99 protein-coding genes and 1 pseudogene (2 of these 100 running past the window's edge) are annotated in these 115,343 nt (G+C 40.3%); 62 read left to right on the top strand and 38 right to left on the bottom strand.

Features of this window, described 5'->3' with window-relative positions:
- The 23 genes from I6E78_RS01345 to I6E78_RS01235 form a co-directional block, all read left to right on the top strand.
- Positions 1-1,889, top strand: the 3' portion of a protein-coding gene (locus tag I6E78_RS01345; RefSeq protein ID WP_231617915.1) for a DUF6701 domain-containing protein. Its footprint begins 1,555 nt before the window's first position; only the last 1,889 of its 3,444 coding nucleotides appear in the window; its start codon lies off the left edge, out of view; the stop codon is at positions 1,887-1,889.
- Between the two features lie 120 nt (positions 1,890-2,009).
- Positions 2,010-4,049 (top strand): SUMF1/EgtB/PvdO family nonheme iron enzyme, encoded by a 2,040-nt coding sequence (locus I6E78_RS01340; RefSeq protein ID WP_089368786.1) that lies wholly within the window; start codon positions 2,010-2,012, stop codon positions 4,047-4,049.
- Positions 4,050-4,176: 127 nt separating this feature from the next.
- On the top strand, positions 4,177-5,220 hold the full coding sequence (locus I6E78_RS01335) for a rod shape-determining protein (protein ID WP_197181822.1): 1,044 nt from the start codon (positions 4,177-4,179) through the stop codon (positions 5,218-5,220).
- Positions 5,220-6,062, top strand: coding sequence for a rod shape-determining protein MreC (mreC, locus tag I6E78_RS01330; protein ID WP_193038917.1), 843 nt, complete (start codon positions 5,220-5,222; stop codon positions 6,060-6,062). The genes I6E78_RS01335 and mreC overlap by 1 nt, the downstream gene beginning before the upstream one ends.
- Positions 6,055-6,534, top strand: a complete 480-nt coding sequence (gene mreD, locus I6E78_RS01325; RefSeq protein WP_089368784.1) for a rod shape-determining protein MreD — start codon at positions 6,055-6,057, stop codon at positions 6,532-6,534. The genes mreC and mreD overlap by 8 nt, the downstream gene beginning before the upstream one ends.
- Positions 6,534-7,103: a Maf family protein gene (locus tag I6E78_RS01320; protein ID WP_011329324.1), complete on the top strand. Its 570-nt coding sequence runs from the start codon at positions 6,534-6,536 to the stop codon at positions 7,101-7,103. The genes mreD and I6E78_RS01320 overlap by 1 nt, the downstream gene beginning before the upstream one ends.
- A gap of 1 nt (position 7,104) precedes the next feature.
- Entirely contained in the window at positions 7,105-8,577 is a 1,473-nt protein-coding gene (gene rng, locus I6E78_RS01315) for a ribonuclease G (RefSeq protein ID WP_011329323.1), read from the top strand.
- Entirely contained in the window at positions 8,577-12,428 is a 3,852-nt protein-coding gene (locus tag I6E78_RS01310) for a YhdP family protein (protein ID WP_197181821.1), read from the top strand. The genes rng and I6E78_RS01310 overlap by 1 nt, the downstream gene beginning before the upstream one ends.
- Before the next feature lie 24 nt (positions 12,429-12,452).
- Positions 12,453-13,280: a carbon-nitrogen hydrolase family protein gene (locus tag I6E78_RS01305; RefSeq protein ID WP_192531540.1), complete on the top strand. Its 828-nt coding sequence runs from the start codon at positions 12,453-12,455 to the stop codon at positions 13,278-13,280.
- Positions 13,277-14,716: a metalloprotease TldD gene (gene tldD, locus I6E78_RS01300; RefSeq protein ID WP_011329320.1), complete on the top strand. Its 1,440-nt coding sequence runs from the start codon at positions 13,277-13,279 to the stop codon at positions 14,714-14,716. Before I6E78_RS01305 ends, tldD begins: the two co-directional genes overlap by 4 nt.
- A 230-nt stretch (positions 14,717-14,946) precedes the next feature.
- Positions 14,947-15,672, top strand: coding sequence for a tRNA (cytosine(32)/uridine(32)-2'-O)-methyltransferase TrmJ (gene trmJ, locus I6E78_RS01295; RefSeq protein ID WP_011329318.1), 726 nt, complete (start codon positions 14,947-14,949; stop codon positions 15,670-15,672).
- Between the two features lie 207 nt (positions 15,673-15,879).
- Complete coding sequence (gene iscR, locus I6E78_RS01290; RefSeq protein ID WP_011329317.1) at positions 15,880-16,371, top strand: Fe-S cluster assembly transcriptional regulator IscR; 492 nt, start codon at positions 15,880-15,882, stop codon at positions 16,369-16,371.
- 24 nt (positions 16,372-16,395) lie between these two features.
- Positions 16,396-17,613, top strand: a complete 1,218-nt coding sequence (locus I6E78_RS01285) for an IscS subfamily cysteine desulfurase (protein ID WP_011329316.1) — start codon at positions 16,396-16,398, stop codon at positions 17,611-17,613.
- A 43-nt stretch (positions 17,614-17,656) separates the two neighbouring features.
- Positions 17,657-18,040, top strand: a complete 384-nt coding sequence (gene iscU, locus I6E78_RS01280) for a Fe-S cluster assembly scaffold IscU (RefSeq protein ID WP_011329315.1) — start codon at positions 17,657-17,659, stop codon at positions 18,038-18,040.
- Between the two features lie 9 nt (positions 18,041-18,049).
- Positions 18,050-18,373, top strand: a complete 324-nt coding sequence (iscA, locus tag I6E78_RS01275) for an iron-sulfur cluster assembly protein IscA (RefSeq protein ID WP_197181820.1) — start codon at positions 18,050-18,052, stop codon at positions 18,371-18,373.
- A 112-nt stretch (positions 18,374-18,485) separates the two neighbouring features.
- A complete protein-coding gene (gene hscB, locus I6E78_RS01270; protein WP_041454584.1) occupies positions 18,486-19,013 on the top strand; it encodes a co-chaperone HscB in 528 nt (175 codons plus the stop codon).
- A 52-nt stretch (positions 19,014-19,065) separates the two neighbouring features.
- Positions 19,066-20,928, top strand: a complete 1,863-nt coding sequence (hscA, locus tag I6E78_RS01265; protein ID WP_011329312.1) for a Fe-S protein assembly chaperone HscA — start codon at positions 19,066-19,068, stop codon at positions 20,926-20,928.
- 11 nt (positions 20,929-20,939) lie between these two features.
- Positions 20,940-21,278 carry an ISC system 2Fe-2S type ferredoxin gene (fdx, locus tag I6E78_RS01260; RefSeq protein ID WP_011329311.1) on the top strand — a complete coding sequence of 113 codons (339 nt, stop codon included), beginning with the start codon at positions 20,940-20,942 and terminating at the stop codon, positions 21,276-21,278.
- Positions 21,279-21,514: 236 nt separating this feature from the next.
- On the top strand, positions 21,515-22,942 hold the full coding sequence (locus tag I6E78_RS01255; RefSeq protein ID WP_182683885.1) for an NAD-dependent succinate-semialdehyde dehydrogenase: 1,428 nt from the start codon (positions 21,515-21,517) through the stop codon (positions 22,940-22,942).
- Positions 22,943-23,669: 727 nt separating this feature from the next.
- Positions 23,670-24,674 (top strand): Fe(3+) ABC transporter substrate-binding protein, encoded by a 1,005-nt coding sequence (locus I6E78_RS01250; protein WP_011329308.1) that lies wholly within the window; start codon positions 23,670-23,672, stop codon positions 24,672-24,674.
- Entirely contained in the window at positions 24,675-26,306 is a 1,632-nt protein-coding gene (locus tag I6E78_RS01245; RefSeq protein WP_011329307.1) for an ABC transporter permease, read from the top strand.
- Entirely contained in the window at positions 26,307-27,356 is a 1,050-nt protein-coding gene (locus tag I6E78_RS01240) for an ABC transporter ATP-binding protein (RefSeq protein ID WP_197181819.1), read from the top strand. It abuts the gene before it with no gap.
- Positions 27,357-27,406: 50 nt separating this feature from the next.
- The gene (locus I6E78_RS01235; RefSeq protein WP_011329305.1) at positions 27,407-28,306 is read left to right on the top strand and encodes a Dyp-type peroxidase; all 900 of its coding nucleotides are present in this window, start codon (positions 27,407-27,409) and stop codon (positions 28,304-28,306) included.
- A 15-nt stretch (positions 28,307-28,321) separates the two neighbouring features.
- Here the strand turns inward: I6E78_RS01235 and argR are convergent, their stop codons facing one another.
- Positions 28,322-28,789: a transcriptional regulator ArgR gene (gene argR, locus I6E78_RS01230; protein ID WP_041454781.1), complete on the bottom strand. Its 468-nt coding sequence runs from the start codon at positions 28,787-28,789 to the stop codon at positions 28,322-28,324.
- A 226-nt stretch (positions 28,790-29,015) separates the two neighbouring features.
- Between argR and mdh the strand changes: the two genes are divergently transcribed.
- A complete protein-coding gene (mdh, locus tag I6E78_RS01225; protein WP_011329303.1) occupies positions 29,016-29,948 on the top strand; it encodes a malate dehydrogenase in 933 nt (310 codons plus the stop codon).
- A gap of 103 nt (positions 29,949-30,051) precedes the next feature.
- On the opposite strand, the gene ispB is transcribed toward mdh, so the two are convergent.
- Positions 30,052-31,023, bottom strand: a complete 972-nt coding sequence (ispB, locus tag I6E78_RS01220; RefSeq protein WP_197181818.1) for an octaprenyl diphosphate synthase — start codon at positions 31,021-31,023, stop codon at positions 30,052-30,054.
- Between the two features lie 422 nt (positions 31,024-31,445).
- Between ispB and rplU the strand changes: the two genes are divergently transcribed.
- From rplU to I6E78_RS01185, 7 genes are all read left to right on the top strand, one after another.
- Positions 31,446-31,757 carry a 50S ribosomal protein L21 gene (rplU, locus tag I6E78_RS01215; RefSeq protein WP_197181817.1) on the top strand — a complete coding sequence of 104 codons (312 nt, stop codon included), beginning with the start codon at positions 31,446-31,448 and terminating at the stop codon, positions 31,755-31,757.
- A gap of 16 nt (positions 31,758-31,773) precedes the next feature.
- On the top strand, positions 31,774-32,031 hold the full coding sequence (gene rpmA, locus I6E78_RS01210) for a 50S ribosomal protein L27 (protein ID WP_002957747.1): 258 nt from the start codon (positions 31,774-31,776) through the stop codon (positions 32,029-32,031).
- A 230-nt stretch (positions 32,032-32,261) separates the two neighbouring features.
- The gene (gene cgtA / locus I6E78_RS01205; RefSeq protein WP_197181816.1) at positions 32,262-33,419 is read left to right on the top strand and encodes an Obg family GTPase CgtA; all 1,158 of its coding nucleotides are present in this window, start codon (positions 32,262-32,264) and stop codon (positions 33,417-33,419) included.
- Between the two features lie 73 nt (positions 33,420-33,492).
- Positions 33,493-33,984: a type 3 dihydrofolate reductase gene (folA, locus tag I6E78_RS01200; protein ID WP_172459222.1), complete on the top strand. Its 492-nt coding sequence runs from the start codon at positions 33,493-33,495 to the stop codon at positions 33,982-33,984.
- A 79-nt stretch (positions 33,985-34,063) separates the two neighbouring features.
- Positions 34,064-34,441: a DUF3718 domain-containing protein gene (locus I6E78_RS01195; protein WP_179806927.1), complete on the top strand. Its 378-nt coding sequence runs from the start codon at positions 34,064-34,066 to the stop codon at positions 34,439-34,441.
- 381 nt (positions 34,442-34,822) lie between these two features.
- Entirely contained in the window at positions 34,823-36,748 is a 1,926-nt protein-coding gene (locus tag I6E78_RS01190; RefSeq protein WP_197181815.1) for a methyl-accepting chemotaxis protein, read from the top strand.
- A gap of 92 nt (positions 36,749-36,840) precedes the next feature.
- Positions 36,841-37,314, top strand: a complete 474-nt coding sequence (locus I6E78_RS01185; RefSeq protein WP_086997685.1) for a peroxiredoxin — start codon at positions 36,841-36,843, stop codon at positions 37,312-37,314.
- A gap of 70 nt (positions 37,315-37,384) precedes the next feature.
- Here I6E78_RS01185 and I6E78_RS01180 read toward each other — a convergent pair whose 3' ends face one another.
- Positions 37,385-39,520: a S8 family peptidase gene (locus I6E78_RS01180; protein ID WP_197181814.1), complete on the bottom strand. Its 2,136-nt coding sequence runs from the start codon at positions 39,518-39,520 to the stop codon at positions 37,385-37,387.
- Between the two features lie 312 nt (positions 39,521-39,832).
- Here I6E78_RS01180 and I6E78_RS01175 point away from each other — a divergent pair, with 312 nt between their 5' ends.
- Positions 39,833-41,017 (top strand): NAD(P)/FAD-dependent oxidoreductase, encoded by a 1,185-nt coding sequence (locus tag I6E78_RS01175; protein WP_197181813.1) that lies wholly within the window; start codon positions 39,833-39,835, stop codon positions 41,015-41,017.
- An 80-nt stretch (positions 41,018-41,097) separates the two neighbouring features.
- On the opposite strand, the gene I6E78_RS01170 is transcribed toward I6E78_RS01175, so the two are convergent.
- The 4 genes from I6E78_RS01170 to coaBC all read right to left on the bottom strand — a co-directional run bounded on the left by I6E78_RS01170 (position 41,098) and on the right by coaBC (position 47,205).
- Positions 41,098-42,204, bottom strand: a complete 1,107-nt coding sequence (locus tag I6E78_RS01170) for a GGDEF domain-containing protein (protein ID WP_197181812.1) — start codon at positions 42,202-42,204, stop codon at positions 41,098-41,100.
- A 119-nt stretch (positions 42,205-42,323) separates the two neighbouring features.
- A complete protein-coding gene (locus I6E78_RS01165; RefSeq protein ID WP_197181811.1) occupies positions 42,324-45,104 on the bottom strand; it encodes an alpha/beta hydrolase family protein in 2,781 nt (926 codons plus the stop codon).
- A 161-nt stretch (positions 45,105-45,265) separates the two neighbouring features.
- Positions 45,266-45,853, bottom strand: coding sequence for a nucleoid occlusion factor SlmA (gene slmA / locus I6E78_RS01160; RefSeq protein WP_011329292.1), 588 nt, complete (start codon positions 45,851-45,853; stop codon positions 45,266-45,268).
- 158 nt (positions 45,854-46,011) lie between these two features.
- Positions 46,012-47,205, bottom strand: a complete 1,194-nt coding sequence (gene coaBC, locus I6E78_RS01155) for a bifunctional phosphopantothenoylcysteine decarboxylase/phosphopantothenate--cysteine ligase CoaBC (protein WP_086997701.1) — start codon at positions 47,203-47,205, stop codon at positions 46,012-46,014.
- A gap of 143 nt (positions 47,206-47,348) precedes the next feature.
- Between coaBC and radC the strand changes: the two genes are divergently transcribed.
- From radC to rfaH, 4 genes are all read left to right on the top strand, one after another.
- The gene (gene radC / locus I6E78_RS01150; RefSeq protein ID WP_011329290.1) at positions 47,349-48,023 is read left to right on the top strand and encodes a RadC family protein; all 675 of its coding nucleotides are present in this window, start codon (positions 47,349-47,351) and stop codon (positions 48,021-48,023) included.
- A 273-nt stretch (positions 48,024-48,296) separates the two neighbouring features.
- Positions 48,297-48,533 (top strand): 50S ribosomal protein L28, encoded by a 237-nt coding sequence (rpmB, locus tag I6E78_RS01145; protein ID WP_041454777.1) that lies wholly within the window; start codon positions 48,297-48,299, stop codon positions 48,531-48,533.
- Between the two features lie 11 nt (positions 48,534-48,544).
- Positions 48,545-48,700, top strand: coding sequence for a 50S ribosomal protein L33 (gene rpmG / locus I6E78_RS01140; RefSeq protein ID WP_004335545.1), 156 nt, complete (start codon positions 48,545-48,547; stop codon positions 48,698-48,700).
- Positions 48,701-49,016: 316 nt separating this feature from the next.
- Positions 49,017-49,502, top strand: coding sequence for a transcription/translation regulatory transformer protein RfaH (gene rfaH / locus I6E78_RS01135; RefSeq protein ID WP_197107650.1), 486 nt, complete (start codon positions 49,017-49,019; stop codon positions 49,500-49,502).
- A 56-nt stretch (positions 49,503-49,558) separates the two neighbouring features.
- On the opposite strand, the gene I6E78_RS01130 is transcribed toward rfaH, so the two are convergent.
- The 7 genes from I6E78_RS01130 to lptD all read right to left on the bottom strand — a co-directional run bounded on the left by I6E78_RS01130 (position 49,559) and on the right by lptD (position 58,469).
- The gene (locus I6E78_RS01130; RefSeq protein WP_182676543.1) at positions 49,559-51,574 is read right to left on the bottom strand and encodes a methyl-accepting chemotaxis protein; all 2,016 of its coding nucleotides are present in this window, start codon (positions 51,572-51,574) and stop codon (positions 49,559-49,561) included.
- A 252-nt stretch (positions 51,575-51,826) separates the two neighbouring features.
- Entirely contained in the window at positions 51,827-52,645 is an 819-nt protein-coding gene (locus tag I6E78_RS01125) for a symmetrical bis(5'-nucleosyl)-tetraphosphatase (protein ID WP_089368769.1), read from the bottom strand.
- A gap of 12 nt (positions 52,646-52,657) precedes the next feature.
- Positions 52,658-53,047, bottom strand: a complete 390-nt coding sequence (gene apaG / locus I6E78_RS01120) for a Co2+/Mg2+ efflux protein ApaG (RefSeq protein ID WP_011329284.1) — start codon at positions 53,045-53,047, stop codon at positions 52,658-52,660.
- Positions 53,031-53,837 (bottom strand): 16S rRNA (adenine(1518)-N(6)/adenine(1519)-N(6))-dimethyltransferase RsmA, encoded by an 807-nt coding sequence (gene rsmA, locus I6E78_RS01115; protein WP_011329283.1) that lies wholly within the window; start codon positions 53,835-53,837, stop codon positions 53,031-53,033. The genes apaG and rsmA overlap by 17 nt, the downstream gene beginning before the upstream one ends.
- Positions 53,834-54,826: a 4-hydroxythreonine-4-phosphate dehydrogenase PdxA gene (pdxA, locus tag I6E78_RS01110; protein ID WP_011329282.1), complete on the bottom strand. Its 993-nt coding sequence runs from the start codon at positions 54,824-54,826 to the stop codon at positions 53,834-53,836. Before pdxA ends, rsmA begins: the two co-directional genes overlap by 4 nt.
- A gap of 2 nt (positions 54,827-54,828) precedes the next feature.
- Positions 54,829-56,124 carry a peptidylprolyl isomerase SurA gene (gene surA, locus I6E78_RS01105; RefSeq protein WP_011329281.1) on the bottom strand — a complete coding sequence of 432 codons (1,296 nt, stop codon included), beginning with the start codon at positions 56,122-56,124 and terminating at the stop codon, positions 54,829-54,831.
- A gap of 98 nt (positions 56,125-56,222) precedes the next feature.
- On the bottom strand, positions 56,223-58,469 hold the full coding sequence (lptD, locus tag I6E78_RS01100; protein ID WP_192531884.1) for an LPS assembly protein LptD: 2,247 nt from the start codon (positions 58,467-58,469) through the stop codon (positions 56,223-56,225).
- Between the two features lie 93 nt (positions 58,470-58,562).
- Here lptD and I6E78_RS01095 point away from each other — a divergent pair, with 93 nt between their 5' ends.
- Genes I6E78_RS01095 through djlA form a run of 3 tightly spaced genes read left to right on the top strand, consistent with a single transcriptional unit; the run spans position 58,563 to position 61,092 of the window.
- A complete protein-coding gene (locus tag I6E78_RS01095) occupies positions 58,563-59,564 on the top strand; it encodes an aminoglycoside phosphotransferase family protein (protein WP_089368768.1) in 1,002 nt (333 codons plus the stop codon).
- Complete coding sequence (gene murU / locus I6E78_RS01090) at positions 59,561-60,214, top strand: N-acetylmuramate alpha-1-phosphate uridylyltransferase MurU (RefSeq protein ID WP_058374205.1); 654 nt, start codon at positions 59,561-59,563, stop codon at positions 60,212-60,214. Before I6E78_RS01095 ends, murU begins: the two co-directional genes overlap by 4 nt.
- A 17-nt stretch (positions 60,215-60,231) precedes the next feature.
- Complete coding sequence (djlA, locus tag I6E78_RS01085) at positions 60,232-61,092, top strand: co-chaperone DjlA (protein ID WP_089368767.1); 861 nt, start codon at positions 60,232-60,234, stop codon at positions 61,090-61,092.
- Here djlA and I6E78_RS01080 read toward each other — a convergent pair.
- Together I6E78_RS01080 and rluA are read right to left on the bottom strand one after the other, a co-directional pair.
- Entirely contained in the window at positions 61,075-62,085 is a 1,011-nt protein-coding gene (locus I6E78_RS01080) for a DUF3530 family protein (protein WP_197181810.1), read from the bottom strand. The genes djlA and I6E78_RS01080 overlap by 18 nt on opposite strands.
- 92 nt (positions 62,086-62,177) lie before the next feature.
- Positions 62,178-62,831 (bottom strand): bifunctional tRNA pseudouridine(32) synthase/23S rRNA pseudouridine(746) synthase RluA, encoded by a 654-nt coding sequence (gene rluA, locus I6E78_RS01075; RefSeq protein WP_089368765.1) that lies wholly within the window; start codon positions 62,829-62,831, stop codon positions 62,178-62,180.
- A gap of 137 nt (positions 62,832-62,968) precedes the next feature.
- Here rluA and I6E78_RS01070 point away from each other — a divergent pair, with 137 nt between their 5' ends.
- The 3 genes from I6E78_RS01070 (at position 62,969) to I6E78_RS18890 (ending at position 63,662) form a co-directional block, all read left to right on the top strand.
- Positions 62,969-63,196, top strand: a complete 228-nt coding sequence (locus tag I6E78_RS01070; protein ID WP_011329274.1) for a ribbon-helix-helix domain-containing protein — start codon at positions 62,969-62,971, stop codon at positions 63,194-63,196.
- Positions 63,196-63,483, top strand: coding sequence for a type II toxin-antitoxin system RelE/ParE family toxin (locus tag I6E78_RS01065; protein WP_011329273.1), 288 nt, complete (start codon positions 63,196-63,198; stop codon positions 63,481-63,483). Before I6E78_RS01070 ends, I6E78_RS01065 begins: the two co-directional genes overlap by 1 nt.
- 89 nt (positions 63,484-63,572) lie before the next feature.
- A complete protein-coding gene (locus I6E78_RS18890) occupies positions 63,573-63,662 on the top strand; it encodes an IS3 family transposase (protein WP_350543950.1) in 90 nt (29 codons plus the stop codon).
- Positions 63,663-63,762: 100 nt separating this feature from the next.
- Here the strand turns inward: I6E78_RS18890 and rapA are convergent, their stop codons facing one another.
- Positions 63,763-66,657, bottom strand: coding sequence for an RNA polymerase-associated protein RapA (gene rapA, locus I6E78_RS01060; protein WP_197181809.1), 2,895 nt, complete (start codon positions 66,655-66,657; stop codon positions 63,763-63,765).
- Positions 66,658-67,101: 444 nt separating this feature from the next.
- Between rapA and I6E78_RS01055 the strand changes: the two genes are divergently transcribed.
- The 3 genes from I6E78_RS01055 to I6E78_RS01045 all read left to right on the top strand — a co-directional run bounded on the left by I6E78_RS01055 (position 67,102) and on the right by I6E78_RS01045 (position 73,219).
- On the top strand, positions 67,102-68,499 hold the full coding sequence (locus I6E78_RS01055; protein ID WP_086997728.1) for a PhoH family protein: 1,398 nt from the start codon (positions 67,102-67,104) through the stop codon (positions 68,497-68,499).
- 66 nt (positions 68,500-68,565) lie between these two features.
- A complete protein-coding gene (locus tag I6E78_RS01050) occupies positions 68,566-72,336 on the top strand; it encodes a PAS domain-containing hybrid sensor histidine kinase/response regulator (protein WP_197181808.1) in 3,771 nt (1,256 codons plus the stop codon).
- Positions 72,320-73,219, top strand: coding sequence for a GGDEF domain-containing response regulator (locus tag I6E78_RS01045; protein WP_011329268.1), 900 nt, complete (start codon positions 72,320-72,322; stop codon positions 73,217-73,219). Before I6E78_RS01050 ends, I6E78_RS01045 begins: the two co-directional genes overlap by 17 nt.
- Positions 73,220-73,356: 137 nt before the next feature.
- Here the strand turns inward: I6E78_RS01045 and I6E78_RS01040 are convergent, their stop codons facing one another.
- Positions 73,357-74,301, bottom strand: coding sequence for a D-2-hydroxyacid dehydrogenase (locus I6E78_RS01040; protein ID WP_197181807.1), 945 nt, complete (start codon positions 74,299-74,301; stop codon positions 73,357-73,359).
- Positions 74,302-74,803: 502 nt separating this feature from the next.
- Between I6E78_RS01040 and I6E78_RS01035 the strand changes: the two genes are divergently transcribed.
- From I6E78_RS01035 to I6E78_RS01020, 4 genes and pseudogenes are all read left to right on the top strand, one after another.
- Positions 74,804-75,937, top strand: a complete 1,134-nt coding sequence (locus I6E78_RS01035) for a 1-acyl-sn-glycerol-3-phosphate acyltransferase (RefSeq protein ID WP_011329266.1) — start codon at positions 74,804-74,806, stop codon at positions 75,935-75,937.
- A gap of 220 nt (positions 75,938-76,157) precedes the next feature.
- A pseudogene (locus I6E78_RS01030) lies at positions 76,158-76,402 on the top strand (DUF1289 domain-containing protein).
- Positions 76,403-76,583: 181 nt separating this feature from the next.
- The gene (locus I6E78_RS01025; protein ID WP_011329264.1) at positions 76,584-76,787 is read left to right on the top strand and encodes a DUF3283 family protein; all 204 of its coding nucleotides are present in this window, start codon (positions 76,584-76,586) and stop codon (positions 76,785-76,787) included.
- Positions 76,788-77,007: 220 nt separating this feature from the next.
- Entirely contained in the window at positions 77,008-81,513 is a 4,506-nt protein-coding gene (locus I6E78_RS01020) for an EAL domain-containing protein (RefSeq protein ID WP_197181805.1), read from the top strand.
- 57 nt (positions 81,514-81,570) lie between these two features.
- Here the strand turns inward: I6E78_RS01020 and I6E78_RS01015 are convergent, their stop codons facing one another.
- The gene (locus I6E78_RS01015) at positions 81,571-82,524 is read right to left on the bottom strand and encodes an ion transporter (RefSeq protein WP_011329262.1); all 954 of its coding nucleotides are present in this window, start codon (positions 82,522-82,524) and stop codon (positions 81,571-81,573) included.
- On the bottom strand, positions 82,525-85,191 hold the full coding sequence (locus I6E78_RS01010) for a bifunctional acetate--CoA ligase family protein/GNAT family N-acetyltransferase (protein WP_011329261.1): 2,667 nt from the start codon (positions 85,189-85,191) through the stop codon (positions 82,525-82,527).
- Between the two features lie 112 nt (positions 85,192-85,303).
- Here I6E78_RS01010 and I6E78_RS01005 point away from each other — a divergent pair, with 112 nt between their 5' ends.
- Positions 85,304-86,020 carry an SIMPL domain-containing protein gene (locus I6E78_RS01005; RefSeq protein ID WP_011329260.1) on the top strand — a complete coding sequence of 239 codons (717 nt, stop codon included), beginning with the start codon at positions 85,304-85,306 and terminating at the stop codon, positions 86,018-86,020.
- Here the strand turns inward: I6E78_RS01005 and I6E78_RS01000 are convergent.
- The 8 genes from I6E78_RS01000 to I6E78_RS00965 form a co-directional block, all read right to left on the bottom strand.
- The gene (locus tag I6E78_RS01000; RefSeq protein ID WP_192531892.1) at positions 85,989-86,675 is read right to left on the bottom strand and encodes a hypothetical protein; all 687 of its coding nucleotides are present in this window, start codon (positions 86,673-86,675) and stop codon (positions 85,989-85,991) included. The two genes, I6E78_RS01005 and I6E78_RS01000, sit on opposite strands and share 32 nt — an antisense overlap.
- A gap of 191 nt (positions 86,676-86,866) precedes the next feature.
- Positions 86,867-88,699 (bottom strand): DUF885 domain-containing protein, encoded by a 1,833-nt coding sequence (locus I6E78_RS00995; RefSeq protein WP_197181804.1) that lies wholly within the window; start codon positions 88,697-88,699, stop codon positions 86,867-86,869.
- A 124-nt stretch (positions 88,700-88,823) separates the two neighbouring features.
- On the bottom strand, positions 88,824-89,960 hold the full coding sequence (hemW, locus tag I6E78_RS00990; protein ID WP_197181803.1) for a radical SAM family heme chaperone HemW: 1,137 nt from the start codon (positions 89,958-89,960) through the stop codon (positions 88,824-88,826).
- Positions 89,957-90,556 (bottom strand): RdgB/HAM1 family non-canonical purine NTP pyrophosphatase, encoded by a 600-nt coding sequence (rdgB, locus tag I6E78_RS00985; RefSeq protein WP_041454577.1) that lies wholly within the window; start codon positions 90,554-90,556, stop codon positions 89,957-89,959. Before rdgB ends, hemW begins: the two co-directional genes overlap by 4 nt.
- 7 nt (positions 90,557-90,563) lie before the next feature.
- Positions 90,564-91,007: a DUF4426 domain-containing protein gene (locus tag I6E78_RS00980; RefSeq protein ID WP_197181802.1), complete on the bottom strand. Its 444-nt coding sequence runs from the start codon at positions 91,005-91,007 to the stop codon at positions 90,564-90,566.
- Positions 91,008-91,065: 58 nt separating this feature from the next.
- Positions 91,066-91,599: a YggT family protein gene (locus I6E78_RS00975; protein WP_089368759.1), complete on the bottom strand. Its 534-nt coding sequence runs from the start codon at positions 91,597-91,599 to the stop codon at positions 91,066-91,068.
- 12 nt (positions 91,600-91,611) lie between these two features.
- Complete coding sequence (gene proC / locus I6E78_RS00970; RefSeq protein WP_197181801.1) at positions 91,612-92,433, bottom strand: pyrroline-5-carboxylate reductase; 822 nt, start codon at positions 92,431-92,433, stop codon at positions 91,612-91,614.
- 17 nt (positions 92,434-92,450) lie between these two features.
- Entirely contained in the window at positions 92,451-93,164 is a 714-nt protein-coding gene (locus tag I6E78_RS00965) for a YggS family pyridoxal phosphate-dependent enzyme (protein ID WP_011329252.1), read from the bottom strand.
- Positions 93,165-93,166: 2 nt separating this feature from the next.
- Between I6E78_RS00965 and I6E78_RS00960 the strand changes: the two genes are divergently transcribed.
- Positions 93,167-94,207, top strand: a complete 1,041-nt coding sequence (locus I6E78_RS00960) for a type IV pilus twitching motility protein PilT (RefSeq protein WP_041454575.1) — start codon at positions 93,167-93,169, stop codon at positions 94,205-94,207.
- 9 nt (positions 94,208-94,216) lie between these two features.
- Positions 94,217-95,353: a PilT/PilU family type 4a pilus ATPase gene (locus I6E78_RS00955; RefSeq protein ID WP_011329250.1), complete on the top strand. Its 1,137-nt coding sequence runs from the start codon at positions 94,217-94,219 to the stop codon at positions 95,351-95,353.
- Between the two features lie 66 nt (positions 95,354-95,419).
- On the opposite strand, the gene ruvX is transcribed toward I6E78_RS00955, so the two are convergent.
- The 6 genes from ruvX to I6E78_RS00925 all read right to left on the bottom strand — a co-directional run bounded on the left by ruvX (position 95,420) and on the right by I6E78_RS00925 (position 99,832).
- Positions 95,420-95,869, bottom strand: a complete 450-nt coding sequence (gene ruvX / locus I6E78_RS00950; protein WP_011329249.1) for a Holliday junction resolvase RuvX — start codon at positions 95,867-95,869, stop codon at positions 95,420-95,422.
- Positions 95,870-95,881: 12 nt separating this feature from the next.
- The gene (locus tag I6E78_RS00945) at positions 95,882-96,439 is read right to left on the bottom strand and encodes a YqgE/AlgH family protein (RefSeq protein WP_058374183.1); all 558 of its coding nucleotides are present in this window, start codon (positions 96,437-96,439) and stop codon (positions 95,882-95,884) included.
- A 140-nt stretch (positions 96,440-96,579) separates the two neighbouring features.
- A complete protein-coding gene (gshB, locus tag I6E78_RS00940; protein ID WP_089368758.1) occupies positions 96,580-97,530 on the bottom strand; it encodes a glutathione synthase in 951 nt (316 codons plus the stop codon).
- Positions 97,531-97,584: 54 nt separating this feature from the next.
- The gene (rsmE, locus tag I6E78_RS00935) at positions 97,585-98,319 is read right to left on the bottom strand and encodes a 16S rRNA (uracil(1498)-N(3))-methyltransferase (protein ID WP_011329246.1); all 735 of its coding nucleotides are present in this window, start codon (positions 98,317-98,319) and stop codon (positions 97,585-97,587) included.
- 72 nt (positions 98,320-98,391) lie between these two features.
- Positions 98,392-98,871: a hypothetical protein gene (locus I6E78_RS00930; RefSeq protein ID WP_089368757.1), complete on the bottom strand. Its 480-nt coding sequence runs from the start codon at positions 98,869-98,871 to the stop codon at positions 98,392-98,394.
- Positions 98,872-98,938: 67 nt separating this feature from the next.
- Positions 98,939-99,832 carry a DUF350 domain-containing protein gene (locus I6E78_RS00925; RefSeq protein ID WP_011329244.1) on the bottom strand — a complete coding sequence of 298 codons (894 nt, stop codon included), beginning with the start codon at positions 99,830-99,832 and terminating at the stop codon, positions 98,939-98,941.
- A 79-nt stretch (positions 99,833-99,911) separates the two neighbouring features.
- Between I6E78_RS00925 and glnE the strand changes: the two genes are divergently transcribed.
- Positions 99,912-102,707, top strand: a complete 2,796-nt coding sequence (gene glnE, locus I6E78_RS00920) for a bifunctional [glutamate--ammonia ligase]-adenylyl-L-tyrosine phosphorylase/[glutamate--ammonia-ligase] adenylyltransferase (protein WP_011329243.1) — start codon at positions 99,912-99,914, stop codon at positions 102,705-102,707.
- 67 nt (positions 102,708-102,774) lie between these two features.
- Here glnE and I6E78_RS00915 read toward each other — a convergent pair whose 3' ends face one another.
- The 3 genes from I6E78_RS00915 to tolC form a co-directional block, all read right to left on the bottom strand.
- Positions 102,775-103,341 carry a toxin co-regulated pilus biosynthesis Q family protein gene (locus I6E78_RS00915; protein ID WP_179806956.1) on the bottom strand — a complete coding sequence of 189 codons (567 nt, stop codon included), beginning with the start codon at positions 103,339-103,341 and terminating at the stop codon, positions 102,775-102,777.
- 48 nt (positions 103,342-103,389) lie between these two features.
- Positions 103,390-104,313 (bottom strand): LpxL/LpxP family Kdo(2)-lipid IV(A) lauroyl/palmitoleoyl acyltransferase, encoded by a 924-nt coding sequence (lpxL, locus tag I6E78_RS00910; protein WP_193038449.1) that lies wholly within the window; start codon positions 104,311-104,313, stop codon positions 103,390-103,392.
- 101 nt (positions 104,314-104,414) lie between these two features.
- Positions 104,415-105,770, bottom strand: coding sequence for an outer membrane channel protein TolC (gene tolC, locus I6E78_RS00905; protein WP_011329240.1), 1,356 nt, complete (start codon positions 105,768-105,770; stop codon positions 104,415-104,417).
- 153 nt (positions 105,771-105,923) lie between these two features.
- On the opposite strand from tolC, the gene I6E78_RS00900 reads away from it, so the two are divergent.
- From I6E78_RS00900 to rraB, 9 genes are all read left to right on the top strand, one after another.
- A complete protein-coding gene (locus I6E78_RS00900; RefSeq protein ID WP_011329239.1) occupies positions 105,924-106,550 on the top strand; it encodes an NUDIX domain-containing protein in 627 nt (208 codons plus the stop codon).
- Between the two features lie 44 nt (positions 106,551-106,594).
- The gene (locus I6E78_RS00895) at positions 106,595-107,053 is read left to right on the top strand and encodes a DUF1249 domain-containing protein (RefSeq protein WP_058374175.1); all 459 of its coding nucleotides are present in this window, start codon (positions 106,595-106,597) and stop codon (positions 107,051-107,053) included.
- Positions 107,040-107,861: a metallophosphoesterase gene (locus tag I6E78_RS00890; protein ID WP_086995201.1), complete on the top strand. Its 822-nt coding sequence runs from the start codon at positions 107,040-107,042 to the stop codon at positions 107,859-107,861. The genes I6E78_RS00895 and I6E78_RS00890 overlap by 14 nt, the downstream gene beginning before the upstream one ends.
- Entirely contained in the window at positions 107,846-108,415 is a 570-nt protein-coding gene (locus I6E78_RS00885; protein ID WP_011329236.1) for a YqiA/YcfP family alpha/beta fold hydrolase, read from the top strand. The genes I6E78_RS00890 and I6E78_RS00885 overlap by 16 nt, the downstream gene beginning before the upstream one ends.
- A 20-nt stretch (positions 108,416-108,435) precedes the next feature.
- The gene (gene parE, locus I6E78_RS00880; protein WP_011329235.1) at positions 108,436-110,325 is read left to right on the top strand and encodes a DNA topoisomerase IV subunit B; all 1,890 of its coding nucleotides are present in this window, start codon (positions 108,436-108,438) and stop codon (positions 110,323-110,325) included.
- A gap of 33 nt (positions 110,326-110,358) precedes the next feature.
- On the top strand, positions 110,359-111,453 hold the full coding sequence (locus tag I6E78_RS00875; protein WP_011329234.1) for a PQQ-dependent sugar dehydrogenase: 1,095 nt from the start codon (positions 110,359-110,361) through the stop codon (positions 111,451-111,453).
- Positions 111,454-111,463: 10 nt separating this feature from the next.
- On the top strand, positions 111,464-113,758 hold the full coding sequence (parC, locus tag I6E78_RS00870; RefSeq protein ID WP_011329233.1) for a DNA topoisomerase IV subunit A: 2,295 nt from the start codon (positions 111,464-111,466) through the stop codon (positions 113,756-113,758).
- Between the two features lie 175 nt (positions 113,759-113,933).
- On the top strand, positions 113,934-114,647 hold the full coding sequence (locus I6E78_RS00865) for a 1-acylglycerol-3-phosphate O-acyltransferase (RefSeq protein WP_011329232.1): 714 nt from the start codon (positions 113,934-113,936) through the stop codon (positions 114,645-114,647).
- Positions 114,647-114,982, top strand: a complete 336-nt coding sequence (gene rraB, locus I6E78_RS00860; RefSeq protein WP_011329231.1) for a ribonuclease E inhibitor RraB — start codon at positions 114,647-114,649, stop codon at positions 114,980-114,982. The genes I6E78_RS00865 and rraB overlap by 1 nt, the downstream gene beginning before the upstream one ends.
- 94 nt (positions 114,983-115,076) lie before the next feature.
- Here rraB and I6E78_RS00855 read toward each other — a convergent pair whose 3' ends face one another.
- A protein-coding gene (locus tag I6E78_RS00855; RefSeq protein ID WP_089368752.1) for a hypothetical protein crosses the window boundary here: on the bottom strand, positions 115,077-115,343 show its 3' portion. It continues 204 nt past the right edge of the window; only the last 267 of its 471 coding nucleotides appear in the window; its start codon lies off the right edge, out of view — the gene reads right to left on this strand; the stop codon is at positions 115,077-115,079.

The raw sequence follows: 115,343 nt of genomic DNA, 5'->3' as shown, positions 1-115,343 counted from the left end.
TTGCAAAACGTACCACTGGCAGTGCCACAATTGGTTATAACACAGCAGATCCATCTGCGCCGTTACGTTGTTATATTGGCGGTAAAAATGTTGGTTTAAGTGGCTGTAAAGTGGTGTTTTCGGACGCGGGTTTTATTTTTAAAAATGAAAGCGATAACAATACAACAATTCCTACCCAACTATCAGGTAAACCTTCAAATACAGGATTTAATGCAAAAGCATTAGCAATTCAAGCTGTAAAAACGAATACCGCCACGGGGGCGTGTGAAGCAGCGTTTCCTGTGGGGGCAGAAGTTGCTTTAGATTTAGCCTATACCTGTAGCGCAGGAGTAAGTTGCTCTGATCCAGTGCAGCTTAGCAATAATAAAGTATACGCGATTGAACAAAGTTATAAAGCAGTGCCATTACAGTTTGATGATGAGTCTAAAGCGCAAATAGTAATAAATTACCCCGATGCAGCACAGCTTAGCCTTAATGCTAAAACTAATTTAATACTGGATCCGATTACTAACTTGTCGGTTAATTTAACCGGTAGCTCTAACGAGTATGTAGTAAAACCTTTTGGCTTGGCTATGAGCTTACCCAATGATGGGTTTGCAACAGATGCCGCGGGTAGCTTGTTTAAATTAACCGGAGAGACATTTGATTTAAAAATGAATGCGGTGCAATGGCGTGCAGGTCAAGACAACAACAACGATGGCTACCCCGATAACTACAGTGAGATTACTAACAACCCTATTGCTAAACATTTTATTAATGAGCAACCTTTAGTAACAGCGCAATTAAAGCTGCCCATGGCAGGTACTTCTGGAACACTTGCAGTCGTCAACACTGTTGCATTTAAAGATACAGGTAGTTTAAGTGAGTCAATTTCACAATATAGTTATGACCAAGTAGGGATTATTGATTTAATTGCTGGGCTAAACGATGGCGATTACTTTGGTGCGGGTGATGTTAAAGGCGAGCTTTATAATGTAGGCCGTTTTGCGCCATCGCAATTTAAAATAATAGGAGTGCAAGCTGCGGCCCAGTGTACTGATTATGGGAGTAATTTAACCTACCTCGAACAGCCATTTGAACTTGGCTTTACAGTGCAAGCACAAAACCAAAATAATCAGCTAATGAGTAATTACAGGGCTGGGTTTGATAAGTCGGTAGTGCAAGTTAGTGCTGAAAATAATGAAGCGGGTAATTACGTGCCAGCAAGTAGCTTTGCCAGTCGCCTAGTTAATTTAGGTGAAAACAATTGGGGCGATATCAATGACGGGCAATGGCAGGTGAATCAAAGCAATGTTACCTTAAAAAGGCTAGGAGTTGATCAACCCGATGGCCCATTTGCTATGGTTAATTTAATGGCCACACTTACAAATATTGAGCGCGCTACATTAATTGATGCAAACGACAGCCCTAATACACAGGTAACCTGTAGCTCTAATTGCAACAGCGTACGACTAAACAGTGTGCCTATTGAGTTTAGGTTTGGCCGCTTAGTGTTAGGTAATAATGCAGGCTCAGATTTAGATCGATTACTCATCCCCATGGAGTCTCAATATTGGGATGGCAATGGGTTTGTAGTAAACAGCAATGACAACTGTAGTGTATTTCAACACCCTAAATTAAGCCAAGTATTGCCAGCTAGCCCAGTATTAACATATGAGTATGGTAATGGTGCAGCAGGGAAGTTAGAGGCGGGAGGATATCCAGTAAATAACGGTATTTATGCAAAGCCTAATGGCTCAGGAACATTCACTTTAGAATATAATACCTATGACTGGCTAAAATGGGATTGGCAAGGTGACCAATCTCAGCTGAATCCTTATGCTATTTTACAATTTGGCCACTTTCGAGGGAATGATCGGGTTATTTACTGGCGTGAAACACGTGAATAGTTGTAAACTTAGATAATAATTGAACAAAGCTTGTGTTTTGTGCTTCAAGTACATAGCATAAGGCTTTATTTTAGAAAAATAATAACGACCAAATAATTGCCGCTTTTTGGGACTGAATATATGCGAATTACTCCTTTATCTCTGTTAATTTCAGCTAGTTTGTTGGCTAGTAGTGCATTTGCACAAGACACAGCAACAGTAACTGGAATTGAATCTGAGATTAGTACAAAACAGATCGACTATGACAAATCTACAACAATACTTGATAAACATTTAAAAGAAGAAAGCCAACTGCAAACCCAGTTGCAACTTTTGCGTTCACGTTCAACCGAGTTAGATAAAGAAAAAAACCAAGCACTCGACGCGATGAATGAAATGTACCGTCGTTTAATTGATGATCCTAGCATTGATATAACCGCTGCTCAGGCGCGTTATCAAAAAGCTGTGGCCGATCACAAGCAAAATAAAGATGATATTTCTATGCAGTTGGCGGCAATTGCATCCCACCGTAAAGACATTGAGCAAATTCGTGTGGCTAAACACACGCTTTTAAACACTTTAGAGAGCTTAAAAGAGCAGTTAACTACCGCCAGAGTAGAGCGTTTACGTAACGAATTTACCCGCGAAGGCACGTTAGAGGTTAATCACACAATTAATTGTAAGCGTACCGAAACACTTGCAGCGTGTGAGCAACGCGGACAGCAAATGGGGTTACAAAAAGCGACTAAGCGTTTTGTTGACCAAATATTTGCTAACTTAACTGAAGAGCGTTTAGTTGAACCCAAACGTAATTTGGCCGGTGCTCAGGTACAAATTTTAAGTAGTCATGTGGTAAAAAGTGCATTTAGTGGCCAAGGCAATTATAACGTTAATTTAAGCGTTACTATGCGTGGTGAAGTTAACAGTAGCCGTTTATGTAACTTATTAAGCATTGATAACCGCTACTGCTCTGAGTACGGCACGCCCATGGCGGCAACATATCAGCCTACTTACAGCACAACTTTTTCAGATAGTCAGTTAACATTCAGTAAGCACGCGGATAATGGCAACGTTTCGGCGGCTCGTTTAAACGAGCAACCAGTGCGTGATTATGCAGTAAAGCCTATGGTAACAAACAGCTCGGTTATTGCTAATAACGATAAAAACCAAGCAGTAGAATTAACGCTACGCTCAAACGTATACGACGACGAAGTGTTTATTGATGGGGTTAGCTTTGGCTCAACCCGCTTAGTAACCCGCTTACCGCGAGGTGTGCACAATATTGAAGTGCGCAAGCTTGGTTATAAACCTTATCAGGTACGTGTTGATTTAAATAAAGCACAAACCGTGCATGCCAACTTAGTAAAAAAGCCAGAGTCGATTGCTGCACCGACATACACGCGTGAGCAACCTGAGCAAACAACTCGTAAAGTGAGTGACAACATCAGCGTATTAAACGCTAATGTAAAAACTTCAGTAGTTGTTATTCCGGCAGGTAAATTTAAAATGGGCGATATTAATGGCAATGGTTTAGCCAATGAGCGCCCAGTTGTTGAAAAAGTAATTGCCAACTCTTTTGCTATGCAAAGCAAAGAAGTGACAGTAGGTGAGTATGAGCAGTTTGCTGCTAATACAGGCTACAAAACCCAAGCCGAGCAAGGTAAAGGCTGCGCCTATTATTTAAATGGCGAACCCGTATGGGAAGCTAATTTAAATTGGCGTAATCCTGGGTTTGAGCAAACAAGTGATTTTCCGGCTGTTTGTTTAACTTATAGCGACGCTAAAGCGTATGCTGATTGGTTGTCAGGGCAAACAGGTCAACAGTTTCGTTTACCTAATGAGGTTGAGTGGGAATACGCTGCACGCGCAGGTAGTCAAACAGAATACCCTTGGGGTAACGATATTGGTAAAAATTTAGCGAATTGTGGCTGGTGTGGTAGTCAATGGTCAAACAAGAGTGCTGCACCGGTAGGATCATTTTCTCCTAATGCATTTGGTTTATACGATACCGTAGGCAATGTATGGGAATGGACTAACAAAAACTCGGGTGAGTCGGATGTTGCGGTTAGAGGTGGAGCGTGGAATTTTGCGCCTAGCCTTGCACGTGCCTCAACGCGATTAATATTAGCGCCCGACTTTAGAGCTAACTACATAGGTTTTCGCTTAGTGCGCGAACGATAAATAGGAAGCTTTGCTTCCTTTTTTAACTAAATTACAAAGGCAGCTGTGCTTAATATCGCTCATTATATTAGCGTATTAAAGTGAAAGCAGCTTAAATAAGAACGTATTTCAAAGGTCATCCAGCCTCATGTTTAAAAAACTCCGTGGTATTTTTTCAAACGATCTATCGATCGACTTGGGTACAGCCAATACCCTCATTTATGTAAAAGAAGAAGGCATAGTACTTAACGAACCATCAGTGGTTGCTATTCGTCAAGAGCGTGCTGGTGGGCCTAAAAGCGTTGCTTCAGTAGGTACTGAAGCAAAGCAGATGTTAGGCCGTACGCCTGGTAACATTAAAGCTATTCGACCAATGAAAGACGGCGTAATTGCCGATTTTTATGTTACCGAAAAAATGTTACAGCATTTTATTAAGCAAGTGCATAACAATAACTTTATGCGTCCAAGTCCACGTGTACTTATATGTGTGCCTTGTGGTGCAACCCAAGTAGAAAAACGTGCAATACGTGAATCTGCAATGGGAGCGGGTGCTCGCGAAGTGTATTTAATTGAAGAGCCAATGGCTGCGGCAATTGGTGCAGGTTTACCGGTATCAGAAGCCACAGGTTCTATGGTTGTTGATATTGGTGGCGGTACTACCGAAGTGGCTATTATTTCGTTAAACGGCGTAGTTTACTCCTCGTCGGTACGTATTGGTGGCGATAAGTTTGACGAGGCAATTATTAATTATGTGCGTCGTAACTTTGGTAGCCTAATAGGCGAAGCTACTGCTGAAAATATTAAGCATCAAATTGGTTCTGCTTTTAAAACCGATGAACCAGTCGAAATTGAAGTGCGTGGCCGTAATTTAGCCGAAGGCGTACCGCGCTCATTTATATTAAACTCGCACGAAATTCTTGAAGCGCTACAAGAGCCATTAATGGGAATTGTTAGTGCTGTAATGGTTGCCCTTGAGCAATCACCGCCAGAGCTAGCGTCAGATATTTCAGCGCACGGTATGGTGTTAACCGGTGGTGGTGCATTACTAAAAGATTTAGATCGTTTATTAATGGAAGAGACTGGTATTCCAGTTGTGGTTGCTGATGATCCGCTTACATGTGTTGCCCGTGGTGGTGGTAAAGCGCTTGAAATGATAGACGTGCACGGCGGTGATGTATTTAGTTACGACTAATGAAATCAATGTTTGCACAAACCGTTTCCTTGCAACTGCGACTCTTTGTCGCAGTGCTTTTGAGTGTCATACTGATTATTGGCGATAAGTACACCGAAGGTGGAACAAGCGTTCGTACTAGTTTAAATACACTGGTTAGCCCATTAATTTATGTGGCTAATTTACCCTACGAAGTATTTAGCTTTGGTGCAAAAAGCTTACATACCCGCGATCAATTACTTACCGAAAATGAAGCGCTGAAAAAAAAGCAAATGCTGCAAAGCGAGCAGCTACAGCAGTACCAGTTTTTGAGCAGAGAGAATCAAAAATTGCGCGCCTTATTAGGCTCATCGGCTAAACCGTCAAATCGTAAAATTATTGCGCAAGTACTGTCAGTTCATTCAAACCCGTATAGCCATCAAGTTGTTATAAACCGAGGAACCACCAATGGACTTAGCGAAAGCCAAGCCGTAATTGATGATATGGGTGTAGTAGGGCAGCTTACCAAAGTAGGCTCAACCACCTCACGCGTGTTATTAATGACCGACACTACCCACGCTACGCCAGTACGTATTTTACGTAACGATGTGCGTACAGTGGTTGAAGGCATAGGTAAAATTAATGTTGTTAAACTCTCTCATGTACCGCATAGCCTAGATGTACGTATTGGCGATGTATTAGTGACCTCAGGTCTTGGAGGCATCTTTCCGGAGGGCTACCCAGTTGCCGTAGTTACTGAAATAAATCGCGATGAAGGCCAGCCGTTTGCACAAGTTTATGCAGAACCCATAGCGCAGCTAGATCGTATTAGATTATTAGTAGTGCTGTGGCGAAATCAACAGGAGCAGGTTAGCGATGATTAATCGTTATTCGTTGTTAATTGCACTGAGCATTTTTTTTGCGTTAGTAATGGCTTTGATGCCGTTACCGTTTTCGTTTGAGCCCTTTCGTCCTGACTGGGTGCTATTGGTATTAATGTATTGGTCACTTGCTGTGCCACATCGTTTAAATATAGGCACCGCATGGATTGTAGGCTTATTAATAGATTTAGCTTCTGGTTCGCCGCTAGGGGTTAATTCACTTACTTATTCAATCTGTATTTTTGTTACCGCCAGTAATTTTCAAAAAATCCGTAACTTTTCGCTATGGCAACAAAGCTTATTAATTGGCTTATTTTTAACTCTCTATCACTTAATGCAGTTTTGGCTAAATCACTTTTTATTGGGTGTGTACTTTAGCCCGCAATACTTATGGCCTGTGCTTACAGGTATGTTGAGTTGGGTATGGGTGTTTTTATTACTGCGTAAATACCGTAGACATTTTAGGATCAGATAATGACCAACGCCGTATACTTGGCATCTGCCTCGCCTCGCCGTAAAGAGCTTTTAACGCAACTAGGAATCGAATTTACACAGTTTAGTGTTGATGCCGACGAGAGCCAACTCCCCAATGAACTACCTTATGATTATGTAGAGCGCTTAGCGCGTTTAAAGGCGCAGTCGGGTGTAGCACTTGGTTATACCGATCGCCCAGTGCTAGGCAGCGATACCGTAGTGGTTATTGACAATCAATCGCTAGGTAAGCCTTGTGATGAAAATGACTTTACCCATACATTAAAGCGCTTGTCGGGCAATACTCACCAGGTATTAACCGCGGTTGCTTTTGCAACAACAGATAAGGTGCTTAGCTGCGTAGTAAGTACTAATGTTACTTTTAAAACCCTCAGCGATGATGAAATACATACCTACTGGCAAAGTGGCGAGCCACAAGATAAAGCAGGAGGATATGGTATTCAAGGCTTAGGCGGTCGATTTGTTACTCATATTTCGGGTAGCTATTTTGCTGTAGTAGGCTTACCTTTATACGAGACCGAACAATTATTACAAACATTCTTAAGAGGCTAGCATGAGTATAGAATTACTAATTAATGTCACGCCAAGTGAAAGCCGTGTTGCCCTAATAGAAAACGGTGTTCTACAAGAAATACAATTAGAGCGAATTGGCAATTTAGGGATTGTTGGTAATATTTACTTAGGAAAAATTAGCCGTGTTTTACCCGGCATGCAAGCCGCCTTTGTTGATATAGGCCTTGAAAAAGCTGCATTCTTACACGCCTCAGATATTGTAAATAGCGCCTCTATTGTTGAAGGTGTTGACGATACCCCGATAAAAAAAGTACAAGATATTCGTGAGTTAGTTCGCCAAGGGCAATATATTATGGTGCAAGTGGTAAAGGATCCACTGGGTACTAAAGGCGCGCGTTTAACTACCGACATTACCATACCTTCTCGCTATTTAGTGTTTATGCCCGACGCCACCCACGTTGGCGTAAGCCAGCGTATAGAAACAGAAGAAGAGCGTGGCAGATTAAAGAAAATCGTTGCTGAATACAGCGATGAAAACGGCAGCTTTATTGTGCGAACCGCCGCAGAAGGCGCAAGCGAAGCCGAATTAAGGCACGATGCTGCATTTTTACAAAAATTGTGGCAAAAAGTGGTGTCACGCCGTAAAAAAACCAGTAAAGCCAGTATCTTACATGAAGACTTAACCCTTGCTTTTAGAACGCTACGTGACTATGTGGGCGAAGACATGGAACGCATTAGGGTTGACTCTAAACTAACCTACCAAGAGCTTAAATTATTTACCGAAGAGTTTGTGCCAATTTTGTCGCAAGTGCTTGAATATTATCCGGGTGAGCGCCCCATTTTTGATTTGTTTGATGTTGAAAACGAAATACAAAAAGCGCTGCATCGTAAAGTAACCCTTAAATCGGGTGGCTATTTAATTATCGATCAAACCGAAGCGATGACCACGGTTGATGTTAATACTGGTGCATTTGTTGGTCATCGTAATTTAGAAGAAACTATTTTTAATACCAATGTTGAAGCAACTTCTGCTATTGCGCGTCAGCTTAGGCTGCGTAATTTAGGTGGTATTATTATTATCGATTTTATCGATATGGTAAGTGAAGATCATAAACGCCGCGTAATGCATTCGCTCGAATCGGCATTAGCAAAAGATCGTGCTAAAGCTAATATTAATGGCTTGTCGGCATTAGGTTTAGTAGAAATGACCCGTAAGCGCACCCGCGAAAGCTTAGAACATATATTATGTGATGTTTGTCCTGCGTGTTCTGGTCGTGGTTCACAAAAAACAGTAGAAACAGTGTGCTACGAATTACTGCGCGAAATAGTGAGGGTTAATCGTGCTTACGATGCAGATAAGTTTGTGGTTTATGCCGCGCCAGCGGTATGTGAAGCATTACTAAACGATGAATATCATAACTTAGCCGAGTTAGAACTATTTATTGGCAAACAGGTCAATATTCAAGTTGAGAGTTTATACAGCCAAGAGCAGTTTGATGTGGTAATGATGTAATGAAAGCAAAAGCGGTCTGTTTTTTTTGTTTTAGAAAGTTATGGCAAACGTGTGCCATAATTTTAGTGTTACTGGCCGTGACTGTTTCTATTTTAAAATATACCCTACCTTATGCAAACGACTATAAAGATAATATAGAGAACTACCTACATACCAAGTTTGATATTAGTTTATCAATCGGCTCTATTTCAGCAAGTTGGCAAGGTAGCGGGCCTGCTTTAGTGCTCGAAAACCTATCATTTAAAGACAACCAAACTGCACCTATTGCACTCACTATAGCTAAAACCAGCTTAGAGCTTAACTTGTGGGAAAGCTTAAAAACGCTGCAATTAAAGTCAAACTACTTTGTAATAAATGGCTTTCATACCAGTATTAAAGTAGCTAATTTATTTGCCAAAAATGAAGGCGAAGTGTCGTTTGAGCAAAAAGAGCTAATAGAAGAGCTATTTTTGGGTGACACAGGCCACTTCGCAATAGAAAACTCCAGCATTAACTTTATTTTAGAAGACGGTACTGAGCGTAAGTTACTGTTAGAGAATATTGTTTGGCAAAATCAAAATAAGCAACATTTAGGTAGCGGTAGCTTAGCATTACCGGGTATTTCGGTGGGAAGTTTTGATGCGCGAATTGCACTCAAAGGCGATACTATTGAAAAAATGGCAGGCGACATGTATGTGCAAGCTAATGAGGTAGATGTATCTAACTGGTTAGCGCAATATATTAATACCGAAAAACAGCAACTGCACAGCAACATAAACTTACAAGCTTGGTTAGAGCTTAATCAAGGTTTAGTGAGTGATGTTAAAGTACAGTGGTTACCTAGTTTTGCACGTTGGGAGTTGGCTGGAGAGAAACAACAGCTGAGCCTAAGCGAAGGGGGATTTCATTTATTTCCTGAACAAAAAAGCTGGCGGTTGAAAAGCACGGGTTTAGCGTTTAATAGTAATGATAAAAGCTGGCCGAGTTTAGAGTTTGAGGCACTGCTGGGTAAGCAAAATAAAATTTGGTTACAGCAAGTTGATATAGCGCTACTTAGCGATTTAGCCGAGCTGACTAACTTTAATAACCTAACGCCATTTTTACAGCGCCAACCTAGTGGGCAAATAAAGCAAGCTTACTTAGACTATACCAATAGTGAGCAATGGCAGCTGTGGTTTGAAGCCGATAATATTGGCTGGCAAGAGCAGCACGCAATACCTGCCGCACAAGAACTGCGAGTTAGTGCTCTGGTTAATCAGCAATACGGGCGAATTACCCTGTTTGGTGAAAATAACAGCCTAATTACCGGTGATAGTTTTAGCCAAAATATAGATTATGAGCAATTAAATATAGAGCTCAATTTAGCCAAGCGCAGTAATGCTTGGCACATTAGTAGTGACAATATTTGGTTTAATAATGATGAAGTAACCTTTGCTGCAGAAATGCAGCTTAGCTTAGGCGACGAACCGCGTTTAGATTTATACGCCGAAGCATTTGCACCCGACGCGAGTATTGCTGGGCATTATTTTCCTTTAAAAGCGATGAGCCCTGAATTAGTTAGCTATTTAAATGGCGCTATAAAAGGCGGTGAAGTGTCAAAAGCACAAGTGCTTTTTGCAGGCCCGCTAACAGGCTTTCCATTTAGTGACGGCTCTGGGCAGTTTGATGTGTTAGCACAAATAGATAACGCCACTTATCAGTTTGATCCCGACTGGCCTGCAGTTACTAACGCCAGCGCCCAGTTACATTTTGCCAACGAGCGCATGGATATTTATAGCCAGCAAGGCAAGTTAGTAAATTTAGCTGTGGGCAGTAGTGTACGCGTTAGCATTAGCGATTTAATGCATGCCGATGAGCTAGTAGTTAAAATAGATAAGCAAGCCGAGATTGAAAAAATGCACGACTTTTTTGCGGCCACGCCACTTGCCAGCCCGCTTGCTGAAATTTTTAAAATTGTGCAAGGTAAAGGCGAAGCTAGTGCAGATATAGAGCTGTTAATTGGTTCTAAATTTGCTAATGGTGCAAGTGTGAGCGGCAAAGTAAATTTAATGGACTTACCTGTTTATATTGCGACTCCAGGCATTGAACTGGATAACTTAAACGGCGAGCTGCATTTTAAAAACAATGAAATAACCCTCACTAATGCCACTGCAACATGGTTGGGCATGCCACTCAATATTAACTATGACAGCAAAAGTATTGAGCAAGATTATCGCGCCAATATAAACATAAAAGCGCAGCTAGATGCCGAGACTCTTATTGCGAGCGGCCAAGGGTTATTAAAAAACTACCTTAGCGGGAAAAGTGCAGCCGATATTGGTTTAGTGCTTAACTTTACCGAACAAGGGTTTGATTATCGTGCGCAAGTAACCTCGTCATTAATTGGTTTAAGCAGTACTTTACCGGGTGACTATGCTAAAAGCAGCGAGCAAGCATGGCCACTCAATGCAGTTATTCAAGGCGATAATATATCTAACTTAATTACCGCTAATATAAAGCAGCTATTTTATTTTAACGCCATTTTAGATAACGCCAACACCCACTTTAATAATGCTCATTTTGTTATCGGTAAAAATGATTTAGGGCTTAATAAAAAAGATTTAGCGGTTAGTATTAATTTACCACAAACCGATTTGCTTCCGTGGCTAGAGTTAATTGAGCAAATTATAAATGTATCTAAGCAAGGCTCAGAGCAAGCATCAGCTAGTGTTATGCCACCACTGCATGAAGTACTTGCTAATATAGAAAAACTTAATATTAGTGACGTGCAATTTAATGACTTTGAAATGCGCTTAGCACCTACCCAAAACGATTTATACCTAAAGTTAAATGCTAAAGAGTTGCGTGCAGGGGTGCTAATTCCTATCTCACAAGCCAGCCAGCCGATTCGAATTAATAGCGATTATTTAAGGATTAACTTTATTGAACCTGCAAACGTTAAACCAGTTGCAAGCACAGAAACAGCCGATGACGTAAGCTGGCTTACTCAGCTACCCGCAATAGAATTTGAATGTGGCGACTGTAAGGTGAGTCAGTATCAGTTAGGTAAAGTAAGCGCGTCTTTATTGGGGGATGGTAAGCGGCTTGTTATTTCTGAGTTAGTGGTTGATAAGAACGATCATATTTTACGCACCCATGGGCAGTGGCAAAATGGCCAAACGCAACTCAGCGGTGAGCTTAAAAGTGAGGATATAGGCGCATTATTTAATGAGTTTGACTTAACCACCGCAATTAAAGATTCAAACGCAACCATTAACTATAATCTTGCATGGCAAGCAGCCCCGTATAACCTTGATGTAGCAAGTCTGTCGGGCAATATTGATTGGCGTTTAGGCGAAGGACATTTAACCGAGGTTAGTGATGGTGGCGCGCGGGTGTTCTCGTTACTGAGCCTAGATTCACTAGTGCGTAAATTAAAACTCGATTTTAGAGATGTGTTTTCCAAAGGCTTTTTTTATAACAGCATGCAAGGCACAATGCAGCTTGATAAAGGCATTGCCTACACTCAAGATACTAAAATGGATGGCGTACCAGCCGACTTAACCATTAAAGGTTATGCTAATTTAAATACCCTAGAAATAGACTACGACCTAGCGGTTGCGCCGCAAGTAACCTCCAGCATACCTATAATAGTAGCTTGGATGGTTAACCCCGTTACCGGCCTTGCTGCGCTTGCTATAGATAAAGTGATTCACTCGGCGCGCGTTATTTCCGAAATAAACTTTAAAGTAACCGGTAAAATGAACGACCCGCAAGTACAAGAACTTGACCGTAAAAGTCGTGAAGTAACGCTACCACAAGCGGCGCAAAATCAGCCTCAAGCAGCAACAAAGCTTAAACTAAAAGACGCTGAGGTGAGCGTTACCCAATGAGAAATAGCCAATGAGTGCTACCTTATGAGTGAAGCAATTCCGACAATTATTGCTCTGCAAATGTGCTCAGGGGTTGATCCTGAGCAAAACATACAAACGCTAGTTAATCAGTTACAACAATTACCCACTACAAGGCCACTATTAGTGTGCTTGCCTGAAGCCTTTTTAGTGTTTAGTAAATCGGGTAACGATACCTTAAAAGTGGCTAAGCATGCAGAGCGTTATAAGCAGCAGTTAAGCGAGCTGTGCCAATTGCATAATATTTGGTTAAGCGCTGGTACTATGCCAGAACCTTATAACGACAATAAATATTACGCCGCGTCGCACTTATTTAATGCCCAAGGTGAGCTCGTTGCCAGCTACAATAAAATGCATTTATTTGATGTAACAGTTGATGATTCAACAGCCAGCTATCGAGAATCAGACTTTACTCAAGCAGGAAATGAAGTTGTTGTTGTCGACTCTCCCTTTGGTAAAATAGGCTTAACAGTATGTTATGATCTGCGTTTTAGTACTTTATATACTCAACTTGTACGCCAAGGTGCAGAAGTTATATTAGTCCCTAGCGCCTTTACGGTAGTGACCGGACAAGCCCATTGGCAACCTTTATTGGCGGCTCGTGCAATAGAAACACAATGTTATGTGATTGCTGCAGCGCAATATGGAGCACATGAAAATGGCCGCCAAACCTATGGCCACAGTATAGTTCTGTCTCCTTGGGGAGATACATTAAGTGAGTTGCCCACGGGTACAGGTTTTATAAGCGCCACGTTAGATTTAAAGCAATTACACAAAATTCGACGAGATATGCCAGTGCAATCTCATCAACGATTTAGAGAGCATTTATTATGAATACGGTTGAACAGCATTTATTACACGACAGCCAGCTAAATCGAGAAGAACTCGAAAAAACGCTCGCCTACATTCATCAACATAAGGTGGATTACGCTGATTTATACTTTCAATCAAGTCACCATGAATCATGGGTACTTGAAGACGGCTTAGTAAAAGAAGGTTCATACAATGTTGAACGAGGCGTAGGTGTACGCGCAGTAAGCGGCGAAAAAACCGGTTTTTCGTACTCAGATGCAATCACCCTTGAAGCACTTAATAAAGCCGCAACTGCAGCGCGTAGTATTGCCGAGGCCGGTGAAAATAAATCAATTCAAGTATTTAGCGATGTAACTGCAAAGCAGCAGTTTGCCCCGCATCAGCCAATTTCAAGTATGAGCGATACCGATAAAGTAAATTTGTTACGAGAGCTTGAAAACTATATTCGTGAACTAGCACCCGACGCAGAGCAAGTAATAAGTTCAATGTCGGCCGTGTACGAAGAAGTACTTATTGCCGCTAGCGACGGTACTTTTGCCACCGATATTCGCCCACTTATTCGTTTAAATTGTTCAGTACTACTTGAAAAAAATGGTCGTCGTGAACGCGGTGGAGCCGGTGGTGGTGCGCGTTTAGATTATGGTTATTTTAAAGAGTTAGTAGAGGGTAAACCACGTTGGATGGAGTTTGCAGAAGAGGCAGTACGCCAAGCAAAGGTAAACCTAGAAGCTATTGATGCGCCAGCCGGAACCATGGAAGTGGTGCTAGGAAATGGCTGGCCAGGTGTATTATTACACGAAGCCGTAGGCCACGGCCTAGAGGGCGACTTTAACCGTAAAGGCGCATCGGCGTTTAGCGGAAAAGTAGGGCAAAAAGTAGCATCTGAGCTATGTACTGTGGTTGATGATGGCACTATGGCTGATCGTCGTGGCTCACTTAACGTAGACGACGAAGGCACACCTGCGGCCTATAACGTACTTATCGAAAACGGTATTTTAAAAGGCTACATGCAAGATAAAATGAACGCGCGCCTAATGGGCGTTAGCCCAACGGGTAACGCACGCCGTGAATCGTACGCACATTTACCTATGCCACGCATGACCAACACTTACATGTTAGGCGGTGAGCACAGCCAAGCAGATATTATCAGTAGTGTTAAAAAAGGCGTGTTTGCGCCTAATTTTGGTGGCGGACAAGTTGATATAACGTCAGGTAAATTTGTATTTAGCGCATCAGAAGCCTATTTAATCGAAAACGGTAAAATTACCCAACCAATTAAAGGCGCAACCTTAATAGGTAACGGCCCAGAAGTAATGCAGCAAATATCTATGGTAGGTAACGACCTTGCGCTTGATAAAGGCGTTGGCGTGTGCGGTAAAGACGGCCAAAGCGTCCCTGTTGGGGTGGGTCAACCTAGTTTGAAAATAGACAAGTTAACAGTAGGCGGAACAGCCTAATTACTGCTATTTGATTTAATAAAAGATAAAAGCAGCGCAGTGTTTGGACATAAGTAAAGGGTGTTGGCTTGCGATCACTAAGTGTGTGCTTTAAATAAGCTGGTATATAAACCTAAACATGGTTTGTATTTTGAGCTGAACCCTATTCACGGCTGCGCTTATCGTAGCCGTGTTTTTAATTACATGGTAGAATTTGCGCAATTTTTTGCAGCAAACAAAGTAGCACAGCAATGATCTTAGATGATATTCGCGTTGTTTTAGTTAACACATCACACTCAGGTAATATTGGCTCGGCGGCTCGCGCCATGAAAACCATGGGCTTATCAAAGCTTTATTTAGTCGACCCAGCGTGTGAAATCGACAGCCATGCCAGTGCATTAGCCGCTGGAGCAAGTGATGTTTTAGGTAATGCTGTGATTGTTGATACTGTTGCTGATGCAATTGCCGATTGCGCGTTAACTATTGGCACGAGTGCGCGCTCTCGCACACTATCTTGGCCTATGGTTGAGCCACGTGAATGTGGTGAAAAGCTAGTAAGCGAAGCTGTGAATGGCCCGGTAGCTTTGGTGTTTGGTCGTGAAAATAGCGGCTTGAGCAACGATGAATTACAGCTTTGCAATTATCATGTATGTATTCCGGCAAATCCAGAGTACAGCTCGCTTAATTTAGCTATGGCAGTGCAGACATTATGCTACGAAACGCGAATGGCGTTTTTAAATCAGCAACCTAAAATAGCCGAAGAAGATGACACCGTTTACCCTAGCTCAAAACAAACTGAGTTATTTTACGGGCATCTTGAAGAGACACTGTTTAATACTGGGTTTATCATTAAGCAGCACCCAGGCATGGTTATGACCAAGTTACGTCGTATGTTTAATCGTGCTCGCCCTGAAGATGCTGAAATGAACATTTTACGTGGTATTTTAACCTCTATAAATAAGTCGATACCTAAATAATAATGGTTATAGCAATTAGTTATAACAAGCTACGATTAAATAACGCGCTAATACTTGACTAAATTACTCAGGTAATTACAATAGGACGTAATACTTGAGTAAAACACTCAGGTATTACGTGTTTAGCTAAGAACTGGTTTTAAGTTTTAATACTTGACTAATTTACTCTGGTAATTAAAATTTGCACTCTTTTGTGCGGAGGGCGTTATGAAGTTAACATCAAAAGGCAGGTATGCCGTTACAGCTATGCTGGATGTTGCACTGCACACAGGTGTAGGTCCTGTTGCCCTTGCTGATATTTCACAGCGACAAGAAATTTCTTTGTCTTACCTTGAACAGTTGTTTGCCCGTTTACGTAAAAACGGTTTGGTAAGTTCTGTTCGCGGCCCTGGCGGTGGTTATTTATTGGGGCGTAAAGCGGACGCTATTTCTGTTGGTGATGTGATAAATGCAGTAGATGAGTCAGTTGATGCAACACGTTGCCAAAAAAGTGATATAGGTTGCCAAAGTGGTATGCGCTGTTTAACTCACAATTTGTGGTCAGAATTAAGCGCACGAATAGAAGAATTTTTAGATAATATTACCCTTGCTGAATTGGTAGAGAAATCTGATGTGAAAGAAATCGCATTACGCCAAGATAACAGTGTTAATGATGCAATTAAGCAGTTGGAAAATATTCAAGTAAGCTGTCAACTTTAAGGTTGACCTGCAGCGGAGAGAGAAATGAAGTTACCGATTTATTTAGATTACGCAGCAACCACGCCTGTTGACGAACGTGTTGCCAAAGAAATGATGCAATGCCTGACAATGGACGGTAATTTTGGTAATCCTGCGTCACGTTCACATAGGTTTGGTTGGCAAGCTGAAGAAGTGGTTGATCAAGCACGTACCGATGTTGCTGATTTAATTAATGCAGACCCACGTGAAATTGTTTTCACTTCGGGTGCAACTGAATCAAATAACCTAGCAATAAAAGGCGCAGCACAGTTTTACAAAAAGAAAGGTAAGCATATTATTACCGCTAAAACTGAGCACAAAGCTGTAATCGACACGTGTCGTGAGCTTGAGCGTCAAGGTTTTGAAGTAACCTATATGGACGTTGAAGAAAACGGCCTACTTGATTTACAAAAACTTGCCGACACTATGCGTGACGACACCGTACTTGTAAGCATCATGCATGTTAATAACGAGCTAGGTGTAATTCAAGATATCGCTACTATTGGCGAAATGTGTCGCGAACGCAAAATTATGTTCCACGTAGATGCAGCGCAAAGCGCAGGTAAAGTATTAATTGACGTACAACAGCTTAAAGTTGATTTTATGTCATTCTCAGGCCACAAAGTATATGGTCCTAAAGGTGTTGGTGCACTTTACGTTCGTCGTAAACCGCGCGCTCGCCTAGAAGCACAAATGCACGGTGGCGGCCACGAACGTGGTATGCGCTCTGGCACACTTGCTACGCATCAGTTAGTGGGTATGGGTACAGCGTTTAGAGTTGCTAAGCAAGATTTCGAAAAAGACCATGCACATATAAGCGCCCTACGTAAGCGCTTAATTGACGGTATTATGAGTGATATGGAAGAAGTGTACTTTAACGGTACACAAGACCAATCAGTACCAGGCATTGTAAATATCAGCTTTAACTTTGTTGAAGGTGAGTCGTTACTAATGGCAGTAAAAGACATTGCAGTATCGTCAGGTTCAGCCTGTACGTCAGCAAGCTTAGAGCCTTCTTATGTTTTACGTGCACTAGGGCGTAACGACGAATTAGCACATAGCTCAATTCGTTTTAGTATTGGTCGTTTTACCACCGAAGAAGAGATTGATTACACCGTTGAGTTAATGAAAAACTCTATCGGTCGCCTACGTGAAATGTCTCCACTTTGGGAGATGCATCAAGAAGGTATTGATTTAGATTCAGTTGAATGGGCTCACCACTAATAATAGTGCGAGTACATACCTAGCAGGTAGTGAGGATAGAATTATGGCTTACAGTGATAAAGTAATCGACCACGTAGAAAACCCACGTAACGTAGGTGTTTTAGACAAAAATGATCCGTCAGTGGCAACGGGTATGGTAGGCGCACCAGCATGTGGTGACGTAATGAAGTTACAAATTAAAGTATCTGCCGATGGTATTATCGAAGATGCAAAATTTAAAACGTATGGTTGTGGTAGTGCAATTGCTTCATCTTCACTGGTAACAGAGTGGGTTAAAGGCAAAACACTAGAGCAAGCAGCGACTATTAAAAATACTGATATAAGTGCAGAGCTAGAGTTACCACCAGTGAAAATTCACTGTTCAATTTTAGCCGAAGATGCAATTCAAGCAGCAATTGCAAATTATAAAAGTAAACAAGCGAAGTAAGAGAGTTCCATGGCAGTGACATTGACAGATGCGGCAGCAAACCGCGTACAATCATTTTTAGCAAATCGCGGTAAAGGTTTAGGCCTGCGCGTTGGCATTAAAACGACGGGCTGTTCAGGTCTTGCCTATGTACTTGAGTTTGTTGACGAGCTAAACGGCGACGACGAAACATTTGTAGCAAAAGGCGTTACCTTAATTGTTGATGCTAAAAGCTTAGTTTACATTGACGGCACGCAGCTCGATTACACTAAAGAAGGCTTGAATGAAGGGTTTAAATTTACTAACCCTAATCAAGCTGACGAGTGTGGTTGTGGCGAAAGCTTTACCGTTTAAATTTAAACGTGTTTTGAATACCTAAGTTACTTGGGTATAAAACAAGCCCTGCCAATAAACGTAGGGCTTTGTTATTTTTGAAATTAATTTCTGAATATTATTGGTTGAAGTTATGCGCTATTTTGAGTTATTTGCAATACCAGTTGACTACAATATTGATTTAGTAATAGTTAACAAGCACTACTTAGAGCTACAGCGTGCAGTGCACCCCGATCGCCATGCCAACGCCAGCAGTCGCGATAAATTAATGGCCGTGCAAAGCGCCGCAGAAATTAACGACGCACTACAAATATTAAAGCACCCAGTAAAGCGTGCCGAATATATGTTAAGTGAGTTGGGTGTCGATATTCGTGCTGAGCAACAAACCTTGCAAGATCCGGCATTTTTAATGCAGCAAATGGAACTTCGCGAAGAGTTAGAAGAGCTAACGTCAGCGAGCGATCCTGACACTGCAATCGCTAATTTTGAAAAGCAAATCAAGCAACTTAACGAACAATACAGTGCACAACTTGCACAGCAATTAGCAAGTAACGACGAGCAGCAATACCAAGCTGCTGCAGATAATGTTCGTAAACTAAAATTTGTTTATAAACTACGTGACGAACTAGAGCGTATTGAAGACAGTTTATTTGATGACTAATCACCTAACTTGCTAATTTATAAAGCAAGGTAAAGCGAGTTTAAAAAATATTATGGCATTATTGCAAATTGCTGAGCCGGGGCAGAGCGCGGCACCACATGAACATAAACTAGCCATAGGTATTGACCTAGGTACAACTAACTCATTGGTAGCCACGGTACAAAGTGGCGAAGCACGCACCTTAACAGATGACTTAGGTGAAGCAATGCTTCCTTCGGTAGTGCGTTATCAGGCGGGTGGGATCACTGTAGGCAGCGAAGCTGTAAAATCAGCAACGCAAGATCCCGTTAATACGCTAATTTCAGTTAAGCGCTTTTTAGGTAAAACCCAAGCAGAAATAGAACAAAGCTATGGGCAACTACCGTATCAATTTTGCCAGCACGATGGTGCACTTGCCATAGAAACAGCTGCTGGAAAAATCAGCCCAGTTAAAGCATCAAGCCATATTTTAGCTGCATTAAAAGCCCGTGCAGAACAAAGCTTTGGTAATCAAGAAATATTAGGTGCAGTTATTACTGTACCGGCATACTTTGATGACGCTCAGCGCCAAAGTACAAAAGATGCCGCTGAACTTGCAGGTATTAACGTACTGCGATTATTAAACGAGCCAACGGCAGCCGCTGTTGCTTATGGTTTAGACTCGGGTCAAGAAGGTATTATTGCTGTTTACGATTTAGGCGGTGGCACCTTCGATATATCAATTTTGCGCTTGCACCAAGGTGTATTTGAAGTATTAGCTACCGGTGGCGACTCAAGCCTAGGCGGCGATGACTTTGACTCACTGATTGTTGATTACTTAAAGCAGCAAACGGGTGTAACCACTTTATCTCCAGCGGTGCTGCGCTTATTTATTAATAAAGCTAAAGCCTGTAAAGAAGCATTAAGCCAATACTCAACTGTTAATGTTGGGCTTGAGTTTGATGATGAGAAACACATGGTTGAAGTGACCCGCGAAAAACTTGACGAGCTTGCGATACCACTCGTTAAAAAAACGCTTCGTTCTTGTCGCCGTGCTGTAAAAGATGCTGGTATTGAGAACGAAGAAGTGCTGCAAGTAATTATGGTGGGTGGCTCTACTCGCATGCCATTAGTTCGCAGCCAAGTTAGTGAGTTTTTTAATAAAGAAGCATTAACGTCAATTGATCCCGATCGCGTTGTAGCGTTAGGCGCTGCGTTGCAAGCAGACGTGTTAATAGGTAATAAACCTGATTCAGATATGTTGTTACTTGATGTATTACCACTATCGCTAGGTCTTGAAACTATGGGTGGCTTGGTGGAAAAAATTATTCCACGTAATACCACTATTCCAGTAGCACGTGCCCAAGAGTTTACTACTTTTAAAGATGGCCAAACAGCCATGTCGTTGCACGTACTACAAGGTGAGCGCGAATTGGTAGACGATTGTCGCTCTCTTGCTAAGTTTAGTTTAAAAGGTATTCCGCCAATGACTGCGGGTGCTGCACATATTCGGGTTACGTTTAAAGTAGACGCCGATGGTTTACTTAGCGTATCGGCAATGGAAAAATCGACAGGCGTACAAGCAGATATTCAAGTTAAACCGTCATTTGGTTTATCAGACGACCAAGTATCTAATATGCTAAAAGAGTCAATGAGCAACGCTAAAGGCGATATGCAAGCGCGTATGCTCAAAGAGCAACAAGTAGAAGCACTACGTGTAATTGAAGCACTAGAGGCATCACTTGCGAGTGACAGTGGTTTACTTGACGAAGCGCAACTAGCATATTTACGAGCTGAAATTGCAGAGTTGGTAAAAGTGCGTGAGAATGCGCAGCAACCAAACGAGATTAAAACCGCGATTGAAAAAATGGATAACGCCAGCAGCGATTTTGCCGCACGCAGAATGGATGCATCAATTAAAAAAGTTCTTACTGGGCAGTCAGTAGACAATATTTAAGAGAGATTAGAATGCCACAAATTATTTTTCTTCCCCATCCAGAATTGTGTCCAGATGGCGCTGCAATTGAAGCACCTAGTGGTCAAACGGTTCTTGATGTCGCCCTTAAAAATGGCATTAGCATTGCTCACGCATGTGAAAAGTCATGTGCGTGTACCACGTGCCACTTAGTGATCCGCGAAGGCTTTGATTCGCTAGAAGAAAGCGACGAGTTAGAAGACGATATGCTTGATAAAGCATGGGGCTTAGAGCCAGAGTCGCGCTTAGGTTGCCAAGCTATTATTAGAGATGAAGACCTAGTAGTTGAAATACCTAAGTATAACGTTAATATAGTTAATGAAGAGCACTAGCTTTTAACGATTAATATAATAAAAGCCGCTGTTTAATACAGCGGCTTTTTTGTTTGCAAACCGTAGGCGGGAGTTTACCTCGCGCACACAAAGCGCGGCATAAAACCCCGACTTGTATCTACATAGTGTTACCCGTAGGCGGGAGTTTACCTCGCGCAGATTTATATAAAAAGTTAGCCTTGGCTCTATGGCACGCATTAAAAGCTAACACCTTAAACGTAATTTGGAGGTTTATTTTGAGTAATCTTATTTTTTCTGACTCGTTTATTAATGGTGAATTTTATAAAACAGACACACACTTTAGTGTTGATGATCCTGCTACCGAAAAAAGCATTGTTGATGTAAGCGATATTGATGAGCAGGGTGTGAATAATGCAATTGTTGCAGCTCAAAGCGCATTTGTTAAATTAAAAGCAACCAATGCTACGCAGCGAAGCGAAACCTTGATGCGCTGGTATGAGCTAGTTATAAAACACAAGCAAACGCTTGCAGAGTTAATGACCAAAGAGCAAGGTAAACCACTTAAAGAAGCATTGGGCGAAATAGATTACGGCGCAGGCTTTATAAAATGGTTTGCCGAGGAAGCTAAGCGCAGCTATGGCGATGTTATACCTGCTACCGACAACACCCATAGGTTAACCAGCTTTAAGCAGGCTGTAGGAGTTGTTGCAGGGATCACGCCATGGAATTTTCCTGTTGCTATGATTACGCGTAAAGTTGCCCCCGCCTATGCAGCCGGTTGTAGTTTTATATTAAAACCTTCAGAGCACACCCCATTATGCGCTATTGCACTTGCCTATTTAGCCGATCAAGCAGGGTTTGAAAAAGGGGCATTTAACGTCTTAGTATCGCAAAATGCTAAAAAAGTAGGAAAAATACTAACCGACTCTGAGATAGTGCGTAAGTTTACTTTTACCGGATCAACGGGTGTAGGCAAGCAGTTATTAGCGCAATGCGCAGGTACTATTAAGCGCACTTCTATGGAGCTTGGAGGAAACGCACCTTTCATTATTTTTGATAATGCTGACCTCGATGCAGCTATTGAGGGGTTAATGGCTGCTAAGTTTAGAAATAGTGGGCAAGCTTGTGTTGCTGCAAACCGTATCTTTATTCAGCGTAATATTATTGATGCGGTACTAAATAAACTAACCCCTAAGGTGGCTGCTTTAAAAGTCGGTAATGGCTTTACAGCAGATGTTGATATCGGCCCGCTTATTTACCCTAAGGCAAAAGAAAAAGTACAGCAGCTAGTACAAGACGCACTAGATAAAGGGGCAGTATTGATTGGTGATAACAGTGATTTAGGTGGCAGCTTTCAAAACCCGTTGATTGTAAATAACGTCACTACCGACATGGATATTTACCATGAAGAAGTATTTGGTCCAGTATTAACAATTATTCCTTTTGATGATGAAAGCGAAGTACTTACTCTAGCAAACGACGTACCTTACGGCTTAGCCGCTTATTTTTACAGCCAAAATATTAAGCAGGTTTATCGCATTAGCGAAGGTCTTGAGTTTGGCATGATTGGTGTAAACGAAGGTGTTATTTCTAACCCTGTAGCGCCATTTGGTGGTGTTAAGCAATCGGGCCTTGGCCGTGAAGGGGGGCACCAAGGGTTAAATGAGTACCTAGAAGAAAAATACGTGTGTATTAAAATTTAAACCGTTTATATGCTCTTGGCGGCTTGCAGTAAAACAACTTCAAGGCGCTGTACAAATACATTGAGCAATTTATTTTAGGCAAAGAAAAGCGCGCTCTATCTCTAGGCGCGCTTGCGGAATCTTCTAATTTTCTGCATCCTGCAATTGAACTTAATCAACTCCAAATTCTTACAAATCCTTGTTATTACAATATTACTTTTTAGTTCTATGTAATGTAGGCGCTCCTGCCTGTATCCTTTATTTCCTCAACATCCTGTAAAACAACGTAAATCCTTTGTTGCTATCCTTTACGCATCATCCAGATGCTATCCTTTAAGACATTCCATTGTGCTGCTCTCCTAGAGCCTGTCCTAAAATCCGTTTTGTATTAGTAACCTAAATCATTGGTTGGTCGAGTAAGTTGTCCGTTTCCATTTACTCGTTAAGCATCACTGCTTGGTTGTTAAGTTAATTATAGGCGGTACGATATTTTAAAGAAGTATAGGTTGCTAATTAATTGCTATAGTCGTAATAGTTAAAATAATTTACTTTAATTAAAACAATTGGTTACTTTGTTTGTTATGGTTTTTCATGTTGTGTTTTCATCATTGGCTGTCACGTTTGTAGGATATGTCTTACGTTGGTTTTCTATTTTAGCGATTTTAACAGGATCAGATTATATAAAGTGTGCACTTTTGGGTAAGGCACGGTAGAATTATTGATAATAGTTATTATTCAGGTGGGAAATATGAAAAAAGTATTCGCAATTGTAGTTGGTTTGGCTGTGTCGGCACCCGTTTTTGCAACTGAGTCCGTTAATATTTATTCTTTTCGACAGCCTTTTTTAATAAAACCAATTTTAGATGACTTTACCAAACAAACTGGTATTAAAACAAATGTAGTGTTTGCTAATAAAGGCTTAATAGAGCGCGTTAAGCGCGAAGGTAAACACAGCAAAGCCGATTTAGTATTAACGTCTAATTTTAGCGCCTTAATCCAACTTGAAGATTTAGATTTAACGCAAACTATTAGTAGCGAAGCAATTAATAACAATGTGCCTGCGGCATTTCGTGATGGCGACGGCCAGTGGGTGGCACTTACTAAGCGAGTACGTAATGTTTACTCGTCAAAAGAGCGTGTGGGCGCGCTACCTGAGCTGACTTATGAAGATTTGGCAGATCCAAAATATAAAGGGCAAATATGTACTCGCTCTGGTAAACATCCGTATAATTTGGGTTTAGTTGCATCAATGATTGCACACCATGGTGAAGCAGATACCAAAGTATGGCTTGAGGGGGTTAAAGCAAATTTAGCGCGTAAACCACAAGGTAACGATAGAGCGCAAGTAAAAGCAGTGAAAGAAGGCTTGTGCGATCTTGCATTTGGCAATAGTTACTATTTAGGTAAAATGCTGCAAGATGAAACCCAAAAAGAATGGGCACAAGCGGTAAATATTAACTTTCCGAACCAAATCAATCGCGGCTCGCATATAAATGTGTCGGGTGCAGTTATTACAAAATACGCTAAAAACCCTGAAAATGCCTTGAAACTCCTAGAGTATATGACCGACAATAAAGCGCAAAACATGTACGCTTCAATTAATATGGAATATCCGGTTAAGCCAGGCGTAGAATTATCAAGTTTAGTTGCATCTTGGGGAAGCTTTAAAGAAGATAGCTTACCACTTGATGAAATTAGTAAATATCGTCCGTTAGCGTTAAGGCTAATTGATGAGGTGAAATTCGATCTTTAAATGACTTATAAATTTCAGCTGTCTAAATGGCAGCTTTTTGCATGGTCGACAGGATTATTACTGTCGACCCCATTGTTTTTTCTGCTATTTGAATCTCTACAAGGTAACTCAGAGGTGTTTTCGCATCTTTGGGATACAGTGCTGTGGGATTACATTTCTAATACCGTATTACTTATTTTAGGTGTGTGTGTACTAAGCTGTGCTATTGCCTTACCACTTGGCTGGCTAACCGCTTATTGCCAGTTCCCGGGTAAAAAACAGTTTGAATGGGCGTTAATGCTGCCACTGGCTATGCCTACTTATATTATTGCCTATGTTTATACCGACTTGCTTGATTACGCAGGCCCAGTACAAAATACTCTCAGAGACTGGTTTGGGTGGCAATCGCCGGATGATTACTGGTTTTTTGATATACGCACTTTGCCCGGCGCTATAGTAATGCTTGCACTGGTGCTTTATCCCTATTTATATTTAATTTTTAAAACAGCCTTGCGTGAGCAGTCTTTTAAGTTAGTACAGGCTAGCCAGTTAATGGGGCTGTCGTCGTGGCAGAGCTTTTTTAGGGTGAGCTTAGTGTTATCGCGCGGCGCAATTGTAGCTGCGCTAGCGCTAATTAGTATGGAAACCATGGCTGACTTTGCCACAGTAAGCTACTTTGCTGTAAGCACCTTAACCACTGCCGTATACGATACTTGGTTTGGTTATTACTCGTTAACCGCTGCAGCTAAAATATCGGGCGTGATGTTATTACTATTGTTTTTAGCCTTAATGGCGGAGCGCTTTAGTCGCCGTAATCAAGCGGTGTTTGAGCGTCAGTCGGGTATAAATAGTGAAGCGCTTTATATATTAAAAGGCAAGTCGGCTTGGCTGGCAACGCTATTTTGCAGTGTGATTTTAATTGTTGCCTTTGTTATACCTATCGCAGTGTTAATAAAGTACGCCATTGTTTATTTTGATCAAGCATGGAGTAGTGAGTTTTTTAGCTATGCGTGGCAAAGTTTAAAGGTAGCTATAGTAGTAAGCGTAGTAACGCTGTTACTTAGTGTATTAGTGGTGTTTTATCAACGTATAGCCAAGCAAAATTATCCACTTATTCCGGGGCGATTAGCTAGCACCGGCTACGCTTTACCAGGAACAGTACTGGCTATTGCGGTGCTATTACCGCTTACGCTGTTAGAAAATACGGTAAACCGTGTGCTTGAGCCATACGACTTAAATATAGGCTTGTTACTCACTGGCAGTGTATTTACCATTATTTTTGCTTATGTAGTGCGTTTTTACGCAGTAGCACATGGCGCGATTGAGTCGAGCTTTTTACGCATTAGCCCCTCTCTCGATATGGCAAGCCAATCTATGGGCAAAAGCCAAGGCCATACGTTACGTTTGGTGCATTTACCCCTACTTAGACGCGGGTTGCTTACTGCGGCTTTGCTGGTGTTTATTGAATGCATGAAAGAGCTACCTACGGCTTTGTTACTTAGGCCGTTTAATTTTGAAAGCTTAGCTACGCATGTGTTTCAGTATGTGAGTGATGAGCAATTAGAGCTGGCTTCTATATCGGCATTATTTATTGTGCTGGTTGGATTTATCCCTTTGTATTTTATTAACCGTTCTATGGAGCAACGTAGTTAAATGAGTAGTTTGATTTTACAAGGCGTGAGCTATCAATATAACGGTACTAAGGTTATTCACGAGCTAAATTTAACCATAGGTAAAAACGAAATAGTGTGTTTGTTAGGTGCCAGTGGTTGTGGCAAAACCACCACCTTAAAAGCAATTGCAGGGCTAATAGAAACGCAACAAGGAAGCGTGTTTATCGATGGCAAGCTGGTGAGTAACGCCAATACATTTATCTCGCCAGAGCATCGTAATATTGGCATGATGTTTCAAGATTATGCGTTATTCCCGCATTTAACCGTGGCACATAATATTGCTTTTGGCTTAAATAAAATGAGTAAAGAGCAAAAGCAACAGCGCGTTGATGAAATGCTTAAGCTGGTGCATTTAGTTGGCTGCGCCGACAGGTATCCGCATCAGTTATCGGGTGGGCAACAACAGCGGGTGGCGATTGCGCGTGCACTTGCTTACAAACCAAGTTTACTATTACTTGATGAGCCGTTTTCGAATATAGACACTCAAGTACGCTTTGAATTAATTGCCGATATTCGCCGCATAATTAAAACTCAACAAGTGTCGGCAGTATTTGTTACCCACTCAAAGGAAGAGGCTTTTGCATTTGCAGACACGCTGGCTATTATGCACCAGGGTAAAATAGCTCAGCAGGGCACCCCAGAACAGCTTTTTGCTAAACCAAGCTCAAAGGAGGTTGCAGAGTTTCTGGGTCAGGGCATATACTTAAGCGCAGAAGTGTTAACAGCAACTGAATATAAAACCGCTTTTGGCCTAGTTGAGTCGGTTATTGCGCACCAGCATCAGGCTAATATAGGAAAAATATATGTGCGTCCTCATCAAATAGAGCTAATGAGCGACAATAAAAAAGATAGCCATAGTGAACGCGCCACCATATTAAGCAGTCGTTTTATTGGTTCGGCTTATGTTTACACTGTAGTTATTGCACAACAAGAAATAGAAGTTGCAGCGCAATATGGCCAGTCATTTGTTCAAAATGAGCAGGTTATAATAAAAATAAAACCTCACACGGTGAATTTTTTCGAATCATAAATTAATTTGTTATTCGCTGTGTTTATCTATTTATAAGCTAAGGAATATCAATGGCACAAGCGCAATCAGGGATTTGTGCTGAAGCAAACTTACACGGTTTGCATTTATTTTTTAATGTGTTTGATGGCCAAGATGAGTCATTACGTACAAAGCTCAAGCAAGTAAGCGCTATTGAGGAAGAGTTTAGCGATCAGTTTTCTGAATCTATGCTTTCTTGTATGGTGGCTATTGGTGCACAGTATTGGCCGCATATTTTGCCAGAGTATATCCCCAGTGAACTACAAAGCTTTCCTAATATAAATCATAATGAACACGCAATGAGCGTGCAGCCGTGTGATTTGTTTGTGCAAATACGTTCAGACCGCGAAGACGTTAATCATTTATTTGCACTGCAAATTTTAAAGTTATTTGCACCAGATGTAGAGCTGGTGGAACAAATTCGTAATTTTAGATTTTTAGATGGTCGCGATTTCAATGGTTTTATTTATGGTGGCAAAATGCCGCATGGCCGACAAAAGCGGGCAACGGCGTTAATAAATAAACCAGGTAGCTTTGAGGATCAAGGCAGTTATATTCATGTGCAACGTTATAAGCACGATCTAAGCGTATGGCAGCATCTATCGCTAGATGAGCAAGAGCAAATAATAGGTCGCACTCGCTTAGATAACACTCTTATAGCCCCAGCGCTTGAAACCAGCCATGCACAACGCAGTGAATTAAAAGATGAGCAAGGCCAGCCAATATTACTTAATCAAGGCATGCCTTATGGCGATGTTTACGAGCAAGGAATGCTGTCAATTACTTGCTCGGCCAGTGGAACCGCATTTGAACAGGTATTAAAAAGTCGTTTAGGTGAGGGGGAGTGCTATGATCATTGGCTTGATTTTACTCAAGCCGATATGGGGTCTGCGTTTTTTGCACCGTCAGTTGGGTTTTTAAAACAGTTATAACGCATGTTTTAAATACTAAACCGTATCAAATAAAATACGTACCCGCTCTAGGGTTAAGTCTATTTCAGATATTTTAGCTGGGGCAATAAAAATAGTGTCGTCGCCAGCTATAGTACCTAACACGCCATCGGCTTTACCTAATGAGTCAAGTAAACGCGCAATAAGCTGAGCCGCGCCTGGACTGGTACGGATAATAATCATCATTTCGTTATGCATTATATCAATAACAAGCTGGCGCAACGGGCTTTTTGCTGTGGGTACGCCCATTTCTGCTGGCAAGCAATACACCATTTCTTGTTTGGCATTGCGCGTTCGTACCGCGCCAAACTTACTAAGCATGCGCGACACTTTACTTTGGCTTATATTGTCAAAACCTTGCTCTTTTAACGAATCTACTATATCGCCTTGAGAACCAAAGTTTTCTTCTTTTAAAAGCGCTTTAAATGCTTTTACTAACGCTTCCTGTTTGTCTTGTGGTTGCATAGTTTTTATTTGCTTTTTATTATCCATGCCGCAAATTCTACACAAAAACGAATAATTATGCAGCAGTTGTTTATTTAACTTGCCAGTTTACTGTATTCAGGCCAAATGTTTTTACAACTATGGTCTAAAATATTACGAAAATAGGCAGGATAAATTTGTTTTTAGTCGCTAATTTCTTTATCTTAGAGCCATAAATATTTCCTACCTCAAATCACGGAGAATTCCAATGAAAGTTGCTGTATTAGGTGCTGCAGGCGGTATCGGTCAAGCGTTGTCTTTATTATTAAAAACAGGCTTACCAGCTGGTTCTGAATTATCACTATATGATGTTGCACCAGTAGTTCCAGGTGTTGCGGTTGATTTATCTCATATCCCTACAGCGGTTAAAGTAGCTGGCTTTGGCGCTGATGCGTTAAATGAAGCGCTTAAAGATGCTGATATCGTACTTATTCCTGCTGGCATGCCACGTAAGCCAGGTATGGATCGTGCAGATTTATTTAATGTAAATGCTGGTATCATCAAAACATTAGCAGAAGGCATAGTTGCAAGTTGTCCTAAAGCATTAGTAGGTATTATTACTAACCCAGTAAACGGCACTGTACCAATTGTTGCTGAAGTATTTAAAAAAGCAGGTACTTACGACGCTAAACGCGTATTTGGTATTACTACGCTTGACGTTATTCGTTCAGAAGCATTTGTTGCTGAACTTAAAGGCGTAGACGTAGCAACTGTTAAAGTTCCTGTAATCGGTGGCCACTCAGGTACTACTATTTTACCTCTACTTTCTCAAGTTGAAGGCGTGAGCTTTACAGATGAAGAAGTTGCAGCACTTACTCCACGTATCCAAAATGCGGGTACTGAAGTTGTAAATGCTAAAGCGGGTGGCGGTTCAGCTACTTTATCAATGGGTGCAGCAGCAGCTCGTTTTTGTATGTCTTTAGTTAAAGGCCTACAAGGTGAAGACGTTGTAGATTACGCGTACGTTGCTGTTGAAAATGGCGATGCGGAGTACTTTGCACACCCAGTACGTTTAGGTAAAAACGGCGTAGAAGAAATTCTTTCTTACGGCGAACTAAGCGCATTTGAAACAAAAGCAAAAAATGACATGCTTGAAACACTGAAAAAAGACATCAAAGAAGGTGTTGATTTCATGGCGTAATAGCCAAAATCAAGTGACAAAAAAGCCTGCGTTTGCAGGCTTTTTTATTGCTCGGAATTTAGCTAACCTGCACCCAGGTTAGCTACACATAAAGGCAGTAAAGTTAGTGATCGCGATCAACTGCAATACGGGCAAGGCTCACAAGTGCTTTTTTATATTCAGACTCAGCTAAAAAGTCTAAGCAAGCAATGGCTTTGTCGGCTTCAAGTTCGGCCTTTTGCATCGTAAATTCAAGCGCATTGGTTTGTTTAAGTGCCGCTAAAATTTCTTCAAGATGATCCATGCCATTACTGTGCTCTATAGCGTCACGGATCAGCTGTGTTTGCTGCTCATTACCATGTTGCATTGCATAAATAAGCGGCAGAGTTGGTTTCCCTTCGGCTAAATCATCACCAATATTTTTACCTAATTGATCTGCATCTGCGTTGTAATCAAGTACGTCATCAACGAGCTGAAACGCAGTACCTAAATGCATGCCGTATAGGTTAAGCGCATCAAGCGTGGCTTGGTTTTGCTCAGTAATAATGGCCGCAAGGCCTGTCGCGGCTTCAAATAGCTTAGCGGTTTTAGAGTAAATAACCTGCATATAACTCGCTTCAGTGGTGTCGGGGTCATTACAGTTCATTAACTGTAATACTTCACCTTCAGCAATAATGTTAGTTGCATCTGCAAGCACTTGCATTACCTGCATTTTACCAAGGCCAACCATAAGCTGAAATGAACGAGTGTAAATAAAGTCGCCCACTAATACGCTGGCAGCATTACCAAACTCAGCATTTGCTGTAGGCGTGCCTCGGCGTAAGTTAGATTCATCAACAACATCATCATGTAATAGTGTTGCGGTATGAATAAACTCAACAATAGTTGCAAGTGTAATATGATCTTTACCCTGATAACCCAATGCTCTGGCCGCTAGTATTGCCAACATTGGGCGCACGCGCTTGCCGCCACTGTTTACAATATACAAGCCAAGTTGGTTAACTAACGCCACATCTGAGCGCATTTGCGCATGTATAAGTTGATTGACGTCATTCATATCGTTTTCGATTAACGCCTGGATAGCTTTTATATCCATTGATCTCCGAGCCAATTTTTATGTGTGAACGGCGCAGATTGTACAACAAAAAAAGCACTAGCTCGATATTTTGTGACGATTCCCTGAAAAAACACGGTTAACATCGCTAATTAGCACTTAAATACGAGAGATAGCTGATTAATTAGCGTACAAAGCGTGCTGTAATTTATGTTTATTTATTATCCGTTGGAGTGTGTGTTTAGCTAAGGCAAATTATTTTCACTAATCGTGAAAAAGCGCTTGGCAAAAGGGCTATTTAATATAAAATAGGGGAAATATTGAATTGCTCTCAATGCAGCTACTTTTTATTCATTTTAATTACAAAATAGGCTTGCTAGTTATTACGCCGTAGCGTAAACTTCGCGCCCTATCGAAGAATATTTTAGTTGCGTCGATTTGAGGGCGCACAGACGGAGTTAATTATGTACGCGGTTTTCCAAAGTGGTGGTAAACAGCATCGTGTGACTGAAGGTCAAACGATTCGTCTTGAAAAATTAGACGTTGAAACTGGTGCAGCAGTAGAATTTGATTCAGTACTTTTAGTTGCTGATGGTGAGAAAATCGAGATTGGTGTACCGTTCGTAAACGGTAGTAAGATAACAGCTGAGGTTGTTTCACATGGTCGCGGTGAGAAGATTAAGGTTGTTAAATTTAGACGCCGTAAGCATTCTCGTAAGCAAATGGGCCATCGTCAATGGTTCACAGAAGTTAAAATCACTGGCATTAGCGCTTAATTAGAGGTACTTAGAAATGGCACATAAAAAAGCAGCTGGTAGTACTCGTAACGGTCGCGATTCAGAAAGCAAACGCCTAGGTGTTAAGCGTTTTGGTGGCGAATCAGTTCTAGCGGGTAGCATCATTGTTCGTCAGCGTGGAACTCGTTTCCACCCTGGTACAAACGTAGGTATCGGTAAAGACCACACTATCTTCGCAAAAGCAGATGGTAAAGTTCAGTTTGAACAAAAAGGTCCTTTAAACCGTAAATACGTAACTATCGTAACTGAGTAATCAGTAAGATAGTTAAAAAACCCCGCCTTTGCGGGGTTTTTTGTTTTCATTATTTTACAATATATACCCAAGCCTGCAATTATACCTATGGGTTTAAGTAGCGGGCTCTTTAACGAAGTTATAGAGCGATCTAATTCGTAAAATGGTTCAAATATTTATGCCAATTGGTATTAAGTTGGCTTGGGTATATAATAGTGTTATTAACAAGCCAATCCCTAAAGTGAGTAATCATGAAGTTTGTAGATGAAGTAGAAATTCGCGTAGAAGCTGGAGACGGTGGCGCCGGTATCGTGTCTTTCCGTCGTGAAAAATATATCCCAGAAGGTGGGCCTGACGGTGGTGACGGTGGTGACGGTGGTAGTGTTTATCTACAAGCGGATGAAAACTTAAATACCTTAATTGATTACCAATTTGAACGCTTCCATAGAGCAGATCGCGGTACTAATGGCCGCAGCCGTAACTGTACGGGTAAAAAGTCTGACGATTTAATTATTATGGTACCTGTAGGTACACGTATTATGGACGTTGATACGCAAGAGGGATTAGGGGATTTAACCCAACATGGCCAAAAGATTTTGGTGGCAAAAGGCGGTTTCCATGGCTTAGGAAATGCGCGTTTTAAATCAAGTACAAACCGTGCTCCGCGTCAAAAAACCTTAGGGACAGAAGGTGAAGTACGCAACCTTAAACTAGAGTTATTGTTACTAGCAGATGTAGGCTTATTAGGTTTGCCAAATGCAGGTAAGTCTACCTTTATCCGTAGTGTATCGGCAGCAAAACCAAAAGTAGCAGATTACCCATTTACGACGCTTATTCCAAATTTAGGTGTGGTACGTCCTGAAGCTAATAAATCATTTGTTATCGCTGATATACCAGGCTTAATTGAAGGCGCATCGGATGGTGCTGGTTTAGGTATTCAATTTTTGAAACACCTAGAGCGCTGTAGAATATTACTGCATATTATTGATGTAATGCCAGTTGATGGCTCAAATCCAGTTGATAATGCATTTGCGATTGTTAATGAGTTACATCAGTACAGTCCTAAATTAGCAGAAAAGCCGCGCTGGTTGGTATTTAATAAAATAGATTTATTACCAGCTGACGAAGCAAAAGCTTTATGTGAAAAAATTGCACAAGAGCTAGGCGAAACTGAAAATATTTACAGCATTTCTGCTATTAATAAATCAAATACTCAACCACTAATTCATGACGTAATGACATTGCTTGAAAGCATGCCAAAAGAGAAATTCGTTGAAGCAACAGACGAAGAAGTTGAGTTTAAGTGGGACACCTATCATCAAAAAGCTGCTAAAAAGAGCGACGATGATGATGATTGGGATGAGTGGAATGAAGATGATTACGACGTAGAAGTTGTGTACGAACGTTAATTATAATTAATTACATATAAAAGGAGCTTATGCTCCTTTTTCTTTGTTTAATAATAAATACTGGATAATTAGTGTGATAATTTCAATGATTGCTGCAATGGCAAATAACCGTGTAATTGGCCTTAATAATACAATGCCTTGGCATTTACCTGGAGACTTACAGCATTTTAAAAAAGTAACCACAGGTAAACCTGTGATTATGGGGCGCAAAACATTTGAGTCTATTGGACGGCCTTTACCTGGGCGTCGTAATATTATTATTACCCGTAATAGCCAGTATCAAGCAACTGGAATAGAAATTGTTACAACGCCAGAGGCCGCGTTAAATTTAGTTGCTGATGTGGAAGAGGTGATGATCATTGGTGGTGGAAATATTTATCAACAATTTTTAGAAAGTGCACAAAGACTTTATTTAACCTTTATAGACTTAGATGTTGAAGGTGACACTCAGTTTCCTGATTACGAAAAAGTGGCAACCTGGCAGGTTAAAGATGAAATACAAATGGCTGCGGATGAAAAAAATCAATATAGTCATAAGTTTGTAACTTTATATAAAAACCCTTAACATTATTGCGAAATACTGAGCATATTGGTACAATATTAACTAATCCAATAGGAATAAAGTATTGTAAAAAGGGTTTTCCATGATTAAGTTATCAAAGCTAGTTGTTATTACTGCGCTTGCAGCCGGTTCGTTTGTATATACTGCCCCTGCACAAGCAGATGATCAGTTAGCGATTTCTATCTGTGAGTATATTGCAGCGGATGATAAAAATCGTTTACGTAGTAAGCTTAAAAGCGCACGAGTGAAAGTTCGCAATATATACGACGCAGTATTTTGTAATGGTAATAATTTATTACGACATGCAGTGGCAAGTAACGCACTAGATAGTGGCGAATATATAGTTAAAAACCTATCTAAAAGCTCACTAGAAGATGGCGCTGATGTATCATGGGCTGAATCGAACGGTCATTCAGGATCGCCCTTAATTGCGATAATTAAAGAGCGCGCAGGTCTTTAATTTTACAATAAATACGATTAAACCACGTTTTATACGTGGTTTTTTTACGCCTGTATTTTTATAAATAATTTTATATAACACAGCACTATTTTAGTGTTGTAATCCCCCCTTTTAACACAAACGCCAACCTTATTAAAAACATAACCCTTTTTACTTATTAACTTACTTATTGTGTTGAAATGAACTTATAGCCGACTCTATAGGTGCTGAAGTTAAAGTAACCTAGGAATAGCCACACAAAATAACTCATTGTTTTTATTTGGGTTAACATTCTTGTTGTTGCTTTGACAGCTCATGAATTTAATACGATTGTTAGTATTTGCCATTAAACTGTCATAAATAGTCAATATTCTACGCGCATATGATTTTAGGGATTTATTTATGCGCGCCTCTACATTTACCCGCTTACTGGCTGTTTTGTTAACTCTCGCAAGTGTTTTATTAGCTATGACTCTACTTTGGGCCAGTCAAACTTTTCTAAAACTAGAGCAGCAAGACAGTGCATATAGACAGCTTAAAAATACGATTATGGTTGATCTAGCGAGCTATCTAAGTAATTACTTAGCACAAGGCGATAGCCAATACTTAACACAAGCCTCAAGTTTAATCTCGCAAGTAGAGCAAAAACAGTTAACGCTATTACCAGCAGCTCTTAAATCACAACTTACTGAGCAGTTAATTACTCTAAATAATGATATAAACGGTAAATATAGAGCCTTGGGTAAGCTCTCTGGTAACGAAACGGCTTTACTTGATAATGCGCTAAGGCAAATGGCTGGTTCGGCATCCTCGTTAATTAATTATGCGCGCTCAGCTTCGGATAATAGTAACAACACGCTTAGTTATTATAAATTGGCCAATGAGTATTATAGTGAAGTGATTAACTTATCATTATTTAGTTATCAACTGGTGCTAGATTATCAGCAGAGTGTAGAGCAGAGTTTGCAACAAAGCGTGAAAAATTTAAATGTATTAGCAGCAAAAATAGAGCAGCTACCAAACTTAGGTGTGATGGATAAAGTAGATGAGTATAGTTTATTTATTGACGAGCAAAGTGAAGATTTAGCTACTGATATTAAATCAGAATTAAGTAGTTGGCCAAATCGCTATCCTCGGGATTTAACCAGTACATTAACTCAGGCACAACAACGACAGACGGGGGCCGATGAATTGCGCACGCAGCTTAGTAATTTATCTAAAACAGTGATAAATGCAGAGCAAGCACTAAAAACACAACAAGATAATTTAAAGCAGCAAGTATTTTGGGTGTTTTGTGTTGCTATTAGTGGGCTAGTTATACTTGCTGGCGGTGTTTATATTGTTCAGCGTAATCTGGTACTTAATCCTCTTCGACGGTTGCGCGACGGATTTGCATTTTTAATTGAAACGAATGAGCTTAAAAATATTGTCAGTAATAACCCAAAAACTGAAGTTGGGGAAATAGCCCAATACTTTAATCAGCTAATTGAACGCCAGCGCATAGAAGCACAAGAGCGAGCGCAAATGCTAAAAGTAGTGAATGCTTTTATGCAGCAAATGAGTAAACACTTACAGACGATTGAGCAACAAACTACTACGAGTTATGGGCAAGTGGAACAGAATCAGTATTTACTAACCGATATTCAGCAGATTGGAGAGCAAGTTAATGATATTAATACACAAGTAGCTGATAACGCACAAAGTACCTTTAGTGCCATGGAACAAAGCTTAGGATTTGCGCAAAGTATGTTAAGTGCGAGTGCCGATACACAGGCACGGGTTGAACGCAGTATACAAAGCTTACAAGAGCTACTTAATGGTGTTGAAGGCGTAAGTAAAATTATAGAAGTAATACGTAATATTGCAGATCAAACCAACTTACTTGCGCTAAATGCAGCAATAGAATCAGCTAGGGCAGGTGAGCATGGTCGCGGCTTTGCAGTAGTGGCTGATGAAGTTAGGCAATTGGCACTGCAAACGCAAGGCTCGCTGAGCGAGATAAATGGGCAGCTCACCATACTGAGTGAAAACTCACGGCTAGTTGCTACGCAAATAACAGCATTAACCCAAGGTGCTCAATCGCAAACGCAAAATGCCCAAGAACTTAAGTTAAATTCGGAAGCGGTGGCAAGTAATGCAAAAAATGCTAATAAAGTAGCGTTTGAGGCGATGAAGCTTGCTAAGCAGCAAAGCAATTTATTAGATAACTTTAGTCAGTCAATGGCTGAAATGAAGGGGCAAGTAAGTGAGTCGAGCTCGTTGGTGGATGATATACGACATCAGCTACAACAACAAATTCATTCGATTAAAGGGGGCCTGGGGTTGTAATAAATTAGCTTTAGCGCTCATCTTATATCATGCTCTAAATTCTATGTGCTAAGCTGTATGCTGGTTTTATTTTATAAAATGAAGGATTTATAATGATTGTACAAGGTCAAACTATTCCCTCGGTTACGCTAAGCCAGTTAACCGACGATGGTATGCAAACACTGACTAACAGTGAATTATTTGCAGATAAAAAAGTTGTATTGTTTGCAGTCCCCGGTGCGTTTACACCTACCTGTTCAAATGCACACTTACCTGAGTTTATTACTCTGGCAGATAAAATAAAAGCAAAGGGCGTTGATGCAATTTATTGTGTATCGGTAAACGATGCGTTTGTTATGAAAGCATGGGGGGCATCACAAAATGCACAAGAAATAGCCATGCTGGCAGACGGCGATGCGAGCTTTACCAAAGCATTAGGCCTTGATATGAATACGGCAGGGTTTGGCGGTGTGCGTTCAAAGCGTTACGCAATGATCGTGGAAAATAGTGTAGTAACCGGTTTATTTGTAGAGCAAGAAAAAGAATTTGTGGTTAGTCGTGCTGCTGCTGTTTTAGAAAAGCTATAGAATAAATTAGCGATTTGAAAATACAAAAGCCGATGTTGATGCAACATCGGCTTTTTGCAATTATTGCTTATTAAGGCTGATATTGCCCGCTAATTGTTAAGCCCGAGAAGGTTTTATACGCGTTAACACTTAAGTGCCACGTACCCGCTTGTGGGCTTGAGAAAGTACAGGTTTCGGCATTACCATTTTTATATGGACGACAATCGTAACTCGATGTCGTGGGCTGACTGCCAAACTTAACAAACAAATCAGCATCGCCTGTGCCACCGCTTGTTGTTACTGTAAATGTAGCCATACCTGCTGGCACGTCTAGTGTGTAATGCTTCCATTGACCTGCATTAGCACTCACATCGCTTACAGTGCCACCACCAGCTTGAGGTGTGCCTGAGCCCCCGCCCGAAGCTGCTGTAATATTACCAGTTAAGCTGATCCCAGAATAGGCAGAATAACCTCTTAGCATCACATGATACGTACCTGATGTAGGGTTATCGATTGAGCACTCTTCGTTGTTACCACTTTTGTAAGGGCGGCAATCGTATGTAGAGGTTGTTGGCTTACTGCCAGAGCGCACGTATAAATCGGCATCACCAGTGCCTCCACTCATAGTGAAAGTGACATTAGTTGCGCCACTGGGCACTGTCATTGTATAAAATGTTTCAGAGTTAGTTGCGCCGCTTAAACCGGTTTGAGTTTCGCCATCAAGAAGTTCATTACCACTTGGTGGTGGTGCAGTGCCACCACTTGCAGCAGCTACGGCAGCTGCTGCATCAACAATACCGGTACCACAGCTAGTACATGTGGCTGGGAACGAGCGGGTGGTTGTTTTTAAAATATTTTCGATTTCATCGGGAGTAGCATTCGGCTTTGCTTGTTTTATCAGTGCCGCTACGCCAGCAACATGGGGGGCTGCCATTGATGTACCCTGCGAAAAACCGTAGCTATCACTAGAAGGGGTTGACGAACCGGCGTTATAAGTGGATAAAACACCTTCAGAATCGTTAGCAAAACTTTGCGCACCACCCGGTGCGGCAACATCAATATTACTACCGTAATTAGAGTAATAAGCACGACCGCCATTACGGCCAACCGAGGCTACATTTACCACGCCATTACAGTTGCCTGGGTTATAGTTTGCTGAGTTATCGTTATCGTTACCAGCAGCAATTACCACTACTGTGCCGTTATTACGTGCGGTGTTAATAGCACTTTGTGTTGTAGAGCTACATGAGCCACGGCCCCCTAAGCTCATATTTATTACATCTGCAGGATTGGCATTTGCCGGTAGCCCAGATACATTGCCACCAGAAGCCCAAATAATACCATCAGCAATATCAGAGGTTAAACCGCCGCACTTACCTAGTACACGTACAGGCACTACTTTGGCGCCGTAAGCAACCCCAGCAACACCCTCACCATTATTAGTAACTGCAGCAACAGTACCCGCTACATGTGTACCGTGCCAGCTAGAGTTTTGTGCACCGTTAGTACCACATTCATTGGCAGCAACCGCATCGCCCGGATCGCGGGCATCGCTATCGCGACCATTGCCATCATTAGCCACCGATAAATTCGAGATCATATCGTAACCGGGTAAAATATTAGCGTTTAAATCAACATGAGGGCGATAGCCTGTATCGAGTACTGCAACAACAACACCGCTACCAGTGGCTGTATCCCATGCGGTAGGTAAGTTTAAGCCGCCAGCTTGTTCATAATAATGCCATTGGTCGTCAAATCGTGGATCATTAGGCGTTGCAAACGGTTGCAGCATTTGATCGACTTCAATGTACTCAACGTTGCCAGATTCAAGCATTTCTTGCATAAATTGCTGTGCTTCTTGTGCATTTAGCTTTTTACTTGCACGCATTACATGGTGATTATTAAGTGCCATGGCACGAATATACTTCGCTTTTACTTTGCCTTTTTTAGAGGTGTAATTTTTAACAAAGCTCTGCGCTTTATTTTGCATATTTGATTGGCTTACATCTGTGTCTGTAGCTGCAAAGCTAGCTAAATCATTAGTGTTATTTTTATATTTAATAATGAATTGTGTTTCAAAACCAGTTTGATTTTGTAATTTAGCTGTTGTTTCTGCCATTGATGGTGCAATTGCTTGTGCAGGAGTTGCAATACTCGATGTTGCAGCAAATAGTGAGCTGATAGTAAAGGCTATTGCACACTTTTTAAATGATTTACCTGTTGTCATGATTATCCTTAGTTTTTATTTGTTATTTCGTAGCACAAATCCACGAAGTGGGTACAAAGGTAAATGTTCTGTTAAATTAATTGAAAGATTAATTACTTATTAGCTTCTTTCATTTGGTTATAACCTTGTTATTAGCGGGTTTGTAGTTACTTTGTACTTTTTATATTTATAAATATAAGCATAAGTAACTAGTTTTAAATTTGAGTATTAATACTTTTATTTTTATTTGTTGTGCAATTGAAAATAATCAATTCGATGTCCAGCCGGTGCATAAATTTTGTTATAATCAAAAAAAATTAATGAGATAAATAAATGACCCAAGTAGATGTGATAGTAATAGGTGCGGGAGCAGCAGGCTTAATGTGTGCAGCGCAAGCAGGATATCGTGGCCGTAGTGTTACAGTACTTGATATGGGCAAAAAGCCAGGTCGAAAAATACTCATTAGTGGCGGTGGGCGCTGTAACTTCACCAACGAAAATGCCAGCCCTAGTAATTATTTGTGTGGCAACCCTCATTTTGTTAAATCATGTTTAAGTCGTTATACCCAACATGACTTTATTGAACTAGTAGATCGTCATGGTTTAGCCTATCACCACAAAACACTAGGTCAGCTTTTTTGTGATAATAATGCTCAAGACATTGTTGATATTTTACTTACTGAGTGTGAATGGGCGGGGGTATCTATAAAGTTGCGTAACGAAGTAATCAGCGTTTCAAAAACTGAAACTGGTTATAGCGTAGTAACCGAGCATGAAACATTTTATTGTGAGTCGTTAGTGATTGCCTCCGGTGGCTTAACTATGCCTAAGCTTGGCGCAACACCCATTGGCTATAAAATTGCTGAGCAGTTTGGCTTAAAAGTATTACCGACCATGGCGGCACTTGTACCATTTACTTTGCATCAGCACGATAAAGAACGTTTTGAAGCGCTTTCAGGTATAAGTATTTTATGCGATGTTACTAGTGAAGATGGCACTGCATTTAAAGAAAACATTTTATTTACCCATAGAGGATTATCGGGTCCTGCTATATTACAAATAAGCTCATTTTGGCGCGCCGGACAGGCGGTAACTATTAATTTATTACCCGAAACAGATTTAAGACAACAGCTAGCCGATTGGCGTGAAACGCAATCCCAAAAGTCGTTAAAAAATAGCTTAGCCACTATTTTACCTAAACGTTTTATTGAAGTTCTTCATGAGGGGAAAGCAATTCCTGATTGTAATATTAACCAGCTAACACATAGCCAAATTGACGAGTTAGTTAACTATATACATGCATGGCAAATTAAACCAAATGGCACAGAAGGTTACAGAACAGCGGAAGTAACGCTAGGCGGTGTAGATACCGATGAACTTAGCTCAAAAACCTTTGAAGCAAAAAAAGCACAAGGCTTATATTTTATTGGCGAAGTAACCGATGTAACCGGCTGGCTAGGGGGCTATAATTTTCAGTATGCGTGGAGCTGTGGTTTTGCTGCTGGGCAGTATGCTTAATATTTTAGGAACAATAAGTTAGCAGTTACAAGGTTAATTTAGTTTATTGGGTTTAACCGCTGATACTTTAGAGCTAACTTTTAAATAGCAGCGGATTTACTTAATGTGTTTTCATAGTGAGTTTTGGTTAAGTTGTCGCTAGCAACACAGACCTGATCTCGCCCTTGTAATTTTGCTTTATAAAGCGCTTTATCGGCGCGCTCTAAAAGATGCAAAGCAGTGTCGTCAACATGCGCTTTAGCTATACCAATACTGATAGTTAACGCTCTATTATCGATTAAATGAGTGGCAATAAACGCTCTGAGCTCTTCAGCTTCGTTAATTGCGTTATCTAGGCTGCTATCTCGAAGAATAATAGTAAACTCTTCTCCGCCCCAGCGTGCAATTAATGCACTATTTGTAAGCTTGTTTTGTAAAATATTGGCAAACTCACTAAGCACGTTATCACCCGCTAAATGGCCATAAGTATCGTTTACTTTTTTAAAGTGATCTATGTCGCAAATCATCACTATATTTGATTTTCGCTCATTATTATTTTCACTCAGTAATTGCGACAATTCAAAATCAAATTTTTGCCTGTTATATAGCCCGGTGAGCTTATCGGTTTCGGCTAGCTGTTTTATTTCGGCATTGCGCTTCGAAAGATGAGAGTAAGCCGAAAAACGCGTTTTTTCATAAAACCTAAATAATAAAACATGCGCAATAGACACTTCAATAAAATTAAATAATGCAGATAAACCTATGGTAATTGATAGTTGTTGCTGTAAGTAAACTAGATAGGCACAAATACCAAAAGCAATGCTACTTAATATACTTCCCCAATTACGCCCAACTAAAAAAAAGGTAAAAGGCGGAATAAGTGTTGCCCAAAATAATGAATGAGCATGACCCTTTGCCGATACTATAAAGAGCATTATTAAGCTAACTATCATTAATGCAACAACCCAAGCAGCTTTACTAACCTGGGCTGTTTTATTAAACCATATACAAATACTTAATGACGTTATAAGTCCTAAGGCATCAATAAGTGCAATATCGTAACTCGAAAAATAAAAAACATTTAGTAAGGTTAAAATTAAAAAGTAGCAGCAGCAGATTAATAAAGAATGTGCAATTAAGCGTGTTCGCCAGTAATCCTTATGATCTCTAGGGTATTGCGGAAATTCTTTATACCAAAAATGTAGCATCAAATAACGACTTAATAATTATTAGTTAATTCAGTATTGTCTATTTATTATAAAGTGGGTAGTAATAAATTATAAAACCCCGATAGACTTAAATCTATCGGGGTTCTTAACATTTATTTTTACTCTTGTATAAATGCTTCGCCTTCTTTCATCCACTTTGCGGCGGGTTTGCCTTTTAAGTAATGATCAAAGTACTGCATCATACGAATCGAAAAATCGACTTGATTAGGAAACTTTTTCAAGTGATGAGGTTCGCCTTCATACTGTAAAAAAGTGGCATCTTTACCCGCACGGCGCAGGGCTAAGTAATACTGTACCCCTTCGTGCCAAGGTACAGCGTCGTCTTTATCGCCAAACATAATTAAAATAGGAGTGTTTACTTTATCGGCAAAAAATACCGGTGAGTTTTCTATGTATAATTCTGGCGCTTCAAAAAGGTTTTTACCAATGCGGCTTTGTCCTGTTTCGTACTGAAACTGACGCGCTAAGCCCGATTTTAAACGAATGCCACTATAGGCGCTGGTCATGTTAGACACGGGAGCACCCGATACAACCGCTTTAAACATATCGGTTTGAGTGATCATAAAGGCACTTTGGTAGCCTGCCCACGAATGACCTTGTAAACCAATTTTATTTTTATCAGCAATGCCTAAATCAATGAGCTTTTGCGTGGCGTTGATCATGGTTTGCGTTGATGATTTACCTGGGTGGCCTATTTCAAAACGAATGTCGGGTAAAAATACCGCGTAACCGTTTGAGGTAAACATAGGGAAGTTAGGGCGGTGGTTTAATTCCATTTTAGGAAAGTCGTACATGCGCTGGCTCATATAACGGTAAAAATACACCATTACTGGTACTTTTTCGCCTTTTTTGTAACCCGCAGGTTTAATTAGTACGCCTTGTAAGTCTTCGCCATCAAAGCCTTTGTAGCTTATGAGTTCTGGTTTTTCGCCCCAGGCAAAGTTACTTATTTGTGGGTTAAGTGTAGTCACTTGTTGCGGAGCACTGAAACTAAAGTCAGTTTGATAAAAGTCTGGAAACTGATGATACGCTTGCTCAGTAAATAGGTATTTATCGGCATTTTTTGCTTTTTTAACTAAATCAAAACGTTTATTACCACTGAGCACTTTAGTTACTGTGTTGGTGGTTAAATCAAGCTTGGCTATTTCACTTTGCTTAGTTTGTAAGTTAATAGCCGATATAAGCAATGTTTCGTCTTTTTTAAAGCCAACTTGGCTTTTATCAAGTTTAATAACGCGATATTGAGTATTGGTTTGTTTACCATTAGTTAAACGTTTTGCCTGCTGGCTATTTACATCAAACGCCCAAATATCGTACTTACTGTAAGCAAGTAGTTGGCTGCTATCTTGATTCCAACCGGCAAAACCATAACCTGGTTGGGCTGAAGGGTAGTCGTGCTTGTCATCAGCAAAAGTAGCTCCAATAGCGCGTGTAAGCGTAGTGACTTTATTATTTTTTAAATCTTTTAGCTGTATATGGTTATCGCTAAAGTAGGCGGCAAACTCGCCATTAGGTGCCAAACTTGGTTTAAACGGGTAGTTACTAACAATGGGAGTGTGTTTACCTGTATTAATATTTACAGCAAAGTAGTCAGCAAAAAAGCCGCCATACATTATTTTCTCAAGGTATGGGGTATCAGTATAACCAAGCAGTGATGTATCGCGTTGCGGATTAAGCGCAACCTCTGGCATGCTCACAGTACTTAGCTGGGTAACTTTTTGCGAATTTATGTGGTACACCGCGCTGTAATGGCGGTTTTTGTTTTTTTCGTTCCACTGCTGCTGTTCACGCGGTTTTATTTGCGCGTCGTTGTTATGCCATACTTTTAAGCCTTTATGCTCTCGTATAGTGTCAAAGTCGTATAGTGAGGCTTCGTCGCTATACTCTTTAGCTTTTACTTTAGCGGCTAGTTTAGGGCGATTTTCAAAATATAAACGCTCGCCATTTTCAGACCATATTAACGCGGCGGTTTTACCTATTCCCCAATCTTTGTTGGGGGAGTTAATAGTTGTTAGCTGCTCATTTTGCCAAAGTTGTAAGCTGTAGTTACGACGGCGCATGTCGTCGTTAACATAGTTACCTAACGTAAATGCTACGCTTGCCTCAGTCGGGTGCCAGGCTATTTTATTGGCCACAACACCAGGCTCATCTATGAGTATGCTGCTTACAAAGTCATTTAAATTAAGCAGTGCTATTTGATTGTTGTTACCATCGCTGTAACTCTGGCTAACTAATAGTTGCTGGTTAGTTGCGCTAATACTGTAGTTAAATACATCTGTAATTGTGTGGCTGCGTTTATTGCTTAAATTTACAATAACCAGTGGATAGGTTTTATCATCTTTGTCTGGTGTGATGGCGCTATCGTTTTTATTAGCATGAGTGCTGGCACTTTCATCCTCGGCTTTTTCATCATCGCCTTTAGCTGCTTTTTGATCTAAGCGATAGGCAAGCCAAGTTCCATCGTTTGATAACTTATAGTCTTTCACATTACTAAAACTTTGTTGCTCGCCTGTTTGGGTATTTACTAGTACCAGGTTGTTTTTTAGAGCATCTTTTTTCTTCGTGGTTTCTTGTGCTAGTAGCGTGGGTACTTGGGTAAATGCGACCCAGTTAGCAGCTTGATTAATAACTGGTTTAGTACCACGCGGTACTTCTGCAATTAAGCTATTACCGCTTAGCGAGTAAACTTGGCCTGTGGCATCACCACGATACGGGGTTGCACTGAGCGATAAAATACGGCCATCTTCAGATAGCTGCGTTGCTTTGGCTGATTTAAAATCAAACACATCGTTAAATTGTAGCGACTCTTTAGCGTAAACTGTGGTGCTAGCTACGCTGACAATAAGCGCAGAGCTTAAAAGGGTGAGCTTTGTTTTCATTATAGGTTCTCGTTTTTTAGCGTTATTTTATTGTAACGAGTTTTGTCTATAATTCGAGTATATACGACAAGTGGTAGCAAAGCAGAGTTGAAAGGCTGAAGGTGAAAATTTAAAAACCTTGCAAGCGTGGCTCACAAGGTTACGTGTGTTGAATTTGGAGTTTATAACCAGATTTTTTGTAGCTCCGGCCATTGTTTTTCAAATTGTGCGCTTGGCTTAGTACTAAAATTACTGCGTACAAACTGATTCATTTTACCTTCAACATAGGCAAGTAAAAAGTTGGCTAGGGTTAGCTCGTCACTTTGAAAGTTTTTACCTTCACGCAGCTTTCTCTCACGTAGTACTTGTTTAAATTGGGTCTCAAGTTTTTCAAAGAAACTTTGCACTCGTTCACGTAACCGCTCTTGCTCACCTTGCAATGCGTCGCCGGTTAAAATACGGGTAATACCAGGGTTCTTTTCAGCAAACGTTAGTAGTAAATGCAAAATATTATAAACGCGGGCTTGGCTTTCTTTTTCGTTTTCTAAAATAAGATTTATACGAGATAAAAGCGTGTCTTCAATAAATTCTATTAAGCCCTCAAACATACGTGCTTTACTAGGAAAATGACGATACAACGCTGCTTCCGATACACCAACCTCAGCGGCTAGCTTTGCTGTGGTAATACGCTGGCCGGGACTGGTTTCTAACATTTGTGCAAGTGCTTGCAGTATTTGCTCTTTGCGATTACTTCTTTTTGTCGCAGGCATGAACATTCCTTTTTTATTAGTTATCTTTTAGCAGGAGCTAGTCATTTTGATTCAAATGTTTAAGGCGCGTTTATATTTAGAATTAAACAAATTTAAACTCTTAAAAGTAAACGCGTGTTTAGCATGTTAATGTTTTATTCAGTTTGTTTCCAGCTCTTTTATATTCTCTGAGCGAGCTGTTGGATCACTGTTAGCGCAATTGCTGTTTTGCTATTTGTTGGTAATTCAAGCTGTTCATTATGCCAGTACAGGGTTAGCGCATTATTGTCAGCGTTAAACCCAAGATCACTTTGTGATACATCGTTAGCGCAAATCATATCCAGGTTTTTATTTTTTAGTTTACCTTTTGCGTAGTTTGCTACATTTTGTGTTTCTGCGGCAAAACCAACAGTGTAAGGGCGGTTTTGCTGTAAATTAGCTACGTGTGCAATTACATCCGGGTTTTTAACTAAAGTAAGAGTAAGCTCGTCGCCTTGCTTTTTCATTTTTTGTGCTGCAACGGTTGCTGCGCGGTAGTCGGCAACAGCTGCGCAGCCAATAAACGCATCTGAGCGCGGTGCGTAGTTGAGTGATTCGTTTAATAGCTGCTCGGCGCTTTCTATATTGATCAAATTTACGCCAGCAGGGGCTTTTATAGTCACCGGGCCTGAAATTAAATTAACTTTAGCGCCAAGTAATAAAGCGGCCTCAGCAAGTGCGTAGCCCATTTTACCTGAGCTGTGATTAGATATAAAACGTACCGGGTCAATGGCTTCTCGGGTCGGGCCTGCGGTTATGGTAATGGTTTTACCTGCAAGTAACTGAGGTTGCTCTTTTGCAATACATAAAGCAACTAGCTCATGAGGCTCTAGCATGCGCCCAGCGCCTACATCGCCACAAGCTTGCTCACCCTTTCCTGGGCCCCAAATAAGCACGTTACGTGCCTTAAGTGTGGCTAAATTAGCTTGTGTAGCAGGGTGAGCATACATTTGCTGATTCATAGCCGGTGCGATAGCGACTTTAGCCGGAGTTGCAAGTAATAAGGTAGTGAGTAAGTCATCAGCAATGCCCGCCGCCATTTTAGCAATAATGTTGCTGGTGGCTGGGGCAACTAAAATTAAATCGGCCCACTTGGCAAACTCAATATGGCCCATAGCAGCTTCTGCTGAAGGGTCGAGTAAGGAGTCTGCAACCATTTCACCGCTCACAGCTTGCATAGTTAAGGGGGTTATAAAATGTTTTGCTGATTCAGTCATAACTACTTTAACACTACAACCATGCTCTTTTAAGCGTCTAACCAGTTCTGCGCATTTATAGGCCGCTATACCGCCGCTAATTCCCAGCACTATTTTTTTATTAGTTAAATTAATCATGGTTGTCCATCAGCCTTATTTAATATTAGGGCTAAAATAACAAATCTTGACCCGTACAGCTAAGCTTTTAAGATGAAAATAACAGGCTAATTTTCAAATTTGCATTACAGTTAATATATAAGCCGATTTATCAAGGATGAATAATGCAACTAACCTCACTTCCTAATTCGCAGCGTCCCCGCGAAAAGCTAATCGAAAAAGGCGCAAAAGCACTCAGTGATGCTGAATTGCTTGCCATATTTTTACGCACCGGTTTGCCGGGTATGAATGTGATTGAGCTTGCCCAACATTTACTTAATGAAAACAAAACGCTACACAATTTATTTAATGCCAGTATGGAAGAGTTTTGTGCGCAAAAAGGGTTAGGTACAGCTAAGTATGTGCAGTTGCAAGCGGTGCTTGAGCTCAGCCAGCGTTATATGCAGGAGCGTTGCCAGCGCGATGCTATATTTAACTCGCCAAACGCTGTATATGATTATTTAACCTTGCAAATGCGTGGTTTGCAGCAGGAGGTATTTATGGTGCTGTATCTTGATAGTCAAAATCGCTTAATTAAAGATGAAATACTTTTTTATGGCACCATTAATTCTGCCAGTGTATATCCACGAGAAGTGGTAAAAGCGGCACTTAAAAATAATGCAGCAGCGGTTATTTTTGCGCATAATCACCCAAGCGGGATTGCCGAACCGAGTCAGGCCGACAAACTTATTACTAATAAATTGCAACAAGCACTGCAATTGGTAGATATAAATGTGCTGGATCATATTATTGTTGGAGGAGAAACCTGTGTTTCTTTTGCTGAACGAGGTCTTATTTAGCTTTACTTTTACAGAAGAGTACTAAAAACGAGCAGTTTAGTGTGTTTTGGCAAATTAGTTTAATTTAAATGCAGTTTTTACTTTCCCTATGGGCTTTCGATCTTTATAATTAGCCGCTATCAAATTTGCACATGAGCTGATTGGATGAGATCAGTTATTTGATCTTCGCCTGTAAAAGCTGTATAAAGAGCGCCCTTCGATTTATCTCTAGGGCACAACTACATGGCCTTAGGGAAAATTAAGCTCGAGCTAAGTTATTGGAGATATATAGACATGGCTAAAGTATGTCAAGTTACAGGTAAGCGTCCTGCGGTTGGTAATCACCGTTCACACGCGAGAAACGCGACTAAACGTCGTTTCCTACCTAACCTACAAACACACCGTTTTTGGGTTGAAAGTGAAAAACGTTTTGTAACATTACGCACTACTACTAAAGGTATGCGTATTATCGATAAAAAAGGCATCGACACGGTTCTTACAGAAATCCGTGCTCGCGGCGTAAAAGTTTAAGGATCTGAATCATGCGCGATAAAATCCGTTTAGTTTCAACTGCCGGTACTGGTTTTTTCTACACTACTGACAAGAACAAACGTAACATGCCTGAGAAGATGGAAATCAAAAAGTTTGATCCAAAGATTCGTAAACATGTTCTTTTTAAAGAAGCTAAAATTAAGTAATTTTAGTTTTCTATTAGAATGTAAAAACCCAGCTTATGCTGGGTTTTTTGTTTTTGATTTACGTAAAATAATAGCTTAATTGTTTAATATTGCCCTTAGCTTTAGCTTAGAGCTTGCTTCTAATAGCAGTAATATATCAGCGCTTACCCCTCAATTAAAACCTACTCGTTTGATTATCAGCGTATTAAATCACTTTTTCTAAGTGAGTACTTATTTACTGTGGGGCTATTTTACATAAAGGTTTGCATAGGAGTATAATGCTGCGCTCATTTAGTTTATGGTTGTCTTATCTTCAACTCAGGCTGTAGGAATTGCCATGGAAAGTTGGTATTTAGTTGTATGTAAACCTCGCCAAGAAGAGCGTGCGCAGGTTAATTTAAAAAACCAAGGAATAGCGTCATTTTTTCCAAAGTTAACTACTGAAAAGTTAGTTAAAGGACGCCGCACTGTTAAGCAGTCTGCTTTATTTCCTGGTTATGTATTTGTGTGTTTAGAAGCTGAGAATGGTAACTTTTTTGCGGTAAAAAATACCCGCGGAGTAAGTGGCTTTGTAACTTATGGTGCTGCATATCAGCGTGTGCCCGTTGAGTTAATTAATCAGCTTAAAGCAGAGCGTTCGCACTCACATGAATCGCAAGTTCCTAAAAGCGGTGACTTGGTGAGTGTAAACAATGAGTCATTTAAAAATATTGACGCTATTTATAAAGAGCCTGATGGCGATATGCGCAGTATTTTGTTCATTAATTTGCTTAACAAACAAATAGAAATTAGCGTGAGTAATCAAGCAATAAGCAAAATTTAATAAAAAAGGGGAAGTAATAAATTACTTCCCCTTTTTATAAATGTTTATAGCAGTAATTAAACCTTAAAGTTCTCTACTGATAACCTAAGTTCTTCTGCTAGTTTTGCTACTTCTGAACTTGATATGGTCGTTTGTATTGCGCCCTCAGCGGTTTGCTCGGCTATAGCAACAATGGACTCTAAGCGCTCACTTATTTCTTGTGATACTTGTTGTTGCTCTTGCGCTGCCGTTGATATTTCTTCACTCACGTTATGCGCTTGCGATACGGCTAAAGTAATCGAGTCGAGAGCGCTGCTTGCTAAATCGCTTTGCTTAACACACGACACGGCTTGTTGTTTACCTTTTTCCATAGCCGATACAGCGGCTTCTGCACCGCTTTGTAGTGACTCAATCATAGATTGAATCTCTTGGGTTGATTCTTGTGTTTTACTTGCCAGAGAACGTACTTCATCTGCTACTACAGCAAAGCCTCGCCCATACTCACCTGCACGCGCTGCTTCAATCGCGGCATTTAATGCCAATAAGTTTGTTTGATCAGCAATACCGCGAATCACATCTAATATACTGCCAATCGATGCGCTGTCTTTGTGGAGCTTATTAATAACATTCGACGCTTCATCAACTTCGTAAGCTAGTTGCTCAATAGTGGCTTTATTTTGATTTGAAATGTCTTTAACGCGCTCGGCTTCTTTATCGGCATTTTTAATCTCATGTAACGCCTGTTGAGCGCTATTACTTACCGTTTGTGATGTACTACTCATTTCTGTTGTTGCTGTAGCTGCCTGTTCAACTTGTGCTTGCTGATTACGAATTGCTTTACTTGATTCGCCAGTAATTGTTGAGGTTTGCTCTGATGCAGCTGCAAGCTGAGTTGAGCGTGAAATAATGCCTTTAATTAAACTGCGAAGGCTATCAATTAAGGTGTTACAGCTTTTAGATAGCTCACCAAACTCATCTTTGGCACTGTCATCTAGGCGCTGTGTCATATCGCCACTTGCTACAATATCTAAAATGCGGTTAACTTCAGCCAGTGGTTTAGTAATGCGATTAACTGTAACGACTGCCACGATAATTGCAATTATGGTGGCTATTATCATGCCTATCCAAGTCCACAAGTTTGCAGAATCTACGTCGCTGCGCACCCCTTTTTGCAATGAAAAAGCAACATCGCTGGCTTGTTTTACAAGTACGTCAATTTGATTTAGCGCTGTTTTAGTTGCTTGCTCAGACTCTGCAAGTTCACGTTCAGTAAGGCTAATTGCATCGATTAAGCGTTTTTTATTCGCAGCAAGGCTATTGTTACCTACAATGTTGCTCTCTAGCGTGTCTACGTATTCTTTTAGACTATTGTATAAACCACTATGGCTTTGCTCTATGGCTGGTTTAATTAGCGCTACGGTGCGGGTCACTTCTTCGAAGTAGTATACTTGCTCATTTTTTACAATATCTAAGGTATTAAGCGTTTTAACCGTTAGCATGTCGGTACTGTTGCTTACTACAGACATAAAATTGTTTTCAAGATTATTAGCAGCCTGGTAAGCGCGTGGGTTACTTTGCTCTAAGCCGTTTATATCAATAATATCGAGTACAATTGAGTTTGCATCTTCGGCGGCAAGCTCTATGCTTTCTAGTTGCGCTTTTAACATTTTATTCAGTGCTAGCTGTTTAGCTTTGTCGGCAAGTAAGCCCTCTACCGTGCTTAAAAAACTTAAATAGGTTGTTTCAACTTGTTGGCTACTTTTACTCAATAGTGGATCGTTTTTAACCACTTCTTGTAATTCACTATGCAGCGTATTGAATAACTGCTTTTGTTCGAGCACTTGGTTTTTTATTGGTTCTAGTTGCTCTGCAGAAGAGGTATAAAAACTAGCTTGAGCAGCTTTGCTCATTAAAATAAACTCGGCTTGTAATTCAGCGCTTTTATTTAAAGCGGGCAGCGACAACTGATTTACTTTTTGGGTGGAGCGATCAATATTTGCTATTTTTATTAAAGAGTTACCGCCAATTATTAAAAGCAGTAGAGTGATGAAAATAAATCCACCCCAAATACGCTGGCTCACTGTTAAATTCATACGGATTTCCATTCTAAAGTATATCAGTTAAAACTTATCGGCTTGTATTGCAATAAGTTAAGTAATTAAAGTTAATTTTAATTGTTTAATCTGTGTTGATTATTTTTAATTAAGCAATGGCCATGCGTAGCTCTAATTATAGGAGTGCTATTTTTGCTACTAAATATAATGCCAACTTAATGTGAACAGGTTGTAGTTACAAAGTTTCAACATGCGACATTAAACTTAACAGATGTATTACTTTATTTCAGTTTATTTAGACGAAAGTTGTGATTTTTCTACAGTTTTTTGTTTGCTTTTTAATTCTATTAAGGTCATGGCGCCTCCCCAAACACATCCGGTGTCTAAGGCTAATAAATGATTATGAGGTGTTTTACCATTTAATGCTGCCCAGTGGCCAAAAATAAGCGTTTGTTTAGCCGTTGTTATTGCTGGATGCATAAACCAAGGGGTTAAGTTATTGCCACTTGTTACTTCCCCTTTTGCACTTAAGTCGAGTTGGTTATCGGCAGTTAAAAATCGCATACGGGTAAAGTAGTTAACTATGTATCTAAACTTTTCATAGTTATTAAGTTCATTAGGGTTATTAATGGGGTGAGGTTGGTACATGTTTGCAAAAAAGTCATGCGCTTTAGGCGAGCTGTAACAATGCTGAGCAAACTGAGCATGTTGTAAGGCTTGTGCTATCGACCAGTCAGGGTTGAGCCCAGCATGGGATATAAAGCTATTGTACTGCTTAAGGTAAAGTGCCAAAGGCTGAGTTTGTAAAAATGCAATATAGTGGGGGAGTTTAGTGCTATTGAATACAGCTGCTAATTTATCATTAGGGTTGGGTGGTTTATTAAGTAGATAGCAGGCAATCAGGTGTAAGTCATGATTGCCTAGCGTAACTGTAATGCTATTTTGGTGTTTGTATAAGTACTCTAAACAGGCTAGTGAGTCAGGGCCTCGAGCGACTATATCGCCCACCAAGTAGAGATGATCTTTACTTGGATTAAAGTTAACGCGTTGGAGTAACGCGTTAAACTCGTTAAAGCAGCCTTGCAAATCACCTATTGCGTAGTCAGCCATGCTTATAGTGTACTAGTGCAGTATGTTAGGGCAGGCTAAACGAAACACGTTAATAGGCGCTTTAAACTCAGTGCCAAACTCGTTACGTAACGTATAATGCCCTTGCATAGTACCTACAGGGGTATCTAGTATTGCCCCACTGGTATATTTATAACTTTCGCCGGGTGCTATAACTGGGTTTTCGCCGACCACACCTTCGCCTTGCACTTCAATTTCTTTGCCATTTGCATCGGTAATTAACCAATAACGGCTCAGTAATTTAGCGCTACACAAACTGTGGTTTTTAATGGTTACAGAATAAGCAAATACAAACTTTTCGAGTTCAGGTTGCGACTGCTCTTCTACATAAAATGTTTCAACAGATACCTTTACAGGCGATCCAATATTACTGCTTGTTGTCATAAATCCAATTTGCTATGTCAATAAATTGTTGTAACGATAAGCGCTCAGCACGCAAAGTAACATCTATGCCAATGCTGGTTAGCTCATCTGCAGTTAGTAAGTTGCTTAAACTATTGCGTAGTGTTTTACGACGCTGGTTAAAAGCTTCTAGGCAAACGTTATTTAAAATTTTCACGCTTTTTGCAGTGCGTTGTTCAGGCTTTTTAGGGATTAAGCGAATAACCGCCGAATCTACTTTAGGCGCAGGTTTAAAGCACTCAGGCGGTACTTCTATAACCGGCATTGCATTACAGTAGTACTGAGTCATTACGCTTAAACGACCAAAGGTTTTGCTCCCCGGGCCTGCAACCATGCGTTTTACTACTTCTTTTTGCAGCATAAAGTGCATGTGCTCAATATTGTCTGCAAATTCAAAAAGATGAAATAATAACGGAGTCGAAATGTTATACGGTAAGTTACCAAACACTTTTAGTTTTTTGTCATCTCTCACCAAGCTTGCAAAATCAAAGGTCATTGCATCGCCTTGGTTTACGGTTAATTTAGGTCCCAAAAATGGGTGTTCAATTAAACGCTGTGCCAAATCTTTATCTAATTCTACAACCGTTAAATGGCCGCTTAATTCGGCTACCGGTTCAGTAATTGCGCCAAGGCCTGGACCAATCTCTACTAGGTTATCTTCTGGTTTAGGATCGATTGCGCTCACTATTTTACCGATGATCATGTCATCAAATAAAAAGTTTTGTCCAAAACGTTTACGGGCGCGGTGTCCTAAATGTACTTTATCGGTCATTGATTTTGTGCTTTTTCTTGGGCGAGCTTAATTGCTTCGCGGATCGCTAATTCAAAACTGCCAACATCAGCAGTACCTTTGCCTGCCAAATCCAGAGCAGTACCATGATCTACTGAGGTGCGAATAAATGGTAAACCTAAGGTAATATTTACCGAGTTACCAAATCCCTTGTATTTTAGCACAGGTAGCCCCTGATCGTGATACATAGCTAATACGGCATCGGCTTCATTTAGGTATTTATCTTGAAATAAAGTGTCGGCAGGGAGTGGACCAATCAGGTTCATACCTTGGTTGTTAAGTATTTCAAGTGTTGGAATAATGGTATCTATTTCTTCACGGCCTAAATGGCCATCTTCACCAGCATGAGGATTTAAACCACAGACTAAAATACGCGGCTTTTCTATACCAAACTTAGTTTGTAAGTCGTGGTTTAAAATACTCGCTACTTTGATTAGCCGATCCTCTGTAATAGCACGCGATACATAGGCAAGCGGAATATGCGTCGTTACCAGCGCTACTCTTAGGCCTTGCGTAGCAAGCATCATTACTACATCTGCGGTATTCGACTGTTGTGCAAAATACTCGGTGTGGCCACTAAACGAAATACCGGCTTTATTAATAATGCCTTTATGTACTGGGCCGGTAACAACTGCTGCAAAAGTGCCATCCATGTTTTTTTCACTGGCAATACGCAAAGTGTCTAATACGTATTGGCCATTAGCATCGTTAAGCACACCTAGCTCTACAGGCTCAGCTACATCTACTTGATGTAGGTAAAGGCTTCCTGCTGGTGCAGGCGTTGCTGCAGCATGCTGATCAAACTCTATTAGCTTTATACTTAAGCCTAAATGTTTAGCACGTTGCTTAAGCATATTCGCGTCGGCAATGGCAACAAGCTGTGCGTCCCAAGTTTGTTGGGCAAGTTTTAACAGTAAATCTGGACCAATGCCCGCAGGCTCACCAGGGGTAATTGCGATACGTAATGTCATAGTTATTCGTCTATTGGGAAAATTTCAACATGGGCTTGTTCGCGCATTTCTTGCTGCCAGTTAAAGCTTTCTTCTTTAAATTTACGATTAAATAGCATGCCATGGGCGCGGTTGCGTTTAGCTTGCTCGGTTTTATCAGCTACACGGGTATCGAGTAACTGCACAATATGCCAACCGAATTGGCTTCTAAATGGTTCGCTAATTTCATTTTGCTTAAGTGATAATAAAGTATCTCTAAAGGCAGGAACATAGCTAGTTGGATCAGCCCAATCGTACTCACCACCTTTAAGGGCTGAGCCTGGATCTTCTGAGTATTCTTTAGCAAGTTTTGCAAAGTCGGCTTTATCAGCGCGTAAGTCTTTTACAAAACCGGCAAGCATACTACGTGCTTTTTCTTCACTTAAAATAATAGATGGTTTTATTAAAATATGACGTGAGCGAGTTTCAGTTGTTTCTACAACTTGACGACCACGAACATCTTGGACTTTTATAATATGAAAACCAGCACCAGAGCGCAGCGGACCAATAATAGCGCCTTGCTTTTTACCTTTTACGGCTTCAGCAAATAACGACGGCATTTCGTTAATGCCCATCCAACCTAGTTGTCCACCTTCAAGTGCTTGAGAGCCGCTTGATGATGAAATAGCAATGCGTTTAAATTCTTGCTCGTCATTAAGTAATTCAATTACTTTGTCTGCGCGCGTTTTAGCTGACGCAATTTCATCGGCGCTAGCATCACTAGGAATATCAATTAAAATATGGCCAATGTCATACTCTTCTGCGTTTTGACCTTGGCTTTCCATAATTTTTAGTAAGTTATCTACTTCTTGCTCGCTTACATAAACACGGCGATCAACATTGGCGCGCATAACTTGTTGCGTAGTGATCTCTTTACGAATTTCTTCACGGTATGCTTGAAAGCTTTCTCCCGAGCCCTCAATAGTACGACGTAAATCTGCAATGCTACCGCCTTGCTCTTTAGCCATACTTGCAAGTGTTTGATCTAGTTGGCTGTCTGAAATCTCTAACCCCATACGCTCAGCCATTTGCATCATGAGTGTTTGGTTAACTAATCGCTCTACGGCCTGGACACGTAATGTTTCGTCTTTAGGAAGCTCCTGACTCTGTTCTTCAGCTTGCTTTTTAACACGGTTAACTATGGTGTCCACTTCACTTTTTAAAATAACTCCTTGGTTGACTATGCCAATAACTTTGTCGATTTCAACCGGAGCTGCAAATGCGCTTTGGCATAAGCTAATACTTAAAACTGCTGATGTTAATAATTTTTTTAAATTCATATTCTTTTTACTACTCTTGCTAATAGTACTGTTGTGATCCTAGGGAATACTCAATTTTTAGCGTTAATTAATACTACTTTAACTTTAAAAATAGTGTCCTAGTCATTAAGAAAATACGGTCTACGATAACCAAAAATACCTTGTTGTAATAATTTTTTAGCATCATAACGGCTTTTACTACCTAACCCTTTTAAAACAAAATTCAAACGAATGCTTGAATCAAAAGTCGCCTGTTGTTGCCCTATAGACTGATTTAAGTCGGTAACAATTTGGCGATGGCCAGTAATTTGAAATGCCCAACAGCACGATTCATACTGTAGTCCGCTTAATACTTCGATACTGCGGTTATTTTCAAGGTCGCGGTGATAGCTTGCAATAAACTGCCATTCGTCGCTCACTGGAATGCTTGTAAATAAGCCTGTTTGTTCAATTGCATTACCTGAGACATCATCTGAATACCGATGGTTCAATTGAACTAGCTCATTATCGTCGCCTTTATAGTCGAGCGTTACGTTAGACTGAATAATTTGTTTACCGTCAGTATCATACTGAATACCCGCAGATAAATACCAGCGACGATGCCAATGTACCATGGTTTGTGCTGCAAACAAGGCATTGTAGTTGGTGTCTGAGTTTAATCCTTGTTCTGTAGGTTTGGCTGAGTCGCTTAAATAAAATATTTGCCCGGCGCTAAAATTAAATACTTCTTGGTGTTTTTTGTCAAATAACCGAGTCGTTGCACCTAAGGTAAATTGGTTGGCAGCAGCTATTCTATCAACACCTGAAAAGCGTGTGTCTCTAAATAAACCAAAAAAATCATCTTGTAGTTTGGCAGTATCAAATAAGCCAATATCAGATTGATCTTCATTAGGGGTATATAAATATTGTAGCTGTGGCTCTAAAGTTTGAATACCGTCATCAATAAAGTAGGAGGTTTCGCGCTCAAAATTAAGTTGTGTATACAAACGTACTTTTGGCAGTGTACGCGATACGCTTTCGCTGTATTGAGTTCCTTCTAAATCACCATGCTGTTTGTAGTTTGTTTGTAATATGCTTACTTCTGATAAAAACGACCATGCATGCTCTTTATAATCAAAGCGAGCTTTTGGTTCAATATGTATTCGAGTAGCTTGATCAATAATAGCTGAGCTATTAGTAAAGTGGCTCACTTCTCCCGATACACTAAAATCAAAGTTGTCGTATTGCCAAGGTGTGGTTTGGGTAAAACTAATTTGTGGCAAAGCGGTATAAGACTCTAAGTGATCGCCCAGTACTTCAAAGTTTTGTACTGTAATATCGGTACGCCAAGTGTCGCCCATATGAGTAAGCGAGCCTGTTCTGTACAATTGAGTATCGGTTTTACTGGCATAATTAGAGTCTAAATCAGTTAAGTAGTTGTCGTCACTCACGTTTGTTATATCAACATTAGCGCGCCAGTTTTCACCTAAATAGCTTTTTTGTTGCCAATGAAACATATAACGATCGCCAAGATCGGGGTCTGAATCATCTTTATTTAAATATTCAATACCCACTAAGCCTTCATGCTCTTGAGTTAAATATCTAAATTCAGTTTGCAGTTGTAAACCTTTACGCGACATATAACGCGGGGTAATGGTGGCATCTAAATTGGGAGCGATATTCCAGTAGTAAGGCGTAATAGTTTCTAAACCATAGCGATCTGAGCTTGAAAAACTAGGCGTAAGTAACCCAGATTTACGGCGCTCATCAAGCGGAAAGGTAAAATAAGGTAAATATAAAACCGGCGTATCTAGGATGCGTAAAACCGCATTATAGGTTTCGCCCCAGCCTTCTTCGCGAGAAAGGTTAATTTCGTCGGCTTCAATGGCCCACACAGGTACTTCGCCAGGGCAAGCAGTAAAGCTTGCATTCATTAGCATTAAGCCAGACTCATCAACGGTGAGTTTTTCAGCGCCACCTTTGCCTAGCTGTTGTGTTAGGCTATATTGTGCACCAAGTAAGCTGATTGCTGAATTATTTAAATCGGCGTTGAGGCCAGTGCTGTTAACTTCGCTTATTTTGTCGCGATAAGTAATTGGCCCAGTAGCATTGAGTAAACCGCGTTGTTTATCGATTAGTGCAGTTTGTGCGGACAAACTCATATTAACGGTGTTAATATCAACATTACCAGTAAATTCAGCGCTTTGTGTGCCTAAAAGCTCTACGTCGTTAGCGCGAATATCAACCATACCTAGCTTTAAGCCAGGAAGCGGTTGCCAAGCTCTGGTTTGCATTGAAGTGCCACAAAACTTGTGTGTCAGTTCAGTTTCGGCAAGCGATGGTGCGCTCAGTACGCTTAGCATCAATATGCCCCAGGTTTTGCTCATTTATCGACCTTTATACGCTGTGATTAATTTCAAGTAGACATAATAAAGGAAAACAATGGCAAAGTAATTAGTGAAAAATAGATAGCTTATAAAATGACACGTTTTGAACGCTTACAACTCTTTATAAATACTCACTTTAGTGAGCAACAATGCACGTTAGCGGCAATTACTGCCGATGCGAGTTTTCGTCGTTATTATCGCTTAAATTGTGCTAATAACAGCTTTATAGTGATGGATTCCGATCCGCTTAAAGTAAATAATGCGCCGTATATCTCGCTTAATAGCGTATTTACGCAGCAAGGATTTTTATTGCCCGCTATTATTGCCAGTGACGAGCAGCAAGGTTTTTTTATTTTAAGTGACTTAGGCAGCACGCACCTAGCAGACATGCTTGATGATGAGCACCGCACCGAGTATTACCAGCAATTAATTAAGCTGAGCGTACAGTGGGCAAAAACACCTGCAGCCGCTGCTATGCAAGCTTATGATAAAAAGTTTATAGCTGTTGAGCTTGGCATATTCAGCCAGTGGTTAATGCATGACTTCATTGATTGTGAACTAACAGCAGAGCAACAAATGCTGTGGCAAACAAGCTGTGATCTGCTTAGTAATACCATGCTTGCTCAGCCTAGCGTTACCATGCACCGCGATTACCATAGTCGTAATATTATGCGCTGCAACCAGCAATGGGCGATCATAGATTATCAAGATGCTGTACGCGGGCCGTTATGTTACGACTTGGTATCTTTGTTACGCGATTGCTATTTTAAACTGCCAGAGAGCGAATTAACTCATTTAGTTAAATACGGGTACGATGAATTTAATCGCCAAGGTTTAATTGCTAATGTTACCTTTAATGAATTTAAATATTGGTTTGATTTAACCGGTTTACAGCGCCATTTAAAAGCGGCAGGTATTTTTTGTCGTTTGTATTTACGTGATGGTAAAAAAGGTTATTTGGCTAATATACTTCCTACACTTGCATACATTGTAGAGGTAGCTGCTAATTATTCAGAGCTACAGGCCCTTGGCTTATTTATACAAAATACCATTGCTCCTAAAGTGGTTGAGCGCTTGGCAAAGGAGCGCACATGAAGGCGATGATTTTAGCGGCCGGGCGCGGACAACGTATGATGCCACTAACGCAAAATATGCCTAAACCTATGTTGGCAGTAGCAGGTAAGCCATTAATTGAGCATCATATTGTAAATCTTAAAGCGGCGGGTATTACCGAAATAGTAATAAACCTTGCGTGGCAAGGTGATAAAATTAAAGATTATTTTGCCAATGGCAGCAAGTGGGGCGTAAATATACGCTATAGCCAAGAAGTGGCAGGTGGCCTTGAAACGGCCGGTGGCATTATTGCTGCGCTGCCCCTATTAGGCGATACCTTTATTGTTATAAATGGCGACATATATACCGATTACGACGTAAGCGCGTTAACTCAACTGCATTTACAAGCGGGTGAGGCGCACATAGTGCTGATAGAAAACCCACCGCATAATCCTAACGGTGATTTTGCACTCAGTCATTTGTCGAGTGATAGTCAAAAATATACATTTTCTGGAATTGGCCGATATCAAGCCGATTTTTTTAACGATTTTGAGCAAGGTGTTCGTCCGCTTGGGCCTATTTTAGCTAAAAAATTAACTGAACATTTAGTCTCTACCGAACTCTACATAGGCCAATGGGATGATGTAGGTACTCCTGAGCGATTATCAGCACTTAATCAACGACAAATTTAATAGAGGTAATAATTTAGATGTGGGGAAAAATACTCGGGTTTATTTTCGGTTTTATGTTTGGCAAAATATTTGGTGCTATTTTTGGCCTATATCTTGGCCATATGTTTGATAAAAGCTTAAAAAAAGATTTTGATAAAGCCGGTGGCTTTTCAAACTTATTTAAAGGTGACGACGTCAACGAGCGTCAAGCGCTGTTTTTTTCTAGCTGTTTTGCAGTTATGGGGCATATTGCTAAATCAAATGGGCGCATTAGCGAAGTACATATTAAAGCTGCAACGTTATTTATGGACGAAATGGGCCTACAAGGCGAAGAGCGCCGCGAAGCACAACATGCATTTCAGTCGGGTAAAGAAAATGATTTTTCATTAAAAGAAACAGTACAAGACTTTAAAGAACGTTTTGCTAAGCGTTATGATTTATTACAGCTATTTTTAGAAATTCAAATTCAAATGGCATTTTCAGATGGTGTACTCGCTGAGCAAGAAAAACTACTTTTACAAGAAGTGAGTAAACAGTTAGGCGTATCTAGAGCGCACTTTGCTTTTGTATTAAAGCGTTACCAAGCAGAGTTTAGCTTTAGGCAGCAGCAACAGCGTTATAAACAACAGCAACAAGGGCAAAGTAGCAGTTACCGTGAAGGTTCAGGCCATCATGTTCCACCTAATAATAATATAAACCGCGCACAAGCGTTGGCATTATTAGGGCTTAATGACTCGGCAACAGCGCGAGAAATAAAGCTCGCGTATCGAAAACTGATGGCGCAGCATCACCCTGATAAATTGGTATCGCAAGGTTTACCAAAACATATGATGGAATTAGCGGTCAAAAAAAGCCAAGATATTCAAGCTGCTTACGAGTATTTAAAAAAGTCGGCGTAAAAAGCCGTCTATTTCTTTACTTAGGCGTGCATGTTGATCGGGCTGATTGCGCAAACCAAATAACTGGCGTTGGCGATAATCAAATTTTGCGTTGCGGTTAACCCAGCGCTGACGATTTTTAAGGTTCATTAAAATCTCGTTGTTATCGTTAGCGTAGTAAATATCCAGTAATGGTGGGGCAATTAAAGACGAAGTTTGGCTTAAGTCTTGATTACGCTTACTGTTAGGTAAATAACTGCTTAAACTTATAAATGCATTAAGTCTTGAGTCGGGAAATTGCGCATAATGTTCAAGTAGCACGCCAGCACTGATCCCCTGGGCAATTACTACAATATTATTCGGCTCTGCCATTGCTGTATTATACAGTGCTTCATAGCGGGCGATTAAATTTACTTTATAGTTATCGAGTACCGCGTCACTCACTTTTTCAATGGCATTAACATGGTGTGGCTCAGCACTTTTGTTTACACCAGTATCCTCAATAGTAGCACTTTCAACTGCAGCACTTTCATTATCAGTGCTTTGATTAGCTGTATTTGCATTGTCAGAGCTTTGGGCAAGAATATTTTCAGCTGAGGTGCTTTCAGTTGCAGTGTTTTCGTTAGTTGCAGCAGTGGCTACTTCACTCGCCTGCCAGTTAATATCAGGTACTGTCATTGCGTAGGTAGTGTAGCCTAAATTATTTAGTTCTTTGCGTAAAAAGCTCATTCCGGCATTATTGGTCGCGCTTGATTGCCAATCAGGTATAAGCAGTACAGTGCCTCTAAAATCAGCACTCATATACTCGCTGTATAAAGTTAAAAATTCAGTATCGCCAGCTAATATAGGCTTTATTTCATCATTGGGAAGTAAGTGTTGAATATCATTATTTTCAATACTTGCATACGAGGGTGGGGCAATATGCTCTGCTGCAGTTACTTGCACAGTCAAAAGTAGCGCACAGCTTAGCAGTACGTTTAGTTTAATTACCTTTAAATACTGCGCCAATACCATAATCAACTCAAATAAAAAACATTATTTAGATATCGGCGCAGCAGCAAAAAAGTTTAGCGTAACAGGCTAAACTTTAATATTAAGTGTTAGCGCTAAAAATCAGGAGCAGCTTCAAATGTAAGTATTTGCTCAGTAGTGGGATGTTTTAAGCTGAGCATTTGTGCGTGTAATTGCAAGCGCGGCGCCGCAGCGAGTGCCTCTTTGTGCGCGTAAAGCCTATCACCTAAAATAGGATGGCCTAGGCTTAGCATATGTACACGCAACTGGTGCGAGCGCCCTGTAATAGGAGTTAGTTCTACACGGGTTGCATGTGGTTCACGTTCAAGTATTTTAAAGTGCGTAAGCGACGGCTTACCGTTTTCGTGATCAACCATTTGCTTGGGGCGATTAGGCCAATCGCAAATAAGCGGTAAATCAACCGAGCCGGTTTGCGCCTCAAGTTGCCCATATATCCGGGCAATATAGCGCTTGGCGGTTTCGCGCTCCTGAAACTGCATACTTACATGGCGGTGCGCAGCTTTATTCATTGCCAAGCAAAGTATGCCCGACGTTGCCATATCTAAACGATGCACTATTTTAGCGGTAGGAAAAACTCGGTTAACACGACTTATTAAGCAATCGGCATGTTTAGGGTCTTTACCTGGCACGGTTAACAACTCGCTAGGCTTATTAACGATGAGTAAATCCTCATCCTGATACAGAATAGTTAAATACGGATCTGTTGGGGGATTGTAGTTAATTAACACGGCCGACCTCAGTGATTTTCAAGGGCGCCATTTTAGTGGAGCGAGCACTAAGGCTCAAGGAAAAAGATTAAAGTTTAATTGCATGTTTTTCATACTGGTGTAAAATTACACCAGTATGATTTTTTGAGGTATATATTATGGCAAGGCAAAGCATTTCGCTCACTGAGAAAAATGATTTATGGCTGCGTAATCACATTGAAAATGTAGGTGATTACGCGAATAAAAGCGAATTAGTGAATGACTTAATTCGACGTGCAAGAAGGGCTGAAGCTATCAATAGTAAACTGCTTAAATCTGAAAAAAGTGGCTTTACTAATCAATCTGCTGATGAAATCCTGACTGAATTTAAACTAAATGTTAAGTAATGCGAAAGTTTAAACTCTCAAATGATGCTAAAGAAGACTTACGTCGTATTTATCAGTATGGCTGTAAGGAGTATTCACAGCAGCAAGCAGATACTTATTTTTATGCTTTTTTTACTCTGTTTGAAAAGCTAGCTGCAAATCCTTATCCCTACCAATCAGTTGCTCATATTCGTAAAGGTTATCGACGTGCCGTTTGTGGCTCAGATAGTATTTATTACAGAGTTTATGAAACTGATGTTGAAATAATGGCTGTTTTGGGTGGGCAAGATATAGAAGAGTGGTTGTGATTTACAAGTGATTTTAGAAAGAGTTGAATAGCACTTAACTAATCGTTTTATAGGGTTTTTATCAAGTTTTAAGGTGAGCTCAGTAATAAATTTTTTATTACAACAACGCATGCATTAAGTTGAAAATAAAAAGCCTGAGTTCGACACACTACCGAAATCAGGCTTTATTAGCTGCTTAGAAATGAATCCAACTTTATGGGGTCACTTCAAAATACCGCGCTTTCTTCATTCGCACATTAGCAATTTTTTACTAACGGCTGTCAGCTTATCGCCAAAGCGTTAGTGCGAAACCACAATCAAGCGTATCGCATCTAGTTTTAACTGGGTTTTTTCAATGTAGGTAGTCAAATCTGTGCGTTGCTTATCGTAGAAGGTAATTTCTTCTTGGCGAATATTAGGGTTAATTTGCTTAAGAGCAACTAATCGTTGCTGCTCTTCACTTAGTGATGTTTGCATTTTAGCCAGTGACGCAGCACGAATAACTTCAAGCTTTTCTTGTGCCATGTCTTTTGCGGTGCTGATCATTGGGTGAATAGCACTTTGCAATGCGCCAGCTAGTTTACTGGCTGTTTGGCGACCAACGGCAGAAAGCTGCTGATTAAAGCCGTCAAACGCGACGTTTTCACCTAAGTTATTACCTGCTTTATCGAGTAAAATACGAATTGGCGTAGGTGGTAAAAAGCGTCCTACTTGTAATACTTTTGGTGCCATAGCTTCGGCTACAAAAATAAGCTCAACAAAAAAGGTGCCTGGTGGTAGTTTTTTGTTTTTAAGTAAAGCAACCGATGCGCTACCAAAATCGTCGTCACAAATCATATCTAGGGTGCCTTGCACCATAGGATGATCCCAACTAATAAAGTGCACGTCTTCTTGCGAAAGCGCGGTATCGCGGTCAAATGTAACTGTCATGCCACCTTCTCTTAATGCCGGAAACGAGGCGTTTAACATATGCTCGGTTGGCTTTAAGATAATGGTATTTTCGCCTTTATCTTCTTGGCTTACGCCAAAGGTGTCAAATACGTTAATCATGTAACTAGGCAGTTCAAACTGATTGTCTAGTTTTTCAATATCAGCTACCAAAGAGTCGGCTGCGCCTTGGCCCGATGAATGCAGCTCAAGTAAACGGTCGCGTCCGCTTTCCATTTGCTTGCGCAGTACCGCATTTTTTTGTGCTACTTGCTCAAGTAATGGATCTAACTCGTCTTCGTCGCAGTTATGCGCTGCAATGTAATCAAGTAGGTCATCACGGAATTCTTTATACAACATTTGTCCCGTCGACGAGGTAGATTCGAATGCGTCTAGGCCTTCGTTGTACCAACGTAGTAATACTTCTTGGGCGGTGTTTTCAAAATATGGCACGTGAATGTTCACATCTTGAGTTTGTCCAATGCGGTCTAGTCGGCCAATACGTTGCTCTAGTAAATCTGGGTTTAGTGGTAAATCAAATAACACTAAATGATGTGAAAACTGAAAGTTACGCCCTTCAGAGCCAATTTCAGAACACAGCAGTATTTGCGCGTTGTCGTACTCGTCTGCAAAAAATGCAGCGGCGCGGTCACGCTCAATAATCGACATACCTTCGTGAAACACTGAGGCTTTAATTGCTTCGCGTTCACGTAGTATTTGCTCAAGGCTGATAGCTGTTTCGGCTTTAGCACATATTAGCAGTACTTTTTCACGCTTAAGGGTTTTAAGAGTGTCGATTAGCCAACCTACGCGAGGATCAAATGCTCCCCAGCTGGCGCTTTCGCCTTCAAACTCTTGAAATATTTTTTCTGGGAATAGTGCGCGCTGTGCACTAAGTTCGGGGTTTTGAATGCCGCTCATATTGCCCAGTACTGTCATTGCTGTTTTATATTGCTTTGGCAATGGCATAGGGTAAGCGTGTAATATACGGCTAGGGTAGCCGTCAATGCCGCTGCGGCTATTTCTAAATAAGATGCGGCCGGTGCCGTGGCGATCCAGTAACATGTTAAGTATTTCTTTACGCGCGGGTAAATCACCTTGCTGTGCTTTTGCCAGAATATCGGTAATGTCGGTTTCTTTTAATAGCTCAATTAAAGTCGCTTTAGCGCTCTCGTCTAGGCCTTGCTCTTGGAGTAATTGATTAGCAGCTTCGGCAACGTCTTTGTAATTTGCTTCTTCTTCTTTAAATACGTCGTAGTCGTAAAACCTGTCTGGATCGAGTAGCTGTAGGCGAGCAAAGTGGCTGCTATGACCAAGTTGATCTGGCGTGGCGGTAAGTAAAATAAGGCCCGGAATATCTTGGCTAAGCTCGGCCATACGTTGATACTCTGAGCTTGGCTTGCCATTATTAATACTTAAATGATGCGCTTCATCTATTACTAGTAAATCCCAGTCAGCTAAAGTTGCTTGTTCGAACCAACGTTTTTTCTTGGTTAAAAACTCTAGGCTGGTAAGTACCAGTTGTTCGGTATCAAATACATTTGGCGAGTCGGCAAACGCTTCATCGCAACGATCTTCATCAAAAATAGAGAAACGTAAATTAAAGCGGCGCAGCATTTCTACTAACCATTGGTGCTGCAAATTTTCGGGTACTACAATAAGCACACGGCTGGCACGGCCACTAATAATTTGCTGATGTAAAATCATTCCCGCTTCAATTGTTTTACCAAGGCCTACTTCATCTGATAAAAGTACGCGTGGTGCAAAACGTTTACCTACTTCTTGGGCTATATAAAGCTGATGCGGAATAAGATTAGCACGCTGACCAATTAAGCCTTTTATAGGCGACTGTTCACGTTCAAATTTATGTAACCATGTTTGGTAGCGCAGCGTGTAACGATCAAAACGATCTACTTGGCCGGCAAATAAACGATCTTGAGGTTTGTTAAATTTAATAAAATGATCTAGAAAGGTTTCTTTTAGTTTGGCTGCTTCACCATTATCAACACGAGTACCGTGATAACAAAGTAGCTCGCCTTGCACTTCAATAGACTCAACTTCTAATTCCCACTCTTCAACGCTTTTGATCACATCGCCAGGATTAAATGACACACGGGTTACGGGTGCTTCTGCCCAAGAATAAACGCGGCTTTCGCCACTAGCAGGAAATAATATGCTGACCTGACGGCCCTCAATGGCAACAACTGTGCCTAATCCTAAATCTGACTCTGTATCACTGATCCAACGCTGACCTAAGGAAAAATTCATATATGTCTCGTCTATGAAGAAAAAGGCGGCTATGTTACCTGTTAGACAACACCACTGCAAGGCGCTATTAGCCTCACTTTTAATTAATTCGGTAAGTGTGAATTATTCCTAACAAAACGGCTAACATCTGGATCTTTTTTGGGTAAATAAGTACACAGTAAGATAATAAATAGCTCTGCAGCTATTACTTTGAGCGTTAGCAGCATTAAAAATATTTCCTTAGCAAAACCTACTTAATTAACTTTTATAATGCACTATTTTAGTCAGTCGATTGCTTTGATTTTAAGGTTTAATTAAAACAAAATCGAGTTTGTAATAAAACGGACTTTTATGACAAATAGACTAAACTAAAATTATACCTAAGTAACTAACGAGCCATCACTACTCAAAAGCACTTAGTTAGTTTGGTATAGCATACTCATCATAAAAAGTAAGGAAAGTGCTATGGAAAATGCTTCGAACCTTAAAAGTAAAATGTATGTGCTAGATACCAATGTATTGCTTCACGAACCCCTCGCGTATTTATCGTTTCAAGAGCACCATGTAGTTATTCCGATGACAGTGTTAGAGGAGCTTGATCATATAAAAGATAGAAAACACGATGTAAGCCGTGATGCTCGCGTGGCTATTCGTGGTTTAGATGAAATATTAAAAAATGCCACACCAGAGCAAATGCTCCAAGGCGTAGCCCTTCCTAGCAATAAAAAAGCGAAAACAGCATCAAACGGCACTTTAATTATTGTAAACGATCATTTATTTGCCGACTCTATTTCTGGCCTGCCAGGCAATGAAAACGATCATCGCATTATTAACTGTGCAGTGCATTTACAAAAGCAGCACACAAATAGCAAAGTAATATTAGTCACTAAAGATATAAACATGCGCTTAAAAGCCAAAGGTGCAGGGCTTAATTATGTTGAGGATTACCGCACCGATCAGCTTATAGACGACATTAGCTTACTAACCAGCGGCTACAAAAAAATAGCCGGAGACTTTTGGCAGCATGTTGGCCAATGTAATACTGAGCAATATGGCCGTGAGACCTTGCATCATGTGGCTAAAAACTTAATCCCTGATGTATTTTATAATGAGTATTTAATTGATGAGGGGGATCAGTTTGCAGCGCGAGTTAAATCGTACGATGAGGAGCATATAACCTTAAAAGATATAGGTTATGAGCGATTAATGAACCAAGGTGCATGGGGTATTAAACCAAAAAATATTTACCAAGGTATGGCACTCGATGCTTTATTAGATACCAGCATAGAACTGGTTATTTTAACCGGCCCTGCAGGGTGTGGTAAAACTTTATTGGCGCTTGCTAGTGCACTAGAAATGGTGATCGAAAAAGGCATTTACGACAAAGTAATAGTAACGCGTAATACGCCAGAAATAGCCGAGTCAATTGGCTTTTTACCCGGCACTGAGGAAGAAAAAATGGCGCCATGGCTAGCGGCCATTACCGACACCCTAGAGGTATTACATAAGGGCGACGAAAATCCAATTTCAAGCCGTAATTATATTATGGAAAAAGCCAATATTCAGTTTAAGTCGGTAAATTTTATGCGTGGTCGCAGTATTCAAAATGCAGTAGTTATTTTAGATGAAAGCCAAAACTTAACGGCGGCACAATTAAAAACCATTATTACCCGTTGCGGCGAAGGTACTAAGCTAATTTGTACCGGTAACTTGGCACAAATAGACAGTAACTACTTAACACCGGTTACTTCGGGCTTAACTTATATTGTGGAGCGCTTTAAAAACTTTGAAGGTAGCGCAACAATAAACCTCAATGGTGTGGTACGTAGTCGCCTAGCTTCATTCGCTGAAGAAAACTTATAACTTGCGCTTAACATTATGGCTCGCTAGTCTATTAGCTGATTATTGAGCCATAAAACAGGCAAACAGTTGAAGTTTTTACCCTTAAAAGATTATTACCGCTCTTTAGTTGTGGCTTTGGCCGTGCCTTTGTTTGTGGCTTTATTATTATGTTTGCACCTTTACAATATTAAGGTTGAACGTGCGATAGAAAAGCGCCATGGCGATTTTGCTAATGTATCGGCGCAAATTGAACATACTATGGCTGGGGTAAATAATTTATTTACCGCTATGTTTAATTTGTATCACCAACCTAAGCCGCATTTAGCAGATAGCACAATGCCATTGCACGTTAATCAGTATGATGACTATTACTATCGTTATTTAAGTAATTTAAATGGCGAAATAGTAGGTGCTGGCGAATTTTCTCAATCGCAAAGTGCCTTATTACGCTGGCAAAAAGTCGTTATGTTAGCCCCTTCATTTAACACCACGTTAGCGCTAATACAGTCATTAAGTGCAGTTGCTTATGTTGATGAGCAAGGTTTTGCTTACGTTGCCAGGCGAGATCGTAGCCAAAGTGCCTTTTTAACTGATATTTTAAAAGGCAAATTTAAACCACCACTTTTAACCGAGCAACTCAGCTCTAGCCAAATTATTAAGGTTGCTAATAAAGCCTACTTTGCCATTGGCCGACAACAAGATATTAACTCCCAAGATTACATAGTTCTTATTTATGACTTACAAGCTATTTCTAATTGGCTAAAAAAAGTATCGCCGCAGCAAGGCGAATATATATTTATGAATCAGTATCATGAGGTTATTGCCAGCTCACAAAAGTTGATAAACAAAGCTGTTAAGTTAAATCAATATTGGCCGGCAGTATTAATAGAGCACAATAATACTAAGGAAATTAAAGGTAATCAGTTTTTAATGCAGCCAATTGGTAACTACCCTATACATGCTGCCTACCATGAGCCAATAGAGCAGTTATCTGCGCCGATTATTTACGAAACAGCGATAGAATTTATATTTTTAACCGTGTTTTTAAGCATTATGTTTAGCGTGTTTTTTTGGTTGAGCCAGCGTATTTTTATCAAGCCGATGACCTTTTTAATGCGTTATCTAGAGCATAACGACACTGTAACTGGCGAGCAGTTAAACTATAAAATTCCTTTAAATTGGCAGCCATGGTTTTTAAAGGTAAAAGCTATATTTGCTAAAAATACTCAGCTGGTCGAATCCCTACAGAACGTTAATAAAGATTTAGATAAAAAATTGCAGCTACAGTCTGAAAAACTAACCAGCAGCTACGAAGCCAAAGAGCGTCATTTAGCTTTACTTAATACTGTACTTAATAACGTTCCTGACTTTATTTATTTTAAAAGTATTGATGGCTTATTTTTAGGTTGTAATAAAGCTTTTGAAACATTTATTGGTAAAAAGCAAGCTGAGCTAGTTGGTAAATTAATAGAAAATGAGAGCAGCGATAGTAAAAAAATTAGTAAGCTAGAGCAACAAGTACTACACAATCGCACGCAAATTCAACAACGTATTGATAGCGCAGAACGCTCTTACTTATTAACCATAGCGCCATTTTATAATGAACAGCAACAACTGTTAGGCGTTATGGGGATTGGCCGCGACATAACCGAGCAACAGCAAACCCTACATGCATTAAAAGAATCAGAAACTAAATTTAGAAGTGCGATAGAGTTTGCGGCTAATGGAGTGGTGTTACTTTCGCTTGATCATACTATTTTACAAGCGAATAAAGCGGCTAGAGAGCTATCTTCTGAACAAAATTTATTGGCGGGAGCGCCTTTAAATCGGGTGTTTAGTAACCCCCAATGGCAAGAAATTAAAGCCACGTTAGCGCAATTACTAAATAATAAAAAACGGGTATACCATTTAACTTTAGCGCACGGCGAACTGGCAGATTGGTTACAGCTGAGCGTGTCGTTAGTGTGGAATGAAAATGCCGAGCCGCTGTATTATGTTATTCATATTCAAGATATAAGTATATTAACCAAAGCAAAACATGATGCAGAGCGCGCCACATTAGCAAAAAGTCGATTTATTGCTAATTTAAGTCATGAGATCCGCACACCGCTAAATGCGGTATTTGGTTTACTTGATATGCTTATTGAGCAAGGACTTACGCCAAAACAATTAGAGCAAACCGCGCAAGCTAAGCACGCAGCACACAGCTTGTTGTTAATGCTTAACAGAATGCTGGATTTTGCACGGGTAGAAAGTGTGGCAGCGCAGTTAAAACTCGCGCCATTTAGCATTGTTGAGTTGGTTGATATTTGTGAAAGTTTAACGGCACCTTTATGTGAAAACAAAGGGATTGAATTAATTATTGATATTGATCCCTTAATTGCCCCCAACCTTATATGCGACAGCATTCGCTTACAGCAAGTATTAGGTAACTTATTAACTAATGCCGTTAAATTTACTAAAACCGGTAGTATTACCCTTAAAATGGATTTATTACCAAGCGATACCTCAGAGCAACAACATATTTGCTTTAAGGTAATAGATACCGGAGTTGGCATAGATAAAGCCGATCAAAGGCGCTTATTCGATGCCTTTACCCAAGGGGATGAGTCATCTACGCGAACTCATCATGGCGTGGGCTTAGGGCTGGCTATTGTAAAGTCGGCAGTGCTGTTAATGGGTGGCGAAATAGCGCTAAATAGTGAAAAAGGCGAAGGGTGTGAGTTTTACTTTAGTGTTTTATTAGATGTTGTACCTGCTTGTAAGCAGCTACCTGATAATACATTAGTTATTTTATCAGCGCATAGTCACGAATTAACTCAGGTTATAAATGCATTTCCTACGCTAACTTATACTAATTTAGAGCAATTATTAAAATCTCCTCGGGAGCATTTAAAAGCCAAGCAATTAATTATAGGTGCAGCAGATTTACCTGCTTTATTAGCGGTAGCTGTAATTAAAGATATTTTATTTGCAAAAGCAATTACGCTTATTGTTGTAAGTAATCAACCAAGGTTAAATTTGCCGATCAGCATGGGTTTAACTGTACAGCATATTAAAACGTCAGCGCTTGCACAGCGATTGTTTAATTTAAATTTAGAGTCAGCTTTAAAAATAACGAATACAACGAAATTAAACCCAAGTGTGTCGGGTCTGTTAGTGTTAGCGATTGACGATAATCAATTAAACTTAGAAATAATTAGCAGCGTGTTACGCCAAGCAAAAATTAATGTGGTTACAGCCACTAGTGCCATTGATGGTATGGCATTATTACCGAATTTAATGCCAGACTTAATTTTAATGGATGTGCAAATGCCTCATTTAGATGGTTGCCAAGCAACAACTTTAATTAGGCAGCAGTATAGTGCAGAGCAATTACCTATTTTTGCACTAACCGCTCATTGTGAGCCTGCAGATATTGAACGCTCTTTAGCGTGTGGCATGAATAAGCATTTAACTAAACCTGTGGTTGCAGAAGTGCTTATAGGTGCAATAACCGATTTAGCACCTTATAAGCCGAGCTTTTTTGAGTACTCATTTGCTTTAACTCAGTTTAGTTTAAACGAAACACTGCTTAACACTATGATCGGTAAATTTGCTAGTGTGTGCAAAAATCAATTAGCGCAGCTCAAAATAAGTAATAATAAAGATGACTTAATTCGTATAGCGCATAGTATTAAAGGCGTAGCGGGTAATTTAGGCTTTAGTCGGCTGTCGCAATGCGCACAGCAAACTGAAAAAGATCTTAAAACAACCGATAAAGCTGTTGAAATAACAACGAAAGAGCTTATTATGCAGTTAGAACAGGTGGTTGTTTTTATAAACGTTTTAGGGGCAATGGATGTCAAAAAAAGCTAAAGTATTAATTGTTGATGATGATGCTCTTAATCGAATTGTACTCGAAAAAACACTTAGCGATGAGCATGAGGTGTTTTTAGTTAAAAGTGGTGACGAAGCGCTTACTTTTATAAAAACAACACAAGTTGATTTAATTATACTCGATATTGTTATGCCAGGAATGAATGGCTACGAAGTACTGGTTAAATTAAAAGAAGATTCAGCAACGCAAATGATCCCGGTTATTTTTATATCGGCAAATAGCAGCCATGATGACGAGTCTAAAGGTTTAGAACTAGGTGCAATGGATTATATAACTAAGCCATTTTGTTCATCAATTGTGCGCGTAAGAGTACGTAATCAACTGCTTATTAAGCAAAAAAATGATTTGCTTGAAATGTTAGCTTCGATTGATGGCCTAACCGAAATACCCAATAGACGCAACCTAGACGAAAACCTATCTCGTGAATGGCGTAAAAGTAAGCGCAACAACACACCACTTTCAGTGCTACTTATGGATATAGATCACTTTAAGCGTTACAACGATACTTATGGGCACCGAGCTGGCGATGACTGCTTAAAAGCGGTGGCTCAAGCACTTGCGGCACAATGTGAGCGTGGCAGTGACTTTATTGCACGCTATGGCGGAGAAGAGTTTGCAGCCGTTTTACCCGGTGTAGATAAAGCTGAAGCGACAGGCTTTGCAAATAAGCTACGTAATGCTGTTAATGCATTAAATATAGCGCATAAAGCATCGCTTAATGCTGAGCATGTAACTATTAGTATTGGTGTAGCTAGTACTGAAAACGCAAGTATTGAAACTGAGCAGGCACTTTTAGAAGAAGCTGATTTAGGTTTATATGCAGCGAAAGAGGGTGGCCGTAATCAAGTTGTTGCCCGCTAATTAAACTTTTATTTGTAAAGTAAACGCCAACGTTATTGGCGTTTAATAGTTAATTTTCGGATGAACACGTTTTAAAAAGTGTAGCGCTTTTTAGAGCTACACAGCTGGGCATTACAGCAGGGCACTACAGCAAGGTATTACACTAAGCGATTACGTGATTGCTGCTGCGTAAACACCACAATATTTAAACTTACCTCATTTACCAAACGTACAATTGACTCTGTGCTTGCCCAAGCAATATGTGGCGTAAGCAGTAAGTTATTGCCTTTATAATTAGCCAGTGGGTTAGTTAGTTCAGCGGGCTCTTTAGTCAGCACATCAACCCCGGCACCTGCAATTAAGTTTTGCTCAAGAGCGGTTGCTAAGTCTGCTTCGTTAATAATGCCGCCACGTGCAGTATTAATGATAATGCTACTTGGCTTCATCATTTTAAGCTCATTGAGTGTAATTAGATCGCGAGTTTCATCGGTTAATGGGCAGTGCACACTAATTATATCGGCGGTTTTAATTGCTTGTTCAAAAGGGATACGACCTTCACGGCACTGTGTCCCTTTGCGCTCGGCAGTAATTACATTTGCGCCAAAAGCGCTAGCAACCGTTGCAACCGCGCTACCAAGTGTTCCACCACCAATAATAGCGAATGTTTTGTCTTGTAAATCGTTAAAGCTATAATCTAGGCGGCAAAACATTTCACTTTTTTGCCATGCACCTTGTTGGCAGTCCGCTTGGTAGCGATGTGTATTACCTAATAAATTAGTGATTAAAGAAAAGGTATGTTGTACTACAGAGGGGGTTGAATAGCCGGCAACGTTAGTTACTGCAATACCAAGCTCTTTAGCTGCTACTAAATCTACATTATTAGTACCAGTGGCACTAACACAAATTAGCTTTAGTGATTTTAATTGGCTCATAGTTTCACGGTTTACAACTGCTTTGTTGGTAATTAAAACGTCAGCATTTTTACTATGAGCAACAACTTGCTCCGCACTTGTTAATTCATGAACGGTAAGCTCACCTAATTGAGCAATACAATCAAGTGATGTTTTAGCAAGAGTCGCATTATCGAGAATAGTAATTTTCATATTTTTTCCTAAAATTAAACCCCATTTAAGAGAGTTATTTGCAATGCTTGCATTGCTTGATTTGAGGTTGGAAATATTTGCAGTACTAATGAAAGCAAATACAGCGCAGCATACGTATGCAAGATTAATACACTAAAGTACTATAAAGCATACACTTTGTTAATTTTAAAGTCGTAAAAACGTAGGCCAACTTAAATGTGGTCTGCCCACTAGGTTAGTTGTTACATGCTACCCTTTACGGCTATTTTGTTGTACTGCCGTCGCCATGCAGCTTTAGTAAAGCTATTTGCTTTAACTAATATTCACTATAAATAACAACAGGGCAATGTAAGTTGCATCAAGTGTGCAAACTTATAAACTTGCCGACTAAACTATAACTCTATTTGAACTAGGTAAATCGAACTTTAGTATTGCTAGTTTCGTATTTTTGATTGAGTTATAATCAAAATTAGACACGACGGTGCGCTTTGGCGTGCCGTTTTTAACTTTGTAGATGCGCTAAATGATTGAATTAGAAGATAAGTACGCTGACATAAGACCTTACAATGATGATGAAGTTGCCACTTCGCTGAAGCGTTTAATTGACGATAATGCATTTATTGATGTAATTGCAAAGTACAATTTACCACGCATTTTATCGGCAATTCCATTTGTTGCACGACCATTAATTAGACAGCAACTACGTAAAAAATGGGGCCAAATTAATAGCGTTGAAGATGTACAAAATGAAGTTGCAAAGTATTTAAATAAGTTAGTAAAACGCACTACGTCAGAAGTCACTTTTTCAGGGTTGGATAAACTAGACCCTAATCAGGCCTATTTATTTATATCGAATCATCGTGACATTGTGCTCGATCCGGCTTTAGTAAATTGGGGATTGTTTCAACATAAAATGAAAACAGTGCGCATTGCAATAGGAGATAATTTATTGCAAAGACCCTATATCACTGAGCTTATGCGATTAAATAAAAGCTTTATAGTAAAGCGATCTGCAAAAGCCCCTAAAGAAATGCTTAAAGCATTAACGCAGTTATCTTCCTATATTTATGACTCACTAACAGCAGGAAACTCTATTTGGATAGCGCAAAAAGAAGGGCGAGCAAAAGACGGTGTAGATCAAACCGATCCGGCACTACTAAAAATGCTACAACTAAATGGGCGTAAGCAAAAAAAAGAATTTGGCGATTATATTAAAGAGCTAAAAATAGTGCCGGTATCAATATCGTATCAATACGAACCCTGCGCAATTGCTAAAGCAAAAGAGCTTTATCATAAACAACACCATGGTCAATATGTAAAATCTGTAGGTGAAGACATAGCCAGTATTGTTGAAGGTTTTAGCTCATCTAAAGGACATATTCATTTAGCTTTTGGACAGCCGATAGAGTCACATTGCGACAGCGCAGATGAGCTGGCTAAAACAATAGATAAACAAATAATAGATTCATTTTATTTGCACCCAGGTAACTTTATAGCAGGCGGCTGTACAGAAGCAGTCATTAATAAAGCCGACGCTGCAAAGTTTGCAAAACGTATGGATAAAGTGCCCGAAGAGCTTAAACCTTTGGTATTAGCTATGTATGCAAAGCCATATCATCGTAAAGCAGAAGTAAATATTAAAAGTTGTGAGCATTAAAAGCTAAAGCTGCTTTTTGTTACGGCACTTTAGCTAAAGCGAAGTAAATTTGTATTACAGCTTCAGCGCATGTTGGGCTGTGGTTTATGCCCCGGCTGATACCTACATTTTATCTGGTTAAGAGATTTACTAAACGTCCAGAGCTAATTACTCACAAAGCTGCTCTTTGAGTAAATAACGCTATACTTAACCTGTATCTTTATAAGTGTGGGGAGGGGCAATGCAACAAATTGAAATATTTGATATTCCAAGCCCTTGCAAGAGTATTTGTTTGGTTAATAATAGGGGATATTGTAAAGGTTGTTATCGTAGCCGCGATGAGCGTTTTTTATGGAATTCGTTAACCAACGCACAAAAGAAAAAAGTATTAAATTTGTGCCAGCAGCGCTACAAGCGTTTTATACAAAAAAACTAGACGTTACTGCCGCTAGCGAATTAATTAATCAGCAAGGTTTTGACTTTTAGTTAGGGGGCGTGCCCTTTGTTGATTAAATTCGTAATTATCTGAGCCAATAAGCTATTAAATCCCCAAACATAATATAGCATTTAGCTGACTAAGCTTGTTGGCCTAGATGCTTTATTAAAGCAGCATTCATAACTATTTATAAGTATAATAAAACATCTTTAGTAAGTAATAGGAGTTACTGTGAGTTTTAATTTATGTAATTTACCTCGTGAACAAAAGTATCAAATTCAGTTAGATTATGAGGCTTCTTTTTGGGCGTATCAAATTAAGCGCGGGAAAAAAACACGTGAGCAAATATATAACACCCTCCATAGTCGCCCTATTGCAGAGCAAGCTTCTTTAAAGCAACAATTTGAAAGGTATTTAGCGCTAATGTTAGGCTAATGTTGTGCTTACTTGAGCAGCTCGAGTTGATTTAAAACCTCTTTAGTTTATAGGATTTATACATTCATCTCTAAAAGTAGACCTGATTTATACCGCATTATTGGTTTTAACTCGATATTAACATATAATCATTCCTTAGTAGTGCTTTTGGTGTGTACCAATATCGTATATCGTCGCAGTCAAATACCTATCAAAAGCAACATAATAAGTGGGATCAAGAATGGGTAAAGCTATTAACAGAACAATAAGTTGCTTGCTCGCACTTATGCTAATAATGAGCAGCCAAATAAACGCACAAGTGAAGCGTTTATCTCCTAGTGAGGGGCTATCTCAAAGCTATGTTAATACTATGCTTATTGATAATAACGGTTACTTATGGCTGGCAACAGAAGGTGGCCTTAACCGTTATGATGGCTACCAAGTAATGCCAATTAACGGGCCTAATGGTGAGCTTGAAGAAGCTATTATTGACCGCATATATCAAGACACCCAAGGGCATATTTGGATTGCCTCACTGCTGGCAGGGCTATTTCGCTATGATCCAGCTACCGATTCTTATAAACAGTTTTTAGAAAAGCCGCTAAGCGAAGAGCAGATAATTAATCAATCTGTTTTTAGCATGTTAGCAATAGATGATAAAACCCTCTGGATTGGCCGAGGCCGTGACTTTGCAAAGCTTGATATTGAAAGTGGTGAAATAACCACTATTTTTGAGCTTCCGAGTAAATACAAAAGTACCCTAGTTAGAAAGTTATTTTATTATAATGGCTATATATTTATTGGTACGAGTCATGGTGCTTATGTGTTTGATATTGCCAGTGAAAAAGTGCGGCCATTAGAGCATTTACGCGCAGAGGCTGAGCATATTTACCAAAATAATGTGAAGTCATTTGCTATTGCTAACAATAATCAGCTATTAGTGGGCGCTGTTAAAGGGTTGTACCAAGTTGATATTAGCAATTTATCGAGCATGTTTGAGCGCCCCGATGTGGCATTTAACAATAGTGTATTGCTTGATAATTTAAACATTTGGCAAATTACAAATGACCATGAAAAAATTGATTTAGCCACTGATAAAGGGTTGTTCAAGTTTAATTTAAAAACGGGGGAAATAATAAAAAACACCCGCATTAACCAAAGTAAATATACCCTAGCCGATACGAGTATTATTGATATGGTTAAAGATAATTCTGGTGGAACATGGGTGGCCACTAAAACAGATGGGGCGTTTTATTTAGCCAATAATAACTATCAGTTTACCAATGTTGAGGGCAGCATGCTTGGCGGTGACGGCTTATCGCATCATTCTATTTGGGGTATTACTGAGTATAAAGACAAGCTATGGCTAGCTACGCATAATGGTTTAACTGAAGTTGATTTAAAAACAAATATAGGCAAAACGTATTTACAAGATTTTAAAGTTGATTTGCTAACCACTGAATTTACTATTTATAAAATAATGCCTTATAAAAATAAATTATGGCTGCACTCCAACAGAGGTTTATTTATTTTTGACCCTGTTAGCCTGCAATTAACTGAGCCGCAAACACAAAATCCGAGCAACCAAAAGCTGATCGCCGGCTGGGTTCATGGTGTTACTTTAATGCCCGATGGTAACTTGTACTATGTGCACTCAGATCATGGCATGCTTATGTATAATATTAATACCCAGCAACTAACCCAGTTAGAGGGCGAGTTTACTCAGTTTGACCCTTTTTTAGCGCATGGGTTTTTACCACCATTATCGACACAACCAGATAAACCTTTATTTTTTAGTGGTGGGATTTTATATCAAGTTAATCCTCACAGTTTAACTCTAAAAATAATATATAAGGTTCCTAAACAACATGAAAATGTTGCCATAAATGTGCTGTCGTATGAAGTTGATCGTAATAATATTTTATGGCTCTCGTTATCCAACTTTGGCCTGATTGGCATTGATGCCTTAACGTATGAACTTGTTCATACTATTGATTTAGACAAAAACAAATTGGGTACCTTATTGTACGATATGGTGCTTGATGACGATGGCATGATTTGGATGAGTAGTCATAAAGGCATTTGGCGTTTAAACCCGACTACACTGCATTTTCAGCAATTTACTACGTCAGAAGGGCTGCTCTCTGCAGAATTTAACAGCGGCGCTATGGCACATTTAAAAGATGGGCGTATTGCTTATGGTAGCCTAAAAGGCTTTACCTATTTTCACCCAATGAACAATCAAAACACCAAAGCGTTAATTGATCACGTTAATATTACTCGGATCAATTTAATGTCGCGAAACTTGTCGCTTAATTTACAGCAACCACTTGAAGAAATAACATTAAATCATGACGATATAGGTTTAGAAATAGCTTTTTCGGCAATGTCGTTTAGTTTTCAAGAGCGGATTATTTATGAGTATCAGCTCGATAACGGGCAAAAAAGTTATACCCGTAACAACAGAGTGTTATTTCCAAAATTAAATCCGGGTAACTACCAATTAAAAGTGTGGGCTAAAGACCCATTAACCGGCGAATATACGTCGCCCGCTAGTTTAAAAATAAAAGTGAAATACCCACTATGGCGTGCCCCTTATTTTGTGGTGCTATATGCATTATTGTTAATTGCTTTAGTGGTTGCTTGGGTAATGCGCCGCAATAAAATACAGCGTATTTTATTGGCAGCTCACAAAGAAAGTAAAGAAAGCGAAGCGCGTTTAAAACTGGCACTAGAGGGCAGTGAATCCGGGGTTTGGGACTGGCAGTCAAGCAGCCTTAGTATTTATCAACCGCGGTTAATAAATGAATTAGGCTACAGCGTTGAATGCGTAAATTTAGATGACTATTTAGTAAAAATACACCCACAAGACAGACCTTTATTTAGATTGGAGTGGTTAGAGTTTTTATCTACAGATAAAGGATCTTTTAATTGTACCTACAGGCTTAGGCATGCAAAAGGGCATTGGCGCTGGTACAAAGATTTTGGCAAAGTAGTAGAGTGGCATAATAAATTACCGCAAAAAGTGGCCGGAACTTACACCAATATGACCCGTGAAATGGTGTTTGAAGAGCATGCTCGCTTATTCGCAGCAGCCTTTGAGCAAACTCGCGATTGGGTATTTATACTCGATAAAAACTTTAATATACGCGCCTCTAATAAATCCTTGCAAACTGCGTTTAACTTCCCAGCTGAGCCGCGCTCTAGTCGAGTACTTAATTTAGGAATTTCGCGCAGCAGCCGCTTTGATTACTTGCGCATTATGCAAAAGCTCAATGTAGGGGAGCACTTTTCTTGCGAAGACACAGTAACATTGGTTAATAACGAGCAACGCCACGTGCTTGTTAAAATAAGTGCAGTTGCCGATAACGAACACAGACTAACCAGTTACGTTGTTATTTTAACCGATATTAATGCACAAAAATTAGCAGAAAATGAGCTGCATATACTCGCCAACTACGATCAGCTAACTAGCCTGCCAAATAGGGCATTATTTAATGACCGTGTAATACATGCCATTGATCAAGCACAGCGCCATAACAGTAAGGTTGCTTTGCTGCATATTAATATTAAACGCTTTAAACACTTTAATGATTCGTTAGGGCGAGAAGTTGCCGATGAATTGATTAAAACAGTGGCAGAGCGATTAAAAAGTACCTTACGCCCCAGCGATAGCGTAGCTCGATTTGGTGGTGATGAATTTGTTGTGTTGGTGGAAGATATACAGCAAATAGAAGAGGTATTGCTCGTTTGCACTAAATTAATGGGCTGTGTTAATAAAAATATTGCCCTTAATGGTCAAATAATTAATATTAATTTAAGCATTGGTGTTGCCACATATCCAGGTGATGCGCAGCAATATAAAGATCTATTAAAAGCTGCCAATATTGCTTTATACCACGCTAAAGATAATTTAGAAGGGAGCTATAAGTTTTATAAGCAAGAGATGAATCAACGGGTGCAAAAAGCACTGCACCTAGAATCGCAGTTAACTAAAGCGCATCAAGAGCATGAATTTTGTAATTATTATCAACCTATTATAAGTGCTAATAGCCAAAAAACCGAAGGCTTTGAAGTATTGCTACGCTGGCCAAAAAATCAATTAGTGAACACTCAAGAGTTTTCGTTAGCGGCAGAGAGTATTGGTTTAATTACAAAAATAATGCTGCAAACATTGGGCCGTGCTTTAGAAGAGTTAGTGGCTTGGCGCAAAATTGCTCCCGAGTTATATTTGTCGATTAACTTATCGGCACTCGATTTTGAATTTGAACACTTGGTGCCTGAAATTAAAAAGGCATTAATTAAAGCAGCTATCCCTTCTAAGGCGATTGTATTTGAAATAACAGAATCAATATTAATGCGCGATTCAAAGCAGGCCTTATCGAGTATGGATATGTTAAAACAACTAGGTTGTAGGCTTTATATGGATGACTTTGGTACAGGTTACGCATCGTTAACTTATTTGAAGCGCTTTCCTATTGATGTATTAAAAATTGACCGTAGTTTTGTACAAGATATAGGGGTTGATTCTAATGATGAGGCAATTATTCAATCTACGCTTACTTTAGCCCACAGCTTAAATAAAGAATGTGTGGCAGAAGGCATTGAAAGTACCCATCAATTAGTATTTTTAAAAGCACTTGGTTGCGACTATTTTCAAGGTTATTTATTTAGTAAACCTGTGCCCACAAATGCTGTTATTCCTTTAATTACTCGCGATTGGAGCGACGTGTTTAAGCAAGATTAAAGGAAAGCCCTTAGTGTGCAGTTGCCAGCTAAAAGCTGACAACTACTTTTAACCTATTTATGGGCGCTTGCCACAGTTTCTACAAAACATGTGTTCGCTGCGCTCGTTAAGCTGAACTTTTATGGCTTTATTGGCCTCTAGTTTACTCAGCCCTAGTTTGTAACGCAGATCTTCAAGGTGACTGAGGTGCTCCTCGCTGAGAGTGCCGTTAGTGATCTGTTCATGTACTGCATTTTCGAATACTTGACGGCGTTTGCGTACTTGCTCAGAAAAGCTCGATGCAAGTAAACCGGTAGGCACTGCAACCATTCCCATACTCACTAGGGTTATTACCCCACCAAATAGTTTACCAATAGGTGTTATGGGCACTACGTCGCCGTAACCTACGGTAGTTAGCGTTGCCATAGCCCACCACATTGCCGCAGGGATAGAGCCAAATTTATCGGGCTGTATATCGTGTTCAAGCAAGTAAATACCACAAGAGGCTAAAATAAGCACCACGGCCATAATAAAAAATGCCGCTAAAAGTGTACTGCCTTCATCAATAAAGGCTTGTAACAGCAACTGCATAGCACGCGAATAACGGGTTAACTTAAATACTCGCAGTAACCTTAAAACTCGTAAAAAGCGCAAATCTAGCATAAAGAAAAACATCAATAAGCTAGGTAATATAGCAATTAAATCAATTAATGCTAAAGGCGAAAAAATATAGTGCAAGCGTCGTTTGGTATTTGAGCCCTCAATAGCTGCATATTTAACTCTGTCTACACAGGTCCAAAGCCGTATTATGTATTCAATAGAAAATATAGTTATGGAAACAATTTCTAATAAGAAAAATTCTTCATGGTACTGCTTAGCAATACTCGATACAGACTCAAGTACAATGGCAACTACGTTGACCATTATGAGACAAACCAGCATTACATCAAGTATGTGCCCCGCGCGCTGATACTCTCCAGAGGCTTCAAAAGTGTGCGCAATTTTTTGTCTAAGTTTTCGTATATAGTTCATTTATAGTTTAAGTACCATATTTATACTGCCTTCTTCAAAGTCGCGGCTTATTTTAAAGCCCAATTTACGCGCAAGCTCAATCATGCCGGTATTCTCTGGTAAAGTAATCCCTTCAATAGATTTAACTCCTTGGCGCTTACAGTGCTCAATTGCGGCTGTCATTAATATACGACCTAGGCCAAGGCCTTGGCAGTCTGAGCGCACTACAACGGCAAATTCGGCCTGTAAATTATCAGGATCCATAATAACGCGCGATACGCCAAGAGTGCGAGGCTGCCCTTGATATGTTTGAGATACAATAAAGGCCATTTCACGGTCGTAATCTATTTGCGTCATTTTAGCGAGTTGGTCGTGATTAAACTGCCTTAACTCCCCAAAAAATCGTTTATAGCGATCCTCTTTAGTTAAAGACTGATCGAACTGCTGATGTGCTTGCTCATCTTCTGGTTTAATTGGGCGCAGCGTCGCTTGGGTATTATTTTTTAACGTTACGGCCTCTACCAATTCAATCGGGTAGGGGCGAATAGATAAACGTTTACGATGCGTTTGCACTCGATAGCGGTTAATGGTCATGGTGGCGTCCAGCACTAAAAATTGCCCATTACTGGCTAATATAGGGTTGAGCTCTAAGGAACTAATGTCGGGCTGATCAATTACTAACTGCGAGATGCGAGTAAGCAGTGCGCAGAGCCGGTATTTATCTACTTTTTCAGGTAGAATACGATCCTTTAGTACGCCTTTATCGTGCGCCGCGGCAATTAAGTATTTTGCTAGGTTCATATTTAGCGGGGGCAAAGCTACTGCTGCTTGTGCGTATTCAAGGCCGGTGCCTGCTTCTCCTAGTAAAATAACGGGACCAAAATTAGGCTCTGTTTTTATTGCTATTCGCAGCTCGTTGGCTCCGGCACGCGGCGCCATTTTTTGTAGCGAAAAACCATCAATAATGGCATCGGGATAAGTGTTCTTTATTCTTAATAACATCGAAAAAGCAGTTTGCTCTACTTCTTGAGCGTCATTTAAGTTAAGCACTACGCCACCCACTTCAGATTTTGAAGGAATGCTTGGGCTAATTAATTTTAGCGCCACCGGAAACCCTAACTCAATGGCTTGCTCTTTTGCTTCTGTTGGCGTGTAAGCCACTTCGGTTTGAATACACTCAATACCGTAATGACTTAAAATTTGGCTCGCTTGATGGGTCGGTAAATAACTTTGTCCTTCTTCTAAAAATTCATTTACTAAGGCTTTAGCTGCCGACTTATTAATTTTTGTATCTACGGTATTCGACTCAGGTGTTTGGGTTAAATGCTTTTGATTGCGTCGATAACTAACTAAGTGCATAAAGGCCCCAACAGCGCCCTCGGGAGTACGATAAGTTGGGATCGCGTTATTAGCGCAAACACGCCTAGCAGCATAGGCGGCATCTTCACCGGTAAAGTTAGTAATAACATACGGGCGCGCCATTTTTGGGAGTGCTTGTAAGGTTTTAACAATAATATTTGCATAGTCTTCGCTAGGTGCTAGCGCAGATGGAGTGTGAATAATCAGTAAGTTTTTTACTTCAGGAGCTTTAAGTAGAATTTCTAACGCCTGCTTATAGCGGCTCGGGGCTGAGTCACCAAAAATATCCACCGGGTTTGAGGCCTTCTCTGAGCGAGGAATTACTTTATTGAGTGCATCACATGTCTCTTCACTCAATTGCGTTAATTTACCTGAACTTTGTATTAGCTCATCTACTGCCATTACGCCAGGGCCGCCACCATTGGTTAAAATAGTGAGCTGCTCTACTTTTAATAATTTTGGGTGCATGGCTAATGTTTGCGTTGCAGCAAATAGCTCGCGTAAATCGTTTACTCTTAACATACCCGCGCGCTGAAATAGAGCATCGTATACCGCATCTGAGCTATGCGCTATTCCCGATTGAGCTTCAGCGGCAATAGCGCCCGCATGGGTCCTGCCCGTTTTAATTACAATTACGGGTTTGCTAAAAGCAGCCGCTCGAGCGGCTGAAATAAAGCTGCGACTGTCCTCAATGTTATCTATGTAGAGCAAAATAGCCGTAGTTTTAGCATCGCGACCTAAAAAGTCGAGCAATTCAGTAAATTTAATATCCAGACAATCGCCCATTGACACAAAGTAAGAAAAGCCAATTTCTTTATTTTTTGCCCAATCTAAAATGGTTGAGCACACTGCCGCCGATTGTGAAACGAAAGCGAGTTTGCCAGGGCTCGCTACGGTATGTGAAAAGCTGGCATTTAGGCCAATATGAGGAATTAATAACCCTAAAGAATTTGGGCCCAACAGCGTAACTTGATGGCTACGTGCGCACTCTTTTAAAGTTTGTTTTTGTGCGTTACTTAAGCCGTCAGCAATGATGATGGCATTATGACAGCCCAGTTTTCCAAGTTGCTCAATAATAAGATCTAAAGTGTTTTTATTAGTACAAATAACCGCGAGATCAGGTACTTTTGGCAAAGCATCAATACTAGGGTATGCCAGTACACCATGCACCGCAGTGTGGTTTGGCGTTACTGGCATAATTGGCCCTTTAAAACCACTTTGCAATAAGTTGCGCATAACTACATAACCAGCGCGGGTTGGCGTGTTAGATGCACCAATAACGGCTACCGAGCTTGGGTTAAAAAACTGACTGATCCGCTTGAGACTCATGGCTTTTCCTATGCTGATTAATCTTTGCTATCTATTATTTCACAATGTACTCTGTTTATATTATATTTTCGAGCGTTTAGGGTTGTTTTAGGCGCTTAACAAGGGAGTTTTAATGAATAAAGTATCTAACTTTAATATTGTTATTGCGGCTATTTGTTTAAGTATAGGCCTAATTAGCTTAGGATTTATTTTAAAAGGTGCTGCGCTTGATATCAAAGGTATGGAACGTACCGTACAAGTAAAAGGATTGGCTGAGCAAGAAGTGCTGGCCGATACTGTGATCTGGCCACTGCAATTTAGTGATGCCGACAATAACTTAGAAGCGTTAGTGAGTAGAGTTGAGGGCAAAAACGATGCAGTAATTGCATTTTTAAAGTTACACGGCTTTGATGATGAAGAAATTAGCACTGGCAGCCAATCAATTATAGATAAACAAGCTCGCGAATACGGCAGCGAAAATCAACAATTTAGATATATAGTGCGCTCTAATATTATTGTTTATTCAAATGCGCCCGACAAAGTAAAAAATGCCCTGAGCAAGGTAAGTCAGCTGGCTAAGCAAAATATTGCCATAGTGCAAGATAACTACGAAACCCGTGTGGAGTATATGTTCACTGGTTTAAACGACATTAAACCAGCAATGGTACAAGAGGCCACCGAAAAAGCCCGTGAAGTTGCGACTAAATTTGCCAAAGACTCAAATTCAAAATTAGGTAAAATAAAAACGGCTCGCCAAGGGCAATTTAGCATTAGTGATCGTGACTCTAATACGCCGCAAATCAAAAATATTCGCGTGGTTACGAGTGTTGAATATTATCTTTCTGACTAAGTAAATTAATCACTTGAGTTATTGAGCGCTGTAAATAGGCAGCGCTTAATAAAAGCGTGGTTTCGTTTACCGTATTGCTTTGTAATACATTTAATAATTGCTGTTTTGCTTGTGCATTTTGCTTTTGCTCCATTTCCATTAATGCGAGTAGCGCCGAGAACTCATGCTTTATTGGCGTAGTCGGTTTATTTGCATAAGCAATATAACAGGCAACTGGCGTTAACCCTTGCAGGTTAGGCTGTGCCAGCGCTTTTAGTAAGTCATCGTTAGATTCAAATAACATTAACGAACGTACATAGTTAAACGGTAAATTATCTGCATCAGGGTGTTTAAATACAGTATGCAACACAGTGTTACCGGCCTCATTTTGCGCCAAAAAACCCTTGTTAACTTTAAGCGCAGGTGTAAAAAAGCTTAATGCGTCTAGGGTGCTTAGTTGGCTAATAAACGATGTTGGTAAAGGGTTACTGGTTAAAATACGGATTGCCACATTTTGCATAAAGTTATATTTAACACTCATTCGCTGCGCGCTTTGATACAAGTGCATTAATTGGCTTGCTTGCTGAGCAGGGGTTAACTGCTTAAAGTCGTTATCAAGCTCGTCGAGTTGATACTTAGCAAGGCGTGCGTTAAGTAATTGTATGCATAATTCCATGGCTTATCTCCTTAGTTTATTATTACCTAGCCTGAACACTGGTTAAGAGATTTACTAATGTATTGAATCATAGTTATATTTAATTTTATTATCCGGAGCTCAGGTTACCTACTCTAGCTTAAACAATTGGCTTATAAAACAAAAAAAGGCCGCATAAGCGACCTTCTATATTGTTACTGAGTTATTACAAGTTAAGCTTGTTTACTTGCTATCCACTGATTAACAAAGTTTTCTAGTACGTTAAGTGGTACAGGGCCATTTTTAAGCACTACGTCGTGGAACTGGCGAATATCAAACTTATCACCTAGTTGCTGCTTTGCATTTTCACGTAGTTCTAAAATCTTCAGCATACCCACTTTATAAGCAGTTGCTTGCGATGGCATTACAATGTGACGCTCAACCATTTTAACCCCGTCAGAGGTCGCATTAGGTGTGTTATTTACGTAGTAATCAATACCTTGTTGGCGGTTCCACTGCATAGCGTGAATACCTGTATCAACCACTAAACGTGCTGCGCGCCATAATTCCATCGAAAGGCGACCAAAGTCAGAATATGGGTCTTCGTATAAGCCCATTTCTTTTGGTACTAGCTCAGAGTATAAACCCCAACCTTCAATATAAGCAGTGTAGCCACCAAATTTACGAAACTTAGGCACGCCTTCTAGCTCTTGCGAAATTGCAATTTGCATATGATGCCCCGGAATGCCTTCATGATAGGCTAGTGCTTCCATTTGGTAAGTGGGCATAGCTTCCATGTCGTAAAGGTTGGCGTAGTAAACACCTGGACGAGAGCCATCTGGTGCAGGTTGTTGATAAAACGCTTTGCCAGCTGCTTTTTCACGAAATGCTTCAACGCGTTTTACAATCATATCGGCTTTTGGTTTTACAATAAATAACTCATCAAGACGCGACTTCATATTATTAATTAGGTCGGTTGCTTGGCTAATATATTGCTCTTTAGCTGCATCAGTATTTGGTAAATAAAACTGCTTGTCGGTTTTCATAAACTGCATGAAAGCGGCTAAATCGCCTTTAAAACCTACTTTATCTTTAATGGCGCGCATTTCGTCATGAATACGAGCTACTTCAGCAAGGCCAATAGCGTGTATTTCTTTTGCTGTTAGGTCTGTGGTGGTGGTGCGCTTTAACGCATTGTTATAAAACGCTTCGCCATCAGGAAATTTCCATGCACCGTCGCGGTTATCTGCGCGCTTTTCAAGTTGGGCTATATAATTAATCAGTTTAGAGTAAGCAGGTTTAACCGCCGACTTTAAAGCATCTACTGCATCAGCTGTTAAGCTGTCTTTTTCGCTTTGATTGATTTCTAGTTTATTAACTTTGCGTTTAAAGTCGCTAAGCAATGTAGAGTCGTCGCCTTGCTCAAATGGAGCGCCTTTTATAATATTTTTACTTGAGTCGATAACATGCGGGAATACAAACTTAGGGGCAATAATGCCTTTTTCAGCACGTACTTCTAAATCAGTAATTAACTGATCAAATACTGCTGGCACACCGTTTAAGCGAGATATATACGCTTTAGCGTCTTTTACATCACTTACTTGATGCTGGTTAATTAAAAATGCCGCGATCATAGAGTGAGTGCCGTACATTTGGTTTACCGGGTAACTGTGGTAACGCCATTTGAAGTCAGCAATTGAGTTTTCAAGATCTTGCTTTTTTAAGTCGTAACTTACTTTAGTTGCATCATCAAGCTGAGCACGATTAATGCTATTAAGCGTTACTAAATCAGCTTTGGTTTGTGCAAAATCTTTTAATTTTTTAGCTTCGCTACCATCGTCCCACTTGTCGTAATCTTGCTTAATACCCATGTAAGTTTGATACACAGGGCTGCTCATTACGTCACGAGTAAAGGTATCTTCAAAAAATGTATTTGCTTTGTTTATTTCGCTTTGTACTGGTTGTGCCTGTACCGCAGGTACTGCTGTTACTTGTTGTGTAGCTTGCTGGCAACCCGCAAGTAGTGCAACGCTTACTGCAGCTGCAATAAAAGTAAATTTACGCATTATTTATCCTCTTGATGTTAGAAATTTATTATTATAATTTTGTAGAGCCTAGAGCCTAGAGCCTAGAGCCTAGAGCCTAGAGCCTAGAGCCTAGAGCCTAGAGCCTAGAGCCTAGAGCCTAGAGTTAAACAAATAACTCTAGCAGATCATTTAAAAAGCGCTGACCTTTCAGTGTTACTTGCCAATGGCTATCGGTTTGTATTAATAAGCCCGTTTTAATTGCCTGTTGTAGCGCGTGTTGTTGGCTTTGTAATGGCTGCTGTGTAAGCGCATTAAAGTCGTTAATAGGGCAAGGCTCTACTAGACGAAAGCGATTCATAAAAAACTCAAATGCTAAATCGTCTTGTTCAACCTGCCAGCTTTTAAACAAGTAAGGTTTGATCAGATCCATGTAACCACGCGGGTGCTTAACTTTTTCGGTGCGGGTTATTATGCCTGTATTTGCATCAGTTACCTTACCATGCGCGCCACAACCAATACCGATATAATCGCCAAAACGCCAATAATTTAAGTTGTGTTGGCATTGATAGCCGGGCTTTGCATAGCCTGATATTTCGTATTGCAGGTAACCTGCTTGGGCAAGTAACTCTTGGCCTTGCTCTTGAATGTCCCATAGGGTTTCGTCTTGTGGCAGGGTAGGCGGCTTAGAAGCAAATTGTGTATTGGGCTCAATAGTAAGCTGATACCAAGAAATATGCGGCGGGTTAAAGGCAATGATTTGCTTTAAATCACCCAGTGCATCATCGAGAGTTTGCCCAGGTAAGCCATGCATTAAATCAAGATTAAAGCTATTTAACCCCGCTTCTTTAGCTTGCTCTGCGGCGTAGTTTGCCTCGTCGCTGCCATGAATACGGCCAAGCGCTTTAAGCTTGTCGTTTTGCATGCTTTGCACACCAATAGAAATGCGGTTAATACCTGCTTTTACATAATCTTTAAAGCGGCCAGTTTCAACGGTGCCTGGGTTTGCTTCAAGGGTTATTTCGCAGTTATCTTCAAGCCCAATAAGGCTTTTAACCTCACTAAGTAGGCGTGTGTAAGCTGCGCCAGTTAATAAGCTAGGTGTGCCACCACCAATAAAAATACTATGAATTTTACGCCCTTGCACCAAATGCAGGTCGGCTTTTAAATCATCAATTAAATGCTGCACATATTCAGCTTCAGGAATTTCACCTTTTTGTCCGTGGCTATTAAAGTCGCAATATGGGCATTTTTGCACGCACCAAGGTACGTGCACATATAAGCTTAGTGGTGGTAGGTTCACAGGCCGCCTTTTAGCTTAAGTTGCTGTAGTAAATTTTGTAATGCTTGACCGCGATGGCTAATGGCATTTTTTTGCTCTTTTGTAAGCTCGGCACTGGTGCAATTAAGCGTTGGTACAAAAAATACCGGGTCGTAACCAAAGCCGCCTTCGCCATTTTGGGTTAGGGTTATTTCACCTTCCCAACTGGCACTACAAATAAGCGGAGTTGGGTCATTAGCGTGGCGCATTAATACCAGTACACACCAAAAGCGTGCGGTTCTAATTGGGTTATTACCCAGCTCAAGTAGTAGCTTATCTATGTTATCTTGATCGGTTGCACCTGCACCGGCAAAGCGCGCCGAGTACACACCTGGCGCACCATTTAAACCATCTACTTCTAATCCCGAGTCATCAGCAATAGCAGGCATACCGGTAATTAGGGCAGCATGGCGGGCTTTAATAATGGCATTTTCTACAAAAGTGGTACCGGTTTCGGCCACCTCACCTACGTTAAAGTCGCTTTGCGGCACAACATTAATATTGAGTGGGCTGAGCATGTTTGCAAGTTCATTTACTTTGCCAGGGTTGCCTGTGGCAAGTACTAAAGTTTTTATCATAAGTTATTTAATCTACGTAAAATTTTTGCTGAAACTGTAATTTTTGAAATTGTGAGTCTTGCTGTATTTCAATCTCAAAACGTAAAACTTCTTCGTTAGTGTAGTTAACTTGAGCAAGGTAATAAATTGCATCGCCTTCAATTACTTCTTTAAAGTTAAGCGTTTGTTTATTGCCTAGTAGATTTTTAGCTGTGCCTTTTAGCACGGCCTTTTGCGCCGTGTTATTGGTATCATTAGCTAATATAGATATATTAACAATCCCTTTGTAGCCGCTACGCTCAAGGCGATAAGCTTGGGCTATTTTAGGTTGCACAAAGGTTGAAGGAAAAGCGATGTAATGTACTTGCCATTGACCTAACTCTTTGTACTGCGCGCCGGAAACTTGCTCACTGTGGGCATTAAAGGTAAAAGCTAAACAGGTAATAAAAAACAATTTAATTAACCGTTGCATAATTAACTCCTAAAACATAAAAAAGAGGTCTTGTGACCTCTTTAGCTAAAATAAGCGCTTAAACTAACAGATCCATAAGCAGCATTTGTAAAAACTGAATACCAATAATAAGCACTAAAACCGATAAATCTAAGCCACCTAGCGATGGTAGAATTTTACGAATAGGTTTTAACATAGGTTCAGTCAGCTGGTGGAATACCGCTTCTATTGGGTTGTAGCCTTGGCTAACCCAGCTTAGAATAGCGCGAATAATAAGTACCCAAAAAACTAAGTTTAAACCTTCTTTTAGTACGGTGATTAATGCTTGAATAAGTACTGGTTGTATAGCCCATGACTTATAAATAAGCCACATAAGCACACTTATTTTGGCTGCGGCAACAAAAAATGCCAGCAATAGCGAGGCTAAATCAAGGCCTCCAAACCCAGGAATAACTTTACGCAGTGGCTTTACTGCGAAAGAGGTGGCTTTAACCACAAATTGGCTCATTGGGTTGTAAAAGTCGGCTTTTGCCCACTGTAGCCAAAAACGCAGTAATACCACCATTAAAAATAGATCAAACAGGGTGCTGATTAAAAATTGCATGGCATTCATAATTTAACCTTCTTAAAGTTCTTGTTCCATTTGCTGTGCACGCGTAATACACGCATCCATGGCATCGGCAACGGTTTGGGTTAAGCCTTTATCTTTTAAATGCTCAACGGCTGCATGCGTAGTACCACCTTTAGATGTTACGTTTGAGCGTAACTGCGAAATGGTTATATCGGGTTGGCTTAGTGCCATTTCGGCAGCGCCAAGTGCTGTTTGTTGTACTAAGCGACGTGCATCTGCATCGTTAAAGCCCAGTGCTTTGGCTTTCTCTTCTATGGCTTCCATAAATAAGAAAAAATAAGCAGGCGATGAGCCTGTAACTGCAATAATATCGTTAATTTGCGATTCTTGCTCAACCCACACTACAATGCCAGTGCATTCAAAAACTTGTTGTACAAATTCGTGCTCGCTTGGCGTTTCGCCAGTGCCATATAAACCGGATACACCACGGCCAAGTAGCGAAGGTGTATTAGGCATACAACGTATCATTTTCACGTCTTGGCCAAGCATTTCGCGCAAACGTTTTACGGTTAAACCAGCTGCTACTGAAATAAACAGTTTATCGCTAAAGTCGACACCCGACTCTTGAAACGATTTACATAAATCGCCCATCATTTGTGGTTTAACAGAAAGTACAATTACGTCAGCATCGCGCAGGGCTTCGTTATTGTCACTGGTGGTTTTCACCTTGAAATCGGCTGCCACTTTGGCCAGCTTTTCTTGGTTACGGTTTGTGGCAATAATATTGTTTGCATTAAACCCATTTTTTACCATGCCACCAATAATGGCGTAGCTCATATTACCTGTGCCTATAAATGCGATTGTTTTATCTGACATATATCTGTTATCACCTTTTAAGTTCGTGTGCCAAAAATGTCTGTGCCGATCCTCACCATGGTTGAGCCTGCACTAATTGCAGCTTCAACATCATTGCTCATCCCCATCGACAAAGTATCTACTTGAGGATATTGGGTCTGTAGTTTATCAAAGCAAGTTTGTAATTGCTTAAAATATTGAGTTTGCGTTGTAATATCATCGCTTTTAGCCGGAATAGCCATTAGTCCGCGTAAAGTTAATTGTTCACATTGGTTAATAAAACTGGCCAGTTCGGCTACTTCATTAAGCTGGCAACCCGACTTAGCCTCTTCATTACTAATATTTACTTGAATAAGTACATTAAGCGCGGCTTTATCGGCTGGTCGTTGGCTGTTTAAGCGTTTCGCTATTTTAATCCGATCAACACTTTGTACCCAAGCAAAATTGGCGGCCACTAATGCGCTTTTATTTGATTGAATAGGGCCAATGAAATGCCAAATGATATCGCTATATGCGTGTAGTTGCGCTATTTTATCTACAGCCTCTTGAACATAAGACTCACCAAATTGGCGTTGGCCATGCTTGTAGGCAGCAATAATATCGGCACTTGGTTTGGTTTTTGATACTGCAAGTAAGGTTATTTCGTTACTATTTCGTTGGGCGTTTTTTGCCGCTACTGCAATTCTAGCGTAGGCGGATGTGAGTCGTTCTGCTATTGTAACCATATATTTATCAGTTAGTTGTGGAGTCATAAATGGATATTACCGAATTATTGGCGTTTAGTGTGCAACACAAAGCATCCGATTTACATTTATCATCAGGGGTTTCACCTATGATACGCGTAGACGGCGATGTGCGGCGTATTAATATACCAGCACTAGGAGACAAAGATGTAAACAACCTAGTTTACGATATTATGAACGATAACCAGCGCAAGGACTACGAACAAAATCTCGAAGTGGATTTTTCATTTGAAGTGCCTAATTTAGCACGTTTTCGTGTTAATGCCTTTAATACTCATCGTGGCCCAGCCGCTGTATTTCGTACGATCCCCAGTGAAGTGCTCACACTAGATGATTTAGGTGCTCCCGATATTTTTAAAACCATTGCCGATAATCCTCGCGGCTTAGTATTAGTAACTGGCCCTACAGGGTCAGGTAAGTCGACAACATTAGCGGCTATGGTTGATTATATAAATCAAACAAAACATCACCATATTCTCACTATTGAAGATCCAATAGAGTTTGTCCACGATAACAAATTAAGTCTGATTAACCAGCGAGAAGTACATCGCGACACACATAGCTTTAAAAATGCGCTACGCAGTGCACTTCGTGAAGATCCAGATGTAATATTAGTTGGTGAATTACGTGATCTGGAAACCATTCGCCTGGCAATGACAGCAGCCGAAACTGGTCACTTAGTATTTGGCACTTTGCACACCACCTCTGCACCTAAAACCATTGACCGTATTATAGATGTATTCCCAGGTGAAGAAAAAGCCATGATCCGCTCTATGCTCTCGGAATCATTACGTGCGGTAATTTCGCAAACCCTGCTTAAAAAAATTGGCGGTGGGCGAGTAGCTGCTCACGAAATTATGCTTGCAGTACCTGCTATTCGTAACTTAATTCGTGAAGATAAAGTGGCGCAAATGTACTCGTCTATTCAAACTGGCGCTTCGCATGGAATGCAAACAATGGATCAATGTTTAACAAACTTAGTTAATCATGGCATTGTTACCAATATTGCAGCGCAAGCTAAAGCGCAAGACAAAACTCAGTTCGGTGGTTAAGGAATACTAATGGCTTTATCTTTAAATAACTTTTTACAAATAATGATAGATAAAAAAGGCTCTGATTTATTTGTTTCAAGCCAACTGCCTATCAGCGCTAAAATTAATGGTGAATTAACCCCGCTTGATGATGAGCCGCTCAGCGATGAGCAATCACTTGAGTTGGTTGAATCGGCAATGAGTGAAAAACAAAAAGCCGAGTTTCATACAACGAAAGAATGCAACTTTGCGATTGCCACTGACGAAGGACGTTTTCGTGTTTCGGCATTTTGGCAGCGCGATAAAGCGGGCATGGTTATTCGTCGTATTGTTACTAAAATACCTGAAATTGGCGAACTTGGGCTGCCGTCTACACTTACCGATGTGATTATGTCGAAACGTGGTTTAGTGCTATTTGTGGGGGGAACCGGTACGGGTAAGTCAACCTCACTTGCTGCACTTATTGGCTATAGAAACCGTAATCAGCGCGGACATATATTAACCATTGAAGACCCGATTGAGTTTGTACACGAACACCGTAAAAGTATTATTACTCAACGCGAAGTAGGGCTAGATACCGAAAGTTTTGAGTCAGCGCTTAAAAGCTCGTTACGCCAAGCACCCGACGTAATATTAATAGGCGAAATACGCTCACAAGAAACCATGGAGTATGCATTAAGCTTTGCAGAAACAGGGCACTTATGTGTGGCTACCTTGCATGCAAACAACGCTAACCAGGCGATAGATCGGATCATGCATTTAGTGCCAAAAGAAAAGCACGATAAGCTTAAGTACGATCTAGCATTAAATTTACGCGCTATTATTGCCCAGCAGCTGATCCCCACATCTGACGGGCAAGGTCGAGTTGCTGCTATTGAAATATTACTTAATTCACCTATGGTTGCAGAGCTAATTAAAAATGGTGATATAGGCGGTATTAAAGAAACCATGGCTAAATCGAAAGAAATGGGTATGCAGACCTTTGATCAGGCCTTATTTGAGCTGTATAAACAGCAACGAATCAATTATGCAGATGCATTGCACCATGCCGATTCGGCGAACGATTTGCGCTTAATGATAAAGCTGCGCAACAATGAGCAGCAAGGGGCGGGCTTTTTACAAGGGGTCACTATTGATGGCCTTGATGATAAAGGCAATATTAGTTAAGTTAAAGAGAAGGCTTTGGGTATCAGCTTAAAAGCTCTGATATTCAAAGCCTAACACCTAATATTTTTACTCACCGTAACTTGTTTCAAAAAAGCTCTCTAAAATAATCACCGCAGACATGTTATCTACTTTGCCTTTGCCTAAGTTTTTATAACCGCCTTGCTCAAACAAGCGCGCTTTAGCATCGGCGGTGGTTAAGCGCTCATCTTGTGTTTCTACCGGTATGGCATAGTGATTGTGTAATCGATTAGCAAACTTTTTAGCTTTAAAAGTTACCTCTTGGGCGGTGCCATCCATATTTAGCGGTAAACCTACCACCATTAAATCGGGTTGCCATTCGTTTACTTGTACTGCTATGTCATCCCAATTAGGAATGCCATCTTGTGCTTTTACAGCTTTAAGGCTCGATGCGCTGCCAGTGAGCTCTTGACCTATAGCAATACCAATACTTTTGGTGCCAAAGTCAAAGCCCATTACAGTACGCTGGCCTTGCGGCTTGAAGTTTTTTTTTGTCATAAGTTTATCTTGTTAAGCATGACCAGCTTCAGGGCTGAGTTGACTTATATCAAAGCCCAGCATAGAAACTGCTTTTTCCCAGCGTTTTTCAACGGGGGTGTCAAAAATAATTTTCGGATCAGCTTTAATTATCAGCCAGCTATTATCCAATAGCTCTTGTTCTAATTGACCTTGCTCCCAGCCAGAGTAGCCCAAAGTAATAATAAATTGTTCAGGTGCTTGTGCTGTGGTTAACGAAGCGAGTACATCTTTAGAGGTGGTGATCATGATATCACTGCTGAGCGTTTGGCTCGCAGAGTAACCATGCTTTGGAGAGTGCAGTACAAAACCACGGTCGGTTTTAACCGGCCCGCCAGCATATACGCTAACTTGCGCTGCTTGCTGAGTTTTGTCGTTATCAATTTCTATTTTATCGAGTAACTCACCTACGGTAATATTAATAGGTTGGTTGATTACCAAGCCCATAGCCCCGTCTTCATTGTGCTCACAAATATAGGTAACAGCACGTTTAAAAAAAGGGTCTTGCATCGACGGCATTGCGATTAAAAAATGATTTTCTAATGACTGCATAGATTTCACCCTTTTTAGTTAATGAATTTTTAGTATGGCACATACCCATGTTTTTAAAACAAAATAAGCACTTTCATACGATTTAAAAATAATGAATACCTTAAACCTTACAATATGAAAGCGCTTTTAATAACGCTAACTTATTTAGCGAGTCGTTTTTCAATTGCGTCAAATAAAATACCCGTAATTGAAATATCGTACGCCGCTTCAATTTCTTTAACACAGGTTGGTGCGGTTACGTTAATTTCGGTTAATTTGTCGCCAATAATATCTAAGCCGACAAAAATTAGGCCTTTTTCTTTAAGTGTTGGTGCCACAGCTTGTGCAATTTTTAAATCGGATTCACTTAAAGGACGTGCTTCGCCGCGTCCACCTACGGCTAAGTTACCGCGTGTTTCTCCGTTTTGTGGAATACGCGCCAAGCAATATGGAATTACTTCGCCATCAACAACCAATACGCGCTTATCGCCTTGAGTGATCTCTGGAACATAATTTTGTACCATGGCAAAGCGACTGCCGTGCTCGGTTAATGTTTCACAAATTACACCAATGTTAGCATCGTCTGCTTTAACTCTAAAAATCGACGCGCCACCCATGCCATCAAGCGGTTTTAAAATAATGTCTTTATGCTGCGCTAAAAACTCACGAATTTGCTTTTGGCTGCGCGTTACTAAAGTGTCGGGCGTGTGTTCGCTAAACCAAGCTGTAAACAGCTTTTCGTTTGCGTCGCGCAGGCTTTGTGGCTTGTTAACTATGAGTGTACCTGCTTGTTCGGCACGCTCTAAAATATACGTTGCGTATATGTATTCGGTATCAAAAGGGGGATCTTTACGCATTAAAATAACGTCTAAATCGCCAAGTGCAATAGTGGTTTTTTGCTCAAGCTGGTACCAATTGTTTGGATCGTCAAAAACCTGTGCTTTTGCAGCTGTAGCATATGCCTGACCTTGGCGTAGTGAAAGATCATCCATTTCCATATAGTAAATTTCATAGCCACGTGCTTGCGCTTGCATCATCATTGCAAAACCAGTGTCTTTTTTAATATTAAATCCGCTAATAGGATCTGAAATAATGCCTAACTTAATTGCCATGCGCTGTGCCTTAATATGAATATTAATATATATATGTGGGTACTTTTAGTTATTTCAATTAGCTAAGTCGCCAAACTGCAGCTGTAATGCACTTAAAACAGTTAATGCTGCTGTTTCGGTGCGTAATACGCGCGGGCCTAAGCGAATATCTACAAAGTTTTGTTGCTTTGTTTGCGCCATTTCCTCATCAGTAAAGCCGCCTTCAGGGCCAACTAAAAAGCGTACGCCATCTTTTGGGACGGTAATTGTTTTGATACTGTGCTCGGCACGTGGATGCAAAGTGAGCTTAATTGCTGCACTTTGCTGTGCAAGCCATTGCTTTAGATCTACCGGCGGATGAACAACAGGTACAAAATTACGCCCAGATTGCTCTGCGGCGGCTATGGCTATTTTTTGCCATTGTTGGTGTTTTTTATCAAGTCGATCGCCCATCAATTTAACGCCGCAACGCTGACTAAAAATAGGGGTGATTTCGGTAATACCCAGTTCCACCGATTTTTGAATGGTAAAATCCATTTTATCGCCACGCGATACGCATTGGCCTAAGTGAATTTTTAAGGGCGACTCTACATCATGAGTATTTAGCTGTTGTGGCATAACCACGACATTTTTTTTAGTCACCTCAATAATTTCACTAAGGTATTCACCGCCTTCACCATTAAAAATAGACACGTGCTCGCCTACTTTCATTCGCAATACTCGGCCAATATGCCCTGCAGCGTCGTCATCTAATGTAACGGGAGTGTTTAAGGCAATACTCGATGCCTGATAAATATGAGGAACTCGCATGTGGTGTCACTTATTGGTTAGTGCATAAAAGTTATATGCCGCTATGGTAAGTAAGCTGTGAGCTAGGTGCAATTATTTATTTTTATTAAATTGCTCATCAGTCTCTATTAGGTTTAGTGACGCTTGTGCTATATCGGTATGGCACGATAAGTGATTTGAATGCCCTGGGTCTGTTACTGGGCTAAACGAAAAGCCATTTTCGTCTTGGCTAACTAAAAAGCGACTTTTGTGTAGTGAGTTATAAATAAAGCGCTGTTTATCATCGCCAAGTAAGTAATCAACACGGTTAAATAATACGCCTTTAATTTTATGATGATCATGCAAGTAGGTAGCGAGCTCTGATACACTAATTTCATTTTCAAAGTCGCAATAGCAGTAATCTTTTATAAGTTCATCAAACATCATTTTTACTAACTGCCGGGTGTGGCTACCAGCTGCTATTAACCCGCTGGGTGATTGGCTCTGAGCATGATTAAAAGAGTACTCAGCAAATGCTCTGCTAAACTCATTATCTATATCAACTAACAGATAATTGGTTACATCAAATAGCATAAGGCCCCATTACACTTAAGCAAAGTGTTCACAAGCTGATTAAATATTATATTTAATCAGCTTGGTGTTAAATTGAAAACATACTAATAAGCAAATAACCTACAGCACAAAAAACCGCAAATTCGATACAAGCAATACCAATATTATCTTGATGATCAATTTCCAGCGAAGTATCGATATTTGGTAACGAAATCTTTTTTATTACATAAGTTAAACTGTAAAGTAGCACCCACATTACACCGCAATGCATCACGAGTGTAAATAAATTTTCGACCATCTTACCATTTTGAAACGCTGCGCTGGACAAACCAGCATACGCGGCCAGCGATAAACCAATTGATTTACCCGCGTAACGAATACCAATAGAGGTATTTTCAAGGCCAAAGTTACTTTGTAGCGATGCGCCTTGGTTAGCTTTGGCAAAGTGGTATTCACGTATTTTACTATCAAAAGCAAACATACCTTGTAGTACAAAAAAACTTACAAAGGCAATGAGTAAACTGCTAAAACCTTGAGTGTGAGTCCAAGTGTAAAGCCCTAAAGTAATAATACAGTTTGCAATTAACATACCTGAGTCGACTAGTGCGGCGCAGACATTTTGTTTTAAAATAGCGGCTTCTTCATTAAAGCGATGCAAAATCCATTTGCGATGAATTAAGTGACCTACTTTAATAAATAAAAATAATAAAACGATTAAAAAGATCACTTTTAATGGGTTCGATTGCGCTGTGCTTATGCTTATTTCATCAAATAAAAATGCTACTGAGGCAATCACCACCGATATTTCTGAGGCAAAACTAATCCCCATTGCAAAGTTATCATGCTGCGCTAACTCATCTTTAAGCGCTTGTTTTGCTTTTAGTTGAGTGGTTATTCTTAAGCTCATTATGATCACGCAAATAACAATAAAACTAATAGCAATCGCAAGTAAACTAGTGTTAGATAATGACAAATATGACATGGTTTTCCTAAGTAGTATTTACCTTAATAGGTTTTTAATCATTCTAGTACGGTTATTGATGATATAAAAGAGAGTATTGATGAGTAACGTAAAGCAACTTCCCATTCAATTACAAAAACTTGGCGAAACACGCTTCGAACAGCTTTATCCACAACAAAAGCAAGAATTAGCGCTGGTACGGTTATTAGCCTTGAGTGACTTTGCATGGCGCTGTTTAACATCGCAACCTGAGCTAAAAAACTGGTTATTATGTAACACCGAAATTAAAAATAGGGTGATTGCAGCTCCTTTTATTGACTTAGACCTAAATAATATTGATGAGCGCGATTGCCATAAATTACTGCGGCAATACCGAGAAAAGTACTGGCTTAAAGTGGCTTTTTTAGATTTATGTTGCGACAACCCAATTGCCGATAGTATCAAGTATGTAAGCCAATTAGCAGATAACCTAATAGAAAGTGCAAATCAGTGGGCTTATACACAGGTGGCAAAAACCAATGGTGAGCCTTTAAATGAACAAGGTCAGCCATTGCCTTTAATGGTGTTAGGAATGGGTAAGCTTGGCGGACAAGAGCTAAATTACTCATCAGATATAGATCTTATTTTTGCCTATCCTCGCAATATTAAAACCCAAGGCGGGCGTCGCTCGCTCGAAGCCCAAGTGTTTTATACCAAAGTGGCGCAAAAGTTAATAACCGCACTTAATCAAGTGACCGTTGACGGCCAAGTATTTAGAGTAGATATGCGACTGCGACCTTTTGGTGAAAGTGGCCCGTTAGTTATGAGCTTTAATGCAATTGAAGATTATTACCAAGAGCAAGGCCGTGATTGGGAACGTTATGCCATGTTAAAAGGGCGCTTAATTGGCACGCCTAACATTTATTTTAGCGAGTTTAACCAGCTATTAAAGCCGTTTGTATATAGACGCTATATTGACTTTTCGGTGATTGAGTCGCTGCGAAAAATGAAGTTGATGATTGCTCAAGAAGTACGTCGTAAGCGCCTAACCAACAATATAAAGCTAGGCGCAGGCGGAATACGAGAAGTTGAATTTATTGTACAAGCACTACAAATGGTACGTGGTGGGCGAGAGGCTAATTTGCAAACTCAATCATTATTACACGCCCTTAAAGAGCTTAGCTTAAGCCAAGTAATTGATGAGCTTGAAGCAAAAGATCTGCAAAAAAACTACTTATACCTGCGTAAAGTAGAGCAGTACCTACAAATATTTGATGACCAACAAACGCAAACCCTCCCGGATGAGGAGCTAAATCAGCAACGTTTAAACTATTTACTCAATCAGCCCGACTTTAGCGCTACGTTAAGCTATTTAGAGCATGTAATGGGGCAAATTCATAATGAGTTTAATCATGTAATAGGGGAGGAAACCGAGCCGCTAGATACTTGCGAAGGCGCATTTATTAGTACTTGGGATCATGGTGATGTGAGTTTTTTAAATGATCCCAGGGAAGATTGGCAAACACCACTACACGACTTTAAACAACGTATATCTAAAGCAAAAGTGGGTAATCGAGGGCGTAATATTCTTGATAAATTAATGCCGGTTTTACTCAAACAAATGAACGACTTTAATGCCACTGCCGAAACATTTAATGTTATTTGCCAAATACTCAATAAAATAATTTCGCGTACCGCCTATTTAGAGCTGTTATACGAAAACCCAGGTGCCTTAAAGCAGTTAGTATTATTGTGTTGTTATAGTAAATGGATAGGTGAGCATATTTCGCTTTACCCTATTTTGCTTGATGAGCTAATAGACCCCGCAGTACTTTATAAGCCAACACCTTTAAGCGCCTATAAAGACGAAATTAGGCAATATTTTTTACGTATTGAGCCCGACGACTTAGAAATGCAAATGGAGGCGTTACGACAGTTTAAACAAACGCATCAGTTACGAATTGCCGCTGCCGATGCCACCGATGTTATGGATGTAATGAAGGTGAGCGATCATTTAACGGCACTGGCGGAGGCTATTGTCGATCAGGCCGTTAATATTGCATGGCACAATTGTGTAAAACGCTTTGGTATGCCACCTAGTACTAACGACGAAAGCAAAGGTTTTGCGGTTATTGCCTATGGTAAAACCGGTGGCTTTGAAGTGGGTTATGACTCTGATTTAGATTTAGTCTTTGTACATAACCACGATGGCAGCAGCCAAACTAATGGTGTAAAGCCAATAGATTCAAGGCAATTTTATTTAAAATTGGCGCAACGTTTAATGCATTTATTTAATACCCGAACCGCTTCGGGGATTTTATATGAGCTTGATACACGACTACGCCCTGAAGGCGCATCGGGGTTACTGGCAATTAACCTAGAGAGCTTTAATCATTACCAACAAACACAGGCATGGACGTGGGAGCATCAAGCGCTAGTGCGAGCTAGGCTGATTTTAGGGCAAGCTGAATTTGTTGAGCGTTTTGCGCAAATTCGTAAAAATATACTGTGTCAGCCGCGCGATAAAAAAGTGCTCAAAGACGATGTAATAAAAATGCGTGAAAAAATGCGTGAACATTTAGCAACAGGAAATGAGCAGCAATTTGATTTAAAGCAAGATGTTGGCGCAATGACAGATATTGAATTTATTACTCAGTACTTAGTGCTAAATTATGCGCAACAATTTGAAGAGCTATGTGTGTATTCCGATAACGTCAGAATTTTAACTGATGCTGCAAAGCTTGGCTGCATTACCAAGGCGCAAAAGCAGCAATTAATTCAGGCGTATATTAATTACCGTTCGCGCTATCATGTGTTGAGTTTAGATCAGCAAGGGCGCCGCGCAGAGCGTGCACAATTTAGTGATGACATTAAAAATGTAACTGCAATCTGGCAAACTGTGTTTGAATTAAGTTAACTTGAACTTTGGTTAAGCGCGCGTCACTTTGATACTCAGATGAGTATCAAAGTGCTAATTATTAAGTTCAAGTTTTAAGTTGTAAGCAGTTAGTGCGAACAAATTCAGAAGGTAGTTCAGTAATTACGGCCGCGCGCTGTTTATGACATAAGTAAGTGTATACTTCGTTTTCAAAGTCGTCGTTAATTGCACGCCCTACTTGATACAAGGTAGAAGTGAAATTGCTATCGACTCTAAAATGATCTTTAACGACGTAATCTTTACTTAAATACCAATATAACTCTATGCCTTCATTACTGGCATATTGCGATAACGCCTTTTTTAGTGTTGACCCGTTTTCAAAGCGTCGAGGCTCAATTTTACCTGTCCAGGTTTTTGGAATCGGTTCAATAATACGCATGCGCTCAGCTAAAACACGCTCAAGAGTTTGTTCTGGCTTTTTAAGCTGCAATACAAACTTACCTTGCTCGTCGCTCACTTTATTACGAATTGAAGAGTAAAACCGACTTAATCCTTGCGCCGCTGCATTGTTTGATTCTTTAAAATCAAATACTGGACCATCACCTAATAAAAAGTAGACTGCGAGAATTATTAGCCCCGCAGCCAGTGATAAATGTTTAATCCAGAACCACATAGTTGGTACTCATTTTTATTTTTATTATCTATTGTTATACCATTACTTTTAATAAAAAGAAGTGCTATTTTCATCGGGGCGTGTTTTAAAACGGCGGTGTAGCCACATATATTGCTCAGGAGCGGCATTAATTGCTTGCTCTATGCGTTGGTTAACACGAGTGACATCGGCTCTGTTGTCGCCACTGGGGAAGTTTTCAAGTTCAGGTAATACCTCTAAGTGGTATTTACCGTGTTCGTCGCGACGGCTAACTAAACTAACTGTTTCACAGTGTTTACTGGCTGCAAACATTAGCGTTCCTGTGGTTGTTGCTGTGTCTGGTACGGCAAAAAATGGCACAAATTCACAATGCTTACGACCATAATCTTGATCAGGTAAGTAGTAACATATTTTTTTGTTTTTAAGCGCTTTTAATAAACCTTTTACGTCTTTTCGGCCAATTAAATATTCGTTAGAGCGCAAGCGACCATTGGTAGTAAAGTATTCCATAAGCGGATTGTTGTGCGGGCGATAAAAACCTAAGCCTTGGTATTTTAATCCCATTACACGGCTCGCCATTTCAAGATGCAAAATATGCGGAACTAGCATTAACACGCCTTTGCCCGACGCTTGAATGCGCTCAAAGTGCTCAAGCCCTTTAATTGAGCCGTAAGCTTTTTGTACTCGCCACTTTGGCCACCACCATGCCATACCAGTTTCGACCATAGCCATTCCGGTATTTTCCATGTTTTTTAATACTAATGCTTGCTGGTCTGCTTCGCTCATATCTGGGAAGCAGTGTTTTATATTTACCTCAGCAATATGGCGGCGTCGTTTCATATATTTATGCACTAATCGGCCAAGCTGCTTGCCCATTGCTAGTTGTAGCTTTTGTGGTAGCCACGAAATTAAATATAAAAAGAAAACACCCACCCAAGTTAACCAGTAACGAGGACCCAAAAAAGATATTTTAAAAGGAGATGAGGTAACCACAAAAAATTCTCTAATAATAAAAACGCTAGTTTAACGCTAAGCGCTATAAAACACAAAAAGCCAGCAAAATGCTGGCTTTTTAGTTACTAGACTAAGCTGTGTTAAATTGCGTTTAAACCTTTATTAATCGCCATTAAGTCAGCATTTGTCAGTGTTCCTGTTGCTTGCTTTAAACGCAGCGTAGATACCACGTAGCGATAGCGAACATTGGCAAGGTTACGTTTTGCATTGTACAAATTTTGTGTGCTAACAAGTACATCAACAATAGTACGAGTACCTACTTCAAAACCTGCTTCAGTTGCTTTAAGTGCACTTTCGGCAGATATAACCGCTTGCTCTAGCGCTCTAAAGGTCGCTATATCTGAAACCACCTGATTATAAGAAGTAATAACTGTGCGTGTAACTGCGCGATAGTTAGTTTCGTAATCTTGGCTTGCAGCGACGTAAAATGCACGTGCTTGATTAGTTGCAGCAACCGTGGCACCACCTGAGTAAAGAGGCACACTAAAGTTAATACCTATAGTGGTCGAATCGGCACGAGGTTGGTTATCAAAACTTGCACCGTTTATGTCGCGATTGGTTAAAGAATCACCGTAACGCGCATCAAGTGTTAATTTTGGGTAGTGGCCTGCTTTCGCTAGCTCAATTTGATCTTTAGCTATATCAACTGTGACTTTTGCTACTTGTAAATTTAAGTTTTTTTCTTCAGCCACTTTAACTAAGTCGCTAGAGGGTTTATTTGGCTTTACAGTTGAAAATGTTTCGGTATTTAAAACGTCAAGTTTTGCGTGGTACTTACCTGTTATTTCGCGCAGTAGTTCACGTGCTGTTTCTACGGCATTACCGGCAACAATTTCTTGTGCTACTGAGTTATCAAACTGAGCTTGAGCTTCGTGTACGTCGGTAATAGCAGTTAGGCCTACCGCGTAGCGTTGCTTTGTTTGCTCTAATTGGCGTTCAATAGCGCGCTTTTCAGCTTTAACAAATTCAAGGCTATCGATAGCACTTAATACATTAAAGTAACCATCGGCAACACGTACTATTAAATCTTGCTTGGCAAAATCGTACTGTGCACTGGCTTGTAGAGCTTGTTTATCAGCAATACCTAGGTTATTCCATGCGCCTAAATCAAACAGTGTTTGGCTTAAGCTAACACCACGAGTGAATTGGTCAGTATCGCTTTCTACTTTAACTTGATTTGATAAATCGCCAACACTTTGAAAAGAGGTAGAGTCACTTTTTTCGTAGCCTAAGCTTAAACCTATTTGAGGTAATAATGCGCTCATCGCACGATCACTTTGATAAGATTGTGCATCCGCTTGGGCTTTTGCCTTTAACACGGTAGGATCGTTTGCTGTCGCAATTTCAAAAACTTGCAGTAAATCTTCAGCGTGAGCAGCTGTAGCGCCAATTGCGCATGATAAACTAACCAGCGCCGCAAGGATGTTCTTTTTCATGTGTGGTTCGGTCCTTAGACAAATTTTATACTATTGGGCATGTTAACCTGTTTTGGCTCATAACTAAAAAAAAAATGAGTAAAACAATGTTTGTAAGTGTAACAGAATATATTAATCCACTTTAGTTTATTAAAATAAGTAAGAGGTAGTTATATGACCAATAAAAAGTTGATCGAATTTACTCACCAAGATGTGAGATTAAAACCTATTACTAACCTTTACGATGGTTTTTTTAAAATTAACTTATATCAATTTGAACATGCATTATTTGCCGGTGGCGAGTCGCAACTCATTAGCCGTGAAATTTTAGAACGCGGCGATGCTATTGCCGTGCTGCCTTACGACCCTGTAACCGATACAGTGTTATTAATAGAGCAAATACGCATTGGTGCAATAAAAAGCAAACATTCGCCATGGCTGTTAGAATGTATTGCAGGTATGACCGATGGCAGTGAGGATTATGCAGCGGTAGTAAAAAAAGAAGCCTATGAAGAAGCCGGACTTAATTTAACCGAGCTCGAGTTTATGCTTTCGTATCTTTCAAGCCCCGGCGGCACTACTGAGCGGTTACATTTATATTTAGCCCGCGCCGATTTAAGCCAAGTAAACAGCGGAGTTTACGGTTTAGAAACGGAAGGGGAGGATATTAAAACCCATATATTAACACTAGATGATGCACTGGCACGGCTTAATAGTGGGGAAATAGACAATGCTGCAACGGTTATTTGTTTGCAATGGTTAGCGCTCAATCGTGATGGTATGATCAACAAGTGGGCATAAATTTTATACATAAATAGTAATTTATAAATTGTAATGGCGGTACTTTGACAGCACTTTTAGCAACCCAAAGATATATTCAAAACCTTCCAAAGTATTTAACACTTTGCGAGCATAATTACGTGCGGCTTTTAAAGTTATTACCAAGCGAGCAAACTAAACAAAGTATTCGCGAGGTAAAGTTGGGTAACAGTGAGTTTGCTGTAAAAATAGATGACATGGCTAAATACACTATGGATGTGTCCATTAAACAGCTATCAGGAATGGTAAAAGGCATTACCCCATTATACTTAACCGTTAGGCTTTATAATGATGCGAAAGTGGCCGAAATTATTCATCACGACTATCATCAGCGCATAAAACCTTCTTACGGTTATCCTAATCCTAAAATGCATCAAAAAGATGAAAAATATCAGCTTAACGCCTTTTTATATGATTGGCTGGTGGCGTGTGTTGAGCATGGCCAAGCCACGCTAAATTGGGATGTAAATAATGGCTTGGTTTGATGATACTTATACTTTTAATAAGCCATCTTTACGTATTGCTCATGTTACAGATTGCCATTTATTTGCCGATAGAAATGCTGAGTACTTTGGGGTAAATACAGCCACATATTTTCAACAAGCGCTTGAACATATGGCGTTACAACAACTAGATGCAGTGGTATTTGGCGGTGATTTAACACAAGATCATAGTGTGGAATCTTACTTATTATTTAGTGAGCTTATAAGCAACAGTACACTTACTTGCCCAGTATTTTGGCTACCAGGTAATCATGACGAAATTGCCTTGCTTGAGCAAATCAGTGGTGGACAAATAAAAGCGGCAAAACGCTTAGTGGCTAATAACCTAACTAATAGCCTAACTAATAACGCAAGCACTGATATTGAGCTATTACTTATTAACTCCAAAGGGCTCACTCCAGCCGGTTGGGTGACAAGTGAGCATTTAAATGAAATATCCGATTGTTTAGCGCAGCCAGTTAGTAAGCAACTGGTATTTTGCCATCATAATCCGTTGCCAATAAACGGTTATTTAGATAAACATATGCTTGAAAATGGCCCACAACTATTAAATACTTTGGTTAATAATGGCAATGTTGCTGCGCTTATTCATGGTCATGTGCATAATGATTATACGCAATGTTTTAGAGAGCTTGATATTTACGCTACGCCGGCAAGCTCAGTGCAATTTACTAAGCACAGTAAAGCGTGGCAACAGCAAAATAATGGCCCAGCTTATAGAATGCTTTATATAAACTCATCGCAAGGGCAAGTGCATATAAATACGGACGTGATATGGTTAAGCGCGTAATTTATATTCACGGTTTTAATAGTTCTGAAAAATCATATAAAGCTGTGCGCTTTGGTGAGCTTATGGCACACTATGATGTTGACTATTATGTACCACGTTTAAACCACGAACCTCTGCAAGCTATTATCGAGTTAGAGCAGTTAATCACACCTAATACCGCGTTATTAGGTAGTTCATTAGGCGGTTTTTTTGCCACCTATTTATCGCAGCGTTATCATATTCCTGCGGTGGTTATTAACCCAGCGGTAGCACCGGGCAATTTATTACAGCCTTTACTTGGGGCAAATTATAATCCGTATCAAGATTATAATTATGAACTAAATAACCGTCATATAGATGCTTTAAAAGTATTAACATTGAGCGAGTTAAAGCACCCTGAGTTGTTGTACTTGTTGCAACAAACGGGTGATGAAGTGTTAAATTTTCAACACGCAGTAAATTATTATTCACACTGTAAGCAATTAATAGAATTTGGTGGTGATCACAGCTTTATTGGCTTTGAGCGCACTATTGCAAGCATTGTCGATTTTCTTAAATTAAATAAAACTAGTTAGCGCATATAAAGATAAAAATTATGAGTCAGCAAAATTATAACGCCGAAGCTATTGAAGTACTCAATGGGTTAGATCCGGTAAAACGCCGCCCCGGTATGTATACAGATACCTCGCGGCCAAATCATTTAGGCCAAGAAGTTATCGATAATAGTGTCGATGAAGCAATGGCCGGCCATGCCACTCGAATAGATGTGATCTTACACGAAGATAACTCGCTCGAAGTGAGTGACGATGGCCGTGGTATGCCTATTGATATTCACCCAGAGGAAGGTATTCCCGGGGTTGAGCTAATATTTACCAAACTGCATGCTGGTGGTAAGTTTTCTAACAAAAACTATCAGTTTTCGGGTGGTTTACACGGCGTTGGTATTTCGGTTGTAAATGCGCTATCAACCCGCGTAGAAGTGACCGTTAGACGAGATGCCCAGCAATACAGAATGGCATTTGAAAATGGCGAAAAAGTTGAAGACTTAAGCGTAATTGGCGTGGTGGGTAAGCGCAATACCGGTACCACAGTACGTTTTTGGCCAGACGTTAGTTACTTTGATTCGCCTAACTATTCAATCACTAAACTAAATCACTTATTAAAAGCTAAAGCCGTGTTATGCCCAGGCTTACGCATTAAGTTTGTTAATAAGCAAACTAAAGAAACCCAAGAATGGTTTTACGAAACGGGTTTAAAAGATTACTTAATTGAAGCCATTAAAGGCTACGAAACATTACCAGATGTGCCCTTTGTAGGTGAGTTTTCAAGCTCAATTGAAGGTGCTGACTGGGCATTGATTTGGCTACCTGAAGGGGGCGAGTCAATAGCTGAAAGTTACGTAAATTTAATACCTACCGCACAAGGCGGTACTCATGTAAACGGTTTACGCCAAGGTTTACTTGAGGCAATGCGTGAGTTTTGTGAGTTTAGAAATTTATTACCACGAGGTGTAAAACTCACCCCAGATGATATTTGGGAGCGTTGTAGTTATGTGCTTTCAGTTAAAATGCAAGATCCGCAGTTTGCCGGTCAAACTAAAGAAAAGTTATCGTCGCGCTCATGTGCGGCATTTGTATCGGGCGTAGTAAAAGACTCCTTTAGTTTATGGCTAAACGAGCATACCGATATTGCAGAGCAACTCTCTGAATTGTGTATTTCTAATGCGCAGCGACGTTTACGTGCTGCTAAAAAAGTGATCCGTAAACGCGTAACCGCAGGGCCTGCACTTCCGGGCAAATTAACCGATTGTAGTGCCGCAGATAACGATCGCACCGAGCTATTTTTAGTGGAAGGTGACTCGGCAGGTGGCTCGGCTAAGCAAGCGCGAGATCGTGAGTTTCAAGCAATAATGCCGCTGCGTGGTAAAATATTAAATACCTGGGAAGTTGATTCGGGGCAAATATTAGCATCGCAAGAGGTGCACGATATTTCGGTGGCATTAGGTATAGACCCAGATTCAGACGATTTAACAGCGCTGCGCTATAATAAAATATGTATATTAGCCGATGCTGACTCGGATGGGTTACACATAGCTACCCTATTGTGCGCCTTATTTGTGCGCCACTTTAAGCCACTAGTAAAAGCAGGGCATGTGTATGTTGCTATGCCACCACTTTTTAGAATCGATATTGGTAAAGATGTTTATTACGCACTAGATGAAGACGAAAAAACCGGTATTTTAGCGCGCATTGAAGCTGAGAAAAAACGCGGTAAAGTAAACGTACAGCGATTTAAAGGCTTGGGTGAAATGAACCCGTTGCAACTGCGTGAAACTACTATGGATCCAAATACCCGGCGTTTAGTGCAACTCACCTTGGATGAAGAAGAATTAACCATGGAAATGATGGATATGTTACTGGCTAAAAAGCGCTCTGCAGATAGGCGTCAATGGCTAGAGGATCACGGTAACAAGGCACAAGTTTAATTAGCGTCTGCGTTTAAAAAACAAGGAGAATATATGAATACGGTACTAAAAATAGTGCTATTACTAGGTTTAACTAGCAATACCGTAATGGCTAAAAATATATTAGATAAACTCACGGTAGCCCCGGGGTTTGAGCTTAGCTTATTTGCCAGTGATGTTGAAAATGCACGGCAAGTTGTAGTATCAAAAAAAGGCATAGTATATGTTGGCTCGCGCAAAGCAGGCAATGTATATGCACTTATTGATCATAACAGCGATGGCGTAGCAGATAAAAAAATGCTGGTTGCAGAAGGCTTAAATATGCCTTCAGGTTTAGCAATGAAAGATGGCGATTTATATGTTGGTGAAGTACACCGCATCATTCGTTTTAAAAATATTGATACGCAACTAAAAAACCCACAGTTTGAGGTGCTTTACGATGCGCTGCCATCAGAGCGACATCATGGTTGGAAATTTTTACGCTTTGCCCCAACTGGCGAGCTAATAATTCCGGTTGGTGTACCTTGTAATATTTGCGCTGAAGACGAGCGTTTTGGCCGTATTTTTGCGTTAAACGTAGAAACCAAGCAAATTACTACACTGGCGCAAGGCGTACGTAACTCAGTAGGGTTTGACTTTCACCCTAGCACACAAGCGTTATGGTTTAGCGACAATGGTCGCGACATGATGGGGGATGACATTCCGCCAGATGAGTTAAATAGAGTCACTAAAGAGGGCGAGCATTTTGGTTTTCCGTATGTTCACGCAGGCGCGATTATTGACCCTGAATTTGGAAAAGGTAAAAAAATTGCCGACTATACTTCACCTGCACTAGCCTTACCGGCGCATGTAGCGCCTTTGGGTATTCATTTTTATAACGGTAAGCAATTTCCAGCAAGCTATAAGCAGCAGTTATTTGTTGCTGAACATGGCTCGTGGAACCGTTCTAAAAAGTCAGGTTATAAAGTGGCATTAGCGAGCATTGAGCAAGGCCGTGTAACTAAATATACGCCATTTATTACAGGCTTTATGCAAGACGAAACAACATATGGACGCCCTGTTGCATTTGCAGAATTAGGTGACGGCAGTCTATTGGTAAGCGATGATTACGCCAATGTGATCTACCGTGTAAGCTATAAGAAAAACTAGGTAAGCTTTAATGAGTGATACAGATACCTTGCTAATGCAAGGAATTGAGCAACAAACAATGGGTCGTTTTACCGAAGACGCCTACTTAAACTATTCTATGTACGTAATTATGGATAGGGCATTACCCCATGTGGGCGATGGCTTAAAACCAGTACAGCGACGTATTATTTATGCTATGAGCGAGCTGGGGTTATCGGCTAATGCCAAGTATAAAAAATCAGCCCGTACCGTAGGTGACGTACTAGGTAAATACCATCCCCATGGTGATAGTGCCTGTTATGAAGCCATGGTATTAATGGCGCAGCCGTTTTCTTATCGTTATCCATTGGTTGACGGGCAAGGAAACTGGGGCGCGGCCGACGATCCTAAATCGTTTGCGGCAATGCGTTATACCGAAGCACGTTTATCTAAGTTCTCTGAAATACTCCTCAAAGAGCTAGGCCAAGGGACGGTAGATTGGACGCCAAACTTTGACGGCACCATGGATGAGCCTGTGGTACTGCCATCGCGTTTACCGCATATATTACTCAATGGTATAACGGGTATTGCAGTTGGTATGGCAACCGATATTCCGCCTCATAATGTGCGTGAAGTAGCCAGTGCCTGTTGCTTATTACTTGATAAACCAAAAACTGAGCTTGAAGAATTACTTACTTTAGTACATGCGCCAGATTACCCTACAGACGCAGAAATAATTACCCCAAAAGCCGATATTCACAAAATATATAAAACTGGGCGTGGTTCAATCAAAATGCGTGCTGTTTATACACAAGAACAGGGTGATATAGTTATTACCGCACTGCCACATCAGTGCTCTGGTGGTAAAGTACTGGAGCAAATTGCAGCGCAAATGAACGCTAAAAAGCTGCCAATGGTAGCCGATTTACGCGATGAGTCAGATCACGAAAACCCGACTCGAATCGTCATTATTCCGCGTTCAAATCGCATTAAAGCTGAGCCGTTAATGGCGCACTTATTTGCCACCACAGATCTAGAAAAAAGCTATCGTGTAAACTTAAATATGCTTGGCCTAGATGGGCGTCCGCAAGTTAAAAATTTACTGACTATTTTAACCGAGTGGTTAGTGTTTAGACGCGAAACAGTACGTCGACGTCTACAATATCGTTTAGATAAAGTGTTAGCGCGTTTACATATTTTAGAAGGCTTATTAGCAGCCTTTTTAAATATTGACGAAGTGATTGAAATTATTCGCAGCGAAGATAAACCAAAGCCAGTATTAATGGAGCGCTTTGATTTAACAGACATACAAGCAGAAGCTATTTTAGAGCTAAAACTTCGTCATTTAGCTAAGTTAGAAGAATTTAAAATACGTGGTGAGCAAGATGAACTCGCTAAAGAGCGTGATAAATTGCAGCAAACGCTAGGCTCAGATCGTCGTATGTCAACGTTGCTTAAAAAAGAAATTCAAGAAGCGGCTGAAATATATGGCGACGACCGTCGCTCGCCAGTTGTTGAACGCCTAGAAGCAAAAGCGTTAAATGAAAAAGATTTAATCCCATCAGAGTCGGTCACTGTGGTGCTTTCAGACAAGGGCTGGGCACGCGTTGGCAAAGGACATGATTTAGATGTGCAAGGGTTAAGTTATCGAGCCGGTGATGCTTATAGAGCCTCAGCTCGGGGTAAGAGTAACCAGCCCGCCGTGTTTTTAGATTCAGCAGGACGAGCGTTTGCAACCGATGCGCATAGCCTGCCCTCAGCACGTAGCCAAGGTGAGCCCATGACAGGGCGTTTTAACCTTAGTGCAGGCGCTAACTTTGAGCATGTAGTAATGGGTGAAGATAACCAAGTATTACTTATGGCATCAGACGCAGGTTATGGCTTTATTACTGACTTTAAAGACTTAGTGAGTAAAAACAAAAACGGCAAAGCATTGGTGAGCGTACCTAAAGGCGGTTTATTACTGTCGCCAATTAGGGTTAACGAGGTCGCTAGTGATTATTGTATGGCCATTTCCAACGAAGGGCGGATGTTGTTATTTCCGCTGCGCGACTTACCAAAACTAGGTAAAGGTAAAGGTAATAAAATAATTTCTATTCCGGGGGCTAAAGTACAAGCCCGCGAAGAGTTTGTAAAAGTATTAGCAGTAGTGCCTGAGGGCAGTAGTGTAACGCTGCATGCAGGTAAGCGAAAACTAACGCTTAAACCAAGTGATTTAGAGCATTATTATGGCGAGCGAGGGCGTAGGGGTAATAAACTACCACGAGGCCTACAAAGAGTAGACGAAGCTGTTGTAGAGTTTAGCCCGCAAAACGACGAGCCAATTGAAAATGCTATTGATGAGTAGCGATTAATTCACATTCGCTCATATTAAACGGCTTGCTTATGCAGGCCATTTTTTTGTTATAAATTTAGTTTGTTATAAAATTGAGCGTACACTTGTGCGCTATTTTCTCGTGTAGATCATAAAATAACGTTATAATAGCCGCTGGCTTAACGCGATTATATTTGGAGACGCTCTGTTGCTTGCTGTTATACGTATTTTTATTATGCTGTTGTTTATATTATTAAGTTGTATTTTTGGGTTACTGTTATCAATAGTGAGGCCATTTCATCCTAATAATGTGCATATTATAGCGAGCTGGTTTGGCTCAGTAGCAAAAATGCTGGGCGTTAAAGTTGTACGAAAGTACCATCCGGATAGCGTAAATCTTGGTCCTGCGGTTTATGTGGCAAATCATCAAAATAGTTATGACTTATTTACTATTCCTGCAATGGTGCCTAAAAACTGCGTGAGCGTAGGTAAAAAAAGCTTAAAGTGGGTGCCATTTTTTGGTCAGTTGTATTGGCTTTCGGGGAATATTTTAATTGATCGTACAAACCGCTCAAAAGCTGCGGGAACTATTTCTAAAGCCGCTGAAAAAATAAAGAAAAATGGCTTATCAGTATGGATGTTTGCAGAAGGTACACGCAGTTACGGACGCGGTTTATTACCTTTAAAAACAGGCGCATTTCATACCGCTTTAAGTGCGCAAGTACCCATAGTGCCCGTATGTATGAGCACAACGCATAAAACCATTAAACTAAATCGTTGGGATAATGGTACAATTTATATTGAAATGTTAGCCCCCATATCGCTTGATAAAAACATCAGCGCGCGCGAGCACGCTAAAAGTGTGCACAGTATTATGGCTGCTAAAATAACTGAATTAGATGCTCAAGTGAGAGAAAATTAATGGAAAACTGGCGTGAAATAAGTGAAGACATCGTATCTTCATTACTCGAAGATGGTTCAGACCCTGAAATACTTTACGAAGTAGAACATCACTTTGTATGTGAAGACTTCCCTAAGTTAGAGCAGGCCGCATTAGCCGCTTTTAAATTAGGCTACGATGTAGAAGAGCCAGCAGAGCTTGAGCTTGAAGACGGTGCAAAAATTTGGAGTTTTGACATAGTTGTAGAGTCAGAGCTTGATGTTGACGTAATAATGGAAGACGTTGATAAGCTGGCAGCACTTGCTGTTGAATGCGAAGTAGAATACGACGGTTGGGGCACTTACTTTCAAGAGTAATTAGCTGACTGTTATAAAAAAGGCGAACATTGTAAAATGTTCGCCTTTTTTATATTGGTATAATCTCTACAAACTGTATTAGATCGTTAGTGAGCTATATTTTTACCGTGCTAACTTGGATGGCGGACTTTCCGATTATTCTATTCGTGTTTTTACCTGTTCGTTGATGAATAGCTACAAAGTATTCTATAGGGTACTTTATTTTAGAAAGCTGCTCTTCAGAAGGAGAGTGCGCCTTATCTAATATGGTTGGCCATACTATAGACTTTTTGCCTTTGGCTTTATTCAACTCACAAGGTGATTTTTTACCATTCGACATTGAGATTGTTGTGCCATCTAAAGCTAAAAACTGTACAGAACA

It is taken from the genome of Pseudoalteromonas sp. NZS127 (genome assembly GCF_015864805.1).
In the GTDB taxonomy this organism is placed as follows: domain Bacteria; phylum Pseudomonadota; class Gammaproteobacteria; order Enterobacterales; family Alteromonadaceae; genus Pseudoalteromonas; species Pseudoalteromonas nigrifaciens.
This window is presented reverse-complemented; position numbering and strand designations above follow the sequence as displayed.

Coding starts and splice junctions, on each gene's coding strand:
- I6E78_RS01340 (WP_089368786.1), top strand. CDS start 2,010: ATGCGAATTACTCCTTTATCTCTGTTAATTTCAGCTAGTTTGTTGGCT.
- I6E78_RS01335 (WP_197181822.1), top strand. CDS start 4,177: ATGTTTAAAAAACTCCGTGGTATTTTTTCAAACGATCTATCGATCGAC.
- mreC (WP_193038917.1), top strand. CDS start 5,220: ATGAAATCAATGTTTGCACAAACCGTTTCCTTGCAACTGCGACTCTTT.
- mreD (WP_089368784.1), top strand. CDS start 6,055: ATGATTAATCGTTATTCGTTGTTAATTGCACTGAGCATTTTTTTTGCG.
- I6E78_RS01320 (WP_011329324.1), top strand. CDS start 6,534: ATGACCAACGCCGTATACTTGGCATCTGCCTCGCCTCGCCGTAAAGAG.
- rng (WP_011329323.1), top strand. CDS start 7,105: ATGAGTATAGAATTACTAATTAATGTCACGCCAAGTGAAAGCCGTGTT.
- I6E78_RS01310 (WP_197181821.1), top strand. CDS start 8,577: ATGAAAGCAAAAGCGGTCTGTTTTTTTTGTTTTAGAAAGTTATGGCAA.
- I6E78_RS01305 (WP_192531540.1), top strand. CDS start 12,453: ATGAGTGAAGCAATTCCGACAATTATTGCTCTGCAAATGTGCTCAGGG.
- tldD (WP_011329320.1), top strand. CDS start 13,277: ATGAATACGGTTGAACAGCATTTATTACACGACAGCCAGCTAAATCGA.
- trmJ (WP_011329318.1), top strand. CDS start 14,947: ATGATCTTAGATGATATTCGCGTTGTTTTAGTTAACACATCACACTCA.
- iscR (WP_011329317.1), top strand. CDS start 15,880: ATGAAGTTAACATCAAAAGGCAGGTATGCCGTTACAGCTATGCTGGAT.
- I6E78_RS01285 (WP_011329316.1), top strand. CDS start 16,396: ATGAAGTTACCGATTTATTTAGATTACGCAGCAACCACGCCTGTTGAC.
- iscU (WP_011329315.1), top strand. CDS start 17,657: ATGGCTTACAGTGATAAAGTAATCGACCACGTAGAAAACCCACGTAAC.
- iscA (WP_197181820.1), top strand. CDS start 18,050: ATGGCAGTGACATTGACAGATGCGGCAGCAAACCGCGTACAATCATTT.
- hscB (WP_041454584.1), top strand. CDS start 18,486: ATGCGCTATTTTGAGTTATTTGCAATACCAGTTGACTACAATATTGAT.
- hscA (WP_011329312.1), top strand. CDS start 19,066: ATGGCATTATTGCAAATTGCTGAGCCGGGGCAGAGCGCGGCACCACAT.
- fdx (WP_011329311.1), top strand. CDS start 20,940: ATGCCACAAATTATTTTTCTTCCCCATCCAGAATTGTGTCCAGATGGC.
- I6E78_RS01250 (WP_011329308.1), top strand. CDS start 23,670: ATGAAAAAAGTATTCGCAATTGTAGTTGGTTTGGCTGTGTCGGCACCC.
- I6E78_RS01245 (WP_011329307.1), top strand. CDS start 24,675: ATGACTTATAAATTTCAGCTGTCTAAATGGCAGCTTTTTGCATGGTCG.
- I6E78_RS01240 (WP_197181819.1), top strand. CDS start 26,307: ATGAGTAGTTTGATTTTACAAGGCGTGAGCTATCAATATAACGGTACT.
- I6E78_RS01235 (WP_011329305.1), top strand. CDS start 27,407: ATGGCACAAGCGCAATCAGGGATTTGTGCTGAAGCAAACTTACACGGT.
- argR (WP_041454781.1), bottom strand. CDS start 28,789: ATGCAACCACAAGACAAACAGGAAGCGTTAGTAAAAGCATTTAAAGCG.
- mdh (WP_011329303.1), top strand. CDS start 29,016: ATGAAAGTTGCTGTATTAGGTGCTGCAGGCGGTATCGGTCAAGCGTTG.
- ispB (WP_197181818.1), bottom strand. CDS start 31,023: ATGGATATAAAAGCTATCCAGGCGTTAATCGAAAACGATATGAATGAC.
- rplU (WP_197181817.1), top strand. CDS start 31,446: ATGTACGCGGTTTTCCAAAGTGGTGGTAAACAGCATCGTGTGACTGAA.
- rpmA (WP_002957747.1), top strand. CDS start 31,774: ATGGCACATAAAAAAGCAGCTGGTAGTACTCGTAACGGTCGCGATTCA.
- cgtA (WP_197181816.1), top strand. CDS start 32,262: ATGAAGTTTGTAGATGAAGTAGAAATTCGCGTAGAAGCTGGAGACGGT.
- I6E78_RS01195 (WP_179806927.1), top strand. CDS start 34,064: ATGATTAAGTTATCAAAGCTAGTTGTTATTACTGCGCTTGCAGCCGGT.
- I6E78_RS01190 (WP_197181815.1), top strand. CDS start 34,823: ATGCGCGCCTCTACATTTACCCGCTTACTGGCTGTTTTGTTAACTCTC.
- I6E78_RS01185 (WP_086997685.1), top strand. CDS start 36,841: ATGATTGTACAAGGTCAAACTATTCCCTCGGTTACGCTAAGCCAGTTA.
- I6E78_RS01180 (WP_197181814.1), bottom strand. CDS start 39,520: ATGACAACAGGTAAATCATTTAAAAAGTGTGCAATAGCCTTTACTATC.
- I6E78_RS01175 (WP_197181813.1), top strand. CDS start 39,833: ATGACCCAAGTAGATGTGATAGTAATAGGTGCGGGAGCAGCAGGCTTA.
- I6E78_RS01170 (WP_197181812.1), bottom strand. CDS start 42,204: ATGCTACATTTTTGGTATAAAGAATTTCCGCAATACCCTAGAGATCAT.
- I6E78_RS01165 (WP_197181811.1), bottom strand. CDS start 45,104: ATGAAAACAAAGCTCACCCTTTTAAGCTCTGCGCTTATTGTCAGCGTA.
- slmA (WP_011329292.1), bottom strand. CDS start 45,853: ATGCCTGCGACAAAAAGAAGTAATCGCAAAGAGCAAATACTGCAAGCA.
- coaBC (WP_086997701.1), bottom strand. CDS start 47,205: ATGATTAATTTAACTAATAAAAAAATAGTGCTGGGAATTAGCGGCGGT.
- radC (WP_011329290.1), top strand. CDS start 47,349: ATGCAACTAACCTCACTTCCTAATTCGCAGCGTCCCCGCGAAAAGCTA.
- rpmB (WP_041454777.1), top strand. CDS start 48,297: ATGGCTAAAGTATGTCAAGTTACAGGTAAGCGTCCTGCGGTTGGTAAT.
- rpmG (WP_004335545.1), top strand. CDS start 48,545: ATGCGCGATAAAATCCGTTTAGTTTCAACTGCCGGTACTGGTTTTTTC.
- rfaH (WP_197107650.1), top strand. CDS start 49,017: ATGGAAAGTTGGTATTTAGTTGTATGTAAACCTCGCCAAGAAGAGCGT.
- I6E78_RS01130 (WP_182676543.1), bottom strand. CDS start 51,574: ATGAATTTAACAGTGAGCCAGCGTATTTGGGGTGGATTTATTTTCATC.
- I6E78_RS01125 (WP_089368769.1), bottom strand. CDS start 52,645: ATGGCTGACTACGCAATAGGTGATTTGCAAGGCTGCTTTAACGAGTTT.
- apaG (WP_011329284.1), bottom strand. CDS start 53,047: ATGACAACAAGCAGTAATATTGGATCGCCTGTAAAGGTATCTGTTGAA.
- rsmA (WP_011329283.1), bottom strand. CDS start 53,837: ATGACCGATAAAGTACATTTAGGACACCGCGCCCGTAAACGTTTTGGA.
- pdxA (WP_011329282.1), bottom strand. CDS start 54,826: ATGACATTACGTATCGCAATTACCCCTGGTGAGCCTGCGGGCATTGGT.
- surA (WP_011329281.1), bottom strand. CDS start 56,124: ATGAATTTAAAAAAATTATTAACATCAGCAGTTTTAAGTATTAGCTTA.
- lptD (WP_192531884.1), bottom strand. CDS start 58,469: ATGAGCAAAACCTGGGGCATATTGATGCTAAGCGTACTGAGCGCACCA.
- I6E78_RS01095 (WP_089368768.1), top strand. CDS start 58,563: ATGACACGTTTTGAACGCTTACAACTCTTTATAAATACTCACTTTAGT.
- murU (WP_058374205.1), top strand. CDS start 59,561: ATGAAGGCGATGATTTTAGCGGCCGGGCGCGGACAACGTATGATGCCA.
- djlA (WP_089368767.1), top strand. CDS start 60,232: ATGTGGGGAAAAATACTCGGGTTTATTTTCGGTTTTATGTTTGGCAAA.
- I6E78_RS01080 (WP_197181810.1), bottom strand. CDS start 62,085: ATGGTATTGGCGCAGTATTTAAAGGTAATTAAACTAAACGTACTGCTA.
- I6E78_RS01070 (WP_011329274.1), top strand. CDS start 62,969: ATGGCAAGGCAAAGCATTTCGCTCACTGAGAAAAATGATTTATGGCTG.
- I6E78_RS01065 (WP_011329273.1), top strand. CDS start 63,196: ATGCGAAAGTTTAAACTCTCAAATGATGCTAAAGAAGACTTACGTCGT.
- rapA (WP_197181809.1), bottom strand. CDS start 66,657: ATGAATTTTTCCTTAGGTCAGCGTTGGATCAGTGATACAGAGTCAGAT.
- I6E78_RS01055 (WP_086997728.1), top strand. CDS start 67,102: ATGGAAAATGCTTCGAACCTTAAAAGTAAAATGTATGTGCTAGATACC.
- I6E78_RS01045 (WP_011329268.1), top strand. CDS start 72,320: ATGTCAAAAAAAGCTAAAGTATTAATTGTTGATGATGATGCTCTTAAT.
- I6E78_RS01040 (WP_197181807.1), bottom strand. CDS start 74,301: ATGAAAATTACTATTCTCGATAATGCGACTCTTGCTAAAACATCACTT.
- I6E78_RS01035 (WP_011329266.1), top strand. CDS start 74,804: ATGATTGAATTAGAAGATAAGTACGCTGACATAAGACCTTACAATGAT.
- I6E78_RS01020 (WP_197181805.1), top strand. CDS start 77,008: ATGGGTAAAGCTATTAACAGAACAATAAGTTGCTTGCTCGCACTTATG.
- I6E78_RS01015 (WP_011329262.1), bottom strand. CDS start 82,524: ATGAACTATATACGAAAACTTAGACAAAAAATTGCGCACACTTTTGAA.
- I6E78_RS01010 (WP_011329261.1), bottom strand. CDS start 85,191: ATGAGTCTCAAGCGGATCAGTCAGTTTTTTAACCCAAGCTCGGTAGCC.
- I6E78_RS01005 (WP_011329260.1), top strand. CDS start 85,304: ATGAATAAAGTATCTAACTTTAATATTGTTATTGCGGCTATTTGTTTA.
- I6E78_RS01000 (WP_192531892.1), bottom strand. CDS start 86,675: ATGGAATTATGCATACAATTACTTAACGCACGCCTTGCTAAGTATCAA.
- I6E78_RS00995 (WP_197181804.1), bottom strand. CDS start 88,699: ATGCGTAAATTTACTTTTATTGCAGCTGCAGTAAGCGTTGCACTACTT.
- rdgB (WP_041454577.1), bottom strand. CDS start 90,556: ATGATAAAAACTTTAGTACTTGCCACAGGCAACCCTGGCAAAGTAAAT.
- I6E78_RS00980 (WP_197181802.1), bottom strand. CDS start 91,007: ATGCAACGGTTAATTAAATTGTTTTTTATTACCTGTTTAGCTTTTACC.
- I6E78_RS00975 (WP_089368759.1), bottom strand. CDS start 91,599: ATGAATGCCATGCAATTTTTAATCAGCACCCTGTTTGATCTATTTTTA.
- proC (WP_197181801.1), bottom strand. CDS start 92,433: ATGTCAGATAAAACAATCGCATTTATAGGCACAGGTAATATGAGCTAC.
- I6E78_RS00965 (WP_011329252.1), bottom strand. CDS start 93,164: ATGACTCCACAACTAACTGATAAATATATGGTTACAATAGCAGAACGA.
- I6E78_RS00960 (WP_041454575.1), top strand. CDS start 93,167: ATGGATATTACCGAATTATTGGCGTTTAGTGTGCAACACAAAGCATCC.
- I6E78_RS00955 (WP_011329250.1), top strand. CDS start 94,217: ATGGCTTTATCTTTAAATAACTTTTTACAAATAATGATAGATAAAAAA.
- ruvX (WP_011329249.1), bottom strand. CDS start 95,869: ATGACAAAAAAAAACTTCAAGCCGCAAGGCCAGCGTACTGTAATGGGC.
- I6E78_RS00945 (WP_058374183.1), bottom strand. CDS start 96,439: ATGCAGTCATTAGAAAATCATTTTTTAATCGCAATGCCGTCGATGCAA.
- gshB (WP_089368758.1), bottom strand. CDS start 97,530: ATGGCAATTAAGTTAGGCATTATTTCAGATCCTATTAGCGGATTTAAT.
- rsmE (WP_011329246.1), bottom strand. CDS start 98,319: ATGCGAGTTCCTCATATTTATCAGGCATCGAGTATTGCCTTAAACACT.
- I6E78_RS00930 (WP_089368757.1), bottom strand. CDS start 98,871: ATGCTATTTGATGTAACCAATTATCTGTTAGTTGATATAGATAATGAG.
- I6E78_RS00925 (WP_011329244.1), bottom strand. CDS start 99,832: ATGTCATATTTGTCATTATCTAACACTAGTTTACTTGCGATTGCTATT.
- glnE (WP_011329243.1), top strand. CDS start 99,912: ATGAGTAACGTAAAGCAACTTCCCATTCAATTACAAAAACTTGGCGAA.
- I6E78_RS00915 (WP_179806956.1), bottom strand. CDS start 103,341: ATGTGGTTCTGGATTAAACATTTATCACTGGCTGCGGGGCTAATAATT.
- tolC (WP_011329240.1), bottom strand. CDS start 105,770: ATGAAAAAGAACATCCTTGCGGCGCTGGTTAGTTTATCATGCGCAATT.
- I6E78_RS00900 (WP_011329239.1), top strand. CDS start 105,924: ATGACCAATAAAAAGTTGATCGAATTTACTCACCAAGATGTGAGATTA.
- I6E78_RS00890 (WP_086995201.1), top strand. CDS start 107,040: ATGGCTTGGTTTGATGATACTTATACTTTTAATAAGCCATCTTTACGT.
- I6E78_RS00885 (WP_011329236.1), top strand. CDS start 107,846: ATGGTTAAGCGCGTAATTTATATTCACGGTTTTAATAGTTCTGAAAAA.
- parE (WP_011329235.1), top strand. CDS start 108,436: ATGAGTCAGCAAAATTATAACGCCGAAGCTATTGAAGTACTCAATGGG.
- I6E78_RS00875 (WP_011329234.1), top strand. CDS start 110,359: ATGAATACGGTACTAAAAATAGTGCTATTACTAGGTTTAACTAGCAAT.
- parC (WP_011329233.1), top strand. CDS start 111,464: ATGAGTGATACAGATACCTTGCTAATGCAAGGAATTGAGCAACAAACA.
- rraB (WP_011329231.1), top strand. CDS start 114,647: ATGGAAAACTGGCGTGAAATAAGTGAAGACATCGTATCTTCATTACTC.